This is a genomic window from Pseudomonas sp. GL_139_B (genome assembly GCF_057834475.1).
Genome location: NZ_CM174403.1, coordinates 2,367,761 through 2,480,337, shown reverse-complemented (window position 1 = coordinate 2,480,337; position 112,577 = coordinate 2,367,761). Strand labels below are relative to the sequence as shown.

Annotated in this window: 105 protein-coding genes and 7 pseudogenes (2 of these 112 running past the window's edge); 54 read left to right on the top strand and 58 right to left on the bottom strand. The window is 58.6% G+C overall.

The genetic code is table 11. The features are described 5' to 3' along the window. From AC3ISI_RS11475 to AC3ISI_RS11445, 7 genes are all read right to left on the bottom strand, one after another. Positions 1 to 167, bottom strand: partial view of a hypothetical protein gene (locus tag AC3ISI_RS11475; protein ID WP_489337044.1) — the beginning only. 1,342 nt of this gene lie to the left of the window's left edge; the window shows 167 of its 1,509 coding nt (coding positions 1-167); its start codon is at positions 165 to 167; its stop codon lies off the left edge, out of view. A 142-nt stretch (positions 168 to 309) separates the two neighbouring features. Continuing rightward, positions 310 to 717 carry a response regulator gene (locus AC3ISI_RS11470; protein WP_489337042.1) on the bottom strand — a complete coding sequence of 136 codons (408 nt, stop codon included), beginning with the start codon at positions 715 to 717 and terminating at the stop codon, positions 310 to 312. Positions 718 to 831: 114 nt separating this feature from the next. Next, a complete protein-coding gene (locus tag AC3ISI_RS11465; RefSeq protein WP_489337040.1) occupies positions 832 to 2,439 on the bottom strand; it encodes a GMC family oxidoreductase in 1,608 nt (535 codons plus the stop codon). Between the two features lie 162 nt (positions 2,440 to 2,601). Next, positions 2,602 to 3,819, bottom strand: coding sequence for a mandelate racemase/muconate lactonizing enzyme family protein (locus AC3ISI_RS11460; protein ID WP_489337038.1), 1,218 nt, complete (start codon positions 3,817 to 3,819; stop codon positions 2,602 to 2,604). A 13-nt stretch (positions 3,820 to 3,832) separates the two neighbouring features. Beyond that, positions 3,833 to 5,155, bottom strand: a complete 1,323-nt coding sequence (locus AC3ISI_RS11455; protein WP_489337037.1) for an MFS transporter — start codon at positions 5,153 to 5,155, stop codon at positions 3,833 to 3,835. Between the two features lie 84 nt (positions 5,156 to 5,239). Beyond that, a complete protein-coding gene (aldA, locus tag AC3ISI_RS11450; protein ID WP_489337696.1) occupies positions 5,240 to 6,664 on the bottom strand; it encodes an aldehyde dehydrogenase in 1,425 nt (474 codons plus the stop codon). Positions 6,665 to 6,887: 223 nt separating this feature from the next. Beyond that, positions 6,888 to 7,820, bottom strand: a complete 933-nt coding sequence (locus tag AC3ISI_RS11445) for a LysR substrate-binding domain-containing protein (RefSeq protein WP_489337036.1) — start codon at positions 7,818 to 7,820, stop codon at positions 6,888 to 6,890. A gap of 184 nt (positions 7,821 to 8,004) precedes the next feature. Here AC3ISI_RS11445 and AC3ISI_RS11440 point away from each other — a divergent pair, with 184 nt between their 5' ends. Together AC3ISI_RS11440 and AC3ISI_RS11435 are read left to right on the top strand one after the other, a co-directional pair. Continuing rightward, positions 8,005 to 9,183 (top strand): hypothetical protein, encoded by a 1,179-nt coding sequence (locus AC3ISI_RS11440; protein WP_489337034.1) that lies wholly within the window; start codon positions 8,005 to 8,007, stop codon positions 9,181 to 9,183. Positions 9,184 to 9,400: 217 nt separating this feature from the next. Continuing rightward, positions 9,401 to 10,276, top strand: a complete 876-nt coding sequence (locus AC3ISI_RS11435; protein ID WP_489337032.1) for a LysR substrate-binding domain-containing protein — start codon at positions 9,401 to 9,403, stop codon at positions 10,274 to 10,276. Between the two features lie 126 nt (positions 10,277 to 10,402). Here the strand turns inward: AC3ISI_RS11435 and AC3ISI_RS11430 are convergent, their stop codons facing one another. The 7 genes from AC3ISI_RS11430 to AC3ISI_RS11400 all read right to left on the bottom strand — a co-directional run bounded on the left by AC3ISI_RS11430 (position 10,403) and on the right by AC3ISI_RS11400 (position 16,953). Then, a complete protein-coding gene (locus tag AC3ISI_RS11430) occupies positions 10,403 to 11,767 on the bottom strand; it encodes an MFS transporter (RefSeq protein WP_489337031.1) in 1,365 nt (454 codons plus the stop codon). Positions 11,768 to 11,930: 163 nt separating this feature from the next. Next, entirely contained in the window at positions 11,931 to 13,364 is a 1,434-nt protein-coding gene (locus tag AC3ISI_RS11425; protein WP_489337030.1) for an NAD-dependent succinate-semialdehyde dehydrogenase, read from the bottom strand. Next, the gene (locus AC3ISI_RS11420) at positions 13,361 to 14,395 is read right to left on the bottom strand and encodes an aldo/keto reductase (protein WP_489337029.1); all 1,035 of its coding nucleotides are present in this window, start codon (positions 14,393 to 14,395) and stop codon (positions 13,361 to 13,363) included. The genes AC3ISI_RS11425 and AC3ISI_RS11420 overlap by 4 nt, the downstream gene beginning before the upstream one ends. A 10-nt stretch (positions 14,396 to 14,405) precedes the next feature. Continuing rightward, the gene (gene fae / locus AC3ISI_RS11415; RefSeq protein ID WP_489337027.1) at positions 14,406 to 14,918 is read right to left on the bottom strand and encodes a formaldehyde-activating enzyme; all 513 of its coding nucleotides are present in this window, start codon (positions 14,916 to 14,918) and stop codon (positions 14,406 to 14,408) included. A 297-nt stretch (positions 14,919 to 15,215) separates the two neighbouring features. Next, the gene (locus AC3ISI_RS11410; protein WP_489337026.1) at positions 15,216 to 15,485 is read right to left on the bottom strand and encodes a pentapeptide MXKDX repeat protein; all 270 of its coding nucleotides are present in this window, start codon (positions 15,483 to 15,485) and stop codon (positions 15,216 to 15,218) included. A 65-nt stretch (positions 15,486 to 15,550) separates the two neighbouring features. Continuing rightward, complete coding sequence (locus tag AC3ISI_RS11405) at positions 15,551 to 16,336, bottom strand: molybdopterin-dependent oxidoreductase (RefSeq protein ID WP_489337025.1); 786 nt, start codon at positions 16,334 to 16,336, stop codon at positions 15,551 to 15,553. Beyond that, positions 16,333 to 16,953, bottom strand: coding sequence for a cytochrome b/b6 domain-containing protein (locus AC3ISI_RS11400; protein WP_489337024.1), 621 nt, complete (start codon positions 16,951 to 16,953; stop codon positions 16,333 to 16,335). Before AC3ISI_RS11400 ends, AC3ISI_RS11405 begins: the two co-directional genes overlap by 4 nt. Before the next feature lie 166 nt (positions 16,954 to 17,119). On the opposite strand from AC3ISI_RS11400, the gene AC3ISI_RS11395 reads away from it, so the two are divergent. Next, positions 17,120 to 18,061 (top strand): class I SAM-dependent methyltransferase, encoded by a 942-nt coding sequence (locus tag AC3ISI_RS11395; RefSeq protein ID WP_489337023.1) that lies wholly within the window; start codon positions 17,120 to 17,122, stop codon positions 18,059 to 18,061. Between the two features lie 38 nt (positions 18,062 to 18,099). Here AC3ISI_RS11395 and AC3ISI_RS11390 read toward each other — a convergent pair whose 3' ends face one another. Continuing rightward, positions 18,100 to 18,555 carry a cupin domain-containing protein gene (locus AC3ISI_RS11390; protein WP_489337021.1) on the bottom strand — a complete coding sequence of 152 codons (456 nt, stop codon included), beginning with the start codon at positions 18,553 to 18,555 and terminating at the stop codon, positions 18,100 to 18,102. 238 nt (positions 18,556 to 18,793) lie between these two features. On the opposite strand from AC3ISI_RS11390, the gene AC3ISI_RS11385 reads away from it, so the two are divergent. After that, positions 18,794 to 19,240, top strand: a complete 447-nt coding sequence (locus AC3ISI_RS11385; protein WP_489337020.1) for a hypothetical protein — start codon at positions 18,794 to 18,796, stop codon at positions 19,238 to 19,240. Positions 19,241 to 19,307: 67 nt separating this feature from the next. Here the strand turns inward: AC3ISI_RS11385 and AC3ISI_RS11380 are convergent. Then, a pseudogene (locus tag AC3ISI_RS11380) lies at positions 19,308 to 19,688 on the bottom strand (winged helix-turn-helix transcriptional regulator); the annotation flags it as partial. On the opposite strand from AC3ISI_RS11380, the pseudogene AC3ISI_RS11375 reads away from it, so the two are divergent. After that, positions 19,687 to 20,388, top strand: a pseudogene (locus tag AC3ISI_RS11375) (aldehyde dehydrogenase family protein); the annotation flags it as partial. The pseudogenes AC3ISI_RS11380 and AC3ISI_RS11375 sit on opposite strands and share 2 nt — an antisense overlap. A gap of 15 nt (positions 20,389 to 20,403) precedes the next feature. On the opposite strand, the gene AC3ISI_RS11370 reads toward AC3ISI_RS11375, so the two are convergent. From AC3ISI_RS11370 to AC3ISI_RS11360, 3 genes are all read right to left on the bottom strand, one after another. Continuing rightward, a complete protein-coding gene (locus tag AC3ISI_RS11370) occupies positions 20,404 to 21,339 on the bottom strand; it encodes a Ppx/GppA phosphatase family protein (protein ID WP_489337019.1) in 936 nt (311 codons plus the stop codon). 194 nt (positions 21,340 to 21,533) lie between these two features. Then, positions 21,534 to 21,884: a BON domain-containing protein gene (locus AC3ISI_RS11365; protein ID WP_489337016.1), complete on the bottom strand. Its 351-nt coding sequence runs from the start codon at positions 21,882 to 21,884 to the stop codon at positions 21,534 to 21,536. A 73-nt stretch (positions 21,885 to 21,957) separates the two neighbouring features. Beyond that, complete coding sequence (locus AC3ISI_RS11360; protein WP_489337015.1) at positions 21,958 to 23,460, bottom strand: aldehyde dehydrogenase family protein; 1,503 nt, start codon at positions 23,458 to 23,460, stop codon at positions 21,958 to 21,960. A 174-nt stretch (positions 23,461 to 23,634) separates the two neighbouring features. On the opposite strand from AC3ISI_RS11360, the gene AC3ISI_RS11355 reads away from it, so the two are divergent. The 4 genes from AC3ISI_RS11355 (at position 23,635) to AC3ISI_RS11340 (ending at position 26,681) form a co-directional block, all read left to right on the top strand. After that, on the top strand, positions 23,635 to 24,948 hold the full coding sequence (locus AC3ISI_RS11355; RefSeq protein WP_489336474.1) for an IS4 family transposase: 1,314 nt from the start codon (positions 23,635 to 23,637) through the stop codon (positions 24,946 to 24,948). 202 nt (positions 24,949 to 25,150) lie between these two features. Next, a complete protein-coding gene (locus AC3ISI_RS11350) occupies positions 25,151 to 25,354 on the top strand; it encodes an HvfA family oxazolone/thioamide-modified RiPP metallophore (RefSeq protein WP_489337014.1) in 204 nt (67 codons plus the stop codon). 57 nt (positions 25,355 to 25,411) lie between these two features. After that, the gene (locus tag AC3ISI_RS11345; RefSeq protein WP_489337012.1) at positions 25,412 to 25,927 is read left to right on the top strand and encodes an HvfX family Cu-binding RiPP maturation protein; all 516 of its coding nucleotides are present in this window, start codon (positions 25,412 to 25,414) and stop codon (positions 25,925 to 25,927) included. Between the two features lie 55 nt (positions 25,928 to 25,982). Next, on the top strand, positions 25,983 to 26,681 hold the full coding sequence (locus AC3ISI_RS11340; protein ID WP_489337011.1) for a dienelactone hydrolase family protein: 699 nt from the start codon (positions 25,983 to 25,985) through the stop codon (positions 26,679 to 26,681). A gap of 73 nt (positions 26,682 to 26,754) precedes the next feature. On the opposite strand, the gene AC3ISI_RS11335 is transcribed toward AC3ISI_RS11340, so the two are convergent. Together AC3ISI_RS11335 and AC3ISI_RS11330 are read right to left on the bottom strand one after the other, a co-directional pair. Next, positions 26,755 to 27,723 (bottom strand): nitrilase-related carbon-nitrogen hydrolase, encoded by a 969-nt coding sequence (locus AC3ISI_RS11335; RefSeq protein ID WP_489337010.1) that lies wholly within the window; start codon positions 27,721 to 27,723, stop codon positions 26,755 to 26,757. 87 nt (positions 27,724 to 27,810) lie between these two features. Then, entirely contained in the window at positions 27,811 to 28,749 is a 939-nt protein-coding gene (locus AC3ISI_RS11330; protein WP_489337009.1) for a GlxA family transcriptional regulator, read from the bottom strand. A gap of 296 nt (positions 28,750 to 29,045) precedes the next feature. Between AC3ISI_RS11330 and AC3ISI_RS11325 the strand changes: the two genes are divergently transcribed. After that, complete coding sequence (locus tag AC3ISI_RS11325) at positions 29,046 to 29,540, top strand: PaaI family thioesterase (RefSeq protein ID WP_489337007.1); 495 nt, start codon at positions 29,046 to 29,048, stop codon at positions 29,538 to 29,540. 27 nt (positions 29,541 to 29,567) lie between these two features. Here the strand turns inward: AC3ISI_RS11325 and AC3ISI_RS11320 are convergent, their stop codons facing one another. Beyond that, complete coding sequence (locus AC3ISI_RS11320) at positions 29,568 to 30,188, bottom strand: cell wall hydrolase (protein WP_489337005.1); 621 nt, start codon at positions 30,186 to 30,188, stop codon at positions 29,568 to 29,570. A gap of 139 nt (positions 30,189 to 30,327) precedes the next feature. Between AC3ISI_RS11320 and AC3ISI_RS11315 the strand changes: the two genes are divergently transcribed. Beyond that, complete coding sequence (locus tag AC3ISI_RS11315; protein ID WP_489337004.1) at positions 30,328 to 31,179, top strand: CAP domain-containing protein; 852 nt, start codon at positions 30,328 to 30,330, stop codon at positions 31,177 to 31,179. A 31-nt stretch (positions 31,180 to 31,210) separates the two neighbouring features. Here the strand turns inward: AC3ISI_RS11315 and AC3ISI_RS11310 are convergent, their stop codons facing one another. After that, positions 31,211 to 31,447: a hypothetical protein gene (locus AC3ISI_RS11310; RefSeq protein ID WP_477791104.1), complete on the bottom strand. Its 237-nt coding sequence runs from the start codon at positions 31,445 to 31,447 to the stop codon at positions 31,211 to 31,213. 201 nt (positions 31,448 to 31,648) lie between these two features. Between AC3ISI_RS11310 and AC3ISI_RS11305 the strand changes: the two genes are divergently transcribed. Further along, entirely contained in the window at positions 31,649 to 33,412 is a 1,764-nt protein-coding gene (locus tag AC3ISI_RS11305; protein WP_489337003.1) for an L-lactate permease, read from the top strand. 75 nt (positions 33,413 to 33,487) lie between these two features. Here the strand turns inward: AC3ISI_RS11305 and AC3ISI_RS11300 are convergent, their stop codons facing one another. Further along, entirely contained in the window at positions 33,488 to 33,937 is a 450-nt protein-coding gene (locus AC3ISI_RS11300) for a winged helix-turn-helix transcriptional regulator (RefSeq protein ID WP_489337002.1), read from the bottom strand. 193 nt (positions 33,938 to 34,130) lie between these two features. On the opposite strand from AC3ISI_RS11300, the gene AC3ISI_RS11295 reads away from it, so the two are divergent. Together AC3ISI_RS11295 and yghX are read left to right on the top strand one after the other, a co-directional pair. Then, positions 34,131 to 34,916, top strand: coding sequence for an SDR family oxidoreductase (locus AC3ISI_RS11295; protein ID WP_489337001.1), 786 nt, complete (start codon positions 34,131 to 34,133; stop codon positions 34,914 to 34,916). A gap of 126 nt (positions 34,917 to 35,042) precedes the next feature. Then, a complete protein-coding gene (gene yghX / locus AC3ISI_RS11290) occupies positions 35,043 to 35,930 on the top strand; it encodes a YghX family hydrolase (protein ID WP_489337000.1) in 888 nt (295 codons plus the stop codon). Positions 35,931 to 35,977: 47 nt separating this feature from the next. On the opposite strand, the gene AC3ISI_RS11285 is transcribed toward yghX, so the two are convergent. After that, the gene (locus AC3ISI_RS11285; RefSeq protein WP_489336999.1) at positions 35,978 to 36,121 is read right to left on the bottom strand and encodes a hypothetical protein; all 144 of its coding nucleotides are present in this window, start codon (positions 36,119 to 36,121) and stop codon (positions 35,978 to 35,980) included. Between the two features lie 8 nt (positions 36,122 to 36,129). Further along, on the bottom strand, positions 36,130 to 36,918 hold the full coding sequence (locus AC3ISI_RS11280) for a DeoR/GlpR family DNA-binding transcription regulator (RefSeq protein WP_489336998.1): 789 nt from the start codon (positions 36,916 to 36,918) through the stop codon (positions 36,130 to 36,132). A 112-nt stretch (positions 36,919 to 37,030) separates the two neighbouring features. On the opposite strand from AC3ISI_RS11280, the gene AC3ISI_RS11275 reads away from it, so the two are divergent. The 3 genes from AC3ISI_RS11275 to AC3ISI_RS11265 all read left to right on the top strand — a co-directional run bounded on the left by AC3ISI_RS11275 (position 37,031) and on the right by AC3ISI_RS11265 (position 39,013). Then, a complete protein-coding gene (locus AC3ISI_RS11275; protein WP_489336997.1) occupies positions 37,031 to 37,909 on the top strand; it encodes a serine hydrolase domain-containing protein in 879 nt (292 codons plus the stop codon). 118 nt (positions 37,910 to 38,027) lie between these two features. Beyond that, positions 38,028 to 38,831: a DUF2092 domain-containing protein gene (locus tag AC3ISI_RS11270; RefSeq protein WP_489336996.1), complete on the top strand. Its 804-nt coding sequence runs from the start codon at positions 38,028 to 38,030 to the stop codon at positions 38,829 to 38,831. Further along, on the top strand, positions 38,828 to 39,013 hold the full coding sequence (locus AC3ISI_RS11265; protein ID WP_489336995.1) for a hypothetical protein: 186 nt from the start codon (positions 38,828 to 38,830) through the stop codon (positions 39,011 to 39,013). The genes AC3ISI_RS11270 and AC3ISI_RS11265 overlap by 4 nt, the downstream gene beginning before the upstream one ends. Positions 39,014 to 39,044: 31 nt before the next feature. Here the strand turns inward: AC3ISI_RS11265 and AC3ISI_RS11260 are convergent, their stop codons facing one another. Beyond that, positions 39,045 to 39,713: an ATPase gene (locus AC3ISI_RS11260; RefSeq protein WP_489336994.1), complete on the bottom strand. Its 669-nt coding sequence runs from the start codon at positions 39,711 to 39,713 to the stop codon at positions 39,045 to 39,047. 173 nt (positions 39,714 to 39,886) lie between these two features. Here AC3ISI_RS11260 and AC3ISI_RS11255 point away from each other — a divergent pair, with 173 nt between their 5' ends. From AC3ISI_RS11255 to argE, 8 genes are all read left to right on the top strand, one after another. Further along, positions 39,887 to 40,363: a DUF2059 domain-containing protein gene (locus AC3ISI_RS11255; RefSeq protein ID WP_489336993.1), complete on the top strand. Its 477-nt coding sequence runs from the start codon at positions 39,887 to 39,889 to the stop codon at positions 40,361 to 40,363. A 74-nt stretch (positions 40,364 to 40,437) separates the two neighbouring features. Then, positions 40,438 to 41,346 carry an alpha/beta fold hydrolase gene (locus AC3ISI_RS11250; RefSeq protein ID WP_489336992.1) on the top strand — a complete coding sequence of 303 codons (909 nt, stop codon included), beginning with the start codon at positions 40,438 to 40,440 and terminating at the stop codon, positions 41,344 to 41,346. Positions 41,347 to 41,551: 205 nt separating this feature from the next. After that, positions 41,552 to 42,157 (top strand): SCO family protein, encoded by a 606-nt coding sequence (locus AC3ISI_RS11245; RefSeq protein WP_489336991.1) that lies wholly within the window; start codon positions 41,552 to 41,554, stop codon positions 42,155 to 42,157. After that, the gene (locus tag AC3ISI_RS11240; protein WP_489336990.1) at positions 42,157 to 42,630 is read left to right on the top strand and encodes a copper chaperone PCu(A)C; all 474 of its coding nucleotides are present in this window, start codon (positions 42,157 to 42,159) and stop codon (positions 42,628 to 42,630) included. Before AC3ISI_RS11245 ends, AC3ISI_RS11240 begins: the two co-directional genes overlap by 1 nt. Before the next feature lie 168 nt (positions 42,631 to 42,798). Continuing rightward, positions 42,799 to 44,145 carry a flavin-containing monooxygenase gene (locus AC3ISI_RS11235; RefSeq protein ID WP_489337695.1) on the top strand — a complete coding sequence of 449 codons (1,347 nt, stop codon included), beginning with the start codon at positions 42,799 to 42,801 and terminating at the stop codon, positions 44,143 to 44,145. 21 nt (positions 44,146 to 44,166) lie between these two features. Then, positions 44,167 to 44,583: a RidA family protein gene (locus tag AC3ISI_RS11230; protein WP_046027689.1), complete on the top strand. Its 417-nt coding sequence runs from the start codon at positions 44,167 to 44,169 to the stop codon at positions 44,581 to 44,583. A 142-nt stretch (positions 44,584 to 44,725) separates the two neighbouring features. Then, complete coding sequence (locus tag AC3ISI_RS11225; RefSeq protein WP_489336989.1) at positions 44,726 to 45,403, top strand: DUF1028 domain-containing protein; 678 nt, start codon at positions 44,726 to 44,728, stop codon at positions 45,401 to 45,403. Continuing rightward, the gene (gene argE, locus AC3ISI_RS11220; RefSeq protein ID WP_489336988.1) at positions 45,400 to 46,548 is read left to right on the top strand and encodes an acetylornithine deacetylase; all 1,149 of its coding nucleotides are present in this window, start codon (positions 45,400 to 45,402) and stop codon (positions 46,546 to 46,548) included. The genes AC3ISI_RS11225 and argE overlap by 4 nt, the downstream gene beginning before the upstream one ends. Positions 46,549 to 46,605: 57 nt before the next feature. Here argE and AC3ISI_RS11215 read toward each other — a convergent pair whose 3' ends face one another. The 4 genes and pseudogenes from AC3ISI_RS11215 to AC3ISI_RS11200 form a co-directional block, all read right to left on the bottom strand. Next, on the bottom strand, positions 46,606 to 47,967 hold the full coding sequence (locus AC3ISI_RS11215; RefSeq protein WP_489336987.1) for a TolC family outer membrane protein: 1,362 nt from the start codon (positions 47,965 to 47,967) through the stop codon (positions 46,606 to 46,608). Positions 47,968 to 47,969: 2 nt separating this feature from the next. Beyond that, positions 47,970 to 49,304, bottom strand: coding sequence for an HlyD family type I secretion periplasmic adaptor subunit (locus AC3ISI_RS11210; RefSeq protein WP_489336986.1), 1,335 nt, complete (start codon positions 49,302 to 49,304; stop codon positions 47,970 to 47,972). Further along, entirely contained in the window at positions 49,301 to 51,076 is a 1,776-nt protein-coding gene (locus AC3ISI_RS11205) for a type I secretion system permease/ATPase (RefSeq protein ID WP_489336985.1), read from the bottom strand. The genes AC3ISI_RS11210 and AC3ISI_RS11205 overlap by 4 nt, the downstream gene beginning before the upstream one ends. Before the next feature lie 205 nt (positions 51,077 to 51,281). After that, positions 51,282 to 51,767: pseudogene (locus AC3ISI_RS11200) on the bottom strand (M10 family metallopeptidase C-terminal domain-containing protein); the annotation flags it as partial. An 87-nt stretch (positions 51,768 to 51,854) separates the two neighbouring features. On the opposite strand from AC3ISI_RS11200, the gene tnpB reads away from it, so the two are divergent. The 3 genes and pseudogenes from tnpB to AC3ISI_RS11185 form a co-directional block, all read left to right on the top strand. After that, positions 51,855 to 52,214, top strand: a complete 360-nt coding sequence (gene tnpB, locus AC3ISI_RS11195; protein WP_236466554.1) for an IS66 family insertion sequence element accessory protein TnpB — start codon at positions 51,855 to 51,857, stop codon at positions 52,212 to 52,214. Positions 52,215 to 52,231: 17 nt separating this feature from the next. Further along, a complete protein-coding gene (gene tnpC / locus AC3ISI_RS11190; protein ID WP_489336231.1) occupies positions 52,232 to 53,776 on the top strand; it encodes an IS66 family transposase in 1,545 nt (514 codons plus the stop codon). Positions 53,777 to 54,193: 417 nt separating this feature from the next. Next, positions 54,194 to 54,306, top strand: a pseudogene (locus AC3ISI_RS11185) (transposase domain-containing protein); the annotation flags it as partial. A 44-nt stretch (positions 54,307 to 54,350) separates the two neighbouring features. On the opposite strand, the pseudogene AC3ISI_RS11180 reads toward AC3ISI_RS11185, so the two are convergent. Both AC3ISI_RS11180 and AC3ISI_RS11175 read right to left on the bottom strand, forming a co-directional pair. Continuing rightward, positions 54,351 to 55,304, bottom strand: a pseudogene (locus tag AC3ISI_RS11180) (M10 family metallopeptidase C-terminal domain-containing protein); the annotation flags it as partial. A gap of 34 nt (positions 55,305 to 55,338) precedes the next feature. Continuing rightward, on the bottom strand, positions 55,339 to 56,430 hold the full coding sequence (locus AC3ISI_RS11175; protein ID WP_489336935.1) for an IS630 family transposase: 1,092 nt from the start codon (positions 56,428 to 56,430) through the stop codon (positions 55,339 to 55,341). A gap of 623 nt (positions 56,431 to 57,053) precedes the next feature. On the opposite strand from AC3ISI_RS11175, the gene AC3ISI_RS11170 reads away from it, so the two are divergent. Next, positions 57,054 to 58,469 (top strand): purine-cytosine permease family protein, encoded by a 1,416-nt coding sequence (locus AC3ISI_RS11170; protein WP_489336984.1) that lies wholly within the window; start codon positions 57,054 to 57,056, stop codon positions 58,467 to 58,469. A gap of 333 nt (positions 58,470 to 58,802) precedes the next feature. Next, a complete protein-coding gene (rplL, locus tag AC3ISI_RS11165; RefSeq protein WP_489336983.1) occupies positions 58,803 to 59,171 on the top strand; it encodes a 50S ribosomal protein L7/L12 in 369 nt (122 codons plus the stop codon). A gap of 170 nt (positions 59,172 to 59,341) precedes the next feature. On the opposite strand, the gene AC3ISI_RS11160 is transcribed toward rplL, so the two are convergent. From AC3ISI_RS11160 to AC3ISI_RS11135, 6 genes are all read right to left on the bottom strand, one after another. After that, positions 59,342 to 60,022, bottom strand: coding sequence for a cytochrome b (locus tag AC3ISI_RS11160; protein WP_489336982.1), 681 nt, complete (start codon positions 60,020 to 60,022; stop codon positions 59,342 to 59,344). 537 nt (positions 60,023 to 60,559) lie between these two features. After that, positions 60,560 to 61,006, bottom strand: coding sequence for an NUDIX hydrolase (locus AC3ISI_RS11155; RefSeq protein WP_489336981.1), 447 nt, complete (start codon positions 61,004 to 61,006; stop codon positions 60,560 to 60,562). Between the two features lie 114 nt (positions 61,007 to 61,120). Continuing rightward, the gene (locus AC3ISI_RS11150) at positions 61,121 to 61,669 is read right to left on the bottom strand and encodes a cupin domain-containing protein (RefSeq protein WP_007946335.1); all 549 of its coding nucleotides are present in this window, start codon (positions 61,667 to 61,669) and stop codon (positions 61,121 to 61,123) included. A 421-nt stretch (positions 61,670 to 62,090) separates the two neighbouring features. Beyond that, a complete protein-coding gene (locus AC3ISI_RS11145) occupies positions 62,091 to 63,374 on the bottom strand; it encodes an NAD(P)/FAD-dependent oxidoreductase (RefSeq protein WP_489337694.1) in 1,284 nt (427 codons plus the stop codon). A gap of 70 nt (positions 63,375 to 63,444) precedes the next feature. Continuing rightward, a complete protein-coding gene (locus AC3ISI_RS11140; protein WP_489336980.1) occupies positions 63,445 to 64,935 on the bottom strand; it encodes an aldehyde dehydrogenase in 1,491 nt (496 codons plus the stop codon). A 189-nt stretch (positions 64,936 to 65,124) separates the two neighbouring features. Further along, positions 65,125 to 66,501, bottom strand: coding sequence for a glutamine synthetase family protein (locus tag AC3ISI_RS11135; RefSeq protein WP_108216011.1), 1,377 nt, complete (start codon positions 66,499 to 66,501; stop codon positions 65,125 to 65,127). 284 nt (positions 66,502 to 66,785) lie between these two features. Between AC3ISI_RS11135 and AC3ISI_RS11130 the strand changes: the two genes are divergently transcribed. From AC3ISI_RS11130 to AC3ISI_RS11110, 5 genes are all read left to right on the top strand, one after another. Further along, positions 66,786 to 67,547, top strand: a complete 762-nt coding sequence (locus AC3ISI_RS11130; protein WP_489336978.1) for a gamma-glutamyl-gamma-aminobutyrate hydrolase family protein — start codon at positions 66,786 to 66,788, stop codon at positions 67,545 to 67,547. Positions 67,548 to 67,762: 215 nt separating this feature from the next. Next, positions 67,763 to 68,905, top strand: coding sequence for a polyamine ABC transporter ATP-binding protein (potA, locus tag AC3ISI_RS11125; RefSeq protein WP_489336977.1), 1,143 nt, complete (start codon positions 67,763 to 67,765; stop codon positions 68,903 to 68,905). Between the two features lie 29 nt (positions 68,906 to 68,934). After that, entirely contained in the window at positions 68,935 to 69,816 is an 882-nt protein-coding gene (locus AC3ISI_RS11120; protein WP_170219144.1) for an ABC transporter permease subunit, read from the top strand. Then, complete coding sequence (locus tag AC3ISI_RS11115) at positions 69,813 to 70,697, top strand: ABC transporter permease subunit (RefSeq protein ID WP_489336975.1); 885 nt, start codon at positions 69,813 to 69,815, stop codon at positions 70,695 to 70,697. Before AC3ISI_RS11120 ends, AC3ISI_RS11115 begins: the two co-directional genes overlap by 4 nt. Positions 70,698 to 70,766: 69 nt before the next feature. Beyond that, positions 70,767 to 71,864, top strand: coding sequence for a polyamine ABC transporter substrate-binding protein (locus tag AC3ISI_RS11110; RefSeq protein ID WP_489336974.1), 1,098 nt, complete (start codon positions 70,767 to 70,769; stop codon positions 71,862 to 71,864). Between the two features lie 254 nt (positions 71,865 to 72,118). Here AC3ISI_RS11110 and thpR read toward each other — a convergent pair whose 3' ends face one another. Next, complete coding sequence (gene thpR, locus AC3ISI_RS11105; protein WP_489336973.1) at positions 72,119 to 72,658, bottom strand: RNA 2',3'-cyclic phosphodiesterase; 540 nt, start codon at positions 72,656 to 72,658, stop codon at positions 72,119 to 72,121. 61 nt (positions 72,659 to 72,719) lie between these two features. On the opposite strand from thpR, the gene AC3ISI_RS11100 reads away from it, so the two are divergent. Beyond that, a complete protein-coding gene (locus AC3ISI_RS11100) occupies positions 72,720 to 72,914 on the top strand; it encodes a hypothetical protein (protein ID WP_489336971.1) in 195 nt (64 codons plus the stop codon). Positions 72,915 to 72,928: 14 nt separating this feature from the next. Here the strand turns inward: AC3ISI_RS11100 and AC3ISI_RS11095 are convergent, their stop codons facing one another. Next, positions 72,929 to 73,282 carry a DUF1428 domain-containing protein gene (locus tag AC3ISI_RS11095; RefSeq protein ID WP_489336970.1) on the bottom strand — a complete coding sequence of 118 codons (354 nt, stop codon included), beginning with the start codon at positions 73,280 to 73,282 and terminating at the stop codon, positions 72,929 to 72,931. Between the two features lie 2 nt (positions 73,283 to 73,284). After that, complete coding sequence (locus AC3ISI_RS11090; RefSeq protein ID WP_489336969.1) at positions 73,285 to 74,370, bottom strand: hypothetical protein; 1,086 nt, start codon at positions 74,368 to 74,370, stop codon at positions 73,285 to 73,287. A gap of 451 nt (positions 74,371 to 74,821) precedes the next feature. Here AC3ISI_RS11090 and AC3ISI_RS11085 point away from each other — a divergent pair, with 451 nt between their 5' ends. Next, positions 74,822 to 75,091, top strand: a complete 270-nt coding sequence (locus AC3ISI_RS11085) for a hypothetical protein (RefSeq protein WP_489336968.1) — start codon at positions 74,822 to 74,824, stop codon at positions 75,089 to 75,091. Here the strand turns inward: AC3ISI_RS11085 and AC3ISI_RS11080 are convergent. From AC3ISI_RS11080 to AC3ISI_RS11070, 3 genes are all read right to left on the bottom strand, one after another. Beyond that, entirely contained in the window at positions 75,088 to 75,726 is a 639-nt protein-coding gene (locus tag AC3ISI_RS11080; protein ID WP_489336966.1) for a Vgb family protein, read from the bottom strand. The two genes, AC3ISI_RS11085 and AC3ISI_RS11080, sit on opposite strands and share 4 nt — an antisense overlap. 36 nt (positions 75,727 to 75,762) lie before the next feature. Continuing rightward, on the bottom strand, positions 75,763 to 76,974 hold the full coding sequence (locus AC3ISI_RS11075; protein ID WP_489336965.1) for a helix-turn-helix domain-containing protein: 1,212 nt from the start codon (positions 76,972 to 76,974) through the stop codon (positions 75,763 to 75,765). A gap of 87 nt (positions 76,975 to 77,061) precedes the next feature. Beyond that, positions 77,062 to 77,892: a helix-turn-helix domain-containing protein gene (locus tag AC3ISI_RS11070; RefSeq protein ID WP_489336964.1), complete on the bottom strand. Its 831-nt coding sequence runs from the start codon at positions 77,890 to 77,892 to the stop codon at positions 77,062 to 77,064. Between the two features lie 136 nt (positions 77,893 to 78,028). Between AC3ISI_RS11070 and AC3ISI_RS11065 the strand changes: the two genes are divergently transcribed. From AC3ISI_RS11065 to AC3ISI_RS11045, 5 genes are all read left to right on the top strand, one after another. Next, positions 78,029 to 78,547 carry a carboxymuconolactone decarboxylase family protein gene (locus tag AC3ISI_RS11065; protein ID WP_489336963.1) on the top strand — a complete coding sequence of 173 codons (519 nt, stop codon included), beginning with the start codon at positions 78,029 to 78,031 and terminating at the stop codon, positions 78,545 to 78,547. Positions 78,548 to 78,577: 30 nt separating this feature from the next. Then, a complete protein-coding gene (grxC, locus tag AC3ISI_RS11060; RefSeq protein ID WP_489336962.1) occupies positions 78,578 to 78,829 on the top strand; it encodes a glutaredoxin 3 in 252 nt (83 codons plus the stop codon). Positions 78,830 to 78,945: 116 nt separating this feature from the next. Beyond that, entirely contained in the window at positions 78,946 to 79,377 is a 432-nt protein-coding gene (locus AC3ISI_RS11055) for a nuclear transport factor 2 family protein (protein WP_489336961.1), read from the top strand. A gap of 173 nt (positions 79,378 to 79,550) precedes the next feature. Then, positions 79,551 to 79,952 carry a hypothetical protein gene (locus AC3ISI_RS11050; RefSeq protein WP_489336960.1) on the top strand — a complete coding sequence of 134 codons (402 nt, stop codon included), beginning with the start codon at positions 79,551 to 79,553 and terminating at the stop codon, positions 79,950 to 79,952. A gap of 235 nt (positions 79,953 to 80,187) precedes the next feature. Beyond that, the gene (locus AC3ISI_RS11045; RefSeq protein ID WP_489336959.1) at positions 80,188 to 80,466 is read left to right on the top strand and encodes a DUF3303 domain-containing protein; all 279 of its coding nucleotides are present in this window, start codon (positions 80,188 to 80,190) and stop codon (positions 80,464 to 80,466) included. Between the two features lie 44 nt (positions 80,467 to 80,510). Here AC3ISI_RS11045 and AC3ISI_RS11040 read toward each other — a convergent pair whose 3' ends face one another. From AC3ISI_RS11040 to AC3ISI_RS11020, 5 genes are all read right to left on the bottom strand, one after another. Beyond that, positions 80,511 to 82,940, bottom strand: coding sequence for an efflux RND transporter permease subunit (locus AC3ISI_RS11040; protein WP_489337693.1), 2,430 nt, complete (start codon positions 82,938 to 82,940; stop codon positions 80,511 to 80,513). 27 nt (positions 82,941 to 82,967) lie between these two features. After that, entirely contained in the window at positions 82,968 to 84,041 is a 1,074-nt protein-coding gene (locus AC3ISI_RS11035) for a WD40/YVTN/BNR-like repeat-containing protein (RefSeq protein WP_489336958.1), read from the bottom strand. Positions 84,042 to 84,191: 150 nt separating this feature from the next. After that, positions 84,192 to 85,556: a DUF1329 domain-containing protein gene (locus tag AC3ISI_RS11030; RefSeq protein ID WP_489336957.1), complete on the bottom strand. Its 1,365-nt coding sequence runs from the start codon at positions 85,554 to 85,556 to the stop codon at positions 84,192 to 84,194. 32 nt (positions 85,557 to 85,588) lie between these two features. Continuing rightward, the gene (locus AC3ISI_RS11025; protein WP_489336955.1) at positions 85,589 to 87,418 is read right to left on the bottom strand and encodes a DUF1302 domain-containing protein; all 1,830 of its coding nucleotides are present in this window, start codon (positions 87,416 to 87,418) and stop codon (positions 85,589 to 85,591) included. Between the two features lie 301 nt (positions 87,419 to 87,719). Next, positions 87,720 to 88,769: an AraC family transcriptional regulator gene (locus AC3ISI_RS11020; RefSeq protein WP_489336954.1), complete on the bottom strand. Its 1,050-nt coding sequence runs from the start codon at positions 88,767 to 88,769 to the stop codon at positions 87,720 to 87,722. Between the two features lie 212 nt (positions 88,770 to 88,981). Between AC3ISI_RS11020 and AC3ISI_RS11015 the strand changes: the two genes are divergently transcribed. The 3 genes from AC3ISI_RS11015 to AC3ISI_RS11005 are packed head-to-tail and all read left to right on the top strand — an operon-like array spanning position 88,982 to position 92,128. Continuing rightward, on the top strand, positions 88,982 to 90,643 hold the full coding sequence (locus tag AC3ISI_RS11015) for a GMC family oxidoreductase (protein WP_489336953.1): 1,662 nt from the start codon (positions 88,982 to 88,984) through the stop codon (positions 90,641 to 90,643). Next, the gene (locus tag AC3ISI_RS11010; protein WP_489336952.1) at positions 90,612 to 90,968 is read left to right on the top strand and encodes a hypothetical protein; all 357 of its coding nucleotides are present in this window, start codon (positions 90,612 to 90,614) and stop codon (positions 90,966 to 90,968) included. The genes AC3ISI_RS11015 and AC3ISI_RS11010 overlap by 32 nt, the downstream gene beginning before the upstream one ends. A gap of 38 nt (positions 90,969 to 91,006) precedes the next feature. Next, positions 91,007 to 92,128, top strand: coding sequence for a CaiB/BaiF CoA transferase family protein (locus AC3ISI_RS11005; RefSeq protein WP_489336951.1), 1,122 nt, complete (start codon positions 91,007 to 91,009; stop codon positions 92,126 to 92,128). A 190-nt stretch (positions 92,129 to 92,318) separates the two neighbouring features. Here the strand turns inward: AC3ISI_RS11005 and AC3ISI_RS11000 are convergent, their stop codons facing one another. From AC3ISI_RS11000 to AC3ISI_RS10980, 5 genes are all read right to left on the bottom strand, one after another. Continuing rightward, on the bottom strand, positions 92,319 to 92,678 hold the full coding sequence (locus AC3ISI_RS11000) for a DUF6124 family protein (protein ID WP_489336949.1): 360 nt from the start codon (positions 92,676 to 92,678) through the stop codon (positions 92,319 to 92,321). Between the two features lie 550 nt (positions 92,679 to 93,228). Then, the gene (locus AC3ISI_RS10995; protein ID WP_489336947.1) at positions 93,229 to 93,783 is read right to left on the bottom strand and encodes a DUF2889 domain-containing protein; all 555 of its coding nucleotides are present in this window, start codon (positions 93,781 to 93,783) and stop codon (positions 93,229 to 93,231) included. Next, complete coding sequence (locus AC3ISI_RS10990; RefSeq protein ID WP_489336945.1) at positions 93,784 to 95,556, bottom strand: arylsulfatase; 1,773 nt, start codon at positions 95,554 to 95,556, stop codon at positions 93,784 to 93,786. 124 nt (positions 95,557 to 95,680) lie between these two features. Further along, positions 95,681 to 97,135 carry a coniferyl aldehyde dehydrogenase gene (locus tag AC3ISI_RS10985; RefSeq protein ID WP_489336943.1) on the bottom strand — a complete coding sequence of 485 codons (1,455 nt, stop codon included), beginning with the start codon at positions 97,133 to 97,135 and terminating at the stop codon, positions 95,681 to 95,683. A 10-nt stretch (positions 97,136 to 97,145) separates the two neighbouring features. Continuing rightward, the gene (locus AC3ISI_RS10980; RefSeq protein WP_489336942.1) at positions 97,146 to 99,197 is read right to left on the bottom strand and encodes an alkyl/aryl-sulfatase; all 2,052 of its coding nucleotides are present in this window, start codon (positions 99,195 to 99,197) and stop codon (positions 97,146 to 97,148) included. 365 nt (positions 99,198 to 99,562) lie between these two features. Between AC3ISI_RS10980 and AC3ISI_RS10975 the strand changes: the two genes are divergently transcribed. The 5 genes from AC3ISI_RS10975 to AC3ISI_RS10955 all read left to right on the top strand — a co-directional run bounded on the left by AC3ISI_RS10975 (position 99,563) and on the right by AC3ISI_RS10955 (position 105,274). Then, the gene (locus tag AC3ISI_RS10975) at positions 99,563 to 100,348 is read left to right on the top strand and encodes an enoyl-CoA hydratase/isomerase family protein (protein ID WP_489336941.1); all 786 of its coding nucleotides are present in this window, start codon (positions 99,563 to 99,565) and stop codon (positions 100,346 to 100,348) included. A 33-nt stretch (positions 100,349 to 100,381) separates the two neighbouring features. Continuing rightward, positions 100,382 to 101,629, top strand: a complete 1,248-nt coding sequence (locus AC3ISI_RS10970) for a thiolase family protein (protein ID WP_489336939.1) — start codon at positions 100,382 to 100,384, stop codon at positions 101,627 to 101,629. A gap of 10 nt (positions 101,630 to 101,639) precedes the next feature. Continuing rightward, complete coding sequence (locus tag AC3ISI_RS10965; RefSeq protein WP_489336938.1) at positions 101,640 to 102,797, top strand: acyl-CoA dehydrogenase family protein; 1,158 nt, start codon at positions 101,640 to 101,642, stop codon at positions 102,795 to 102,797. Between the two features lie 73 nt (positions 102,798 to 102,870). Further along, positions 102,871 to 103,647, top strand: a complete 777-nt coding sequence (locus tag AC3ISI_RS10960) for an SDR family NAD(P)-dependent oxidoreductase (protein WP_489336937.1) — start codon at positions 102,871 to 102,873, stop codon at positions 103,645 to 103,647. Positions 103,648 to 103,687: 40 nt separating this feature from the next. After that, entirely contained in the window at positions 103,688 to 105,274 is a 1,587-nt protein-coding gene (locus AC3ISI_RS10955; protein ID WP_489336936.1) for a class I adenylate-forming enzyme family protein, read from the top strand. Positions 105,275 to 105,337: 63 nt separating this feature from the next. On the opposite strand, the pseudogene AC3ISI_RS10950 reads toward AC3ISI_RS10955, so the two are convergent. After that, a pseudogene (locus AC3ISI_RS10950) lies at positions 105,338 to 105,696 on the bottom strand (DUF6124 family protein). 526 nt (positions 105,697 to 106,222) lie between these two features. Between AC3ISI_RS10950 and AC3ISI_RS10945 the strand changes: the two are divergent. Next, positions 106,223 to 106,569, top strand: a pseudogene (locus AC3ISI_RS10945) (IS66 family transposase); the annotation flags it as partial. Between the two features lie 41 nt (positions 106,570 to 106,610). Here the strand turns inward: AC3ISI_RS10945 and AC3ISI_RS10940 are convergent. Beyond that, a complete protein-coding gene (locus AC3ISI_RS10940) occupies positions 106,611 to 107,702 on the bottom strand; it encodes an IS630 family transposase (protein ID WP_489336935.1) in 1,092 nt (363 codons plus the stop codon). A 154-nt stretch (positions 107,703 to 107,856) separates the two neighbouring features. Here AC3ISI_RS10940 and AC3ISI_RS10935 point away from each other — a divergent pair, with 154 nt between their 5' ends. From AC3ISI_RS10935 to AC3ISI_RS10925, 3 genes are all read left to right on the top strand, one after another. Beyond that, entirely contained in the window at positions 107,857 to 109,569 is a 1,713-nt protein-coding gene (locus AC3ISI_RS10935) for a type III secretion effector GogB (RefSeq protein WP_489336934.1), read from the top strand. A 174-nt stretch (positions 109,570 to 109,743) separates the two neighbouring features. After that, positions 109,744 to 110,124, top strand: a complete 381-nt coding sequence (locus tag AC3ISI_RS10930) for a CesT family type III secretion system chaperone (RefSeq protein WP_489336933.1) — start codon at positions 109,744 to 109,746, stop codon at positions 110,122 to 110,124. A 46-nt stretch (positions 110,125 to 110,170) separates the two neighbouring features. Beyond that, positions 110,171 to 111,661, top strand: coding sequence for a hypothetical protein (locus AC3ISI_RS10925; protein ID WP_489336932.1), 1,491 nt, complete (start codon positions 110,171 to 110,173; stop codon positions 111,659 to 111,661). 168 nt (positions 111,662 to 111,829) lie between these two features. On the opposite strand, the gene AC3ISI_RS10920 is transcribed toward AC3ISI_RS10925, so the two are convergent. Next, on the bottom strand, positions 111,830 to 112,577 hold the 3' portion of the coding sequence (locus AC3ISI_RS10920; protein WP_489336931.1) for a hypothetical protein. It continues 38 nt past the right edge of the window; 748 of the gene's 786 nt are visible here — the last part of the coding sequence; the start codon falls outside the window, past its right edge — the gene reads right to left on this strand; its stop codon occupies positions 111,830 to 111,832.

Genomic DNA, 112,577 nt, shown 5'->3' with positions numbered 1-112,577 from the left:
GTCGCTACCCCTTCAGAAACGGGTTTTGTTACTTGATTTTTAAGTTGAAGGCTATCGCCGATATTTCTCGTACTTGCTAGCCCTGTCGCTATTCGAGTTAATTCTTTAGGCGGCTCATTTGCTACGCGACGAACTGGCGCGATACTAAGAGCATCTGTTATGGGCATAGAGAACACTTCTTATAGTTGGACAGTTCAAATTACTATATATACGAACACTGTCATTTTTTTGCATAAAACGCTCATTTATCCCAGGTCGAATTTTTACCCGTCACGGCATTTCAAGGGTTTTCGTGCAGAGCTTAACGTTTCAGCTAATAGGCTTGGACTTCAAGGCGCCTTCGACGCAGTCCAGCAATTGACCGAGCGCCCAGGGCTTTTTAATAAACGAGACTGAGTGCCTCACACCGGAGCTTTGTGGGATTTCAAAACCAGACATGATCATGATCGGCTTGTCTGGCCAGCGGTCGCCAAAGTGATTGGCCAGGTCAGCGCCATTGAGCGTGCCCGGCATGGTGATGTCGGTGAGCAACAGGCGAACATTATCAGAGTGCTGTTCCAGGTACGCTGAAGCGGCATCCGCGCTGGTCTGTGGCTGGACCACGAACCCTTCTTCCTGGAGGATTTCGCAGAGAAATTCCAGGATCAGCGGGTCGTCTTCGACCACAAGAATCAACCCGCCAGAAACGTTCGTGCCCACCGGCGATACTGGCCCCATTATTTTGCCTCTCCCTGAATACACCCATGATTTTCGCGCGTTAAATCCGCTGTCTATCAATTAAGAGCAGCAGTCTTGGCGGAAATTCACTTTTGATACACAGAGGCGACGAAATCAGGCGTCCTGCAAAATCAGATCGGCGCCCTTCTCTGCCACCATCAACACCGCCGCGTGGGTATTACCGGACGTCACGTTAGGAAAAATCGACGCATCGACAATGCGCAATCCCTTAAGGCCATGGACTTTCAAACGCTTGTCCACCACGGACTTCTGCTCGTCCGCCCCCATGGCGCAGGACCCGCACAGGTGGTAGATCGAACCGCTGTTTTCACGGAAATACTGCAACATCTGTTCGTCGGTTTCGACGACTGGTCCCGGCAACACCTCTTCAACGGTGATGCCCTTGAGCGCCGGTGCCTGCATGATTTTGCGCATCAAGCGGCTGCCCTGGATGACCTCTTCGACGTCTTTTTGCGTGCTCAGGTAGTTCGGGTCGATCTTTGCTGCGTCCCGTGGGTTTTTCGAAGCGATTTCGATGTGCCCGCGACTGGTGGGCCGGCACGGGTTGAAGCACAACAGGAAGCCTGAGTACGGCTCCGGCTTGAGGCTGGCCTTGTTGTTTTTCGGGATCTGGTACGACAGCGGGTTGAAGTACAGCTGCAAATTCGGATTGGTCTGCTGCTCATTGCCTCGGAAAAACCCGCCGGCCTGATTGACACTCATCGCCAGCGCGCCCTTGCGGGTGAACAGGTATTTCAGACCCAGTTTGAACTGACCGAACAGCGAGCTCAGCTCATCGTTGAGCGTCGGAATATTGGCCTTGTAGTAATAGCTGGCGCACAGATGATCCTGCAGGTTTTGCCCTACCGCCGGCAGATGCTTGACCATCGGGATCTTGTGTTTGGCCAGCAGCGCCTGATCCGCGACACCGGACAGTTGCAGAATTTTTGGCGTGTCCACGGCACCGGCGCAAAGAATAACTTCCTTGTTGGCGGTGAAGGTCCGCACCACGCCGTGCTGGGTGATGGAAATCCCGGTTGCGCGGTCTTTATCGAACAACACGCGATCCACCAAGGCGTAATGCTCAACGGTCAGGTTCGGCCGGCTCAACGCCGGGTGCAAATGCGCAAAGCTGCTGGAGCAACGCTGACCATTTTTAGTGTTGACGTCGTAAATACCCGAGCCTTCGAATTTAGGCCCGTTGAAATCGTCGCTGTGCGGGTAGCCGAGTTCGTCGCAGCCCTTGAGGAACACATCGCAGATCGGATGGGTCTGGCCCTTCATCGGCGTGATGCTGATCGGGCCGCTGCCACCGTGGTATTCACTGTCGCCCAGCGGATGGTTTTCCAGCTTGCGGAAGTACGGCAGGACGTCCTTGAAGCCCCAGCCTTCATTGCCATTGACCGCCCAATCGTCAAAGTCGTGGGCCTGGCCACGGACGTAAATCATCGCGTTGATCGAGCCTGAACCGCCCTGTACTTTGCCGCGAGGTGCGTAGATTTCGCGGTCACCCAATTGCTTTTGTGGCTGGCTGTAATACATCCAGTTGAAGGTCGGGTTGTAATACATTTTGGCGAATCCGACCGGGATCTTGAACCACAAGGAACTGTCCTTGCCGCCCGCTTCCAGTAACAACACCGAATGTTTGCCACTGGCCGACAGCCGGTTGGCAAGGATGCAGCCTGCGGCGCCAGCGCCAGCGATGATGTAGTCGTATGTCATGCAGGGTTACCGCGTAAGTCGTTGTACAAAATTCGGATGGACGATGCGATCCCCTGTGGGAGCCAGCCTGCTGGCGATGGTGGCCTGACATTCAACATTAATGTCGACTGATCCACCGCTATCGCCAGCAGGCTGGCTCCCACAGGAACCGCGTCAGGCCTGTCAACCTCGGGCTGGCGATGTGTCTTTGACGTCCGCCGGGGTCGTCGCCATTTGCAGGTGCAGGCGCTCGCCGGTGTAGGGCGAATGTTTGCGCACCACGTCCATGTTCAGCTCCACACCCAGGCCTGGCTCGGTGGACGGGATGATGTAACCGTCCTCCCATTGCAGTGGCTTGGTCAGGACTTCGGCGTGGAACCCGCCCCAGGTCATGATGCTTTCCTGGATCAGGAAGTTCGGCGTGCAGGTTGCCAGCTGAAAACTCGCCGCCGCGCCAATTGGTCCGTTGTAGAGGTGCGGGGCGATTTGCGCATAATAGGCTTCGGCCATGCTGGCGATCTTTTTCGCTTCCAGCAGACCACCGCAGCGTGCAACGTTCATCTGCAAAATCGACGCACCGCCAGCTTGCAGCAGCTTGAAGAATTCGTACTTGGTGGTCAGTCGCTCACCCGTGGCAATCGGAATCGAGGTCTTGGCCGCGACCTGCGCCATGGCGTCTTCCTGCCCCGGCGGCACCGGTTCTTCGAACCATAGCGGGTCGTACTTCTCCAGGCGCTTGGCCAAGCGAATTGCCGAGGACGGAACCATTTGCCCGTGGGTACCGAACAGCAGGTCGCACTTGTCGCCCACCGCTTCGCGGATCTTGCGGCAGAAGGTTTCGCAGCGTTCCAGCACTTCCAGGGAAATCTGGTGCCCGGAATACGCGGTGTACGGCCCAGCCGGGTCGAACTTCACGGCGGTGAAGCCTTTGTTCATGTTCTCGATGGCGCACTCGGCGGCCAGGTCCGGGTCGTCGTAGTCGTACTCGCCCCTACTGTTCACCGGATAGAGGTAGGTGTAGGAGCGCAGGCGTTCGTGGACCTTGCCGCCCAGCAACTCATAGACCGGCTTGTTCGCCGCTTTGCCAATGATGTCCCAGCAGGCCATTTCCAGACCGCTGACCACGCCCATCATGGTCAAGTCCGGACGCTGGGTGAAACCGCTCGAATAGGCCTGGCGGAAGAAGCGTTCGATGTGGTGCGGGTCCTGGTTGAGGAGGTAGCGTTCGAACACGTCTTCGATGATCGGCAGCATTGCTTTTGGGCCGAAGGTCGCGGCGTAGATTTCGCCCACGCCTTCGATGCCGCAATCGGTTTTGATTTTGACGAACAACCAATACATTCCACCGATGTGCGGTGGCGGAACGGCGACGATATGGGTTTCAAGGGCGACGATTTTCATCTCAAGCACCTGTTTAATTCAAAGAAGTCTTGTTCAAAGATTTACGATTGATACGAGCGCGCAAGGTCAGGGCCGCGAAGGTCCCGAGCAGGCCGACGAATGCGATGTAGCTGAAATACAGCTTGTAACCAAAGGCACCCGGGTAATGCTCAGTGAGGTAGCCGTTGATCAAGGGAATGAACGCGTCCGGCAGGTAACCGACCACCGAGACAATGCCAATGGCCAGACCGGTGATGCGCAGCGGAATGTTGCAGGTGTCGAGGATCGCCCAGTACAAACCGCGAATGGCGTAGGTCATCAGCCCGATGAAAATCACCGTAGCAATCAGCAGGCCCATGCTGTTGAGTGCCGGGAACACGACCAGGCCGACCATCGCCAACGTCGCGCAGAACAGCGCCACGATCAGCACCGAGATGTTCGAAAATTTGTCACCGAGCCAGCCACCGCCTATCCCGCCAATCGGGCGCATCCACAGCTTGAGGGTGGTGATGGTGCCGGCCATGACCGCGGTCATGCCGCCGCCTTGCAGGTAATCGGAGAAGCTGTAGGTGGCCCAAAAGATGTGATAACCGCAGAACACGATGGCCGTCACCAGCCACAACTCCGGGATTTTCACCAGGGTGGTCAGGTCGCTGAGCAGGTTGTACTTGCCCTTCTCTACCGGCGCGGTGTCGTCCATCGACTTGGGGTCTTTGATCAACACCAGCACGCAACCGATGGCGATGCAGGTGAAGGCATAGAGATAGACCACATGTTTGAAGCCTTCTGCCGCCGACTCGCCGCGAGTTTCGGTGGCGAAGGCAAACAGCGCCAGTGCGACAGTGGCCAGCAACGCTTCAACCAGGCCACGACCGCCATCGAGAATGCCGAAGAAGCGACCTTGTTCAGTGTGATGCGCAATCATTTTTACGCGCTTGAGCACTGAAGCCCAAAACGTCAGGCCCGTGGTCAGGCCCCAGCAACCGAAGATGATCATCAACCCGGTCATCGATGGCGCGGTGGAGTACCACAGGCCCAAGGCACCGGTGGCGACCAGCGAGAAGAAAATCAGGAAACGTGGGGCGATGCGGTCGGCCAGCCAGCCGCTTGGCAGATATGACAACAGAAAAATCGTACCGAGCATCGAGTACAGATAACCCAGCTCGCTGTGGCTGATCTGGAACACGTCGAGCATGGTGGTCTGGTAGACCTGACGCAGGTACAGGATCGGGTAAATCGCACCGGCGGCCAGTACCAATAGCATCAATTGGAAATAGCGACTTCCCTTGTCACTGTGGCTTTTTATACCCGCGTTCGAACCCTGAACAGCGGCAGCAGTGGATGCATGCTTGGACATCTAGGTGACCTCTGGCTGCCCGGTGGTCCGGGCAGCCCTGTTAATTGTTTTTATGGGTGCTGCGTGAGGCGTGTGCCTGCTGGATCAGTACTTCATCACCACGAGACGGGTCTGGGTGAATTCGAGCATGCCGTGCTTGCCGTCATCGCCGCCCAGGCCCGAACGTTTCCAGCCGGCGTGGAAGCCCTGGTACGGGTCGGCCGGGGTGCGATTGACGTACAGTTCGCCGGCTTCGATGGCGTTGGCGACTTTCATCGTGGTGCGGTAGTTCTCGGTGTACAGCACCGAGGACAGGCCGAACTGATGGTCGTTGGCCATCGCCAGGGCTTCGTCGATATCGCGGTACTTGAGCACCGGTAACACCGGGCCGAAGATCTCTTCCTGGATGATTTCCATGTCCTGACGGCAACCGCTGAGCAGCGTCGGCGGGTAGAAATGACCTTTGCCCTGCGGGATAAAACCACCGGTTTCCAGTACAGCACCGTCGGCGATCGCGCGTTCGACCATGGCGTGAATGTTCTGCTGCGAACTGGCGTTGACCAACGGCCCCATCTGGCTGGCGTCGGTAGCACGGTCGCCGAACTTCACGGCGCTGATTTTGCTTTTGAGCAGTGCGAGGAATTGGTCGTAGACACTTTCCTGCACGTAGACCCGCTCCACCGCCGTGCACAACTGGCCGCAGTGGGTGGTCTTCGAGGCGACGATGGCGGTCGCGGCCGCTTCAAGGTCGGCGTCGGCTTCGATGATCGCCGGGGTTTTTCCGCCCAGCTCCAGCGATGGCTTGGCAATGTTGGCCTTGCAGTAGTCGAGCACGATACGCCCGGCGTTGACGCTGCCGGTCAGGGTGATCAGGCCGACCGCCTTATGGGTGCAAACGGCAGCGGCAGTGGCGTGGTCCATGGTCAAAATGTTCACCACACCGGCAGGCAATCCGGATTGCTGCACAGCCTTGGCGATTTCAAACGCCGAGGTCGGCGTGTTATTGCTCGGGCGCACCACTACGGTGTTACCGGCAATCAGCGCTGGGGCGATTTTGCGCAGCAGCGTATAGACCGGGTAGTTGAATGGGATCAGGCAGGCGACCACGCCAATCGCTTCACGGTGCAGAAACAGGTTTTCGTTCGGGGTGTCGCTGGGAATGATCTCGCCTTCAATACGGCGGGCCCATTCGGCGTGATACCGGGTGATCTGCGCGGCGTAACGGGCTTCGTTGCTGGCATCGGCAACGCTTTTGCCGGATTCGGCGGCCAGGGCGGCGCCGATGTTTTCAGCGCAGGTGTCCAGGGCATCGGCGAAGGCACGCAGGTGTTCGGCGCGCTCGATGCTGGTGAGTTTGCCCCAGACCTTTTGCGCGGCGGCAGCCACTTCAACCGCGTTGACCGCTTCAGCGGTGGAGGCCGCCGAGACGTGGCCGACCAGTGCTTCGGTCGCCGGGTTATAGACTGCGATCAGCGCGTCGCTGGCAGGTTCGATGAAGTGGCCGTTAACAAAATTTCGCTCGAGTCGCATGTGCATCGCCCATCGTTGTTTTTATCCAGTTCGACCAGTCTTGGCATCCTGAGCGAGTTGAACAAACGATTTATTGAGCGGCTAAACATTCGAAAAATGCAGGTTACCTATTGCCCTTGTAGGAGCGAGGCTTGCCCGCGAAGGCGTCGTGTCAGTCAACATCGATGTTGGAATGGGCTGACGCCTTCGCGGGCAAGCCTCGCTCCTACAGAGTTTGGGGGGGTTAGTTGGCGGCGGTCGAGGGCTCGAGTTGTCGTTGTGCCAACCAGATTTCTTCCTGCAACCACTGACTGAACACCTGCAATTGCGGCATCAGGGTCTGCTCCGGTCGGGTCACCAGCCAGTAGGACTGGTGACCATCCACGTGCACGTTGAGCACCTGGGTCAACTGCCCGCTGGCCAGTTCTGGGGCGACCATGTGCCAGTCGGCGATGGTGATGCCCAAGCCGTCGATGGCCGCGCGTATCGCCAGGTCCAGCAAGTCGAATTCATAGCCGCCCAGGGTGTCGACCCCGGTGATGCGTGCGGCGTCGAGCCAATGTTTCCAGGTCAGGTAGCGCTGGTCTTCACGGGCCAGCACATGCAGCAACGTCAGGCGATTGAGGTCGATGCCCTGCTCGCTCCATTCGCGCGCATACAAGGTCGGCGCACACACGGCGATGTGCCGCTCCTGGATCAGCATCGAGCTGTTCAGGCCGTCCCATTCGCCATCGCCGAAACGGATCGCACAATCGAGGGTGCTGGTTTCCGCCAGACTGTCCTGCAAGCGCGTGGTGATGCTCAGCTCCAGCTCGGGGTGCTTTTCCCGCAAGCGCCCCAGGCGCGGCATCAGCCAGCGATTGGTAAAGGTCGGCGGCGCGTTGACGTGCAGGCGATTGGAATGGGTTTTCTGCTGGATGCTGCGCACCGTCAGCTCGATTTTGTCGAAGGATTGATGCAGCGCCCGCAATAGCACTTTTCCGGCGCTGGTCAGTTCCAGGTGATGGTGACGGCGCTCCAGCAGGCTTTCGCCGAGCTGTTCCTCCAACTGACGAACCTGGCGACTGACCGCGCTCTGGGTCACGTTCAACAATTCGGCGGCGCGGGTAAAACTACCGGTGCTGCCGGCCACTTCAAACGCCTTGAGGGCATTAAGACCGGGCATTTTGCGTTTCATGTAAAGCACTCGAAGACGTTATCTGATCGGCCAAGCATCCCACGGCCGCCAGAGATTGTCCTACAGGATTTTCTCAGTAACATGCATCTGAGGAAGGTTCCTGCGCATTTTTTATCGTTTGTTCAACACACCGTTCATCGCAAGACTGGCCGGCATCTCATATAAAAATAACCGAGAGCTGCCCATGCCCTTCTCTGCTTCTTTGCGCCTTTGTCCGTTGCACATCGCTCTACTTTGCACCTTTGCGGCCCCTGCCATGGCCGTGCAAGTGACCGACAACCTCGACCTCGGCGGCGCGGTTCGTGTGCGTTGGGACTATGACCCCGACCGTGACATTCAGAAACTCAATTTCGACACGGCCTTCCTCTCGGCCAAGTACAACTCCGACACCTGGATCGGTGCAGCCAAGTACCGTTTTTACGGTCGGGCCTACCCGTATCAGTACACCGACAAAGTCGGTGACGTCCAATTCGCCGAGGCGGCGTGGATTGGCTACAAGTTCAACCCGGACCAACAGGTCCAGGTCGGCCTGAACCAGGTGCCTTTCGGTTTGCAGCCGTATTTTGGTAGCACCTTCTTCGAAACCCTGGGCAACGTCATCGGCGTGGAAGACCTGGAAGAAGTCGGCGCCAAGTACATCCAGCAAATCGGCGACTGGAACATCCAGACCGGTTACTACCTGCGTCCGGCGTGGCAAGGCAAAGGCACCAGCAACGGTGCTACCTACTCCAGCGTTGTGTCCGAAGCCGACAGTTACGTCACCGACGGCAGCAACAACCAAGAGCGCAACACCGTGGTGCTGCGAGTGGCCAAAGCCCTGGATCTGGGACCGTGGAAATCGGAAATCGGTCTCTCCGGCCTAACGTCATCCCTTCAAAACCAGGACACCGGTGACAACGGCCGGCGCAACGCCGGGGCCGTGCATTACATGGGTAAAAACGGCCCATGGGGCGTGCAATTGCAGGCCGCGCGACAAGAGATGTCGCCGCGCAATCCCGGCACCGATGAACTGGTCACTTTCGGCGGTTATGACGGCACGTACAACGTCGCCAGTCGCGGCAACCTGTACGTCGCAGACATCAGTTACGACGTGGCCGGCAAATACCTGTTCGATCAGGTCAGCGGGGTCAAGGTGTATGCCAACTACAGCGCCTTCGACAAATCCGAAAGCGGGTTCAAGACCTCTGAACGGATGATCCTGGGCAGCTCGTTTTCAGTGAATAAATTGTGGGTCGCCACGGAGTGGTTGTTTGGCAAGAACGATCCGTATATTGGGGGCAGCAGCTATACCCAGAGCCTGGGGGCTGGTGGGAGTGATCAGTGGGAGAATCAGGTGTATATGAACGTCGGGTATTACTTCTGATCCGGCATTTTTTGCATTCTTGAAGACGCCTTCGCGGGCAAGCCCGCTCCCACAGGAGATCGCAATCCACTGTGGGAGCGGGCTTGCCCGCGAAGGCGTAAGTGCAGACAACACTTGCATCCGCCCGTTGCCAATAGTCAGATAGGTACTCATCACCACACCGAAAAAACAATAAACCGGCTCACCACAACCGAAGCCGGTACGGAGCCCACCTTCGATGCGTCAACTGCCCTCGCTCAATATGCTGCGCGTCTTCGAAGAGGTCGCGCGCCATCGCAGTTTCAGCCAGGCGGCGCTGGGCCTGAACGTCACCCAAGGGGCGGTCAGTCGCCAGATCAAGCAACTGGAGGACTACCTTGGCGTCGCGCTGTTCGTGCGCACGCCCCAGGGCTTGTCGCTAACCGAGTCCGGCATTGCTCTCTCCCCGCACCTGGCGGAAGCCTTCGACCACATTGAACGTGCCCTGCAAGCCGTGCGCGTGCCCAACCTGCGCCAACGCCTGAGAATCCTCGCACCGCCAACCTGGGCGACGCGCTGGTTGTCGGCGCATTTGCGCGTGTTCTGTCAGCGCTACCCTGACATCAGCCTGAGCGTGACCAACCAGGCCGGGCACGACAGCCTCTCGGAAATCGACTGCCACATCCGCTTCGGGCTCGAAGCCGACAGCCATTGCAGCAGCCAACTGCTGGTGATGGAGCGGCACATCGCCGTGGCCAGTCCGGAGTTGTTTAGCGAGGGGCAGCCGCCGGATCTGCGGCAGTTTCCTTTGCTGCACATCCTCCACGATGGCAAACGCTTGAAAGTCTGGGAAAACTGGCTGGCAGCCATGGGGCGGGACGATATCGATGCGGGGCAAGGACTTGAATTCAGCACGCTGGATCAGGTGATCCACACCGCGCTCGCCGGTGGTGGGCTGGCGGTGATTGATCGGCAGATGATCGAGAAGGAATTGGCCAATGGCAGCCTGCTGCCGATTACCCCGGTGGAAGTGATCGGGCCGTATGGCTATTGGCTGGATGTGGCGAACGACAAACAGGGGTTGTCGAAGGTGCAGCTGTTTACGGATTGGTTGGGGTTGGTCAGTAATCCCTGACACACCCTCATATTAATGTAGGAGCGAGCTTGCCCGCGAAGGCGGAGTGTCAGTCACCATTAATATTGACTGATCCGCCGCCTTCGCGAGCAAGCTCGCTCCTACATTTGGATCTTCGGTAGGTTCTTAAATCGGGGCTGGCACTTTAACCGCCGCCGCTGCACCACCTTCCACCGGGCTCTGCGCCTTGCACGCCTGGCTCAATGTCAGCGATTTGGTTTCCGGTGCCCAGGCCCAGGACAGCAACGCCCCCAGTGCCAGAATCGCCGCCAGAATCCCCATCGTCGGGCTCAAGCCAATTCCCGCCACACTGACCGGCAACAGGAATGTGCTGACCGCCGAACCCAACCGGCTTACGGCCGTGGCCAGGCCAATCCCGCTGGCCCGCACTTCAGTCGGGAAGCTCTCGGCCGGGAACACGCCCACCAGGTTACTCACCGCCGACAACACCAGGGTGAACAGCCCGAACACCAGCACCATCAAGAATGCTGCACTGCTGGGCAACACCGCCAACATGAACAACGCGACGGCCAGGATGATGAAGGAGTTGATCAAGAACCCGCGGCGCGAGAATTTGATCGTGCACCAGATCCCGATCAGCGCGCCGAGGATCAGTAGCATATTCAACATCAGCTCAGTGCCGAAGCCTTCCGCCAGGCCCATCTTCTGCAGAATCGACGGCAGGAAGGTGTAGATGGCGAAGTACGGCATGACGATGCACACGAAGAACAGGCAATTGAACGCGGTACGCTTGCGGTATTCACGACTGAACAGCACCGCGTAGCCGGAACGGGTTTCGGTGGATTGGGTTTCGTCGAGTTCGACGTTGTCGCCCAAGTGTTTCTTGACGATGGCTCGCGCTTCGGCAATGCGGCCCTGGTTCACCAGCCAACGTGGCGACTCTGGCGTACCGATCCGCGCAATCAGAATCAGTGCAGCCGGGATCGCGGACGAGGCCAGCATCCAGCGCCAGGCGTCATCACCGAGGCTGAGCATGGCCGTGCCGACGAACGTGGCGGCGACGTAGCCAAAGGTCCAGATCACGCTGAACGAACCGAGCAACACGCCGCGATGCTTCTTCGGCGCAAACTCGGCCAACATGGCGTGACCGACACTGAAATCACCGCCCAGCCCGATGCCGATCAGCACCCGGCACAAAAACAGGCCCATGGCGGTTTCGGCGTAGAACTGCATCACCGAAGCGATAGTAATCAGCACAAAGCTGACCAGGAAGATTTTCTGGCGGCCGACCTTGTCGGAGATCCAGCCGAAAAACAGGCTGCCGAGGAACAGGCCGATCAGGGCTGAAGCGCCGATCAACCCCTGCCAGAATGCATCCAGCTGCATCTGCGGGCTCAGCAGAGTGAATGCAATACCGATCAGGCCGAGGATGTAGCCGTCGGTGAAATGCGCGCCGAAGGTCAGGCCGGCGATTTTCAGGTGAAAGCGCCCGATGGGCAGGTCGTCGATTTTTACCGGTTGTACGGACATATTCGTCTCCAATTGTTGTTATTGACGGAGAAATGAGACCGATCGCTTTTGTGTAGGAGTGAGCCTGCTCGCGATCGCGGTGTATCAGGCAATATGGCTTCGACTGACACACCGCGATCGCGAGCAGCTCACTCCTACAAGGGGTTGTGCTGGGGGGGTGGGGTTAGAGGCCGCCCATCAGCAAGTATTTGATTTCCAGGTAGTCATCCAGACCGTACTTCGAACCCTCGCGACCGAGGCCCGATTCCTTGATGCCGCCGAACGGTGCCACTTCCGTGGAAATGATCCCTTCGTTGATACCGACCATGCCCGCTTCCAGGCCTTCGGCCATGCGCCACACGCGGCCGATGTCGCGGCTGTAGAAGTAGGCCGACAAGCCGAACGGCGTGTCGTTGGCCTGTTGCAGTACTTCGGCTTCATCCTTGAATCGGAAGCAGGCTGCCACCGGCCCGAAGGTTTCTTCCTGCGCGATCAGCATTTCGCTGCTGGCTTCGGCGAGGATGGTCGGCTCGTAAAACGTGCCGCCGAGCGCATGACGACGACCGCCGCACAACAGTGTGGCGCCCTTTTCCAGCGCATCGCTGACGTGCAGTTCGACCTTGGCCAGCGCCGCCGCGTTGATCAGCGGGCCTTGCTCGGTCTCACCATCCAGCGCACTGCCCACGCGCATCGCCGCCACGGCTTCCGCGAGTTTGCCGGTGAAGGCTTCGTAGACGCCGTCCTGAATGAAGAAGCGGTTAACGCAAACGCAGGTCTGTCCGGTGTTGCGGAACTTAGAGGCCATGGCGCCTTTCACCGCAGCGTCCAGATCAGCATCATCGAAGACAATGAACGGCGCGTTGCCACCCAGTTCCAGCGAGACCTTTTTCAGCGTGTCCGCCGCCTGGCGCATCAGCAATTTGCCGGTGCGCGTGGAGCCGGTGAACGACAGTTTGCGCACGATGCTGGACGCTTGCAGCGCGCCACCGATGGCCACCGCATCACCGGACACAATGTTGAATACGCCGGCCGGAATACCGGCCTGCTCTGCCAACACCGCCAGGGCGAAGGCCGACAGCGGTGTTTCTTCCGAAGGCTTGAGGATCATCGTGCAGCCGGCGGCCAATGCTGGACCGACCTTGCGCGTGACCATGGCCAGCGGGAAGTTCCACGGCGTGATCGCGGCAACTACGCCAACGGCTTCTTTGACCACGATGATCCGCGCATCGGCCTTGTGGCTTGGAATCACGTCGCCGTAAGCGCGCTTGGCCTCTTCGGCAAACCACTCCAGAAAACTTGCGGCGTACACCACTTCACCCATGGCTTCGGCCAATGGCTTGCCTTGTTCGCGGCTGAGCAAGGTCGCCAGATCCTTCTGGTTGCTCAGCATCAACTCGCTCCAGCGCTTGAGCTTCTGGCTGCGTTCCTTGGCGGTGAGCTTGCGCCACGCCGGTAACGCTCGGTTGGCGGCGTCAATGGCCAGGCGAGTCTCTTGGGCGCCGGCCTGTTGTACTTCGGTGATCAACTCGCCATTGGCCGGGTTGAATACCGGGTAGGTCGGACCACCGGACGACCATTGACCGTCGATGAAATTGCCCGTGCGGATCAGCGCGCTCATGCCACAGCCTCGGTCAGGGTGAAGCGTTCCAGACCTGGACGTGCCGAACGCAAAATTCGTTTGCCGGCGGTGTAATCGTTGATCACGTCGCACGGGGTGTAATTGCGTTCCAGCTCGTGCAGTTCTTCAGCGTCGAGCTGGGTGTCCAGCGCGGCCAGCGCACTGTCGAATTGCTCGGTGGTGTCTGCGCCCACCAGCATGCAATCCACACCCGGATGGTTGGCCACCCACGCCTGGGCGATTTGCGCATTCGAAACACCGCGGGCGCGGGCCACGCGTTGCACCGAATGAGCGATTTCAAACGAGGCTTCATCGCTGTACATCTGTTGAGTGAAGAAGTCGGTCTGGTTGCGGGTCGACTGTACGTCGCCGGTCAACAAGCCGCGGGCCAGCGGGCTGAACACCGAGACGCCCAGGCCTTGATCACGACAGAATGGGATCATCTCGCGCTCTTCTTCGCGGTAGGCGCAGTTCAGTTGCAGCTGCATGTTGATCGGTTTGACCCAACCGTTGCGCTCACAGGCCATGAGAATTTTCGCCAGTTGCCCGGTGAGCATGGTCGAGACGCCGATGTAGCGCGCCTTGCCGGAACGCACGATGTCATTCATCGCGCTCATGGTTTCTTCGACCGGGGTGTTCACATCGAAGTAATGCAGCATGAACACATCGACGTAATCCATGTTCAGGCGCTTCAGCGAGGCGTCGACGCTGTCCATGATGTGCTTGCGCGAATGGCCGCTGGCGTTGATGCCGTTGCGGGTGCCGTAACCGACTTTGGTGGTGATCACCAGGTCTTCACGACGGGCCAGGCGCTTGACGATGCGCCCCACCACTTCTTCGCCTGTGCCTGCGGAATAGAAGTCCGCGAGGTCGATGAAGTTGACGCCGTTGTCCAGCGCGTGCGCAACGATCGGCTCGCTTTTCTTCTCATCGAAGATCCACGGTTTCCAGTCCGGGGTGCCCATGTTCATGGTGCCCAGGCATAGGCGGGAGACTTGCAGGCCGGAGTTGCCCAATCGAATGTATTGCATGGCGCGGACCTCAGGCTTTTGGGGTGTAGAAAGGGTTGCTGATGTGATTGACCACATCCGCCAGTTGCGCGGTTTCCGGTTTACCGGTCAGCGCGGCCCGAATCGCCGTGCGGCAGGCGTTGTAGTTGTTCAGGTAGACCGCATCGAGGTCATCGCAGGCCGGGTTGACCCAGTTGGCCGTCACGACGGCCCATTCGTCTTCGGCTTCCGGCGGCAAGGTGCCGTCCAGCAGCGCTTCAAGCACGGCCTTGGCGATACCGGCCTGGGACGCGCCCCAGGTGGCGTTGCCGTGCAGGTCGCTGCTGATCGCCGCTTTGTTGACGTAAAGGGTCATCGGCTTGACCGGAATGTTCGGCTGGGCGATCACCATGAACGGGCAGTGACCCTGGCTTGGCGATGCCAGGCTGTTGGCAAACGCCTGGCCGGCCGGGCCGTTGCGCGGGCCAATCAGAATATTGATGTGCGCGGCGTTCACGCCAGGGCCTTCGAAACCTTCACCGATGTACAGGTCGAGTTCTTTCATGAGTCGTTACTCTTCAGGGAGTTTGGGTTGATCAGAAGCGCACGCAGGCAGCGGGCCTGGCGTGGCAAATGTCGAGGTTCGAAGAGCGCAGCAGGTCGCTGGCGAAAACGCGGCAGTGATGATGAATCATGGTTGCAAACGCTCTTTTTTGTTGTTGATGAGCTGGTTTGCGATTTTTTAACACTGGGGGTTGGCGGGGCTGTAACCATTAAAAGTCATGAGGGCATGAGTTCAAGTCATACCCTGTAAAACCTGTGGGAACGAGTTTGCTCCCCACAGGGATCGGGAAGGATTGGACTACTGCGACATGGCGTCTTTTTTCATGGCGTCTTTGCTCATGCTGTCCTTGGACATTGCATCTTTGGACATGCTGTCTTTCTTCATCGTGTCCTTGGCCATGGAATCCGTTTTCATTGTTGCGTCTTTTTTCATGGTGTCTTTGGACATGGCATCCTTGGACATCGAGTCCTTGCTCATGCTGTCGCTGCTCGTGGTATCGGCAGCAAAAACACTTGCGGCACCCAGTGCGATGCACATGGACAGTACGGCGGTGGCTAACTTTTTCATGATCAAACTCCTCGATGCACAGGTTGCGAATGAACGCAGCGTGGGCTGCGTGGTGAATGTGTCTGTCAGCTGCCACCGAACCAGTTGTAACCCTGGTCTTCCCAGTAGCCACCGCTGTAGGTATTGCTGACAAAAATTGCCTGAATGTGTTTGGGGTTTTTGTAGCCAAGCTTGGTGGGCATGCGCAGCTTCATGGGGAAGCCGTACTGGCGAGGCAGCACCGCGCCGTCATAGGTCAGCGTCAGCAAGGTTTGCGCATGCAGCGCAGTGGCCATGTCGATGCTGGTGTAGTAATCGTCTGCACATTTGAAACCGACGTATTTGGCATCGGTGTCGGCGCCAACGCGTTTGAGGAAATCACTGAACCGCACGCCCCCCCAACGGCCGATCGCGCTCCAGCCTTCAACGCAGATGTGCCGGGTGATCTGTTCGGACTGTGCCATGGCGCGCAACTCTTCGAGCCGCCAACTGCGCTTGTCCGCGACCAGGCCGGTGACTTCCAGTCGGTAACTCTCCTCTTCCACCGTCGGCGCTTCGTCGATGCCGTAGTAAGCGTTGAACGGGAATGGCCGGGTGATCATCGATTCGGGATAGGTCGGTGCCATGGCGTTGGGGTTGAACAGCCAGCCCTGCACCCGGTCGTTGAAGCGGGACATGGCGGACAGCGCGGTGTCGACGCTTTCGTTATCGGTGATATTGCAGCCGGACAACATCGCCACACCACCGAGGGACAGGCCACGCAGCAGGAACGAGCGACGCGAGCGGTCGGTGATCTGCGGGGCGAGTATTTTTCGGGCGTCTGTCAGGATCGATGACTCGTCCAGCCCGGAACTGTCGATGCGCTTTTTCATACCCGCTCCTTGCGACCGACGATCATCGCCCACAACGTTTTTGGAACCAGAGCGACCATCACCAGATGCACCGCAACGAAAGCAACCAGCAGCGACATTGCGAAGAAATGCACCCGTCGCGCGCCTTCGTAGCCCGCCAGCATTTCACGCAACAGCGGGAACTGGACGGACTTCCAAAGCACCAGTCCGGAGACCACCAACAGCGTGATGTCGACCATGACGAACAGGTATGCCACCCGTTGCACCTGGTTGTAATGACTCAGGTCGGCATGGCTCAACCGCCCGCTCAATGCGGCCCACAGGTCATGCAGGACACCTTGGGGCGAGACGGGTAGAAAACGGCGTTTCAGACGACCGCTGAACAGGTTGATAGCGAGATAAATCAGGCCGTTGATGGCCAGAAACCACATCGCTGCGAAGTGCCATTGCAGTGCACCGCCGAGCCAGCCGCCCAGCGTGATCGACTTGGGAAAGCTGAAGTCATAAATCGGCGAGGCGTTATAGATTCGCCAACCGCTGGTGACCATGACCAGCACGGCCAGGGCGTTCAGCCAATGGGTCAGCCGTAACCAGCGAGGATGGCTATTGGCAGTGGGTGAAGCAGATAGCTGCGACATGTCCGGCGCCCTGCAGTTGATCGTTGGGGCCGAGTATGGGAGCCGATAGATCGCCAAATCCTCACGTAAAGTTAAATTAAACGTGATAACTCCTGACGCGTTGCAACACGCCTTGCCCTGCAATTGTGGTTAAAATGCCGCCCCCTCAAATTGCCGACCCTGCCCGATGAATTCAGACGCGCTTTGCACCCTCCACGCCCACCTGCTGACGGCCCTGGCAGCGGCCCCTGCAGAAACCCGTCGGCTATTTCACGGTCGTGGCCGCTGCTGGCCGGGGCTGGAGCAGTTGACCGTCGACTGGCTACAAGGCGTGGTGCTGGTCGCGCTGTTCAAAGAGCCTGAAGCGTCGCAGCTGGAGGATTTGAAACGGCTGCTGATGCAGATCACGCAGTCAGCCGAGTGGACACAATCCGGCGCGCATACATTGTTGCTGCAACATCGTTATCTGTTGCAAAGCACCACCGAATGGCTGCTGGGCGAGGTGATCGAGGAAATGACCATCACCGAGGGTGGCTTGCGTTATCGCGTGGACCTGGGCCGCAAACAGAACACCGGCCTGTTTCTCGACATGCGTTACGGCCGCGACTGGGTGCGGGCCAATGCCCAGGGCAAGCGAGTGTTGAACCTGTTTGCCTACACCTGCGGCTTCTCGGTCGCCGCCATCGAGGGTGGCGCCGAGCACGTGGTCAATCTGGACATGTCCAGTCCGGCCCTGAGCCGTGGGCGCGACAATCACCGACTCAATGGGCACGACTTGAGCCAGGTCAGTTTTCTCGGCCACGATCTGTTCAAGTCCTGGGGCAAGGTGATCGGCAAGGGGCCTTATGACCTGGTGATCATCGACCCGCCGTCCTTTCAGAAAGGCAGTTTTTTGCTGACCAAGGACTACCAGCGCGTGTTGCGTCGTTTGCCGGAGTTGCTCAGCCCGCAAGGTACGGTGTTGGCCTGCATGAACGATCCGGCGTTTGGGCCTGACTTCCTCATCGAGGGTGTCATGCGTGAAGCACCGAGCCTGCGCTTTGAACAGCGGCTGGAGAATCCGCCGGAGTTTCCGGATGCGGACGTTGAGTGTGGCTTGAAGGCACTCGTGTTCAAACTGGGGGATTGAATCCGCTTTACCAAGGAATGAGCTTGCTCCCACACTGATTACTCCTCCAACACCAGCAGCGGCGTGCCTTTCTTCACAATGTACGTCGCCAGCTCTGACGCCTTGCCGCCACCCACATTCTTCGCCACATGCGCCGTGCCTGCGGGGATGTACAGCGAGTCGCCGGCCTTGAGCGTAACCGGTGGCCGGCCTTCCAGCTGATACTCAAACGTGCCGTCGATGACGTAGGCGACTTCCACCCCTGGATGCGAATGTTTGGGCGAGGCCACGCCGGCATCGAAATCGACACGAACCTGGATCACCTCACGTTCGGCGACTTCCAGGTCCTGGCGCACCAGGTCCGTGCGGTGGATACCTGACTGCCAGCTGTTGCCAGGCTGCGCTTCATGGCTGGCCTCGGCAGCCTGCGAAAAACTCGCGAAGGCAGCCAGTGACACGGCGGCTAGGGCGATGCCGAGCCGGCCAGCGGTGTTGCGGGAATTGATACGGGACATCGCAACTCTCCAATATGACCGCCGATGCGGTGTGCTCATTTAGAGGGGGCGGCGTATCCCGCTTGTGTCACATAACCCATGGTTTTGTATGCCTAGTTGGCTGTCGGCACAGCAGATACGTTGCGATACAACACCCGTGCGCCAGGACCGACCGTCCGAAGAAATGTCCGCCGTCCCCTGACAGCTAAAATTGACAGGGGGATCACTTCAACGCGTCCTTACAAGCGGGAGTTTCACGATGAAAATCGTATCTTCGCTGGCGTCGGTGGTGGTGGCGGCTGGGTGGCTCTGCGGGTGCTCGACGGTGCCTGACAGTCAGATCACCAACGTTCCTCTGCACGCTACGCCCGTCAATGCCGGGAATATCGCCCGGCCCATCATGATGCCCAAAGGCAATACGACCGAGTTCTGGTTTGCCGTCAGCGGTGAAACCATGGGCAGCGCATTGCCCGGTCGTTTGTCGGCTTACATCTATCCCGGAAGCTGCGCCAGTCTTGGTTCAAAACCGGCCTATGACCTGAACGACGGACCGAATGCACGGTTCTATTCCATGGCATCGATGCAGTACTTCTGGAAAAGCGCACCGGTGTCTGTCGAGACACTTCGAGCCGGCGGCTATGCCTTGGTGGTGCGGGAAAATCCGGCCGATGGTCACCAAAACATTTTCTGCGGCAATTTGAGCTAAAGCCGTTGGCTTTCCCTGCGTTCCCGACTGCGGTGCGGGAACGCCTTTTTTCTGCAATCGCCGGCTGTTACGAGTCCTGAGCCGCGACTGGGTCCGCCCCACGACCTCCCTTGAAAGCATCACGCCGGGCTTTTCGTTCAGCGGCGTAGGCGTCGCTGGGCGTGCTGATCAGCTCCCCGCGACGCAGCGGTTCGCCGCAATGTGCGCACAACGGGCCCAGCCCGGCAGGCTGACGACAGGTGGCGTGGGTGTAAACGACCGCCAGCCCCTCCTCCTCAGACTTGCACCAGGTTTCCCCCCACGCGCGCAGTGCCAGCACCACGGAATAGAAAGCGTCGCCTTTGGCCGTGAGGTGGTACTCGTAACGCGGTGGCCGCTCGCTGTAGGCGCGACGGAGGACCAACCCGTCAGCCTCCAGGCGCTTGAGCCGGGTGGCGATCATTTGCGGCTTTGTCGAGCGCATGCTGGTCAACGTCGGGCAAGCCTGCCTCAAGCCCGCGCTGCTGATCGCCATCGACGGGCCTGGCTGTGAGGCGATGCGCGCCGCAATGATCAATCGTGTCAACAAAGCCTCGGCGCGACCGATGCTGACACCGAGTATTCACGCCTCGTATGTGAACGATCTAGGCCTGATGGAGAACACCGGGGCCCGGCGCATTGCCGCAGGCTCGCCCGCCAGTGCAGCGTTGGATGGCGCATCCGCATTACTGGAGGTCGACGGCGCGAAGTTCCTGAGTACAACGCTGCTGGCCGAAGAGGTGTTCGGCCCGTCAGCGCTGCTAGTGAAGGTCAGGGATGAGACTGAAATGCTTGCCGTTGCACGCTCGCTGCGAGGCCAACTGTCGGCGGCCATGCACCTTGAGGACGAGGATTTGCCCTTGGCACAGCGCTTGTTACCCGTGCTGGAACGACGCACTGGACGCATCGTGGTCAACGCCTTCGCGCATCCGCAGGAAGTGACGTTTGCCACCGTTCACGGCGGGCCTTTTCCGGCAACATCGGACAGCCGCTTCACGTCGGTCGGCATGACTTCGATTGAACGTTTCTTGCGCCCGGTGGCTTACCAGGGTTTTCCGCAAGCGTTACTGCCTGCGGTGCTGCGAGACGAAAACCCACTAGAGTTGCCTCGCCTCGTTGACGGTGTCTAGAAAGGGGGGCGGGGTTCAATGCCTGGCCATCAGGCCATGCAGGACCCCGAACCTCAATCCCGCCTCTGATGGCGTCATATGCGAGATACCAAAGACCTTGAACGCCGCCAGCATTACCACCAAGCCACCCGGCAAGGTGCTCAAGCGATGGTTTTGCAAACCGGACAATTTGAGCTGTTTGACATGCCCCACTTCCAGCAGGCGCAATGACAGGCGCAGCAGACCGCTGTAGGTGATACCGCTTTCGCCGTCGTCATTCATCCCGTTGGCCTTGAGCACTTTGGCGAGCATTCGTGCCGTGCCCGAAGAGCCGATGGCTTGCTGCCAACCCAGGGCACGGTAACGCCGCGCCACTGTTTCAAATTGCTGCGTGGCCACGCGCTCCGCCTCCAGCAGCGCCGGGGCGGTGATGCAGCCACCGGAGAAATATCGCGCACCAAAAGTACCGCTGCCGATGGCAATGCTTTCGGTCAACAGCGGCTGAGCGCCCTGCCCCAAAATCAACTCGGTGGACCCGCCACCGATGTCCACGACCAGTCGCATGCATTGCGGGCTGGGGATCGAGTGGGTCACACCGGCGTACACCAATTGAGCCTCTTCGTGCCCGGAGATGACGTCAATCCGAAAACCGAGGTGGCGCTCGGCGCTGGCCAGGAACAGCTGTGCATTGTCGGCTTCGCGAACGGCACTGGTCGCCACCGCCCGCACCCGGCCGGCTTCAAAGCCGCGTAATTTCTTGCCGAATCGCGACAACGCCTGCCATCCACGATCCAGCGCCATTTCGTCCAGCGCACCACCCTGAAAACCTTCCGACAAACGGACAGGTTCACGCAGGGTTTTCACCTCGTGGATCATCCACTTCTGGTTCCGTTTGACCGACTGCCCAATCATCATGCGAAACGCATTGGAGCCCAGATCAATGGCTGCAAACAGGGAGGCGTCTCCTTTCATGGCGGGAATTCCTGGCAATTTCATCGGCCTGCGGAGGGAGTTCCGCGAAGCGTTCAAGATGGTTTGCGAGGATCCTGCCATGGGTTAGGTGACACCAAGATGACACCGCTCTCTTTTTCTACGCGCTGGAGACCAGCAGCGAACCTGTGCAGCGCTCCCGCTTCACGGAAGCGCTGCGGACAGGATCGCCCTGGTCATTTGTCGTCCGGCTTGCTTGACGATTGAGGCCGATGCTCAGCGCTTTCTTCGGCGTTGGGCGGTTCAGGATAAGTGCCTGGCATAAACACGTGAGTCAGTAATTCCCTGGCATCGACGTCGAGAACGCCCTGAACCGTACGGGTCACAGCAACAATCTTTTCACATTGCCGATGGGTGTTGACCCGGCCACTCAAGGCCACCGTGCCGGCATGGGTCTTGACGTGAATATGCATGGCAAGGGTGGGCTCGGCCATGGCCAGTGTCGACTTAACCCGTGTCGTCAGCCATGTATCGTGAGCGACCGCTTCCAGTTGATGAGAATACTGCTCGAAGGAACGAAGTTTCATGGTGGATCCCTCTTTCAGAACGAAGGAGCAAACACCTTAATTATAGTGTGCCCCTTGCCTGCGGTCGGGATACCTAGCGTTTGACTGACAAATCGGTCTGCGTCATGCGACTACGAACAGTGAACACGCCGTCTCCGGAGAGAATCGCGCTGCGAGCAAACAGTCGACCGCTCTCCCAGTTCGAAAGACCCAGTTCCGGTTTGTTCAGTGCGTACTGGCCGTCGACCCAGCGCGTGATGCCGTTGCCGACAAACGGGGCGTTGACCGCGTTGTAGAAGCGCTCATGCGCAGCGTCATCCTCACTGATCAACGACACCGTGAACTGCGGGCTGTAGCGATTGAACAAGGCAATGGCACAGTCCAGGTCGTTGACGATCATCAGGCTGACTTCCGGGGTTTCTTCCCATTCCCACTCGCGGCCCAATTGATCCTCAGGCAGCGGCTCGGCCATCGCCTCGGTCTGATAGCCCTGCGCTCGGTACACTTCAACGCTCGCACTCAACCATTGATCCGGCAAATACGGCTCGCTGCCTCCGACAATATGCAGCTTGCAGCCCTGGCCCCGTGCGCTGCCGGCCTGTTGCAACGCATCGAGAAACAGCGGCACCAGCTCAAAGGCGCGGTCGCGCTGGATCAGGCAGACGTTCAAGGTGTTGCAGACCTTGCGGTCCAGAGAATTGCGCACTACGACGGCGAAGCGAGTTGCGTCGGCGTCCTTGTCGGCGATCAGCCAGGCACCACCAGTGCCGTGCAGGCTGACGGCGGTACCCGCCTGTTGGGCGATGCTGCCCAATTGGCTGACCGCACGCCCCGAACCCCGGGCCACGGCCAGCGACAGTCGTCGGTCGGCGAACATCGCCCAGCCGGCCGCGTGGTTGACGCTTTCGACCAGCGACACCGCGCCGACCGGCAACCCCGCATCGCTCAGTGCCGGATTCAACGCATGGGTGACGATGGCCTGGGCGGTGCCCAACGCATCGCTGCCAATGCGCAGCACGGCGGTGTTGCCCGTGCGTAAGACACCGGCAGCGTCGGCAAACACATTCGGTCGGCCTTCGAAGACAAACGCGACGATGCCCAGCGGCGACACCACTTGTTCGACTTTCCAGCCGTCATGCTCAACGCAACTGAGCACCTTGCCGCGTGAGGCCGGCGCATCCCGCCAGGCCCGCAGGCCGGCGATCATGTCACGGCGCATGCGTTCATCCGCCAGCAAGCGCGTGGTGGAACGCCCACGGGCCTTGGCGCGTTCGATGTCGGCGAGGTTGGCGGCTGCGATCAAATCCCAGCACTGCGGGGTTTCCAAGCGCTGGGCAAACAGGTCGAAGAACGCGCTGATCGCTTGATCCGACACCGCCGACATCGCGCTGAACGCCACCGCAGCACGCTCGATCGCAACGCTGGCCGCTTGCTGGTCAGCCACCGGAATCAGCAACAATTCGCCGCTGACCTGCTCCACCAGCAGGTGGTCTCCGGGCTGAAAGCGCGCAGCCAGTTCGGGGCTGACGACCGTGACACGATTACCGGCAAAAGGAATCGGCGTACCAGCGACTAGACGTTCGAGCGCAAGAGACATTAAGCGGTTTCACCATGCAGGGAGCGGCCGGAAAATGTATAGGAAATTGTCCGGAGCGTCATTCACCACTATTCCCCTGTGAGAGCGGGCTTGCCCTAATGCCAGTCAGTTAAGGAATTGACTTGCCCGCCAAGCAGTAATAGAAACGGGCTTATGTTTTTATGAGCCCGCTTCATGTCCCTGCAAAACGCCCTTCAAGAAGTTACCAAACTCAATCCGATCTCTTTCGAGCGCCTTGCGCAACTGATTGATCCTTTATGGATCGAGCAAGCGCTGGCCTCGACCGGAACGGTTTCTCTGCGCCGCAGACGCCTGCCGGCCGAGCGCATCGTATGGTTGGTGGTGGGGTTGGCTTTGTTCAAGAACGAGCCGATTTGGCTCATTGTGCAGCAGCTGGGACTGGCTTTGGGCGAAGCCAAGGTGCCTGTGCCCAGCGCCGCAGTCCAGGCCCGGCAACGGCTTGGAGCAGAGCCGCTGGCCGCACTGTTCAAGCAATTGGCCGAGTCATGGGGCGGCGCTGAGCAGCCCGCTTCGGCTGGCTTTTTAGGGTTACGCAGCTTTGCGGTAGACGGCGTGGTGTGGTCCACCCCCGACACGCCAGAAAACCGCCAAGCCTTCGGTGGCGGGCGGACTCACTCGGGAGACGGAGCCTGGCCACAAGTGCGCGGTGTTTGCCTGATGGATACCTATAGTCACTTGATTCGGGCCGCCTGTTTTGGCGAGTTTGCTATCGGCGAACTTCGCCATGCCAAAGGTCTGGAGAAAGCGGTAAGCGATCACTCGGTGACGATTTTTGACCGTGCCTATTACTCGGCAGCCCTCTTGCTCGACTGGCAGCACAGTGGAACCGAACGGCATTGGCTCATGCGGGCACGCAAACCGCTTAAATACGAGGTAGTCGAAGAGTTGGGCGCCGGTGATTGGCTCGTGCGATTGGCTGTATCCCGAGATGCGCTCAAGCAACGTCCAGACCTTCCTACCCATTGGCATGCACGGCTGATTGAGTATTCGATAGACGACAAACCCCGCCGTTATCTCACCTCGTTGATCGATGCCGAGCGTTACCCTGCCAATCGGGTGGCGGGGCACTACAACGAACGTTGGGAAATTGAATTGGGTTACCGCGAGATCAAGCAAAACCTGCTTAAGGGGGAGCAATTACGCAGTAAACAACCTGATTTGGTGCGCCAAGAACTGTGGGGAACTCTGTTGGCCTACAACCTGATCCGTCAGGAAATGCGCTTGATGGCTGAAGAAATAAAGGTGGTGCCGCAGCGCTTGAGTTTTCTCTGGCTGGCTCAAGCGGTCACCAATGCGCTGCGCTTCTGCCCGCTGGAAACGCCAGGCACGATCCCTAAACGACTGGCAGAACTGAGAGTCCAGGCTAAGCACTTCATGCTGCCTGCCAGACGAGAGCGAAGTTATCCACGAGTGGTCAAGCCCAGACCAGTCAAATATCCCAAAAAGAAGGCAAGAGGGCTTAACTGACTGGCATTAGGGCTTGCCCGCTCCCACAGGGGATATTTGGTGGCTGTGTATCAGTGTGTATACAGCCCGCCTCCTGACACACCCCGCCCATAAAACACCGCCGCAACGACACATCGCAGATACACCCTCTTGATGAACTACGCCTGTCGATTGGCCAAGCCGATCAAAGCGCTCAACTCACTCAATGCTACGGAGTATCACCATGTTCAAACTCTCAACGTCTTCCCTGGCCCTCGGCCTGCTCATTGCCGGTGGCCTGGCCCTTTCGAACGTCGCTTCGGCCTCCGAATCCGAAGCGTTCAGCATGAAACAACTGGCCCACGGCTACAGCCAGGTCCAGGCCGACACGGCGGAAAAACCTGCCGAAGGCAAATGTGGCGAAGGCAAGTGCGGCGCCAGCGAGTAAACCACCACGCGGGGCACGCCGATGCCCCGCCTTCCCGCCCCAGTGGAGATCAAGCCCATGAACACCTCTCTCTCAACGGCCGTCAAAGGTCTGCACCTGAACCTCGACCGTGCCGGTAGCTGGCTCGCACCCTTGACCCTGCGGTTGTTCATCGCCTGGGAATTTTTCGAGTCGGGTCTGGAAAAATGGAACGGTGAAAACTGGTTTGCCGACATTCAGGACCGTTTTCCGTTTCCGTTCGACCAGCTGCCGGCCACGCTTAACTGGGAGCTGTCGATGTGGGCCGAACTGATTTGCGCGCTTGCGATTCTGGTGGGCCTCGGCACGCGCGTATCGGCGATCATTCTGATCGTGGTCACGGTCGTCGCCACCGCTGCCGTTCACTGGCCGGCCGATTGGTCTACATTAAGTGAGCTTGCCCAAGGTTACGCCATCAGCAACAAAGGCCACGGCAACTTCAAACTGCCGCTGATCTACCTCGCCGCCCTGATGCCGTTGTTGCTGTCGGGGGCCGGCAAGCTGAGCCTCGATACGCTGCTGGCGCAATTTTTCTGGCGCCGTCACAATCGTTGAAATGCTACCGTGGCAAGCTTCACTCTTCACCTCACTTGCGTAGACAGGAGCCACTATGAGCGTGACCACCCAATGGATCGAGATCGACGGCGACGAGGGTACATTCGGCGCTTACCTGGCCATTCCGCATACCCAACGAGGCCCGGGGATCGTACTGATCCAGGAGATCTTCGGTGTCAACGAGCACATCCGCTCGGTCGCCGAGCAATACGCCGCCGATGGTTATCTGGTGGTCGTGCCGGACCTGTTCTGGCGCAGCGGTCACCGCATCGAACTGACCTACGATGAAGCCGGCTGGAAACGCGCCGTCGAGTTGATGAACGCCACCGACATCACCAAGGCGCAGGCCGACATCAAACTGGCCATCGACAGGCTGGATGCAGAGCCGGGGCTGGATGGCGGCATCGCGTCCATCGGTTACTGCTTTGGCGGCTTGTTGTCCTACCTCACCGCCACCAACGGGCTGGTGGATGTGGCGGTCGCCTACTACGGTGGCGGCATTCAGAATCACCTCGACCGCGCCGATGACATCCAGGTGCCGCTGCTGATGCACTTCGGTGAGCAGGACAGCCACATTCCGCTGGAAGCCGTGGAGAAAATCGCCGAGCGTTTCGACACCAACGATAACGTGGAAATAGTCGTGTACCCAGAGGCCGAACATGGCTTCAACTGCTCGCACCGCGACAGCTACAACCAGCGCGCAGCGGCTGAGGCACATGGCAATACGTTGATCTTTTTGGGTCAGGAACTGTAAAACCGCCCTTCCTGAAAAAGGCCCCTTCATCGGTTGATGAAGGGGCCTTTTTTTGTTGGGCGCGTTTACCTGATCACAGCTCTTCCGGCTGGGCAGTGACGGCCAACGTCGGCTGAGCATTGCGTTCATGAACATGTCGATGCGGTGTGCGGTCGATGTTCAGGCTCAGAATCTCCGGGCGGCTGTAGTGGCCACGGCCGTCCATTTGGCGTTTGCGGATCTCGATCTCGAACAAGTCGATGTCAGCGATAACCTCGCCTTCGCCTTCGGTCAGTGCGCCGATCACTTCGCCTTGTGGGTCGATGATCGCGGTGTAGCAACCGCCGGAAATCGGACCAATCTCGCAACCAGTGTCGGCCATGATCTGAGCTTGTTGCTCCGGGTACAACCAGGCAGTCGAGTTGACCACGAAGCAAGCCGATTCCAGCGCATGCATGCGGATGCTGACCTCCATCTGACGGGTGAACCGCTCGCCGGCAAACGAGCCGGGGTACATCGAGGCGTGAATCTGTTCGCCGTCTTCGATCAGGGCGTACCTCGCCAGCGGGTTGTAATGTTCCCAGCACGCCAGTTGACCGATGCGTCCGACCGCGCTGTCGGTGGCGCGCAGGCCGGAGCCATCGCCCATGCCCCAGATCATGCGTTCGTGATAGGTCGGCGAAATCTTGCGACGCGCCTGGATCAACGTACCGTCGGCATCAAACAGCAGCTGCGTGTTGTACAGCGTGCTGCCATCGCGCTCGTTGACGCCGATGGACACCACCATGTTGGCTTCTTTGGCGGCTTTGCCGATTGCATCGGTGGTTGCCGAGGGCACTACCACGGCCTGATCGAGCAACTTGTAGTGCTCGGAACCCATTTTGAAAGGCGCTTGCACAAAGGAGAAATACGGGTAGTACGGCACGATGGTTTCCGGGAAAACGGCGAACTGCACGCCCTTCTCACCGAGTTCGCGAATCTTGCTGACGACTTTTTCTACCGTGCCTTCACGGCTGTAGAGCACAGGTGCGATTTGAACGGCAGCGGCTTTGACAATGGACATGGCGGTGATCTCGCTGAGGGATTGGGCTTCAACGAGATCAAGATTACGGAAATAATATTTTGTCTTAAATGTCGAATACACCACCTTTCAGGACATCGACCGATTAGCCCGCTGAATCACCTGCGGCGGCTGTCCGAACGCGCGGATAAAAGCACGGCGCATGCGCTCTCGGTCACCAAAGCCGGTTTCAGTCGCCACCACATCGATGGCATGTCGACCGGTCTCCATCATCAACCGCGCGGCTTCCACCCTCAGGTTTTCGATGGCTTTGGCCGGCGATTGACCGGTTTCGGCGTGGAACACCCGGCTGAATTGCCGGGGACTGAGATGGGCCGCACTGGCCAACTCCTCCACCGACAACGCGGATTTCAGGTGTTGTTTAGCGTAGGTTAACGCCGCCTGGATACGGTCGGTCTTCGGTTCGAGTTCCAACATAACCGAAAACTGCGACTGGCCACCCGCGCGGCGGTGATACACCACCAGTTGTCGGGCCACCGTGCGCGCCACGTCGGCACCGAGGTCTTTTTCCACCAGCGCCAGGGCCAGGTCGACACACGCGCTCATGCCGGCGGCGGTCCAGATATTACCGTCGTTGATGAAAATGCGGTCCTCTTCGACCAGCACCTTTGGATACGCTCGCTGCAAGGCCGGCGCATGACACCAGTGAGTGGTCGCCCGTCGACCATCCAGCAATCCCGCTTCGGCCAGTGCAATCGCTCCGGTACAGATCGAACCCAGACGCCGGGTGGACGCGCTGGCGCTGCGCAAAAACGTAACCATGCCCGGCGACGTTGGCCGGACCAGGTTGTCGCCCATTACCAGCAGCGTGTCGAATGCGCGCGGATCGAATGCACGGGTTTCCACACCGAAACCGGCGGAGGTCTGCACCGTGCCGCCGTGTTCGGACAGCAGCGAAAGACTGTACACCGGCTCGTCGGCGCTGTTGTTGGCCAACTCGAACGTGGCGCACATGGCGAGGCCGAGCACCTGGAAACCGGGGTAAACGATGAGTCCGATGTTGAGCACGGTGGTTGTCCGTAAACGTGGTATGACGGATTTCAAGCCATTTGAGCGGAACTCTACTCTGCTGTGAACGGCACCGGGCAAAAAAACTGTGGGAGCGAGCCGGCTCCGGGCGGCGTTCCGACGATGACGGTGGCACAGTCAACCCTTGCGTTGCCTGACAATCCGCGATCGCGAGCAGGCTCACTCCCACAGGTTTTGCGCCTTAACTGATCCGCATTACCCGGATGGCGCAATGGACTTCCCCTGGTTCCAGCGTTTTAATCGCAGCGGACTTCAAAGCACAACAAGGGACCACCATGCTCGACATTTCCATGCAGGACAGCGCCGCCCCGGAGGGCGTTTGTTACGGCTGCGGCAGCCGCAACCCTCACGGGCTACATGTCAAAAGCCACTGGCATGCTGATGGCATCCACGTAGTAGCCGAACATCTGCCCGACGCCAAATACTGTGGCTGGCCGGATCTGGTGTACGGCGGATTGATTGCGATGTTGGTGGATTGCCACTCGAACTGGACCGCCATGGCTTACCACTACCGGGCAGAAAACCGCGAGCCGGGATCACTGCCGCGCATTGACTGCGTCACCGGGAGTCTGGGGATCAAGTTCATCAAACCGACGCCGATGGGTGTCACGCTAACCTTGCGCGCCAAGGTCGAGGGCGATGTCGGACGCAAGAGCCGGGTCATCTGCGAGGTGTACGCCGACGGCGTGCTCACGGCAGTGGGGGACTCTGTGTTTGTTCGGGTCGATACCGGGCAACTGGCCGCTGCGGCACATGGTCGTGAGGTGTAAGGGCTTTACAGCTGATAGTTGGGCGACCTACTTCGCCGACCCATCGTGTGGCTTGTAGAACACAAATAAGCCGATACTCGCCGTTTTGATGTACTTCTTGGCCCAGACCGGCTTCACCGTCTTGTCATGGAAGTACATCGCGCCGCCGGTGCGATCCGGCAGCTGCTTGTTCAAAGCCTTGCGTGCGATTTCCTTGGCCTGCGCATATTGGGTTTCCTCCTGGACCGTGTCCGGGCGCCCGTCGCACCACCAGGAAAACTGGCAGCTTTTGGTTTCGGAGCCTTGCTTGACCACCGCGCACACGGTGTCGGGAAAGCCTTCGTGGCCGAGGCGATTCATCACCACGTTGGCCACCGCTTCCATATCGGCCGCGTTCTTGCCTTTGGCTTCCCAGTAAATGGAGCGGGCCATGCACGTAATCGCATCGTCCAGCGGAGACTTGCCGACCGGGTCGACAGCCTGGACTTCAGTCGCAGTGATGGTCTCGGATTTGGGCACCGGCACGTTGCTGCCCTTCTCGGCCGCCTTCTGTTCAAGCACCTGTGCCTTGTCCTCCGCTACTTCCTTTGTTTGTTGTTGATCGTCCGCAAGAGCCTGACCGGCGAGCAGCGAAACGGCGAGAAACGCGGCGATCCAATTGACGGGCATAGCGCAAACACTCTGGGAGGCGTCGGCTTAGTGTAGTAGCCAAATCATGTCAGCTACTGAGTCACAAACTGCAAAAAGCCATTGCTTTGTACGGGGGGAGTTCGCGCATCATGGGCGCAGTCCGTCCAAGGGGGTTTTCATGCACGTCTTTTTATCCGCTTTGCGCTTTTCAGGGTTGTCGCTAGGTCTGTTGCTTGCAACAACGGCCATGGCGTCCGAAGAAACGCAGCTGACCGACTCGATCAACGCCTTTCGCAGCCTGGCGCAGCGTTGCGCCGGTCAGGTCTCGCAGGAGTTGCCACCACTGAACAGCGATCCGCGTCTGGTATTACAGGCCAGCGGACCGGTCGACTTGCAGCAGGCCATGGCCCGCGCGGCGTATCCGATGTTCAATGTGCAAGCAATTACCCTGACCGGGCCGCGTGATGCGCAAGCGGCGATGATGGCGGTGCAGGAAAGCTTCTGCCAGGTCGTGCTGGACCCGAAATTCATCGACATCGGTGTCAGCCGCCAAGGCAGCGATTGGCGTATTGTGCTCGCCCGTCCCCTGTTGCCCGCGCGCCAGGGCGATGCTGCCGTCGAAGGCCAGAAACTGTTGGTTGAGCTCAACGCCGCGCGCACTCAACCGCGTCAATGTGGTGGCCAAGCCTTTGCCGCGACCACTCCGTTGGCCTGGAACGCCCTGTTGGCGTCAGCCGCCGAAACCAACTCTCGGGCCATGGCCAACGGCAACTACTTTGATCACAAGGACCGCGACGGCCGCACCCCGGGTGACCGCGCGGAACTGGCGGGTTACAACTTTCAGCAGATCGGCGAGAACATTGCCGCCGGGCAAGACACCGTGCGCAAGGTGGTTGACGGCTGGCTGGCCAGCCCCGGTCATTGCGCCAACCTGATGAATCCACAGTTCCGTGAGCTCGGTGCAGCGTACGCGGTGGACCCGAAGAGCGATGCGGGGATTTACTGGACGGCCATGTTCGGTACGCAGTAAGCGTGATGTTCAGAGCGGTGATGCACCGCTCTTACAACGTTTGCTGACTGTTGCCGACGGTTTTGGCTTTTTCGATGGCCCAGTCCATCGCCGCCTCCATGTCCAGCAGGTGCGGGGATGGATGGTGGTCCTCTTCAATCACCGAACCGTCCGGCCGGTACACACCAATCAGCATTTTCAAGGAGCCGTCTTTCAGTATCTCGGCGGTGACCTTGATCGAGCATCCGTTGGAAAGCGTTTCCTTGTGTTCCTCATGGCGTTCAGTCATTGCTGTCTCCCTCTCGTGGTGAATGAATGGGGCCGTCATCCCTTCTGAGCGTAGTAGAAGTTCGCCCGGGATCATTGCCCGGCACGGTACCTTTGAGCGGTGACGAACCTCACCGAGACAGCGGCGTAATGCCACCTATACTCCTTTCCACCAACCCCGCCCGGGGCCTGTACTACCGACAATAAAAAGCAGAGGTGGAACATGGTTTGGCAGCAAGTCTACGATCCCTTCGGTAATCCGGTCGTTTCAACCCTCATGGCAGCGGTGCCGGTGGTGGTGATGCTGGCCTCCCTGGCGTTTTTCCACATCAAGGCGCACATGGCGGCGTTGCTCGCACTAGCGTCTGCCTTGCTGATCGCGATCCTGGCTTTCGGCATGCCAGCGAACATGGCCGGCTCGGCGGCGTTATTCGGCGCTGCCAACGGCTTGCTGCCGATTGGCTGGATCGTACTCAACATCATCTTCCTGCACCGACTGACCACCGAAAACGGCTCGTTCAAAGTGTTGCAGGATTCCCTGGCGCGAATCACCGACGACCGTCGCCTGCAATTGCTGCTGATCGCCTTTTGCTTCGGTGCGTTTTTCGAGGGCGCGGCTGGCTTCGGTACGCCGGTGGCGGTGACCGGTGCGATTCTGATCGGGCTCGGCTTCTCGCCTTTGGCCGCCTCCGGCCTGGCCTTGATCGCGAACACCGCACCTGTTGCGTTCGGCGCGCTGGGCACACCAATCATCACCCTGGCCAAAGTGACCGGGCTGGATGAAATGGAACTGTCGATGATGGTCGGTCGCCAACTACCCTTTTTCTCGGTACTCGTACCGTTCTGGTTGATCTGGGCCTTCGCCGGTTGGCGCAAAATGCTGGAAATCTGGCCGGCGATCCTTGTGGCCGGGGTCAGCTTCGCGGTACCCCAATTTCTGGTCTCCAACTACCACGGCCCGATGCTCGTGGACGTGATCGCCGCACTGATTTCCATGGCCTGCCTGACCGGTTTCCTCAAGGTCTGGAAACCGGCCACGGTGCACACCTCGGCCGCTTTGTCCGGGCGCGTCGACAACTCGAAAATCGGTGCCGAACATGAGCAACCGCCGGCGGCCACAGGAACCTTTTCCGCCGAGGCCAAACCCGCAGTAATGCGCGCCTGGATGCCTTGGATCATCCTCACCATCTTCGTGTTCGCCTGGGGTACCCAAGGCTTCAAAAACATGTTCGATACCCGCCCGGCGATCGATCCGCAAACCCAGTCGGTCAAGCTCGACCCGCAGGGTAAACCGCTGCGCGAAGCCAACCCGATCTTCTCGCCGGCCCTGACCTTCACCACCCTGCACTTGCAAGTCGAGAAAGTGCCGCCGGTGGTCCCTGCACCGAAAGCCGAAGAGGCGATTTACAAGTTCACGTGGTTCACCGCCACCGGCAGCGGCATCTTGCTGTCAGCCATCCTCGGCGGACTGCTGATGGGCTACTCGATCCCGCAACTGGCACGTCAATACCTGCGAACGCTGTGGGTGGTGCGCTACTCGCTGATCACCATCGCGGCGATGCTCGCGCTGGGTTACCTCACGCGCTACTCGGGACTGGACGCGACCATGGGGCTGGCCTTCGCCGCGACCGGTATTTTCTACCCGATGTTCGGCACCCTCCTGGGCTGGCTCGGCGTGGCCTTGACCGGCTCGGACACGGCTTCCAACGTACTGTTCGGCGGGTTGCAACGGGTCACGTCAGAACAGCTGGGGATCAGCCCGGTGCTGATGGCGGCGGCGAACAGTTCTGGCGGGGTCATGGGCAAAATGGTCGACGCGCAGTCGATTGTGGTCGCGTCCACGGCGACGCGTTGGTACGGGCATGAAGGGGAAATTCTGCGGTATGTGTTCTTCCACTCCATCGTGCTGGCGATTCTGGTCGGTGGCTTGGTGACGTTGCAGGCGTATGTGGCGCCATTCAGTCACATGGTGGTGGGCGGGCATTAGTCCGTACGACCATCGTTGCCACGCCCGGGTGAATCGCCCGGGTGATGGCAACCACTGCGTCAGTTCAGCAGCATCTCAATGCAAAACGCCGAGCTTGGTGGCGATGTCTTGCGGTTCCAGACGCCGTCCATCTGCTGCAACCAACTGCAGTTTTTGAATCGGTTGGCGGTCGCGTGCATCGACCATGACGGATCCGGCTTCGCCAGGCTCGAACATGAATTCGTTACCCCACTGCGAGAGCGCAATGAGCACGGGTTGCAAGGCCCTGCCCTTTTCCGTCAACACGTACTCTTTGTAAATACTCCCGTCAGCAGCCGGCGCCAACTGCATCACACCTTCGGCCACCATGTTTTTGAGTCGGGTGCTCAGGATGTTTTTCGCCACATCCAGACTCTTCTGAAAATCACTGAAACGCCGCGTGCCCGCGAGCGCATCGCGAATAATCAGTAAAGACCACCAGTCGCCAATGAGATCCAGGGACCGAGCAACCGGGCAAGGATCCCCCTGCAAACTTTTGCGCTTCACGTAAACGAACCTCCATGAGATGGGTGCCATTGGTTACCCGGCAAGTGGTTGCATAATACAACCAATACTGCTAAAAACTACAGCCACTGGTTTCATAATGAAACCTTTAGCGACCTGATGCGATTCAACTTGTGCCCTCTGCACCTGTGCTTCGCCATCTATGGTTGCATTATAAAACCACTGGAGTGTTCCCATGAAACTGGCTGGAAAAACTGCATTCATCACCGGCGGCAATAGCGGCCTGGGTTTGGCGACGGCAAAGCTGTTCATCGCTGAAGGCGCAAAAGTCGCCATCACCGGTCGCAATCAAGAAACGCTGGATCACGCTCGGGAGGCGCTAGGCCCGAATCTGCTGGCGATCAAGGCAGACCTGAGCGACGTCAAAGAGATCGAACGTGCCGTGTCAGAGGCCGTCGCCGTCTTCGGCAAACTGGATATCGTGTTCGCGAACGCGGGCGTTGCGGGGTTGACGCCGGTAGGCAGTACGACAGTGGAGGCGTTCCAGAACATCATTCAGACCAATCTCACCGGCACGTTCTTTACCGTGCAAGCGGCTGAACCTCACCTGAACCCTGGCGCCTCGATCATTTTGAACGGGTCGGTGCACGCGGTGATGGGATGGCCAGGCTACAGCGCCTACGCGGCCACCAAAGGCGCGGTGCGCTCAATGACTCGAGTGATGGCCGCCGAATTTGCCCCGCGTGGCATTCGCGTCAATCAGATCACGCCCGGCGCCGCGCGCACGCCGGTGTGGAACCCCCTCGCCTCCACCTCCGCCGAAATGGATGCGCTGGAGCAAAAGCTCACGACCACCATTCCGACCGGCCGCATTGGCGAAGCAGAAGAAGTGGCGACCGTCGCGATGTTCCTGGCGTCCAGCGACTCGGCCAACGTCGTGGGCGCCGAGATCGTCGTCGACGGTGGTGCAACGGGCGCACCGTTGGGCGCGCCGGCACATAGAAGAAACTGGGAAGCGTAAAAAAGCTCTTTCGCGCAATGCCTGCACTACGGGCGTTGCGCGGGAGGCTGTTGCTTCGAAAACTGAAAAAGCGCGCCAAACACTGCTTTACTGATTCAAATTCTGATCGAACGGGAAGCGCCCCCGATGGAACGTCTCACCGCTAAAGATTTCGCCCCCGAACTGCTCGAACTCTACGATTACTACGTCCATGGCAAGATCAACCGGCGAGAGTTTCTCGATCGTGCGGCGTTGTTCGCCCTGGGCAGTTTGACCGCCAGCGCATTGCTCGCGTCCCTGAGCCCCAACTATGCGCTCGCCGAACAAGTCGAGTTTACTGACCCGGACATCATCGCCGAGTACATCACCTACCCCTCACCCAAGGGTCATGGCAATGTGCGCGGCTACCTGGTGCGCCCGGCAAAAGCCACCGGAAAAGTACCCGCGGTGGTGGTCGTGCATGAAAACCGCGGGCTCAATCCTTACATCGAAGACGTCGCCCGACGCGTCGCCAAAGCCGGGTTCATTGCGCTTGCCCCTGACGGTCTGAGCTCGGTCGGTGGCTATCCCGGCAACGATGACAAGGGCCGCGAGCTACAGGCGAAGGTCGATCCCGAAAAGCTCATGAATGATTTTTTCGCCGCCATCGAGTGGCTTTCGAAAAACGACGCGACCACGGGAAAGGTCGGCATCACCGGCTCCTGCTACGGCGGGGGTGTCTCCAACGCGGCGGCCGTGGCCTATCCGGAATTGGCGGCGGCCGTGCCTTTTTATGGTCGCCAGCCCAAAGCTGAAGATGTGCCCAGGATCCAGGCGCCCTTGCTGCTGCATTACGGCGAGCTGGACAAGGGCATCAATGATGGATGGCCAGCGTACGAATCAGCGTTGAAAGCCGCCGGAAAAACCTATGAGGCCTATATTTATCCGGGCTGCAATCATGGCTTTCATAACGACTCGACGCCTCGCTACGATGAGGCCGCCGCCAAACTGGCGTGGGACCGCACGATCGCGTGGTTTCGCAAGTATCTGGTTTAGGGACTGAGCTGTAAGCGCAGGCAGCAGGTATCAATTTCTTCGATCATTCACATCACCAAGCCGAATTTTTTATTTTCCTCCAGCGTATTCAAGATGGCGACTTCTCGAATACGCCGGACGACGCCTTCATGAACCTGAATTTTGCCTTTGCCTGCTTCATCGTCGTGTCGTTTGCGATTGCGCTGGGCCATGGCTGAGCTCAGGCGTCGACCTGAACCACCTCAATACCCAACCGCTGATAGTCCTCAACGTTGCCCGACGCCACCTGTTGCTCGGTGATCAGCGTATGAATGCGATTGCACGGCGCGACAACGAACGGCTCCACCGCACCCAGTTTGTCCGCCGTGGTGACGGCCACTACCTGCGACGCGCTGTCGATCATCGCCAGTTTTACTGGCACCTCATCGAAATGCAGCGAACTGATGCCGACTTCCGGGTGAATCGCACAGATACCGGTGAACAGCAGATCAGCCTTGATGCCTTCGATCAGCCGCAGGGTTTCATACCCGCTGGCCGACATTGTCGCGCGATTGAGTAGGCCACCGGCCAGGATCACTTGGATCCCTGTGTATTCGGCCAAGGCGATGGCGATCATGGGCGAGGCGGTAATGGCCGTGATCGCAATGCCCGAGGGCAGTGACCGCGCGATCTGCAGCGTTGTGCTGCCTGAGTCGAACATCACAATCTGGCCATCCTGCACCCGGCGCGCGGCCAATTGCGCCAGCTGTGTTTTCACCTCATCGGTTTCACCGACCCGGGTGAAGAAATCCTTGCCCGTGTCTTTAGGTCGCGGCAACGCGCCGCCATGCACTCGTTGCACCAACCCTGCGCTGGCGAGTTCGGACAGGTCGCGGCGTATGGTGTCTTCGGAAACGGCGAAATGCTGGCTCAGCTCAGAGGCCATGACCTTGCCGTCGCGCTCAAGGATCAGGAGGATTTTTTGCCGGCGCACCGAAGGTAGCTCGGCTGCAGCGTGCTGATCGTGCATGTTTATGCCTGCTATTGCGGGTTTATGCGAGATTAGCCAAACCGCCAATAAAACACAATCGGGCGTTTCTGGCACACTCCCGCGGCACCTTCGTCCAGAGCAGCCATCACCCATGCCATTTACCCTTGTCTCAAACGGTTCACTGCTCACGCCTGCACAGACTGATGTGACGGTTCCCTGGTGGAGTTTTACCAAGACCGTGCTCTGTGGCGCCGTTATGACGCTGGTGCGTGATGGCGAGGTCGAACTGGACGATACGCTGCCGGAAGGACCGTTCACCCTGCGCCAACTGCTGCGGCATGAAGCCGGATTGGCGGATTATGGAGAGCTGGCGGAGTACCACGCTGCGGTGGCGCGCAATGAAACGCCGTGGCCCGCCGATGACCTGTTGAAACGCCTGGAGGCGAGCCGTTTGCGCTATGCACCCGGTGACGGCTGGCGGTATTCGAACGTGGGTTACCTGTACTTGGCCAGGCTCATCGAGCGCCTGAGCGGTCTTGCGCTGGAAGAGGCGCTGACCCGACTGGTTTTTTCGCCCCTCGGCTTGGCACGTGTACGCTTGGCCACCAAGCCAGCCGATCTGGAGGGCGTGACCATGGGCGCCGCGCAAGCGTACGACCCGGGCTGGGTTTATCACGGCCTGCTGGTCGGCCCGCTGGATGAGGCCGCGCTTTGTCTGGATCGGCTAATGGCCGGCTGGACCCTGCCGCCGTCGTTACTGCGGGAAATGCAGACGGCCCGTAGGCTCGGCGGTCCCATGGCCGGGCGACCTTGGATTGCGCCTGGCTACGCTCTGGGCCTGATGCAAGGCGCGGTCGAAGGTGGACTGATATTGAGCGGGCACACCGGTGGCGGACCGGGCAGCGTGATCGCGGTCTACCGCAGCTCAAAAGATGGCATTACCGCGAGTTGTGCGGTTTTTGCCGAAGGTGGCACCGACGGGGCTGTCGAAGCAGAGGCTGTCGGTCACTTGATGAATTGCCTTAAATGATTTGGACCCGTCCGCTAAAGAATCAGCCCGGATGAGTGGTCATTCATTGCATGTGTGATGGGACTAACGTTGTAAGTTTACACCGGGCAATCCGGTACTCTCACAGCGGTGAACTTCCATGGACAAGATCGCCCGAACGTTAATTGAATCCTCGACTCTTCGCTTCGCTGGCGCCGGATTGGCATTAATAGCGGGATTGAGCATTCCGAACGCGCAAGCAGATGAGGCGTACGCAAAAAATTTGCTCAAGAGCATGTCCGACTACCTGACAGCGGAAAAAAACATATCATTCAACTACGACACAAACTTTGAAGTCATCACCAAAGAAAAACAGAATCTTTCACTGGCCGCTTCCGGCACGACAGTCATCAGCCGCCCCGACAAGATGCGCACCACGCGCATGGGTGGATTTGTCGACATGGAAATGCTGTTTGACGGCACCACCCTGACCTTACTCGGAAAAAACACCAACACTTTTACGCAAGTGGCTGTGCCCGGCACACTTGACCACGTGATTGATGAGTTAAGGGAAAAATACGACCGACCTATGTCCGGCGCCGACCTGTTCGTGTCCAACCCTAAAGACTCGTTGATGAAGGGCGTGACCAACATAAAAGATTTGGGCAGTGGCGTCATCGGTGGCGTCGAGTGCGATCACCTGGCCTTCAGAAGCAAAGCAGTGGATTGGCAGATCTGGATCGCCCAAGGTGAGCGTCCTTACCCTTGCCGCTATGTCATCACTTCAAAACAGGTCGCGGGCGGGCCGCAGTACAGCATTCAATTGAGTAACTGGAAGACCGGCAATGAGGTTGCCGCTGACGATTTCACCTTTAACAACTCAACGAATGCGCAGAAAATCGACTTGAAAGACCTCCCCGGCGACACCTTGCCGAAGAACTTTGTGCGAGGACCTGGCAAATGAAGCTTTTGATAAAAACAGGCGGCTTACTATTGGGCGGCTTCGTTCTGATCGCAGCGCTTGAACTCGGTGAAACCCTGTCGATCCCGGGCGTTCACAGCGTTATTTCCCCGGCCGAAGCGGTTGTCGGACGCCCTCTCACCCCGGTCAGCGTGGCCGGGGTAGCGCGGCGTAGCAACCGGTGATGACACCCCAGGCTTGAACGCCTGAGCGGCGTCAGTTACTGGCAACGTGCGCCACACTGCCCGACTTCACCAACGCCTTGAGCGAAGCATCGAATTGCTTCAGCGCTTTGACTTGCAACTCGGTTTGCTGGTCGATTTGCGCAGCGATCTCCGGCGCCGCTTTGCCATGCACCCAGACCGAAGGCATTTGCTGTGCGCGTGAGCCTTCGGCCTGACCGATGTACTGCAGATTTGCATCGTAGAACTTGGCCATGAAGCGCGCTTCGACCTGATTATTGCGCTTGGACACCAGACGGCTGTAGGTGTCCAGCATCACCACCACGTCGGGATGGGCTTGCACCAGCGCGTCGAGGCTGTCGTAGACCGTCACTGAGCCGAACTGTTTTTGCAGCGAGTCCATGAGCCAGTTGATCGCAAGCTTCGGATCGGAGCTGTTGACGAACGCGTTGCTGATGCGCGAATCCAGCTGAGGATTCTTCGCGCCGTTCATTGCAACAGCATGGTACTGCTCAAGGTATTGGAGGGTGTTAACCGTGTTTTCGCTGTAGAGCACGCCCACTGATCGGGCGTGCTGCAGGCCGATTGTGCTGTCGGCTACAGGGGGGAAATGGCAAGCCGGGTCAGCCGCGTAAGCCGGCACGGTGGCAGCGATGCCACCGCTGAATACGGCGATAAAAGCCAGCAAGATAGACATTCTCATCGCGCAGGTTCCTTCAAAGGCGATTTCGGTACGTACCTATCCTCCTCCCTTGGCGAAAAAACAGAACTAGCATTCGTTGATGGTAATTATTGATTAAACCAATGGTGGCGCGATGAGCCTGGGCTACGCTGTTTTGATGCCCTTGTTTCAGCCCTCACCCATGGAGCCCAAACGTGCACCGAATTTCCTCTGCCGCTATCGCCTTGACCCTGTTATTCGCCTTTTCAAATCCAGCCTCTGCGGATACCTCCGCCCTTAATGAAGCCCGTACCCTCGTCGCCAAGGCCCACATGGGCAGTAACCTCCCGGCCCTTGCACTGTCGACGGCGCAGGGAACGGTTTCCTACTCGGTGATTACCGAGAAGCTGGGGGCTGACGATGCCAGCCGTATCGTGTCCGAGGAAATCACCACGTTGCTGCCCAAATACCAGCCCGAATGGGATGAAAACCTGGCGCGGGCTTATGAAAAGTCATTTTCTGAAGAAGAGCTGTCATCGCTCGTAGCCGATGGGCCGGCTTCACCCTACGTGGAAAAAGTAAAAGCACAGCTACCCACCGTCGGTGCAGAGATGCGCTCGACTTCAGAACCGATTGTGACGGCACTGGTGACTGAAGCGCTGAAGGTAACCATGGAAAAGCGCGTGCCGTAAGGCTGAAGTCCTCGTAAAGCCGTCTACGCTGCTTCAGGTACGCCACCTCCCACGTGTACCTTGGAGACACCGTCATGCTGCGCACCCTACTGACCGCTTCATTGCTGCTTGCACTCAGCCTCCCGGCACTGGCCGGGGTGACACCGTTCCCTGCCGCCTTTCATACGCAAGACATCACCGTTGAAGGCGTGAAAATCCATGTTCGCGTCGGTGGCAAAGGGCCTGCGGTGGTGATGTTGCATGGTTTTGGTGACACTGGCGACATGTGGGCGCCACTGGCAGCCGACCTGGCCAAGGACCACACCGTTGTGGTGCCGGACCTGCGCGGCCTGGGGCTGTCGTCGATCCCCGATAGCGGCTACGACAAGAAGACCCAGGCGGGCGACATCCGTGGCGTATTGGCCGCATTGGGCATCGAGCATGCGGTGGTCATTGGCCATGACATCGGCACCATGGTCGCCTTTGCTTACGCCGCGCGTTATCCGCAGCTGACGGATCGCCTGGTGGTGATGGACGCACCGGTGCCCGGCATCCCGCCCTGGAACGATATCGTCCGCTCACCGATGCTTTGGCACTTCGACTTTGGCGGACCGGACGCCGAGCGTCTGGTGGCCGGTCGTGAACGCATCTACCTGGACCGGTTCTGGAACGAGTTTGCGGGCGACCGCAGCAAAGTCGACGAAGCCACCCGTCAGCATTACGCCAAGCTCTATGCCCGCCCCGGTGTGATGCACGCGGCCTTCGCCCAGTTCGGCAGCATTCGTCAGGACGCCGTGGACAACGAAGCCTCAGTGAAAACACGACTGACGATGCCGGTGCTGGCCATCGGCGGGGAAAAATCCTTTGGGGCCAATGAAGCGATTGTGATGCGCAACGCGGCGGACAACGTCACCGAAGTGGTGATTCCGGGCGCCGGCCACTGGCTGATGGAGGAAGCGCCAACACCGACCATTCAGGCGATTCGCGATTTCATTGCGCAGTAAGGTCACCCATTGAGCACGGCCATGTATTCGCGTGCGTCGTGCTCGTCTGATCCGTAGTTTTCTGCCCCTTCTGTCTCTGTACTGCAACCCGCGCCGGTCCGACAATGACCAGCTCACCGCAACAGTTTGCTAATATCCACGCGCTTTTTTCGTCTGATCTATCAGCCGCCACAGATTTCACGTCGCTGCACAGGATTTTTTCCCCATGAGTACGTTGTATACCCGTCGCACAGTCCTGCGCGGCATGAGCCTGTTGAGCCTCGGCCTGCTGGCCGGTTGCGATGACAGCAGCAAACTGTCGTTCAAACACGGCAAGGACCTCAGCGACAAGATCATGGGCCGTACCTTCAAGCTTAAGGACGCCGACGGCGAGACCCGGATGCTGACCAGCTATCGCGGGATGATGCCGATGGTTTTCTTCGGCTTCACCCAATGCCCGGCCGTATGCCCGACCACCCTGGCGCGCGCCGCCCAAGCGAAAAAACTGATGGGCCGCGATGGCGAAAAGCTGCAAGTGATCTTCATCACCCTGGACCCGGAACGCGACACGCCGCAGATGCTCGACAAATACGTCAAATCATTCGACCCGACGTTCGAAGCGCTGCACGGCACGCTGGAAGAGACCGCTGCAACCGCCAAGGAATTCGGCGTGTTCTTCGAAAAGGTCCCCAGCGGTTCCAGCTACACCCTCTCCCACACCGCGACCAGTTACGTCTTCGATTCCAGGGGCAATCTGCGCCTGGGGCTGTCCGCGTCCCTTACCGCCCAAGAGTGCGCAGAAGACCTGCTCACCGTCATGGAGGTTTGCTAATGACGTCTACATCCTTCAAACGCATCAAACAACTGGCCCTGGGCCTGTCGCTGATTGGCCTGGCCGTCCAGGTGTCGGCGCAAACTCAGGTCCACGACGCCTGGGTCCGGGCGACCGTTGCCGACCAACCGTCCACCGGCGCCTTCATGACCCTGCAAGCCGACAGCGACAGCACCCTGCTGAGCGTTCAATCCCCGGTGGCTAAAACGGTACAGATTCACCAAATGAGCATGAAGGACGATGTGATGAAAATGGGAATGGTCGAGTCCGTCGCGCTGCCGGCAGGCAAGCCTGTGACCTTCGATCCCCATGGCTACCACGTGATGTTGATTGACCTGACGGCTCAAGTTAAGGAAGGCGACAAAGTCCCGCTGACCCTGACCGTGAAAAACGCCAAGGGCGAGCAGGAAACTATCGAAGTGCAGGCCGAGGCTCGGGCGCTCGGCATGATGGATCACAGCAAGATGCACTAAGCAGCTGGGCTCATTGCCATAGCGGTTCGCTCAACAACATCCTGCCAGACCCGCCACCCAGGCGGGTCTAAACGCTCTGCCTCAGTTATTTATACTCAAATGCCAGCTTAATAATATTTTACCGATACCAGGGTGATCCCTAGTCTTGACCCCAAGAGATGGCAGGCCATTAGCGACCTGAATCCCACTTCGAAGGGTAAAGAGATGACCACAGAAAAAACAAAAACAGACACGCTGATCGTTGGCGCCGGTCAGGCTGGCGTGGCCATGAGTGAACACCTGAGCAAACTCGGCGTGCCGCACCTGGTGCTGGAGCGCAATCGGATTGCCGAGCGCTGGCGCACCGGGCGTTGGGATTCGCTGGTGGCCAATGGTCCGGCGTGGCACGACCGTTTTCCGGGCATGGAATTCGATGACCTGAGCCCCGACGGCTTTGCCCCGAAAGAACGTGTCGCCGACTACTTCGAAGCCTACGCAAAAAAATTCAACGCACCGGTGCGCACCGGTGTGGACGTGCTGAGCGTCAAACGCAATGTCGGCCGCCCAGGCTTCACCATTGAAACCTGCGAAGGTGTGATCGAGGCCAACCGTGTGGTGGCGGCCACCGGCCCGTTCCAGAAACCGGTTATCCCGCCCATCGCGCCAAAGGATCAGCCATTCATTCAGATTCACTCGGCTGATTACCGCAACCCCGAGCAACTGCCGCAAGGCGCTGTGCTGGTGGTCGGCGCCGGTTCGTCAGGCGTGCAGATCGCCGATGAATTGCAGCGTTCGGGCAAGCAGGTGTACCTCTCGGTCGGCGCCCACGACCGCCCTCCTCGCGCCTACCGCAATCGGGATTTCTGCTGGTGGCTGGGCGTGCTCGGCGAGTGGGATCAGGCGGCGATGAAACCCGGTCGGGAACACGTGACCATCGCGGTCAGCGGTGCCCATGGCGGCAAGACCGTCGACTTCCGTGGCCTTGCCCATCGCGGCATGACTCTGGTCGGTCTGACCCAATCGTTCAATGGCGCCGTGGCGACGTTCCAGCCGAACCTGGCCGAGAACCTGGCGCGTGGTGACGAGAACTACCTGACACTGCTCAATGCCGCCGATGCCTACATCGAACGCAACGGCCTGGACCTGCCGGAAGAACCTGAAGCACGCATTACGTTCCCTGATCCGGCGTGCGTGACGAATCCGGTTCTTGAGCTCGACCTGGTCAAGGCCGGCGTGACTTCGATCATCTGGGCCACCGGTTTTGCCACGGATTACAGCTGGCTCAAGGTGGATGCTTTCGACGCCAACGGCAAGCCGCAGCATCAGCGCGGTGTATCGAGTGAGCCTGGCGTTTATTTCCTCGGCTTGCCGTGGCAGTCGCGTCGTGGGTCTTCGTTTATCTGGGGCGTTTGGCACGACGCCAAATATGTGGCTGATCACATCGCCATCCAGCGTTCGTACCTCGACTACCACGATGCAGCGCAGCGTCAGGCTGAAGCCGTGCCGGTCGCCCACAAAACCACTGTCAGCGCTTAAGACTTTTTTCAGGAGCTTCGCATGTCCACGCCAACCCATACCCGTATCCGCATGTTCAACACCAAGGAAACCTACCCGAACCAGAGCCTGGACAACGATTTGTGCCAAGCCGTCCGGGCCGGGAATACCGTTTATGTTCGTGGCCAGGTCGGCACCGATTTCGAGGGCAATCTGGTCGGTCTGGGCGACCCGCGTGCGCAGGCCGAGCAGGCAATGCGCAACGTCAAGCAGTTGCTGGAAGAGGCTGGTAGTGACCTGAGTCACATCGTTAAAACCACGACCTACCTGATTGATCCACGGTATCGCGAGCCGGTTTATCAGGAAGTGGGCAAGTGGCTGAAGGGCGTGTTTCCGATTTCGACCGGGTTGGTGGTGTCGGCGCTGGGGCAGCCGCAATGGTTGATGGAGATAGATGTAATTGCGGTGATTCCTGAGTAAGACCGAGTTGCGGCCATCGCGAGCAGGCTCGCTCCCACAGGGGATCTTCAGTGAACACAGATTCAAATGTAGGAGTGAGCCTGCCCGCGATGGCGCCCGCCCAGACACCCCAACAGCCAAGGGTTAACCAAGGAGCAAAACCATGACCTTCTCCATCGCCGCCCGTTGCCCCGAAACCGGTCAGTTCGGCATCGCGATCAGTTCCTCCAGCATCGCCGTCGGCGCCCGTTGTCCGTGGCTTTTACCGGGTGTCGGCGCAGTCTCGACGCAAAACATCACCCTGCCCTCACTCGGCCCCGAAACCCTCGCCCTGATGGAACAAGGCCTGACCCCGGCCGAGGCGCTGGACAAAGTCCTGACCCGCAACGGCTACAGCCAATACCGGCAAATCACCGCGATTGACCACCTCGGCCGCACCGCGCATTTCAGCGGCGCGCAAACCCTGGGCAACCACAATGCCGTGTCCGGCGAACAATGTGTGGCGGCCGGCAACATGCTCGCGGACCGCTCGGTGATCGAGGCGATGGTTGAGGCGTTCGAGCATGGCGAAGGTCAACTGGCCGACCGCTTGCTCGCCGCCATGAAAGCCGCAATTGCCGCCGGCGGCGAAGCCGGGCCGGTGCACTCGGCGGCGATGATCGTCGTGGGTGAATTGACCTGGCCGATCATCAATCTGCGAGTCGACTGGGCCGACGAAAACCCCATCGCTCAGCTCGAAAAACTGTGGGACGCCTATCGCCCACAGGTTCAGGACTACATCGACCGCGCCCTCGCCCCGGATAAATCCCCTGGCTACGGCGTCGCCGGAGACGACCGATGAGCCGCAGCCGCGATTTGCTGCAGACGCTGGTGGCGTTCGACACCACCAGCCGCGAATCCAACCTGCACCTGATCGAGTTCGTTCGCGACTACCTCGCTGGCTTCGACGTGCCGTGCGACCTGGTCTACAACGAACAACGCAGCAAGGCCAATCTGTTCGCCACCATTGGCCAGCCGGATGTGCCGGGCATCGTGCTGTCGGGGCACACCGACGTGGTGCCCGTCGACGGCCAGCCGTGGAACGTGGCGCCGTTCGAACTGACCGAGCGCGACGGCAAACTCTACGGTCGCGGCACGGCAGACATGAAAGGCTACATCGCCTGCGTGCTGGCGCTGGTGCCGTCGCTGGTGAAGGCCACGTTGCGGCTGCCGGTGCACATCGCGCTTTCTTATGATGAAGAAGTCGGCTGTCTGGGCGTGCGCTCGTTGCTGGCGGAACTGGAACAGCGTCCGGTCAAACCGATGCTTTGCATCATTGGCGAGCCGACCGAGCTGAAACCGGTACTCGGGCATAAAGGCAAACTGGCGATGCGTTGCGATGTTCACGGGGAAGCGTGTCATTCGGCGTATGGGCCGCTTGGGGTGAATGCGATTGAATACGCTGCCGAACTGATCGGCGAACTCGGACGGATCGGCAATCGACTCAAAGCGCCGGAGCTTCATGACGCACGGTTCGATCCACCGTTCAGCACCGTGCAAACCGGTGTCATTTCTGGTGGCAAGGCATTGAACATCGTCCCGGCTGATTGCCGCTTCGACTTCGAAATCCGTGCCCTGCCCTCGTTTGATCCCAATGATGTGGCGCAGGAACTGAAGGTCTACGCCGAGCAACAGGTGTTGCCGCGCATGCGGGCCGTGAGTGAACAGAGTGAGATCCGCTTCAGCGAGCTGTCGGCGTACCCCGGCCTGGCGACCGATGCGCACAGTGAAGCCGCTGAGTTGATTGCTCTATTTTCCGGCTCCAGAGAGTTCGGCACCGTGGCCTTCGGCACCGAGGGCGGCCTGTTCGACGCAGCAGGAATCCCCACCGTCGTCTGCGGCCCCGGCAGCATGGACCAAGGTCATAAACCCGATGAATACGTCAGCCTCCAACAACTCACCGCGTGCGACGCCATGCTGCAACGGATGCTGCTATCGATCAGTTGAAAAAGACATTTCTCCCTGTGGGACTGAGCCTGCTCGCGATGATTCAGGCGAGCCAACTCACCTTGTCATGCGTGGCCCGAACGCTTCGTCGACCCTGGCCAGATCCTGTTCGCTCAAGGTCCCGGCGTAGTAGTGCAACCGGGTCCAGGCCATCAAGTAGTCGTAGCGGGCCTGTGCCAGATCGCGGCGGGTGGTAAACAGTTGTTGTACGGCGTTCAGCGCATCCAGGTTGACGCGCTCGCCGCCCAAGATGCTTTGCCTGGTCGACACCACCAGTGCTTCGGCAGCCGTCAGGGCCTTTTGGTAGGCGCGCAGCTTGCTTACGCCGGACAGGCAGGCGTTGAACTGTCGGCGCAGCTCGATCAGGGTTTCGCGAGTCTTGCCATCCAGTTCGTACTCGGCCTGTTCCATGGTGCGGCTGGCCTGGCGGGTGGACGCCGACACCCCGCCGCCGGCATACAGCGGCACGTTGACTTCGAGGCCAATGGTGTTGGTGTCGTAACGCTGGTTATAGGTATTGCCGCTTTCCGATTCATTCTGGCGCACCGAGGCATAGGCACTGACTTTCGGCAGATGCCCGGCGCGGTTGCGTTCGACTTCGTAACGCGCCACTTCCACTGCCTGACGCTGTGAGGCCAAGTCCGGGTTGTTGGCCACGGCCATTTCATGCCAGGTGTCGTAGTTGGCCGGTTGCAGGCTGAAGGTCTGGAAGTGCGGGGCCAGCGGCGCCAGGTCGGTGATGTCGATCACCGGCACGCCAATCAGCGCGCCGAGTTCGCGCAAGGACGCATCCTGCTCGTTGCGCGCCTCGATCTCTTCAGCGGTGGCCAGTTCGTAACGGGACTCGGCCTCAAGAATATCGGTGCGAGTGCCTTCGCCCTGGTGAAACATCTGCTCGTTCTGCTGGAACTGCTGTTCGTAGGCTTTCTTGCGGGCCAACGCAATGTCGATCTGGTCCTGAGCAAACAACGCCTTGGTGTAGTTCTCCAACACACGCACCAGCAATTGCTGGCTCTTGCCGCGAAAGGCTTCATCGGCAAACAACGACTGGGCCACGCCTTTGCGGTACGTCGCGTAGGCTTCGTAATCGATCAAAGGCTGTTGCAGGGTCAAGGCCGAACCGTAACTGCTGTAGTTGCGGTCATCTGTCTGATTCTGCCGGTGCTCATTGAAGTAAGTGGCCTTGGAGGAGTTGCGCCCCTGGTTGTAGTTGTACCCCACCTTTGGCAGCAAGCCGGCACGGCCAATAATGCGGTTTTCCAGACCGGCATCACGCTCCTTGAGCGCGCCCAGTAACACCGGGTCATTGCGCAAAGCTTGTTCGTAAATATCGAACGGCCCCATGGCCATCACGCTGTTGCACATCAGCAACGTCAGGGTCGCTACGAGCCTGGAAAGCTTATTCATACAACCGGACATCCTTATTCCTCGGTCAACGCGGAGCCGGCCCGGTCGAGCAGCGGTTTGAACAGATAGTTGAGGAGTGAACGTTCACCCGTACGCACGAACATTTGCGCCGGCATGCCGGGCTTGATCACCAAGCCATTGAGCTTTTCCATGGCCTGGTCACTGACGCTGCTGCGCAGCATGTAGTACGGCGCGCCGGTTTTTTCGTCGACCATCTGGTCGGCTGAGATCAGGCTGACTTCGCCGGGCACTCGCGGCGTGCGGCTCTGGTTAAACGCGGTGAACAGGATGTCTACGGGCAAATGGGTGCCGACCTTGTCGACCAGATTGATCGGCAAGTGCCCTTCCACTTCCAGGCGGGTGCCCAGCGGCACAATTTCCAGCAAGGTGTCGCCCTGGCGCACCACCGCGCCTTCGGTATGCACCCCAAGGTTGACCGCGATGCCGTCGGCGGTGGCAAAGATCTCGCTGTGGTGCAAATTGAACCGGGCGGAGGTCAGTTGCTCCTTGAGGGTCACGCTCTTGAGTTGCGCGTCGGCCAGTTGGGTGCGGACCTCTTTCTGATATTCCTCGATGTGTTGTTGCCGCTTGAGTTTCGCTTCGAGGATGCCCTGCTCCACCCGACCACTTTCGCCGGCGTTCTCGGCCAGTTGCTGCTGCACCTGCGACAGTTGACGCTGGTATTCCATCAACCGGTTGCGCGGGATATAGCCGTTATCCGCCAAGGGCTGAAGATTGCTCAGTTGCTGTTGCAGCGAGTTGGCCTGGGCCGTCAGGTCGGTACGCGCGCGACGCATGCCCGCCAATTGCGCGGCGGCGCCTTCCATGTTGGCACGCAACCCGCCCTGCTCGCGGAAGTAGGCTTCGCGGCGACTGCTGAACAATTGCCGCTGGCCTTCGAGTACCAGCGCCAGTCGCGGGTCAGCGTCCTTGCTCAGTTCGGCCGGGAAATTCACTTGCTTGAGGTTGTCCCGTTCGCTTGCCCAGCGCGCAACGCTGGCCCAGGCCATGCGGTACTGCGCCTGTAGCGAATCGACGTCAGCTGCGACCTTAGTCTGGTCGAGTTGAAACAGCGGCTGGCCCAGCTTCACCACTTGCCCCTCACGCACCAGAATCCGGCTGACCACGCCGGGGCTCATCGATTGCACGGCTTTGCGCTTGCCCGAGACCACGACCGTGCCCTGCACCGCAATACCTTGATCGAGCGGCGCGAGGCTGGCCCAGGTGAAGAAACTGCCGGCGCCGACAATCGCCAGAGTCCAGCCCATGCGGGCGAAGAAGTGCGCATCGCGCTCAGGGCGTTCGGCGATGTAATCGCGTTCCATCGTGGCTTCGTTGCGGTGATTCATACGCCCGAACTCCTTGTCGAGGGCTGATACTGTCGGCTCATGCTTAGTCCGCCGGGGGCCTGCGACGCTTTTTCCCGCTGCGGTTCCTGGGTGCCCGACAGCGCTTTCAAGACCTCCTGGTTAGGACCGAGCGCCTGCAAGCGCCCGTCGTTAAGCACCAGCAGTTTGTCGGCTTGAGCCAGCGCCGAAGAACGATGGGTGACCAGAATCACGCTGGTGCCGTGCACTTTCATCTGCGCAATGGCACTGGCCAACGCGGCTTCGCCCACGGTGTCGAGGTTGGAATTCGGTTCGTCCAGCACCACCAGACGCGGGTTGCCATACAGGGCGCGAGCCAGAGCCACCCGTTGCTTCTGGCCGCCGGACAAACCGCTACCGCCCTCACCCAGCACCGTGTCGTAGCCTTGCGGCATGCGCAGGATCAGTTCGTGGACGCCGGCCTGTTGCGCGGCTTCGACGACTTTTTGTGGATCGGTTTCGCGAAAGCGGGCGATGTTTTCGGCAATGCTGCCGCTGAACAATTCGATGTCTTGCGGCAGATAGCCAATGTAGGGGCCGAGGTCGTCGCGGTTCCAGCGATGAATGTCCGCGCCGTCGAGTCGAACCGTGCCGCCGAGGGTGGGCCACACGCCGACCAGCACCCGGGCCAGTGTCGATTTGCCCGAGCCGGAAGCACCCAGCACGCCCATCACTTCCCCTGCGCCAAGGTTGAAGTCGACCAGGTGCAGCGTTGTCGCACACTGCCCCGGTGGGCCGGCGCTGACCTGTTCGAAAGTGATCTGCCCCTTAGGCGCCGGCAAAGCCATGGCCTCGTCACTCGGTGGAAAGGCTTGCAGCAACGCGTCCAGACGACGGTAGGCCAGCTTGGCGCCGCTCCATTGTTTCCATACGGCAATCAACTGATCGATAGGGCTCAGGACGCGGCCCATCAAAATCGAACCGGCGATCATCATCCCGGCGGTCATGTCGCCCTTGATCACCAGCAGCGCGCCCAGCCCCAGCACCAGCGATTGCAGGCACAAACGCAAGGTTTTGCTCAGGGAACTGATCACCGCGCCGGTGTCGCTGGCCTGGTTCTGCAAGCCGAGAAAACGTGAATGCAGGTCAAACCAGCGCTGGCGCAGCGCACCCAGCATGCCCATCGCTTGAATGGTTTCGGCGTTATGCAAGTGACTGGTGGCCAATTGGCTGGACTTCTGCGAAAAGCCGGCGGCTTCGCCCAAGGGCTTTTTGGTCATGGCTTCGTTCAGGCACGCGAGGCCAATCAACACCAACGCACCCACGGTGGCAAACACCCCGAGCCAGACGTTGAACAGGTAGATCACGAACAGGTAGACCGGAAACCACGGTGCATCGAAGAAGGCAAACAGCGCCGGACCGGTGACGAACTGGCGAATGTGCGTCAGATCCCCCAGCGACTGGCCAGCGTTGCCCTCACCCTTGAACAGATTGCGCTCGAATGCGGCCTGATAAACCCGCAAATTGAAGCGTCGCTCCAGTTGGCTGCCGATGCGGATCACGATGAAACTGCGTACCACTTCCAGCAAACCGATGAAGGCGAAGAACCCGACCACCATCAACGACAGCATGGCGAGCGTGGTTTCATTTTGTGAAGACAGCACGCGATCATAGACTTGCAGCATATAAATCGACGGGACCAGCATCAGCACGTTAATTAACGCGGTAAAACAACCGACGCTGATCAGGATGCTTTTATAGTCGCCCAGTGCTTTGAATAGAGGTCCTGTGGGAGTGTTCTTCAACACGTTCATGATCTTCCTTGAGCTGATAGCACGCGCGATAGTTTGGTACAGTTCCAATAACTGCCAACTAATGATCGGGACATGTTTACTTGTTAATGAGATGGCCTGGAATACAAAACACCCTGCGAAAGCGTAGTTCTCGCAGGGTGTGGGCTGTCTCTCTTAATAGGTGGCCGCTTTGATCAGCGTAAAATACGGCGTCTGGATTTTCGACTTAGGCGATGATATCTGCTGCCAGTGCCTGGCCTACCGTGCCTACTGAAAAATCGACCGTTCTATTGCCGGTAAGGTCAACCAGTAAACTAGACTCATTTCTTTCAGAAAAATATGCCAGTACCGCATCACCAGCACGGCCGGTGAAATCGCTGACAAAGTTCAACGTAGCGGTTCCGGAAGAAAATGCAGTAATGCCAGACAGATCAATCTTGTCCTCACCGCTGACAAAATCCCCGATCCAGTCAGGATCAACATGAGTCGAGTCACTGGCAGCACCGAACACAAAAACGTCGCTCCCCGTTCCGCCCCACAGCGTATCCCTTGCACCACCACCGTAAAGAATATCGTTGCCTGCACCGCCCACTAATTCGTTAGCCACTGCGTTGCCGATCAGCAAATCGTTACCACTCCCTCCTTTAGCGCTTTCGATGGTGACGCCTTGCACAATGGAGACGTTGCCAATCAGACCTCCGACGTCGGAAAACGGTAAGGGATCCATGAACCCCACATTCAAAGCCGCCTATTGAAGCCTGATGCTGTGCTCTCGATTTCTTTCCGGAGCCAGCCCGTCATGATGCGACCCGACACCAAAGTCGAAAAAGTGTACCTCTACCCCAAGCCTGTCGACTTCCGTAAATCCATCGACGGTCTGGCCGCCCTGGTCGAGCTGGATATTAAAGTCGCCGTATTCGACCCGGTGCTTTTCGTATTTCTGAATCGCCACCGTAACCGAGTGAAGATCCTCTATTGGGAGCGCAACGGCTTCTGTCTTTGGCTCAAGCGCCTGGAGTCCGAGCGGTTCAAAACGTCGCCTGATGCCACCGACGAAGCCATCGTATTGAGCGTCCAGGAGCTGAACTGGCTGCTCGACGGTTTTGATCTCTGGCGCAACCGTCCGCATCAGGTTCTGACTCCACGTTTCGTGGCTTAACCCGGTATAATCCGGGCATGACTTTCATGCCCGACGACCTTCCAGACGATCCTGTTTTGCTCAAGCAAATGTTGCTTGAGGCGTTCAGTCGTCAAGAGGAAGTGGCTCAGTCCTACCAGACCTACATCGTCGATTTGAAAGAACAGATCAAATTGCTACGCGACCGTCTATTCGGACGTAAATCCGAACAGACAGTTGAGCCCAACACGCCGCAACTGGCTCTTTTCAACGAGCCAGAAAGCGAACCGATATCTCTCATCGTTGATATCGAAGAAGAAGTCGTTACACCGACCCCGCGCCGTGGTAAACGCAAACCATTGTCGGCTGACCTGCCGCGTATCGAAGTCATCCACGAACTGCCTGAACACGAACTGACCTGTGCCTGCGGCTGCCGCAAACACGCCATCGGTGAAGAAACCAGCGAGCAACTGGACATCGTGCCAATGCAGATCCGGGTGATCAAACACATCCGCAAGGTTTACGGCTGCCGCGGTTGTGAAACGGCGCCGGTTACCGCCGACAAACCCGCCCAGCTCATCGAAAAGAGCATGGCCAGCCCGAGTGTGCTGGCCATGCTGTTGACCACCAAGTATGTCGATGGCTTGCCGCTGCATCGTTTCGAGACGGTCTTGAGCCGACACGGTATCGATATCCCACGTCAGACCCTGGCACGTTGGGTTATCCAGTGCGGTGAGCACTTACAGCCGCTGCTGAATTTGATGCGCGACCGCTTACTGGAAAGTCCAGTCATCCACTGCGATGAGACTCGCGTCCAGGTACTCAAAGAACCGGATCGAGATCCGACCAGCCAGTCCTGGATGTGGGTGCAGGCCAGCGGCCCGCCGGATCGAAAAGTCGTGCTGTTCGACTACACCTCCAGCCGTGCGCAGGAAGTGCCGCTACGGCTGCTGGAAAGTTATCACGGCTACGTGATGACCGACGATTACGCAGGTTATAACGCGCTGGCGTTGCAACCGGGCGTGGAACGCCTGGCGTGCATGGCCCATGCGCGGCGCAAGTTTGTTGAGGCGCAAAAAGTGCAGCCCAAGGGCAAGACGGGCCGCGCCGATATCGCGCTGACCATGATTAATAAGTTGTATGGCGTCGAGCGCGAACTCAAGGACGCCTGCGATGAACAGCGTTTTATTGGCCGTCAGGAAAAGAGCTTGCCGATCCTGGGTCAGTTGAAAAGTTGGCTGGAGAAAACGCAGCCACAGGTGACGCCACAAAGTGTGCTGGGCAAGGCCGTGAATTATCTGGCCAGCAACTGGTGCCGGCTGGAACGCTACGTGGAGGCTGGGTTTTTACCGATCGACAACAACCCGGCAGAGCGTGCAATAAAACCGTTTGTGATCGGGCGCAAGGCATGGCTGTTCAGCGATACGCCTAAAGGCGCTACCGCCAGTGCCCAGATCTACAGCTTGGTCGAGACCGCCAAGGTCAACGGCCAGGAACCCTATACGTGGCTGCGCCACGTACTGGAGCGACTGCCACATGCGCAGTCGGTGGCAGACTATGAAGCACTGCTGCCGTGGAATTGCTCGCCAGAGATACCACGTTAAATCTGCCCCCTATTGAGGGAGGATCGAATCGTACGCTCGGGAGACCTCTGGATGTCCTTGGTGTACCGCCAAAACCAACCAACACGTAATAGATTCGTGACGTTTTTAGAGCGTCCGGCCGCCATGAAAACTAGAGCGTCCGCCCCCCGGTACAAAAAACGTCCTACCCCTGGTACAGGATCAAAGTGGCTCAAATGAGCACAGAGAGGGCGAAACTCCGCATTTATGTGGCTTTGTTGGGGCTTTGTTGTGCCACAGAAATAGCCGGACTTTGCATTTTTCTGCCATCTAAACCGGACGTGACTATTTATGTGGCACAACAAAGCCGCAACAAAGCCACAACAAAGCCACAACAAAGCCACAACAAAGCCACAACAAAGCCACAACAAAGCCACAACAATGTCACATGTGCCAAGCCAAGAATCCTATGCGTGGCTGCGCCACGCACTTGAACGCCTGCCACAGGTAATCTCGGTTGAAGATTGCGAAGCCTTGATCCTTGGAGCTGCTCGCTTGCATCGCCTCGCTAAGCGCGACGCCTATTTTGAATGGGTGGGGTTCATGGAGCGCTTACGGAAAACGCACCTTCGTTGAGGTTGATTTTCTGATCATGGGTGAAACCGGAGAAGTCCAATGTATCTTCTCCACCGCCATCCCAGACTGAAAACAAAAGTTTTGATGCCGATGAGGTGGCGCTGTAGAAGTCACGCTCGGTATTGGAATTAAAACCATACACGGTGTCCTCGGTACGGGTATTCGTGTTGGCGCCGTAGAGCCGCTGGATCGCGATGATGTCGTCCATCAAAGGTGCTGCAGAGTAGATTCCACCGCCATCCTTGGTGAAGTTCTGTTGAGTGTTGCTCTCGCTCCAGTAACTCATGAGGGAGTAGCCGCGAGTGTCCTGAGCATAGGACACGTCGTTATACGTCGGCCTGCCACTGCTCGCATTGTAGACACCGGGATGGGCCAAACCCAAAGTGTGGCCGATTTCATGAGTCAGGGTATGGCGACCATAATCACCATTTTCCGGGGTCAAGTTGCGCTGGTATGCGTCTGTGATCAAGTACCAGGACTGACCATCGGTGCTGTTGCCCTCAGGCACAAACGCGGTAGCAGGAACACCATAGTTGGTGCCGAAACTCCCGAAACTCAGATGTCCGTCTCCACCAGAGTCAGCCTCGGTAAATATGACATTGGCAACATCCGACCAAGACTGCAGCGCCAGGAAGGCCTGCGCTTTCTGCTGCGGGGCAAACGCGATAAACGAACCCATTTTTTCCTGAAAATTATCAGGTTGTGTCGTTAGAAAGCTATAACTCAGATGAATATTTCCATCGCCGTTCTTATCACTCCAGGACACGCGTTCACGGAGCAATTGATCGGCGGCCTGATCAGCGGTGAACGACGGCTTACCGTTGATTAGCACCTCCCCCCCGCGATCATACTGGTGACTAAATAGATTGACTTGAGAATACGCCGTACTTGGCTGAGCTGAAGAAACAACAGTATGACTGTTTGCTCTCGACATTTATTACATCCTTACTTTCTAGTGTCCTGAGCGGTTAATTCAAGAATCTATTTTTAATCGCCCCCAGCTTTGCTTTATGCACCGAGCTGATGATGGTTTCAGCCGTTTTGTTCCACTTGAATGGTTTTGCTGAGTGCTCATTGTGGGCTTCGATAAATTGACGAATGCCCGTTTTCAGCTCCGCGACGCTGGTAAAAACACCCCGGTACAGGGCTCGCCGCTCCAGTTGAGCGAACCAGCCTTCCACGGCATTCAGCCAAGAGGCGCTGGTCGGCGTGAAGTGCAGCTTGAAGCGTGGATGCTTCTCCAACCACTGCTTGATCGCGAGAGTCTTGTGAGTTGAACTGTTGTCCAGGATCACATGCAGATCCAGTTCGGCCGGTGTGCTGCGGTCGATCTGTTGCAGGAAAGCCAAAAACTCCTTGGCCCGATGACGCTGGGTAATCCGTCCGATCACCTTGCCCGTCAAAATGTCAAAAGCCGCGTACAGACTCGCCGTCCCGTGGCGTTTGTAATCGTGGGTTCGACGCTCGATCTGCCCGGGACGTAGCGGCAACATCGGCTGCGTGCGATCCAGTGCCTGGATCTGGGTTTTCTCGTCAACCGACAGCACCAGCGCGTTATCCGGCGGGTTCAGGTAGAGCCCGACCACATCGACCACCTTTTCGGCAAAGAGAGGATCGTTACTGATTTTGAAGGTCTTCAGCCGGTGCGGCTTGAGGTCGGAAGCGGCCCAGACTTGTCGAACCTGCCACGTACTGACCTGCGCATATTTGGCCATCAGGCGAACACTCCAATGTGTTGCCTCACGAGGGACACGCTGAGTTGTTAACGTCAGGATGTCGTTGAATTTTGCAGCACTGAGCTTGCGCGGCTGGCCGCTACGCGGCAAATCGTTTAATCCCTCAAGCCCTGCCTCCTGATAGCGCTTGCGCCATTTAAAGATCACGGATGCCGATATTTGCATCTGCTCAGCAACGGTATTGGGTGTGAGCCCATCCGCCAAGAGAAGCAATATTCTGGCGCGCTGTGCGAGGTTCTGCGCCAATGACCCCATCCGCAACCAGCTTTGCAAGGTGACGAGGTCGGAAGGTGTTAAAGCAAAGGGAGCAGCGGGACGGGCCATTTGTACAATCAGTCCATGACGGTGGGCCATCAGTTTACCGCCCCTCTGATTGATAGTCGAACTAACCGCTCATGACACTAGTGAAGTTACAATCGGCTTCCAGCCCCTCCACCTGAGGAGGTCCTTCAAGCGCCACTTTTCAGGCGCTGGTACATTCTGACGAGCAGCTATTTGTTATTTGAAAAGCATTGAATGCCATTCGATATCCGCTTAAAAGGATATCCGCACCCTATTCATCTACCTGAGTATTAGTTAGTGTGATGCCCAGCCCTAAAGCTAACAAATCGCGCTGCGTGGCTCGCACATATAATATTAGGCTCGTTTTTTTTGAGCTATAAGATTTCGCTCAAATTCATACTGAACGGGTTTATACATCGTTAGCAGCTCGCCTGTGATCTGCCCGGTTCGCGCCTGCGTTTTTCCCAGGCAAGCTTGCGATCCAGCTTGAACCTACCGAACGCGCCATTGCCAGGGACATACTTTTTTTAACGTCTATACCCACATTCTTACTAATTTATCTCTCCCCGCCCTCCGCCCATCATCGACCCCAACAAGAAAAGCGCAGCCCTCGTGCGGCGCTCACCGAAGTACGTCCACGTACTCACATTGCCTTGGAGTTCGTCATGGTTACCGCTGCAACAACCTCCACCCCGCTCATTGAAAAACACACCATCGGCTACGTGCCGCCCGAAGACCGTCACGGAAAAACCCGCGACCTGTTCACCCTCTGGTTCGGCGGCAACATCGCGCCGCTGCCCATCGTCACCGGCGCCCTCGGCGTGCAAATGTTCCACCTCAACCTGGTTTGGGGCATCGTCGCCATCCTCGTCGGCCACCTGGTCGGCGGCGTGCTGATGGCGCTGCACTCGGCGCAAGGTCCGCAGATGGGCATTCCGCAAATGATCCAGAGCCGCGCCCAGTTCGGCTCCCTCGGCGCCCTGCTGGTGGTGCTGATCGCCGGCGTCATGTACATCGGCTTCTTCGCCTCCAACATCGTCCTCGCCGGCAAGTCCCTGCACGGCGTGGTCGACAGCGTCCCGGTGCCCGTCGGCATCGTCATCGGCGCCCTCGGTTCCGGCATCATCGGCATCATCGGCTACCGCTTCATCCACGTGCTTAACCGCATCGGCACCTGGGTGCTCGGCGCCGGCATCATGCTGGGCTTCGGCTACATCTTCACTCACGTACAAACCGCCGACTTCCTCACCCGTGGCAGCTTCAACCTCTCCGGCTGGCTCGCCACCGTGTCCCTCGCCGCGCTCTGGCAAATCGCCTTTGCACCGTACGTCTCTGACTACTCTCGCTACCTGCCGGCCAACGTGCCCGTGGCCGCCACGTTCTGGACCACTTACCTCGGCACCGTGCTCGGCTCCAGCCTCTCGTTCATCTTCGGCGCCGTCGCCGTCCTTGCCACGCCCGTCGGCATGGACACCATGGACGCCGTCAAACTCGCCACCGGCTCCATCGGCCCACTGGTGCTCGTGCTGTTCCTGCTCAGCGTCATCAGCCACAACGCCCTCAACCTCTACGGCGCCGTGCTGTCGCTGATCACCCTGGTACAAACCTTCGCCTACCGCTGGATCCCCACCGCCAAAAGCCGCGCCGTGCTCTCGGTCATCGTCCTCGCCGCCTGCTGCTTCGCCGCCGTCGGCGCCTCCACCAACTTCATCGGCCACTTCGTCGACATGGTGCTGGTGCTGCTCGTGGTGCTGGTGCCGTGGACCGCGATCAACCTGATCGATTTCTATGCGATTCACAAAGGTCAGTACGACATCAACTCGATCTTCAAAGTCGATGGCGGGATCTATGGCCGGTACAACCCCCAGGCGCTGCTGGCGTATGCGATCGGGATTGTCGTGCAGATACCGTTCATGAACACGCCGCTGTACGTCGGGCCGATCTCCGAACACATCAATGGCGCGGACCTGTCGTGGTTGGTCGGCCTACTGATCACCTCGCCGCTCTACTACTGGCTGGCCAACCGCGACACCGCCTACAAACGCCGACTCTCCACCGGCAAACTGGCCAACTCGATCTAACTAACCCCCAGCCCCCTGTAGGAGCGGGCTTGCCCGCGAATGCGCCAGGTCAGGCAATCATGATTTGCCTGACCGCCAACTATCGCGAGCAACCCCGCTTAAGCCTCACCACGACCGGCTTGCGACAGAGTTATTTACTCAAATAGTTCTGTCGCCTTTTCTCAACCAACCAATTAAAAGCAATAGGCATTATCGCAACTTAGCATAAAAAACTGTCAACAGTAACAGGTTACACCCTCAGTCAAACTCCACATTCTTCTATCACACCACCCAGAATTATTAACTAGCCACAGTTACGAAGCCAACCAAACAAAATTATCGGAGAATTAACAAATGGCTACGAACAAAAACGATATTATAGAGGCCGTAAGTTCTTTGTCAGTCTTGGAGTCAAATGAACTTGTAAAAGCACTTGAAGAAAAATTTGGTGCCTCACCGGCCAGTGTTTCCGTACTTGGCAGCGGCAGCACCGACATCTCAGCCAAACTATTTGAGGTATTTTTCACCAGCGTTAGCGCGAATGATATTTCTACGATTAAAACTGTTCGAGAAATAACAGGACTGGGACTGAAGGAAGCAAAAGACTTGGTAGCCAAGGCAGCTTACGCCCCAGAGAAAATAAAAGAGGCAGTGTCAATACTTGATGCAACCATGATCAAGAGAAAACTTGAGGAAGTTAGAGCCACAGCCGAAATAAAATAACAATACAACCAGACAAAGACAGCTGCAAATAAATCGGCAGGGTGACAGATCTATTTAATGAAATAGACCTGTCACCTTTTTGGCAGTCACCTTTTTGGCATTCTCTTCAACCGACCACCAATAACAAATCTAGCGAAAAAAAACCGTCCCCTTTTCAGAGTCTGACACTTCTAGCACCTAGGAAAGCGCCGACGCTCTTGAAAACCCGCAGCCAACGTAGGCACTGGTTGTGACGCATTGACTGGAGAAGGCGCGGATGCTGTTGGATTCCATATTGAGTGATGATCATTAGCGGCCAGCTGACTGACACTCTCGCAGACATGCAACCTCGGCTCGTGGGCCAATGTCTGAAAGCTCATCCGCTTCAAAATTCGATTGCCACTGAGTTCATGCTTGACCACCGCCAGCAGATGCAACAACACCAGCCCTCCCAACATAGCAGTACTTTGCTGATGTGCGGCATGGAAACCGCGTAATAAATGCGGGCTTGTGATCAGTTGTGGCACATTCAGCAAGCCAAACACTGTAATCGGCCGATTCATCATCAGCACGCCCGTCAGCAACACCATTCCCGTTATCAGATAAATCAGGTTATGGACAAAAGTCGCCAATAATTCACCCGATCCAGCGGTGTACTTGCGTAAATGATTAACACGCAAAACCACTCTCATTAGAAAAAAAGGAATAAACAGCGTCGTCATGGAGATATTCAGGGCCGTCATGATTGACTTCATGCCTGGCGAAACGTTGAACAATGCGACATAGGAGCCCGTACACAACGACCATAGAATAATAAACGCTGATAGCCAATGCAGCGCCACTTGTGCCCTCGTATATTTATTGTGACTCATGACGGTTTCCTCAAGCTCGAATTGAGAGAGATTTTTAATCACGCCGCCCTATGAATGATGCCCACCCACAGGAACACTTACCCCCCCGACGCCAAAACCTTTTTTTGGGGCGGGATAACCTTACTTGGCAATTACTTTGCCAACTTGCAGTAAAAACAAATTCGAGACCTTGCAACCCACGTAGTTATGGGCAGCAGCCGACATTAAGTGCAGACCTGGACAGAGACCCCGCTGGGGGTTCCCCCATTAACGGGATGGACTTACACCAAAAGTGAGGGGGAGTTGGGCCCTGTCTCTGCGCATGGCTACTTGTCGCGCTAATGTTCTGGAGTTAGCACGAACGTTCGACAAAAAGGTGGCAGATCCATTTATATAAATAGATCTCCTTTCTATTCGTGTAGCTAGCAGTAGCGGCTGTTCGCTCGGCATTGGCGTTGCCTGAGGACGCAGCCTTCGGCAGCTGCTACAGGGCTGCGTCCATTTTTGGTATCGACAGAAAAAAGATGACAGATCTATTTTACTTAATGGGGGCTGGTGTCAGCCCAACAATGCAACTTTCTTCAGCAGCTCATAAAGCCCATCAGGAACCAACGGCGCCTCATCAGTAAAACCTTCCCACGCAAGCCACTTCGCAGTGAAGGTCGCGCCATCTGTTTCCTGACCGTCCAAATACGGCAACTCATAAACGCTGGCATCCACAAACTTAGCATCGTAGACCTGCACAATTTCATGCCCCGGCCTGCCGGCATACGTAAAGATGTTTTCAAGCGTACCGAGCAAGCGGACATCAGTAATGGCCAAACCAAGTTCTTCCTGAACTTCGCGGACAATGGCGTCGGCACTGCTTTCGCCGAATTCGATACCGCCGCCGATCGGCCGGAAGAATGGGCGTTTTTTGATGGGGTCGTGGGCTTCGCTGAGCAGGATCTTGCCGTTGTGATGGAAGATGCAGAGTGCGAGGGGGCGGATGCAGGGTGTGGTCATGAGGTGAAGTCCATTTACTTAAAAAATGCTGAAGCAGCTGCTTCCATTCAGCATGGATGTTGAATGCGGACGCAGCCTTCGGCAGCTGCTACAGGATTGCGTCCGTTTTTGAGATTAGAAGTTGGCTGGGGTGTTGGCGCTGATGATTTCTGCTTCATCCTGGCCAATATTGCGAAACTTGTGCGGCAGAGTTGTCGGGAAGTAGTAACCGTCGCCTGCGTTGAGCACACTTATCTGGCCATCAACCGTCAGCTCAACGGTGCCACGGGTGACAAGCCCACACTCCTCGCCTTCCGAGTGAACGATAGGTTCCTCGCCAGAGCTCGCCCCAGGCGCGTACTGCTCGCGCAACAAGCGCATCTGCCGACTCGGCACCGAAGCACCAATCAGCAGCAATCGCAGCCCATGGCGGCCGAGATCCGGCTGTTCATTGGCGCGGAACACGTATTGATGCTCACGCGGTGGCTGGTCGAAGGTGAAGAAGTCCGCCAAAGACATGGGGATGCCTTCAAGCAGTTTTTTCAGGGAGCTGACGGAGGGGCTGACACGATTCTGTTCGATCAGGGAGATGGTGGCATTGGTGACGCCGCTACGGCGGGCCAGCTCGCGCTGGGACAGTTTGTAGCTTTCGCGTACTAATTTGAGTCGTGAGCCCGTGTCCATGACAGCCTTATGCGAAGAATACTTAAGGGTTATGGGGGTGGATGGCGGGCGACTTTTGGCCGCGAGGATACCGCTTCCCTGTCCCGTAGATTTGAAAGGCGGGTATTAAATCACGTTTGGTGGTGTTGCTCAGCAGGTTCGATAACTGGTTAGTGAAAAAGCTGATGGTGCTCATGTCTGACCGTTTGGCGATGTGAGTTTTGGGGGTGTCAGGTGGTGTTGATGGTGGCTGATTTGGCGTCATCGCGAGCAGGCTCACTCCTACACTTTTGGCCGGGGCGTATGCACATCATGTGTATGCCGTAGATCTTCTGTGGGAGTGAGCCTGCTCGCGATGGCGGCGTGTCAGCTGCATCAATGGCGGCTGATATGGCCTCTTCGCGAGCAGGCTCGCTCCCACATTATGATCGGTGGTGTGAGCTTAGATCCCGAACCGATCGCGCAGCGCGTAATACGCGGCGCCCATGGCGGTGAGCGGGGCCTGGAAGGTACGGCCGCCGATCATCGGCATGTGCGGCAAGGACGCGAAGGCATCGAAGCGTTCGGCGTCGCCGCGGATCATTTCCGAGATCAGTTTGCCGGCCAGGTGCGAGCAGGTGACGCCGTGGCCGCTGTAGCCTTGCATGTAGTAGGCGTTTTTTTCGATGCGGCCGAATTGCGGCATGCGGGACATGGTCAGCAGGAAGTTACCGGTCCAGCGGTAGTCGATCTTCACGTCCTTGAGTTGCGGGAAGGTCTTGAGGATTTTCGGCTTGATCAGTTGCTCAATGTCGTCCGGTTCCCGCGCGCCGTAGACCACGCCACCGCCGTACAGCAGGCGGTTGTCGGCGGTGAGGCGGTAGTAGTCGAGCAGGTAGTTGCAGTCTTCGACGCAGTAGTTGTTTTTGATCAGGCTGCGCGCAACCTTTTCGGACAACGGTTCGGTGACGACGATTTGCGAGCCGCACGGCATGCTCTTGCTGGTCACGCGATTGTCGAGACCCTGCGGCAGGTAGGCGTTACCGGCGATCAGCAGGTACTTGGCGCGGACCACGCCTTTGGCGGTGCGCACGGTGATCGGTTCGCCGTAGGTAATTTCCACCGCCGCCGATTGTTCGTAGATTTTGCCGCCCAGGCCGATGATGGCCGAGGCTTCGCCGAGGGCCAGGTTCAGCGGGTGAATGTGGCCGCCCTGCATGTCTAACAGGCCGCCGACGTAGGCGTCGGAACCGACTTCGCGTTTGATGTCGGCGGTGTCGAGCATTTTCAGGTTCTTGTTGCCGTAGCGCTCCCAGCTCTGCTTCTGCTCGGCCAGACCTTTGAGTTGCTTCTTGTTCATCGCGGCGAAGATGCCGCCCGGACGGTAATCGCACTGGATGTCGTAGTGTTGTATGCGCTGACGGATGATGTCGGCACCTTCGAAGATCATGCTGCCGAGGACTTCAGCGGTTTTGTCGCCGTAGCGTTCTTCGATAACATCGACGTCGCGGCTATAAGAGTTGACCAATTGACCGCCATTGCGACCGCTGGCGCCGAAACCGACTTTGGCGGCTTCCAGCACGGTGACGCTGTAGCCCGCTTCGGCGAGGAACAACGCCGAGGACAAACCGGTGTAGCCGGCGCCGATGATGCAGACGTCGCACTCCACCAGTTCTTCAAGCACAGGGAAGTCGCCGGTAAAGTTGCGGGTGGCGGCGTAGTAGCTGTTTACGTGCGTTTGTTTCACAGAATCTTGTTTCATAGCTTTCTCCGATGGCCACCGGCAGTGCCGGCGACCGTCGCTTTTTTTATAGGTATTAGAGCTTGATCCAGGTCGCTTTGAGCTCGGTGTATTTGTCGAACGCGTGCAGCGATTTGTCCCGACCGTTACCCGACTGCTTGTACCCGCCGAACGGCGCGGTCATGTCACCGCCGTCGTACTGGTTGACCCAGACGCTGCCGGCACGCAAGCCGCGAGCGAAGGTGTGGGCCTTGCTCAGGTTGCTGGTCCAGACGCCTGCGGCCAGGCCGAAGATGCTGTCGTTGGCGATGGCCAAGGCTTCTTCAGTGGTATCGAAGGTGATCAGCGACAGCACCGGGCCGAAGATTTCTTCACGAGCGATGGTCATCGCGTTGGTCACGCCGTCGAAAATCGCCGGCTCCACGTACAGGCCGCCGGTGCTTTCGAGGGTGCGGCTGCCGCCGGCGATCAGTTGCGCGCCCTGGTCTTTGCCGACCTGGATGTAGCGCAACACGTTGTCCAGTTGACGCTGATCGACGACCGCGCCGACGGTGGTTTCCGGGTCCAGAGCGTGTCCTGGTTTCCACGCTTGCAACGCTTCCACCAGCAATGGAATGAACTGCTCGCGGATTGAACGCTCCACCAGCAGGCGCGAGCCCGCGGTGCAGACTTCGCCCTGGTTGAAGGCAATCGCACCGGCCGCCGCTTGTGCTGCAGCACGCAGGTCCGGCGCGTCGGCGAACACCACGTTCGGGCTCTTGCCGCCGGCTTCGAGCCAGACGCGTTTCATGTTGCTTTGCCCGGCGTAAATCATCAGTTGCTTGGCAATCGCGGTGGAGCCGGTGAAGGCCAGCACGTCGACGTCCATGTGCAACGCCAACGCCTTGCCGACGGTGTGACCGTAGCCTGGAAGCACATTGAACACGCCTTTCGGGATGCCGGCGTCCAGCGCCAGTTGGGCAATGCGAATGGCGGTGAGCGGCGACTTTTCCGAAGGCTTGAGGATGAACGAGTTACCAGCAGCCAGAGCCGGTGCGAATTTCCAGCTGGCCATAATCAACGGGAAGTTCCACGGCACGATGGCGGCGACCACGCCGACAGGTTCGCGGGTAATCAGGCCGAGTTGATCGTGCGGGGTGGCGGCGACTTCGTCGTAGATCTTGTCGATGGCCTCGGCGCTCCAGCGGATCGCGTTGGCGGTCGCTGGAATGTCGATGTTCATCGAGTCATTGATCGGCTTGCCCATGTCGAGGGTTTCGAGCAGGGCGAGCTCTTCCTGGTTGGCCAGGATCAGGTCGGCGAAGCGGATCAGGGTGCGCTTGCGCTCGGCCGGGGCAAGGTTGGCCCAGATGCCGGATTCGAAGGTACGGCGTGCGACGGCGACGGCCGCATTGGCGTCGGCTTCGTCGGTGCTGGCGATGTTAGCCAGAAAGCGACCGTCGACCGGGCTCATGCATTCAAAGGTGTCGCCGCTGAGTGCCGGGCAATATTGACCGTCGATGAATGCACGGCCTTCGAGTGTTAGGGACTGGAAGCGTTGTTCCCAGTCGCTGCGAGTGTTTGTCATGGTTGTGACTCGACGCAGAGGAATAAGTGATCGTCAGTTAAAACCTGGAATGCAATCCCCTGTGGGAGCGAGCCTGCTCGCGAAAGTGGTGTTGTCAGACAACATCAATGTTGACTGTGCCGCCGTCTTCGCGAGCAGGCTCGCTCCCACAGTTGATCGGGTTTTCAGCCTGGAACCGGGTTCAAACCATCAAACCGTGTGCAAGTACCAGTTGTACTCAAGGTCAGAGATGGAGTTCTCGAACTCGGCCAGCTCGCTTTCCTTGCACGCCACGAACACGTCGATGTACAACGGGTCGATGTAACGGGCCATGACTTCGCTGTCGTCCAGCTCACGCAGTGCATCGCGCAGGTTGTTCGGCAGGCTCTGCTCGTTTTGCTCGTAGCTGTTGCCTTCCACCGGTGCGCCCGGTTCGATCTGGTTGGTCAGGCCGTGGTGCACGCCGGCCAGGACCGAGGCCATCAACAAGTACGGGTTGGCATCGGCGCCGGCGACGCGGTGTTCGATGCGCACCGAGTCCGGCGAACCGGTCGGCACACGTACCGCTACGGTGCGGTTGTCGATGCCCCAGCTTGGGGAGTTCGGCACGTAGAACTGCGCGCCGAAGCGACGGTACGAGTTGACGTTCGGGCACAGGAACGCCATCTGCGCCGGCAGGGTCTCGAGCACACCGCCGATCGCGTGTCGCAGCGCGGCGTTCTGCTCGGGATCCTCGCTGGCAAAGATGTTGTTGCCTTCTTTGTCGAGAATCGAAATGTGTACGTGCAGACCGTTGCCCGCCTGACCCGGATATGGCTTGGCCATAAACGTGGTGTCCATCTCGTGGTCGTAGGCGATGTTTTTCACCAGACGCTTAAGCAGGACCGCGTAGTCGCACGCCTTGATCGGGTCGGCCACGTGATGCAGGTTGACTTCGAACTGCGCCGGGGCGCTTTCCTTGACGATGGCGTCGGCAGGAATGCCCTGCTCTTTCGCGCCTTCGAGGATGTCTTGCAGGCAATCGACGTATTCGTCCAGGTCATCGATCAGGTACACCTGAGTCGACATCGGACGCTTGCCGGACACCGGCGAGCGCGGCGATTGCGGACGGCCGTTCACGTTGTCCTGGTCGATCAGATAGAACTCGAGCTCGAACGCAGCGCAGATGGTCAGGCCCATGTCGTCGAACTTGCGCACGATATTGGCCAGCACTTCACGCGGGTCGGCGAAGAACGGCTGGCCTTCGAGTTCGTGCATGGTCATCAACAGTTGCGCGGTCGGGCGCTTCTGCCAAGGCTCGATGCTGAGGGTGCCAGGAATGGGGAAACAGATCCGGTCAGAGTCGCCGATGTCCAGACCCAGGCCGGTGCTTTCCACCGTAGAACCGTTGATGTCCAGAGCAAACAGGGACGCCGGCAGGTTAATGCCTTTTTCGTAGACCTTATGAAGACTGGTGCGCTCGATGCGCTTGCCGCGCACCACACCGTTCATATCCGCAATCAGAAGGTCGACGTACAAAACCTCAGGATATTTCTTAAGGAATGCGTTTGCTTCGTTGAGTTGAACGGCACGCAGAGGGACCGACATGATGCACCTATTTTTTAGCTGTTAATTATTATGTTCACTACCCTTTCACGAGCCCAGTCAACCCGAACGGCAAAGTGAAGTCAATAGCGAACACTTGGACCTTCAACCTTTATTTTCCGGCCTTTTTAGGGGGCGAGAGTGCCAGATCAATCTTGCGCACCGTGTAATTGCTGGAGATCGGACGTGCGGCGTTTAGAATTTTTTACATGAGAGTTGTTAATTAAAATCAACAAGGCTAAGCTCCGGAAAAGCTCGTTCAAGTGTGAAACTTCGAGGTGATAAAAATGGCATTCAAGCCATTGATCGGCGTTACTGCATGCGTCAAACAGATTGGCCTGCACCCCTACCACGTCAGTGGCGACAAGTACTTGCGTGCTGTCAGCGTCGCGGCGTTGGGGCTGCCCGTGGTCATTCCTTCCCTAGGTGAATTGACTGAAATCGAGGATGTGCTCGCGCATCTCGACGGTCTGTTGCTGACCGGCTCCCCTTCGAATGTGGAACCTTTCCACTATCAAGGCCCGGCCAGCGCTCCTGGCACGGATCACGATCCGGCGCGGGATGCCACGACCCTTCCTTTATTACGTGCGGCGATTGCGGCCGGCGTGCCAGTGCTTGGCATCTGCCGGGGCTTCCAGGAAATGAACGTGGCGTTTGGTGGCAGCCTGCACCAGAAAGTCCACGAACTGCCGGGCATGCTCGATCACCGCGAGGCGGACAGTCCTGAGCTGGCGGTGCAATACGCACCGGCGCATGCGGTGACTGTGCAACCGGGCGGCGTGTTCGAAGCCCTGGAGTTGCCGGCGCAATTCATGGTCAATTCGATTCACAGCCAGGGCATCGACAGACTCGCCCCCGGCCTGCGTGCCGAAGCGGTTGCGCCGGACGGATTGATCGAGGCGATCTCGGTGGAACACAGCCCGACGTTTGCCGTCGGCGTGCAATGGCACCCGGAATGGCAGGTGCTCACCAATCCTCCTTATTTGAGTATTTTCCAGGCGTTCGGCGATGCATGCCGGCGACGGGCCGCGCTACGTAAAAGCCGCTGACTTAATAAACGATCAACCGATTACTGCCCCCGCGAGTCAGACGGGCGTGCCTTTGCGCGCCCGCCCCTCGCGATAACAACACACTGCAATAACAACAAGTACTACCAGGCAGCCAGGACGGCGGCTCCTACAGGGACCGTAACGGCTTGGCATTGCACACAACTATTAAGTCAGGCCGCGTTGGCCCGACGACTGAAACCTGTTGGGAGTTTCACATGGCAAACGCCTCCAGCATTTACAGGAAGGCTCTTGAAGGTCACCAGGCATCGAAAAAGGTGTTGGTGAAAGTCGACCGCGTCACCAAGAAATTCGACGAAACCTGCGCAGTAGACGATGTCTCGCTCGAGATTCATCAAGGCGAAATCTTCGCCCTGCTCGGCGGTTCCGGTTCTGGCAAATCGACTCTGCTGCGCATGCTCGCAGGCTTCGAGCGCCCGACCGATGGGCGGATTTTCCTAGACGGCGTGGACATCACCGACATGCCGCCGTACGAGCGGCCGATCAACATGATGTTCCAGTCGTACGCCTTGTTCCCGCACATGACGGTTGCGCAGAACATTGCCTTCGGCCTCAAGCAGGACCGTTTGCCCGCCAGTGAAATCGACGCCCGCGTTGAAGAAATGCTGCGCCTGGTACACATGACCCAATACGCCAAGCGCAAGCCGCATCAACTGTCCGGCGGTCAGCGTCAGCGTGTGGCCCTCGCCCGCTCCCTGGCCAAACGTCCAAAGTTGTTGCTGCTCGACGAACCGATGGGCGCACTGGACAAAAAGCTGCGTTCGCAGATGCAACTGGAGTTGGTTGAAATCATCGAGCGCGTCGGTGTGACGTGCGTGATGGTGACCCACGACCAGGAAGAGGCCATGACCATGGCCCAGCGCATCGCGATCATGCACCTGGGCTGGATTGCGCAAATCGGCAGCCCGGTCGACATTTATGAAGCTCCGGTCAGCCGCATGGTCTGCGAGTTCATCGGCAACGTGAACGCTTTCGACGGCACGGTAGTGGAAGACCTTGAAGGTCACGCGATCATCCACAGCCCGGACCTGGAACAGAAGATCTACGTCGGTCACGGTGTCAGCACCTCGGTGCAGGACAAGTCGATCACCTACGCCATCCGCCCGGAAAAAATGCTGGTCAGCACGGTCAAGCCCGAGAACCGCTACAACTGGTCCCAAGGCAAAGTGCATGACATCGCCTACCTCGGCGGTCACTCGGTGTTCTACGTCCAATTGCCAAGCGGCAAAGTCGTGCAGTCGTTCATGGCCAACGCCGAACGCCGTGGCGCGCGCCCGACCTGGGATGACACCGTCTACGTGTGGTGGGAAGACGACAGCGGCGTGGTACTGCGCTCATGAAAACACTCAATCAGCAGTTCATGCGGCTGATGCCGAGTGGTCGAAAGCTCGTCATCGGGGTTCCTTTCCTGTGGCTGTGCCTGTTTTTCCTGTTGCCGTTCTTCCTGGTGATGAAGATCAGCTTTTCGGAAGCGGCGCTGGCCATTCCTCCTTATTCGGAGATCTACACCTACGCCGAACAGAAGTTTCAGCTGTTCCTCAACGTCGGCAACTACCTGTTGCTGACCGACGATGAGCTGTACCTCTCGGCCTACCTCGGCTCGTTGAAGGTCGCGTTTTTCAGCACGCTGATGTGCCTGGTGATCGGTTTCCCGATGGCCTACGCCATTACCAAGGCCAACAAGGAAACGCAAAACGTCCTGATGCTGTTGATCATGATGCCGACCTGGACCGCGATCCTGATCCGCGTTTACGCGTGGATGGGCATCCTCAGCAACAACGGCCTGCTCAATGCGTTTTTGATGTGGACCGGGCTGACCGATCACCCGATCGAGATCCTCAACACCAACACCGCCGTCTATATAGGGGTTGTTTACGCCTACTTGCCGTTCATGGTGTTGCCGCTGTACGCCAACCTGGTCAAGCACGATCAAAGCCTGCTGGAAGCGGGTTCGGACCTGGGGTCGAGCAACTTCAACAACTTCTGGAAAATCACCGTGCCGCTGGCCAAGAACGGCATCATCGCCGGTTGCATGCTGGTGTTCATTCCGGTGGTCGGTGAGTTCGTGATCCCGGAACTGCTCGGCGGCCCGGAGACCCTGATGATCGGTCGCGTGCTGTGGCAAGAGTTCTTCAACAACCGCGACTGGCCGGTGGCGTCTGCACTGGCGGTGGTGATGCTGTTGATCCTGATTGTGCCAATTCTGCTGTTTAACCGCAGCCAGGCCAAAGAGATGGAGGCACGGGGATGAAACGTTTCGGTTTTTCAAAAATGATGCTGGTGCTCGGCCTGTCGTTTATCTACTTGCCGATGCTGATCCTGGTGATCTACTCATTCAACGCCTCGAAACTGGTGACCGTGTGGGGCGGCTGGTCGTTCAAGTGGTACGCCGGGTTGCTCGACAACACGCAACTGATGGGCTCAGTGGTGCGTTCGCTGGAAATCGCCTGCTACACGGCGGTGGCAGCGGTTGCATTGGGGACGTTGGCGGCGTTTGTACTGACTCGCGTCACACGCTTCAAGGGACGCACGCTGTTTGGCGGTCTGGTGACGGCACCGTTGGTGATGCCGGAAGTGATCACTGGTCTGTCGTTGTTGCTGCTGTTCGTGGCCATGGCGCAGTTGATCGGCTGGCCGCAGGAACGCGGCATCATCACCATCTGGATCGCCCACACCACGTTCTGTGCCGCGTATGTGGCGGTGGTCGTTTCCGCCCGTTTGCGTGAGCTGGACCTGTCCATCGAAGAAGCGGCCATGGACCTCGGGGCCAAGCCATTCAAGGTGTTTTTCCTGATCACCATTCCGATGATTGCACCCTCGTTGGCGGCCGGCGGCATGATGTCGTTTGCCCTGTCACTGGATGACCTGGTGCTGGCGAGCTTCGTGTCGGGCCCGGGTTCAACGACCTTGCCGATGGAAGTGTTCTCGGCGGTACGTCTGGGGGTTAAGCCCGAGATCAACGCCGTGGCCAGCCTGATCCTCTTGGCCGTTTCGATTGTGACCTTCCTGGTCTGGTACTTCAGCCGCCGCGCCGAAGCCACCCGCAAACGTGCGATCCAGGAAGCGATGGACCAGACCGCCAGCGAGTCGTGGCAGCAACCTAACAAGCAAATGATAGAAGCGACGGCCTAGGCCGTCGCGTTTCACAGCTCTGCGTTTTGAATAAAAAAGCTCTTGAATAAAAAGAAGGGAGTTGTACCGATGAAAATGTTTGGCAGGACTCTGCTGACACTGTCCTTATTGGGCGCGATGGCTACTGGCGCCCAGGCCAATGACAAGGTACTGCGCGTCTATAACTGGTCGGATTACATCGCGCCGGACACCGTCAAGAAATTCGAAGACGAGACCGGCATTCGCGTGACCTACGATGTGTTCGACAGCAATGAAACCCTTGAGGCACGCCTGCTTGCGGGCAAATCCGGTTACGACATTGTCGTACCGTCGAACAGTTTTCTGGCCAAGCAGATCAAAGCTGGCGTCTATCAGACACTGGACAAATCAAAGCTGCCGAACTGGAAAAACCTCAATCCGGTGCTGCTGAAAAACGCCTCGGCCAGCGATCCGGATAATGCTCATGCTTTCCCATACATGTGGGGCTCGATCGGCATCGGTTTCAACCCGGCCAAGGTCAAGGAAGTGCTCGGCGCCAACGCACCGACCCATTCCTGGGACTTGCTGTTCAAACCCGAAAACGCCGAAAAACTCAAAGCCTGCGGCATCAGCTTCCTCGACTCGCCAACCGAAATGCTCCCGGCCGCCCTGCACTACCTGGGCTACCCGGTGAATTCGCAGGACAAAGGCCAGATCGCCGAAGCCGAAGCGCTGTTTATGAAGATCCGCCCTTCGGTGGCGTACTTCCATTCGTCCAAATACATCTCCGACCTGGCCAACGGCAACATCTGCGTGGCGGTCGGTTATTCCGGCGACGTACTGCAAGCCAAGGCCCGCGCCCAGGAATCGGGCAACACGGTGCAGATCGACTACAGCATCCCGAAAGAAGGCGCCGGCAGTTTCTACGACATGGTCGCCATCCCCCGGGACGCGGCAAACGTCGAGAACGCCTACCTGTTCATGAACTTCCTGATGCGTCCGGACATCATCGCCGAGATCACCAACAACATCGGCTACAGCAACGCCAACGCAGCGGCGACGCCGTTGGTGGATGAGGCGATTCGCGATGATCCCGGGTCGTATCCGCCGCAGGACGTGATGGCGACGCTGTATGCGATTCCGGATATGCCGATCGGTATTCAGCGGGTGATGACCCGGGGATGGACGCGGGTCAAGCTCGGGAAGTAATCGCTGAATGTAGACCGCCATCGCGAGCAGGCTCACTCCCACATTTGATCTGAGGTGGACACACATTTTGTGCCAGTCACATCACCCCTGTGGGAGTGAGCCTGCTCGCGATGAGGCCATCACCGGCAGCGCACCACTCAACCGTTTTCCGTTCCCGCAGCGCCTTACCACCGCTGCACGCTCCCTGCAGCAGAACGGCCTCACCTGGCTTCCTCGGTTAAGGTGATTTTGGCGCCCTCCTCGGGCGCCTTTTTTCATGCGGGAACCAGCGGCCATTCGGCCAATGCCCGATAACGTCCCTTGTGCGATTCAAACAACACAAAGTGATCAGCGCGCAAGTAAAACTCCGGCGGCGTCGCGGACTCAGGTACCGGCAGCCGATAGTCGCGCATCAAAGTCAAATGCGGCCGAAACTCCTTCGGCGCATCCTCAAGCCCAAACGGCAACATCGCCTGTTCCAGCGCATACACCAGCCGCAATAACGCCGGCGGCGCCTGCTCGGGTGCGAGCACCAACACCCCGGCCCTGCGCCAAACATCGAGCCGATCAAGCGCCAACTTCAACGGCACACCCGGCACGTGAACCTTCGCGGCGAGCGCGCAGACCTCGCCGATCTGCGCCACGCCGACAGAACCCAAAAACATCAGCGTCAAGTGAAAGTTATCCGCCGGCACTGGGCGCCCGCTGCGCAGTTCAAGCGCGCTGCGCCACTGGGCAATCGCCTTGCGTTGCTCGGGCGGGCAGTTCAGGGCAAAAAACAGCCGTTTGAGCGGTTCATGGGATTCGTCACTCATGCCTGGCACCTCCTGACATGCACGTTATAGTTGAACCAACCGAAAACGACGGGAGGGGGCCATGCGGCAGATCATCAGCAAAGAGCCATGGTGGGCAATGCCACCACAACCGGGACAGGATGAGTACGAGCTGGAATGGGGCTGGCTGGTTCACTATAGCGAAGGTGAGCCACGTTTCGAGTTCGTCAGGGAGCGGCCGACGGATAACGAGATCCGTAATCGCAAGAGTTGCCGGATCACCCCGAGCGCGGAGTGATCCGGGGGTTTGTGTCAGGACTGATGGATGATGCTGAAACCGCCGAAGATCATGCGCTGACCATCGAACGGCATTGAATTGACGTCCGGTTGCATGCGCGGGTCGGCCATCATTTTCTGCATGCCGGCATTGCGGGTCGGCTTGTCTGGCCAAATGATCCAGGAAAACACCACGGTTTCGCCTTCCTTGAGTTTCACCGCCATCGGAAACGAGGTCACTTTGCCGTCCGGCACATCGTCGCCCCAGCATTCAACAATGCTCAGGGCGCCGTTCTCCTTGAAAATCGAGCTGGTGATTTCGGCGTGCTTCTTGAATTGCTCGCGGTTGGCGGTCGGTACGGCAATCACACAGCCATCGACATAGGACATGGTCATTCTCCTGCTGGGGGTTGAGGGTCGAGCTGATGGTTAGTCGATTCCGTCGGGCTCCAATCGACAGACCCGCGGGCAGAATCGACCGACGGTGGTGCGGCGCTCGCCGCCAGGTTGCCCTCTATCTGACCCGCCATGTACAGCGTCCCCGCCATCACGCCGGTCGTCGGATTTTGCACCAGCTTCATCCAGGCCTTGTCGAACGTATTGCCCAGGCTGCTGCGAATCAGTGCCTCGCTGTCCGGTCGGTCGGCGGCTTGAATCAGTGCGCGAATCCCAGCCACGCCAACGGTGATCAAGCCCCCGGCCAATTTCCCGGCGGCCGCAGCCACGGCGCTGGCAGCCCCCCGCGGGGCCATTTCGGCTTCCATGCGCTGACTGGCGCGTTTGGCCACAGGCGCCATGGCGGTGTCGGTCGAGCCGACGCCTTTGTCACCGCCGGCCTTGTGGATCTTTTCGATCAACGCCGCGTAAGCCGGCAGCGAGTTCAAGGGGTCCGTGTGGACGACCTGATAGAGCGAGGCATTACGCGTAGGCGGCGGCCCGAGGGCGATGGCCGGGACTTTCTGGATCCGGCCGTTGAGCTGCGCCATCGGTATGCCGTGACGTTTGGAAATTTTCTGCAGCTCTTCCTGAAGAATGTCCACGTAGAACGCCGTGGCATTGCCGAGAATCGCATCGGGATCAATTTCGACTGCGACCGGCGCCAGCACCCGTTGCTGGTATTGCTCCAGCAAATAGGCCGCCAGTTGCTTGGCCGAGGCGTCCTGCTCGCCCTTGGCGCTGAGGGTGTACCAGCTGACCTTCATCGACAACCATTCCTGGGTCCAGTAGCTGCTGAACCAGGGGATGAAGTTCTCTTCGGTCAGTTGGTAGACCCGTGTCCGCCAGTAATCCATGGCGCCACGGGAATAGATTCGGGTCTGCTCCGTGGCCGATTGCGAGGCTTCGACGATTTCGCGATCCACTTGGTGCCACGTGCTGTCGGACACCACCACGACCGCCTCCACCACCGGGGCACGCGCAGGCGTGGCACAACCTGCCAACACCACCAACACGGCGACGATCAGCGAACGCAGGTTCAAGATCGCGGTTTCCTACAGTCGCCCTCGGGCAGAATGCCCGAAACTCAAAGGCCTATTGTTTGGAGTATAGGTAGCGATGTTTGTTCGGCGTGAGTTGGATGGCTAGCTTTAGGGCCTCATCGCGGGCAAGTCGAATCGTCGCACCGCCAGCTCCCACAGGGATTACCGTCGTACACAAATCTGTATTCCAGCGCTGAACCCTGTGGGAGCGGGCTTGCCCGCGCTGCGGCCCTCAAGAACACCATCATTAATGTTGATATTCACCATCGCGACGAATGCCTTCCGCAATAAAACCGTCAGGCGCACGATCACCCCATTCCAACGCAAACCCCGCCTCGGAGGGCCACATCATGTTGATCCATCTCCTGACCTGCCTGGCCCTGACGGCCATTACGCTAACGCTTTTTTCCCGTTTCTTCCTGGACATCGGTCAAACCGAGGAGCACCCGTCATGATCCACTCCGTCAGACTGGCCGTGAGCTTTCCGGTGTTCGGCACAAACTACTACGCGCAGGAATTCGTGTTGCGCAAAGAACTGTCACTGGTGTTCGATCCGAACTTCGAGGCATTGCTGATGCCCGCAGCGGCCAACCACTTCAGCAACGAAGTGGTCGGTCTCAACGATCAGTTCCGCTTTCTCAATGATGTGCTGGTTGAACACTTGCTAGAGATCGAACTGGCCCAAAGTGCGCCCCGTACGTCGCGTCAGTTTACGTTCTAGGAAGCCACGGGCCGGCGCACGGCCCGCACCTTGCCGCTGTTGCCACCACCACAGAAAAACCGCTCGGCGCCGTCCGACTCAAGACCTGACACGCCCACCCCTGGCGGCATCTCGACGACCTCCAGGACTTTACCGGTGATCGGGTCAATTCGCCGTAATTCGCTCTGATCTTCCTCCCACGTGCCATGCCACATGTCGCCGTCCACCCAAGTCACCCCGGTGACAAAACGGTTGGACTCGATGGTTCGTAATATGGCCCCGGTGTCGGGGCTGATCTGATGGATCTTGCGCGCCCGGTACTGACCGACCCACAACGTGCCTTCCGCCCAAGTCAGCCCCGAATCGGTGCCACCGCCGGGCGCCGGAATCGTGGCGAGAACGCGGCCGTTTTTTGGATCGATCTTGTTGATGTGTTCCCCGGCAATCTGGAACAAATGCTCGCCGTCAAAGGCGGTTCCCGCATCGGCGGTGACATCGATCGTGCGAGTTGGTTTGCCACTGTCCGGGTCGAGGGCATTGAGTTTTTCTCCGGAGGCGAACCAGACGTGCTGGCCATCAAATGAGACGCCGTGCACGCTGTCGACACCGGGAAAGGGGCCGTATTCACGGATGATTTCAGCAGATGAACGTTTCATGTTTGCATCCTCTTCACTGGGTGTGTGGAGTAGAGCCTAATCACCCACCAACAAAGCCGTGAGTAACAAAGTCGTCGCGAATCCCGGCAACGGTGGGATCATCCAACGACGGGAGCGGCCACGGCCAAACGCTTGCACCTTGCCAGCCACCGCCAGCGAATCAAGCGCCCGTTGCACGCTGCGCTGACCAATACCCAGAGCCATCGCCAGCGCCGAACTCGACCACGACTCACCATCCGCCAGGAACGCCAGCAGCGCCGCGTGCTGCTCCTCGACCGGCCGCGCCAGCACCACGACGTCCGCCGACACCAAGGCAAAGCCACGCTTCGTCGCGGTAACCCCGGCCAGCGGTCGAAGCACCGCACGCAGCCGTCCGACCTCGACGCGCAACCGCGCACGGTGGGACTCATCACTGAGCTTCAAGCGAAAAGCATAGGCAATGAGTGCTTCCCGGGGAACATCGGCCGGCCAGGCTTCGGCCAACATCCGTACAAGGGTGAACAACACCGGGCGCCTGGCCAGAGACACCGACATGCCGGCACCGCGCACCGCATAACGACAGGCATCGACTACCAGCGAGGTTGAAGTGAACAGCGCTTCAACCTCATCCAGCATCAGCGGTCGCACCTCGCCACGGCTGATTAACCGGGCGGCGGGGGCGTTCATGACATGAGCGGCATTCTCGACTTCGGCACTCAATGCCGGGATACCCGCCTCGCTTGCGAAGCGCTCGGCCCTTTCCAGTGCAGTCCGCGCTTTTTTGATCTCCAGCCGGCGCACTGCGATGCCGGCCACCACCAGTTCATGCGCGGCGCGCAGGGCCGGCGGCAAGGGCGCAGGGTCCAGGTTGTCAAGTCGATCCTCAACTTGATCGAGATGACCGATCAGCAATAAACGTCGGATTTCCAGATACCGTGCGTGCGCCGCATTCACCCAATCGCCATGGGCCTCCAGCGTTGCCCGCGCCGTATCGAGGGCTTTTTCCGGCCAGCTCAAATCGCGAGCCGCCAGGGCAATTTCGGCTTCGGCCACCACACAGCGCGCCCGGGCCATGGGCTCTTTCGGACCAAATGCACGCGCTGCCCGTTTGACCAATACCTTGGCGCGCTCCAGATCACCGAGCTGCGCCATGGCGATGCCGCGCAGTGCCAGCGCCGGCGCATCGTCGCGCAACGCAACCCGGTTCAACGCCCCAAGCGGGTCACCCGCTGCCAGCGCGCGGGCGGCAGCAGTGATCAGCGAGTCCAATTGAATCGCGCCACAGTGGTCACTCCCATCGTTGGATGTGCGCTGGTTAGTCTATCTCACGATCCTCGGACCACCTGGCGGACACGATTATCGCGGGTGTTTGCCAGCCTGCACCCACTCCCGCGGGCTGACCCCGGTTTTTCGGCGAAACGCCCGGGCCAGAGCCGAAGGGCTTTCGTAGCCGACTTCATCGGCGATCAGCGCAATCGACTTGCCTTCACGCAAACGCTTCTGTGCCAGGCTGATGCGCCAGCTCACCAGATAGTCGACCGGTGTCTGCCCCACCACTTGACGAAAATGGTCGGCAAAACTGGCGCGAGACATGTTCGCCGCCGCTGACAGTTCGGCCACGGTCCAGGATCTTTCAGGCGCGTCATGCATCAGGCTCATGGCCCGTGCCAGACGCGAATCGGCGAGGCCGGCCATCATGCCGGGCCCCTGATCGCGATCGGTAAGGATGTGCCGCAGCAACTGGATCACCAGCAATTCGAACAGTCGATCCATCATCGCTTCACGACCACAAGTGCCGCCGAAGGCTTCGTTGAACAGCCAGTCCAGGGTGCCGGCCATCGTCGGCACGCTGTCGAGCTTGAGCAGCAGGTAATCCGGCAGCGCGGCTGCCAGGGCGTTGCCGGCGCCGCCGTCGAAATCCAGCGATGCGCACACCAGTTGGGTGCCCGAGGCTTCGCTGGCGAGTAAACGGTGACGGTAAGGTCGCGGAAAAAAAATCAGCGTCGGCTCGGCGAGCACTTGGTCGGGCTCATCGGCCAATTTCAATATCACTTCGCCCGCCTGCAACAGGTGCAGGTGCCCGGTTGACTGGTCGCCATCAAAAACCACGGAGCCGCAAAAATGCCCACTGTAGAAGGTCCCGGCACTGACGCCGAAGTGGGTGAGTAAAGTGGACAAGCGATCCATGGAACGGCTCCAAGGTGAATATCTGGACGATCTGTCGCATATCCTCGACGCTTTGCACCCTAAAGACCAGCGCCGCCCAATAGCATAGCTCCCGTACCCAGCGCACACCGCGCTTGAATCTACGGAGCAACCCCCCATGAGCCGCATCACCGCCCTAAGCCTCGAACACGCCACTGACATCACCCGCCCGCTGCTGGAAGGCGTGCAGAAAAAAATCGGCTTTTTGCCAAATGTCTTCAAAACCCTGGCGCATGCCCCTGCGGTACTCGCGGCCTACCTGCAACAAAGCGCGGCGTTGGGCAAAACGTCCCTGAACGCGACGGAAAAAGAAGCGATCTTTTTGGCCACCTCGCAAGTCAACGGCTGCGATTACTGCCTGGCGGCGCACACGCTGTTTGCCGGCAAAGCCGGGCTGTCCGCGCAAGACATCCTCAGCGCCCGCCATGGCCAACTGAATGCCTTCGCCACCCTCGCCCAACAAATTACCGAAAGCCGTGGCCACCTCAGCCTCGAACAGCTCGACGCCGCACGCGCGGCCGGCATCAACGACGCCAAGATCATTGAAGTGGTGGGCCACATCGCGGCACAAACCTTGACCAACTACCTCAATAACCTCGCCCTCACCGAGATCGACTTTCCCGCCATCGATGCGTAGGCGCGTCCAATAAATTCAGGAGTACCGACGATGAACAGCGTGACGATCTACACCACCGACACCTGCCCCTATTGCCGCAACGCCAAGGCGCTGCTGGCCAGCAAGGGCATCGCAGCCAAGGAAATAAACGTCCAGTCCAGCCCCGGCAAATTCCAGGAGATGCTCAGCCGCAGCGGTCGTCGCAGCGTGCCGCAGATTTTCATCGGCGACACCCATGTCGGTGGCTTCGATGACCTGGCCAAACTGGATCGTCAGGGCGGATTGCTGTCGATGCTGGCCTGAAACGCACAGCCCGTGCACGACCTTGAAGTCGGGGCGTGCCGGGTATTTTCTAAAGCCTTTCAAGGTTGTACGATGACAGACGATTAATCAATTCCCATAACAACAAGGAAACACCTATGAAGAACGTCAAACTGCTGGTCGGTTTTCTATGCCTCTTCAGTGGCTACGTAGCCGCAACCCCAGCGCCGGGTGAGAAAGAGGTCGCCAGCGCCGTCGACCATCTGACGCAGGCCATGCTGCACAAGAACATTACCGAACTGAAAGCGCTGACCGCCGAGAACCTGACCTACGGGCATTCCAGCGGCAAGGTTCAGGACAAGACCGACTTCATCGCCGATATCGAAACCGGGAAAAGCGCATTCAAAACCCTGGAAATGCAAAACCAGACCATCAACGTCTCCGGTGACTTAGCGCTGGTCCGCAATCATTTCTCGGCACAAGCGCTCAAGGGCACCGAAGTGGTCCCGACCGAAATCGAGAACTTCCAGATCTGGCAGAAGAAGGGCGGCAAATGGCTGCTGGTTGGCCGCCAGGCTTTCCACATCTAAAAAAATCCCGCTCAAGGTCACTTGAGCGGGATTTTTCAAGGCAGTGGGCAATTCCGGCGATAGCCGTGAGGTTGCGCCGGTTGAGGATGAACAGATCATCCCGACAACCGAAATCCAAGACTGACGATTCAGCTATGGGCAAAGCGGATTAGAGCGCTCTATGATTGAACCCCATGACGATCTCCGCTCCGATCCGCTCACCTTGCCCGCCCGGCGCCTGCACCTGCGGGCGTGACCCGCTGCTGGAAACACCGGGGGCGGACGTGCGCATCCTGTTTCTGACCCGTCAGGAAGAAAAGCGTCTGCTCGACCGCCTGGAAAACCTCCAGAGCCTGGCCGACCTCGAACGCTTGCAGAACCGGATGTATGAGCAATTGGGCATCCGCGTCGAGATCGTCCCGAGCTTCAATGAAGTACGCACCATGCGCGGCATCGGCATCACCCTCGCCGAGCAACCCGGGCTGTGCCGTAAAACCCGCCAGTCGATCCCGGCCGCCATTCGCCGCAGCCTGGAAAGTCGTCCGGAAATCGCCTACGACATTCTCAACGCCAATGACCTGTTACGTGACGCGTGAGGTCAGTACCGATGAAAACTACAAGCCGCCGCCCTGTTTAGCGGGTGAAACAGCACCGGGCGCGACGTAGTTCAACCCTTGAAAAGGCCATTAAAGAGGATCAGCGGTCGTACACGCACGGCCGGTCGCTGCTATGCCTTCACTGGGGACAAAGGGGATTGCGCGTAACCGAGGTCCCGGCGCCAGCCAGGTGCGCGAAGACAAACAGGTGCCAATCCGTATCAGGAGGTGGCCTATGTTATTCATCGTCAGTTGGTCCATTAACCCGGAAAACCGTAACAAGGCGATCGAGCGTTTTCTCAAGTCCGGGGCTGTTCCACCCACAGGCGTCAAGATGCTCGGACGCTGGCATGCCGTAGGCGGTTCGAGCGGTATGGGGGTTGTAGAGGCGAGTGATCTGGTGCCCATCCAGCAATGGGTGCTGGAGTGGAACGACATCATGAAGATGGACGTCCAGGCGGCATTGACCGATGAGCAGATGGCGCCACTGTTGGTAGCCACTACCGGTCAGTAGCAGGCATCGGGGCGGTGGTTCACCGCCCCGTTCCTGGTGTTGGCCTATTTCACTTTGCGTAACAGAAAGTGTGACAGCGCCGGAATCAGCACCAACGCCCCGACCATGTTCCAGATAAACATGAACGTCAGCAGAATGCCCATGTCTGCCTGAAACTTGATCGGCGACCAAGCCCAGGTGATCACACCCGCGGCCAGGGTAATTCCCACCAACGCCACCACTTTTCCGGTGAACGCCACGGCATTGCGATACGCCTCAGTCAGCGACAACCCGGCACGTTGCTGCGCCAGTTGCACGCTCAGCAGGTACAGCGCGTAATCCACGCCGATCCCCACACCCAGCGCAATCACCGGCAGCGTGGCGACTTTAACGCCCATGCCGAGCCAGACCATCAAGGCTTCGCAGAGGATCGAAGTCAGCATCAACGGCACCACCGCCACCACCACAGCCCGCCAGCTGCGGAAGGTGATGAAACACAACACAATCACCGCGCCATACACGTACAGCAGCATGGTGCGGTTGGCCTCACGCACGACGATGTTGGTCGCTGCTTCAATCCCGGCACTGCCAGCAGCGAGCATGAATTGGCGTTCGCCATTACTGTGTTCGCGGGCGAAGGTTTCGGCCACTTGCACCACACGGTCGAGGGTTTCGGCCTTGTGGTCCGACAGGTAAGCCACGATGGGCATCATCGAGCAATCGTTATTGAACAGATCCGGGCTGCTGACCGAAGCCTGCTGCGCGCCGTAGTTCAGTACGTCCTGATTACGCGCGATGGTCAGCATCTTCGGGTTGCCTTCATAGGAACCCGCCGTGATCTGCCGCACCGCGTTGGTCAGCGACACCGTGGTTTGCACGCCCGGCAGTTGCTGCAACAGCCAGCCCAGGCGATCGGCTTCCACCAGCGATTGGTATTTCAGGCAGCCTTCGGCCGGCGTTTTGAGCATGATTGCGAACTGGTCGCTGGACAACGAATAGTTGGCGGTGATGTAGGCGTTGTCGCGGTTGTAACGCGAGTCCGAGCGCAGTTCCGGTGCACCGGGGTCCAAGTCGCCGATCTTCAGGTGATGGCTGACGACAATCCCGCCCACCGCCAACACACCCGCCACGCTCACTGCGATGGTGGCCCAGCGGCGCTCGGTGAACTTGTCGAGGAAACTCCACAGCGCGCCGATGCCTTTGCCGCGCAACTCTTTGTTCTCGGCGCGCAAACTGCGCTCAGCCGCCCTGCGGCTCACCCCCCAGTACGAGAGCAACACCGGCAGCAGCACCAGGTTGGTGAAGATCAGCACCGCGACACCGATACTCGCGGTAATCGCCAGGTCCTGAATCACTGGAATATCGATCAGCATCAACACCGCGAAGCCCACAGCATCGGCGAGCAACGCGGTCAGGCCGGCGAGAAACAGACGGCGGAAGGTGTAGCGCGCAGCAACCAGTTGATGAGTGCCGCGTCCGACATCCTGCATGATCCCGTTCATCTTCTGCGCGCCATGGGACACGCCGATGGCGAACACCAGGAACGGCACCAGAATCGAGAACGGGTCCAGCGCAAAGCCAAACAACGCGACCAGGCCCAGCTGCCAGACCACCGCGATCACCGAACAGAGAATCACCAGCGCCGTACTGCGCACGCAACGGGTGAAGTAGAAGATGATGGCCGTGGCAATCACCGCGGCGACACCAAAATACAGCATCACCTGCATCAAGCCGTCGATCAGGTCGCCAACCAATTTGGCAAAACCGATCACCCGGATCTTGATCGGGCCTTTGCCCTCTTCGTCCGTGACGCGGACGCTGCCTTCGAATTCGTATTTGTCGCGCAGTTTCTCTTCGAGGGTTTTCGAGAACTGGTGGTAGTCGATGGCCTGCCCCGTGACCGGGTCTTTCTCCAGCAACGGCACGAAGATCATGCTCGACTTGAAGTTGTTGCCGATCAGACTGCCGACAATGCCCGAGCGGGCGATGTTCTGCCGTAGCTGCTGCACGCTTGGCGCCGAGCCGTCATAGGAATCGGGCATCACCGGGCCACCCTGGAAGCCTTGCTCGGTGACTTCGGTCCAGCGCACCGCCGGGGTCCACAACGACTTCATCCATGCCCGGTCGACGCCCGGTGTAACGAACAGTTCGTCGTTGATCTCTTTCAAGGCGTCGAGGTAGTGCGGATCGAAAATGTCGCCGTTGCTGCTCTCCACCACCACCCGCACCGCGTTGCCCAGGCCGCGCAGGGCCTGACGGTTTTCCAGGTAGTTTTTGATGAAAGGCTGGCTCTGCGGGATCATCTTTTCGAAGCTGGCATTGAGTGTCAGCCGGGTCGTGGCGAAGAAGCTCAGTGCAATCGTCACCAGCAGACAGGCCAGCACCACCCACAAGCGGTTGTTGAAGATCAGCCGTTCCAGGGCATTACCGGAGCGTGCGTCGAAGCCCTTGAGCTCGCGGATAACCGGCATTGTTTCGAGTTCGTAGTGACCCATCATGGTGTTCTCTGTGTGATGCCGGGCTTATTCGAGGGGCAACTGGCGCAGGCCACGAGTGCCCGCAAGCACCAGCGAGCCGCCAGAAACCTGCGCGGCGGCCACGGGGGCCGGTGTGTTGTTCGGCTGAATATGAAAACTCAATCCGTCGTCGGCGCTGACCAGCACATGACCGGCCTGACTGACCAGCACAATCCGGCCATCGACCGTGATGGCGCTGGCGGTGATGCTCAGGGGCAAGCCGAGTTCGATTTTGTTCCAGCTCACGCCGCTGTCAGTGCTGCGGAACACGTTGCCGCGCAGACCGAACACCAGCGTCGCACCCGGCTTGCCGGTGATGCCGAAAAAGCTGCCGTTATAGGGCGTTGGAGTGGCGTTGAACCGCCCGCTCGCACGGTCCAGTTTCAGCACCAGGCCTTGCTCGCCGACGATGAACAAATCGTCGCCCACCGGGCGCAGTGCGTAGAGGTTCAGGGCGCTCGGGTTGTCGGTGCGATCCAGCAACGGCGTCCAGCGGCGACCGCCGTCGTCGGTGCGCAAAATCAGGTTGAAGGCGCCGATGATGTAGCCGACCTGATCGCTTTCGAACCAGACATCGAGAAAGGGTTTATCGGCGCCCTCCTCGACCATGCGCTGGGCATCGCTGACCTGGGCTTGCAGGGCTGCGTCATCCGGTTGGCTGGCGAGTTGATGCTGATAGTAATTGAGCAGGATCGGCCCGACTTGACGCCCGTCCAGCTGCCGGGTCCAGGTCTGGCCGGCATCGCTGCTGTGCAGGACCACGCCATCGTGCCCGACCGCCCAGCCCTGTTGTGGTGTTGGAAAATGCACGGCGACGAGGTCGGAACTGACCGGGACTTGCGCCTGTTGCCAGTGCTGACCGGCATCATCGGAATACAGAATATGCCCGCGCTGGCCCACGGCAACCAGACGCTCACCGGCGTGAGTCAGCCCGGTCAGTGTCGAGCGTGCGGCCAGTGCGCTGGGCAACGCCTGGGTGTCGAGCACATCGGCAAACTCACCGGCGAACACCGGGCGGGTGAACGGCACGGCCATGGCGGCCGACAATGCGGCCAGCAGAAACCACTTGATCATTGTCATTATTGTTATCTCGAGTGCAACGTACAGACTGAACATCACCCATTAACTGTAGGAGCGTGGCTTACCCGCGAAGGCGGTTTGTCATTCAACATCGATGTCGACTGATACACCGCCTTCGCAGGCAAGCCAGCTCCTACAGGGGTCGGTGGTTTAGCGGATACCGGCTCCGGCCAGCGACTCGGCAGACCACTGCGCCTTCGACAGCGGATCGATGTACTTCAAGCCACCGTAAGGACCGTAGAAACCGTTGACGTTGTAGGCCCCGGAAATCAAGTCGTAGATCATGTGGTTGATCGTGTCCGGGGCCTTCACGTCATAGCTGTAAGTCAGGTGGGCGAAACCGCCACGGTAGAGCTGGCCACGAGCGTCATACTCGTCGGAGGCCAAAGCGATCCAGCTGTCCTCGTCGAGGTAGAACGTGCGTTTGTTGTAGATGTGGCGTTTGCCCGGTTTGAGCGTGGCTTCCACCACCCACACCCGGTGCAGCTCCCAGCGCAGCAAATCCGGATTGACGTGGTTGGCCTTCATCACGTCGGCCGCGTCTTTGTGGTAGCTCAGTTTGTAGGTGTTGTACGGCACATAGAGTTCTTTCTTGCCGACCAGTTTGAAGTCGTAACGGTCCATCGCGCCGTTGAACACGAATGCATCGTCATAGGTGGCGGCGCCGACCGTGCCTGGGTTTGGCGTGTCGTAAGCCAGGTCCGGTGCCAGTTTCACGCGGCGTTGCCCCGGCAAGTATTGCCAGGCGCGGCGCGGTTGCTTCATCGGGTTGACCGAGTCCATCAACAGTAGCGCTTCACCGGCACGGCGGGCGGGACCGGTGTAGGTCAGCTTGATCTTGTAGAAGGGTTCGTCGGGCACCACAGGCCCCGCGGCGCGCGTTGGGGAAAAGAGCGGGTATTCAATGTTGAACACGCCGGTGGAACTCAACGACGCGGTGCCGGACGAGTCGACGTTCCACGAGTCGTACTTGTTGGTCATGGCCACGCCTTGATAGCGCAACAAGTGGTTCCACATCGCTTCGTAGCCGTCAGCCGGGATCGGGAACGGCACGCCTGGCAGCACGTTTTCCAGCGACAAACCGCCGTCAGTGGTCTTGGCCGTCACTGCGTTTTTCGCGGTGTTGTCCAACACGGATTGGGGCATGGCGACGCTGCGATGAGTCGGATAGACATCGAGGCGATAGGTCGGGTAACGCGTCAGCAACGCCTGGGTGGTCGCGGTGAGTTTGTCTTTCTGTGCCGCGAGGTCTTTGGCAGTGATGACCAAGCGCGGTTTTTCCGCGCCGAAGGGGTCCGGACGGAACGAGTCGCCCGTCTTGAACTCGGCCGGTATCGTGGTCAGACCGCCGGTGTACGCCGGAATGCTGCCATCGGCGTTGGCCGCTTTGTCAGCACCGATCGCCGTCAGGCTGGTGCCGAGCTTAGCCGCTTGATCGGCACTGACTGCCGCCTGGGCGGAGCCGACTACAGCCAGCGCCAGGGCGGTGGCCAATATTGATTGAGTAAAATTCATGGGGTGTCTCCTGTTAACACACAGCACTCGGATCAGAGGGTGGTTTTGAAAGTGAAAGTGACCATGCCGCGATCCTTGAGCTGGGCCACGGTACCGGCAAACGCAGTGGTCTGGCCGGGCACGCAGTTGTATTGACCGTTGGCACCGGGCGCAGCGCCATCGCCGTGGGCGGAAGCGTTGCCGGCAGAACCGCAGGTGTCGAAGTCGCCAAAGTTGTCGACATATTTGAGGTCGAAGCGGTATTGGCTGTGAACGTCCATGCCGACGCCGACGGAGTAGCTGCCGGTGCCTTTGTTGCCGCCCAGTTGCACGGACGACTGGCCCGCGAGGCCGACGTTGTAGCTGACCGGCATGAACATATCGACGCCAGGGAAAACCTGATACCAGGTCGGGTTGAAGTTCATGCCGACGATGTAGTTGTCCTTGGAGACCTTGTCGACGCCGTTGTACCAATCCTCTCCCTTGAACAGCTGCTTGTTGTCAGTAACGTCCAACCAGCGGCTATAGGCGAGTTCAACCAACAACGAGGAGGAATCCCAGATCGGTGTTTCGCCGAAGGTGGTCAGGCCGTTCAGCACCGCGTGCACGGTGTTGCCGCGCGCCACGCCGTTCTGGCCGTCGAAACTGCTGATGAAACCCGGGGCCCCGGCCGCACCCAAGGTCGGGTTGACGGTGGCGGGAACGCTGGACAGCGGCATGTTGTGACGATAGTTGAGGTCGAAACCAACACTCACGCCGGCAATGTTTTTGGCCAGGCTTAAACCGTAGACATCGATGTCATCCACGTAGAACTGGTTGTAGCTGCCAACGGTGCCCGAGGCGATCGCGGCCGGCGTGATAGCACTCGGCTGGAGCGCCAGATTGGGCAGGATGTCCGAGGTTTTGCGGTAGTAAATACCCAGGGTGCCGTCCAGCCACGCTGGGCTCCACTTGGCCATCAGGCCGAAGTCGCCACTGTTGCTTGGTGTGTAGGTATGACCGTTTTGCAGGCGCAGAAACTCATTGGCGCCCAACGGGCCCTGAAGGCCGAAGAACGGGTTCTTTGCGGCGATCAAGGACAGGTTGTGGCCGCCGCTCTGGATACCGTCGTTGAAGCCCAGATACGTACCGGACTCCGGCAAACGTGCGGCGTCCCAATCGAGGAAGTACTGCGCCGCGAGGGTCAGTTCCGGATTGACGGTGAAGCTGGTGGACAGCTGATTGCGCGGGATGAACAGCTCTTTGGCTTCAGTGCCCGGCACCGCGAGGGCCTTGGACAAATCCAGGCCCGACTGGCCATAGCTGTTGCCGTGGGCAAAGGCCAGGACGCTTTCACCCCAATAGACCGTGTGTTTACCGGCCTTGGCACTGAGCATCGATTCATCACCGATTTCGGTACTGCCGAAGACGAAGGCGTCGAGGATCTCCGAGGACGGGCCGTTGTAGTAACGGTCGGCATAGCCGCTCTGGTGCTTCGAATCAGCCTTGCCGTCATTGAGCTGGTTGGTCGCCGGGTTGAAGCTGCCGACGTCGTCATAGGCATGGTCGTACCAGCTGTTGGCGCTGACCCGAAAGCCCATCTGTTTTTTGTACACCACGTCCAGTTCCGACAGGACGTCGAGGCGCTGGGCCACGGGGCTGCCGGAGGAAAAATTGCGGTCACCGTCGTTGTTGTTCCACGAGTTGGCCAGCTTGCTGTTCGCTGCCTCGACGCGTTGGGCGTAGTTGAACTTCAAGGTGTTGTCGAAGCGCACCGACACGTCTTCGTTCCCCGTGTCGAATTCAAACGCCTGCACAGGTGACATGCCCAGCCCGGCGAGAACCGCCGAAGCCAGCAACCCGCGCCGCAGATTTGGATGGCCGATCTTATTGTTGTTATTCATCTAGCGTGCTCGCCTTCTCTGTGGTTTCACGAAAAGTCATTCAAGAAAATGCCGACTTCGGTGTGGTGCCCTGCTCTAAGGAGCACTGACCAGTTCGGTCGAGACTGTTGTATCGCGAGGGGTGGGGGTGGCGCCGGTCAATTGGGCCAAATCATCGGTCAGCGCAACGTTCCCTGTAGGAGCCGAGCTTGCTCGCGATGAGGCCCTGGCATTCAACATCAATGTTGAATGACACACCGCCATCGCGAGCAATCGAGCGTCGACCGGCTGCTCCTACAGGATTTTTTGCAGGAGGGATATTTCAGAGTTGCTGGCGATAATCCGTGGGCGAAAGCCCGGTCCAGCGCTTGAACGCGCGGGTGAAATTGCTGGTATCGCTGAACCCCAGGAGAAAGGTGATTTCAGTCACCGGCCGCGATGCTTGGCTCAAGTAGCTGTACGCCAGCTCCTTGCGGGTGTCATCGAGCAGTTGCTGGAAATGCGTGCCACGCTGGGACAGCTTGAGTTGCAGTTTGGTCGGGCTCATGTGCAACGCACTGGCGACCTTGTCGCGGCTGCAATCGCCGTCCGGGAGGAACTCGATGATTTTCTGGGTCACGCCGGTGATCACATCGTTTTTGTCCAGCCGCGCCAGGTAACTGATGATGATGTTGTCGTTGACCTGAGCCAACTCCGGGCAGGAGCCGCTGAGCGGCTGCACCAGATCCGTCTTGTGAAACACCATCAGGCTGCTGGTCTGCCCAAACAACACCGGCGACCTGAACAACGCTTCATAAGGGCCCGCGCCTTCGTGGGGCATCGAGCGACAGAACTCTATCCGTACAGGCTTGAACTCCTGTTTATAGAGCAGGCGCATGGTTCGAATCAGAAACCCGAAAAACGCATCTTCAGTCTCGGGACAAAGTTCCTGCACGTGATCAAAGCGGAACAGAACCTGCTCGTCAGCCTGGGTGACATGGGACTTGGCGACCTGAGACACCAAGCGAAAATAACGCTCCAGTCGCCGGCAAAAATCCTGCAACGTGCCACTGGCTGCCAGGGAATAACCCAAGGCATGCAGGTGCGTCAGATGAATATGCTTGGCCACGGTCAAGCCGAAATACGGATTGTTGGTCACATCGACGCAAGCTCTATACAGCTTGGTCATGGTCGCGACCGGCAGGCGGGTCATCGGATCGGTCGCCACGCTCAGCGGAATGCCCATCGCGAGGAAAATCCGCTTGCTGTCGACCCCACTGGCGTCCAGCGCGCTGGCGATGGCCACGGTGTAGCTGCTGATGGTGGTGGGCTGCAACGCTTCTTCGCGCAACGATGTTTCGGTGCCGGGCGTATCCATTTTCGAACCTGACATGGGCCTGCCTGTTGGGGATGCGAAACCCGATACTCGCCCCCGTCCGTCTATCGGTCAATGACCCGTTGCGGGCATTTTCACGATGTTCCGGTGCTTGGCGCGATAGTCACCTTCCCCACTGACCAGCGAATTGACTCTATTGACCAGTGTTGTGCCGGCCTTGTCCCCACAATGCGTTCATGTGGTGCATCAAATAAAAAGAGAAGAACAGCATGAGCCAGAACGCAGAGTTCGATTACATCGTAGTTGGCGCGGGCGCTGCCGGTTGTGTGGTTGCCAGTCGCCTGTCGGAAGATCCGACGATTTCCGTCTGTCTGCTGGAAGCTGGCGGCCCCGACAGCCATCCGCTGGTGCACATGCCGGCCGGCGTCGCGGCGATGGTGCCGACCTCGATCAATAACTGGCAATACCAGACCGTGCCACAGCCGGGCTTGAACGGCCGCATCGGCTATCAGCCACGGGGCAAGACCCTGGGCGGCAGTTCGTCGATCAACGCCATGGCCTATCACCGGGGTCACCCCCGCGACTTCGACCGTTGGGCTGCCCTGGGCAACCCCGGCTGGAGCTATCAGGAGGTGCTGCCGTTCTTCAAGCGCGCCGAGCACAACGAACACTTCAAAGATGAACTGCATGGCCAGAACGGGCCGCTCAATGTGCGCTTCCATTCCTCGCCCAATCCGTTTGGCGAAACTTTTGTCGAGGCCGGCGTACAGGCGGGTTATCCGCCCTGCCCCGACCAGAACGGCGCGATCATGGAAGGCTTCGGTCGCGTTCAGGTGATGCAAAAGGACGGACAGCGTTGCAGCGCGGCCAAGGCCTACCTGACACCGAACCGGCATCGCAGCAACCTGCACATCGAAACCCACGCCCATGCCACGCGAATCCTGTTCAACGGCAAGCGCGCGGTGGGCATCGAGTTTGTGCAGAACGGCGTAAAACGCACCCTGCGCGCCCGGCATGAGCTGATCCTGAGTTCCGGCGCCTTCAACTCGCCTCAGCTGTTGCTGTTGTCCGGTGTCGGGCCAACCAGCCAACTGTTCAAATTCGATATCCCGGTGGTTCATGACTTGCCAGGGGTCGGGCAGAACCTGGTGGATCACATCGATTACGTGCACTCCTATCGCGTCAAGTCGCGCAACTTGATCGGCTTGTCGCTGGCCGGCGCCTGGGACATCGCCAAAGCGGCGATCCGTTACTGGCGCCGGCGCAGCGGGCCGCTGACCACCAATTTTGCCGAGGCCTGCGCCTTCGTCAAAACCTCTCCGGAACTGGCCCAGGCCGACATCGAACTGGCGCTGACCATCGCCATGTTCGCCGACCATGGCCGTACGTTGTATCGAGGTCACGGACTGAGCTTGCATGCCTGCCTGCTGCACCCGAAAAGCGTCGGGCAACTGACCCTGTCGAGCGCCGACCCGATGATCGCACCGCTGATCGATCCCGCGTTCCTGACCCACCCCGATGACATCAAGACGCTGATCGAGGGTTACCGGATCATCCAGAAGGTCATGGCGACCCCGGCGTTCAAGGCGTTCTGCCCCAAGGATGTGATTGACGCCCCGATGAACACCGACGCCGAGATCGAGCAGGTGCTGCGCAATCGCTCCGACACCCTCTATCACCCGATCGGCACCTGCAAAATGGGCAACGATGCGTTGGCGGTGGTAGACGCGCGATTGAAGGTCCATGGCCTGGAAGGTTTGCGTGTGGTCGACGCCTCGATCATGCCGACTATCATTGGTTGTAGCACCACCGCCGCGACCGTAATGATCGGCGAAAAAGCCGCCGAGTTTATTCGTCAGGACCGCGCTGCAAGCGTCTCTCTTTCTTCGAAGGACGATCATGAATCCAGTACGCAGCCTTACCCCGCATAAGCTGCTGGTGGTTTCAGCGGTCATCGAACTGGCGACCGGCGTAGCGTTGCTGCTCACGCCGGAGCTGGTCAGCCATCTGTTACTGGGGATCGCGACGGACGCGAGCAACCTGATCGCCCGGTGTTTTGGCATCGCGTTGATTGCCCTCGGCATCGCCTGTTGGCCGCGGCCGGCAAACCCTGCCGCACTGCGTTCGATGTTGTTCTACAACGGCGCGATTGCGTTGTACCTGGCGTACATCGGCGTGTTGTTCGGCGGCGGTGTATTTCTGTGGCCGGCGGTGGTGTTGCATACCGTGATGACCGCATTGTTTCTACGTCGTTAACCTCCCCCACATAGACATTCATTCAAAGGAGTACGCACATGGGCGTATTGGACGGCGTTCGTATCGTCGAAATTGCCGGTATCGGACCGGGGCCATTTTGCGGCATGTTGCTGGCGGACATGGGCGCCGAGGTGATCCTGGTGGAACGCGCCAGCACCAAGGGCGGCGACATGCTCGACTTGGGCAAGCACGCCATCGTCAATCGCGGCAAACAATCTATTACCCTGGACCTTAAGGACCCTGAAGCCATCGAAGCGGTGTTGCGCCTGATCGAAGGCGCCGACGCGCTGATCGAAGGCATGCGCCCCGGCGTCATGGAGCGTCTGGGTCTGGGTCCCGACGTGTGCCTGGCACGTAATCCGCGACTGGTCTACGGGCGCATGACCGGTTGGGGCCAGCAAGGCCCCTTGGCCCAGGCCGCCGGCCATGACCTCAACTACATCGCCCTGTCCGGCGCGTTGTGGTTCAGCGGTGAAGCCGGCCAGCCGCCGATGGCACCGCCGACGCTGGTGGGTGATTTGGGCGGCGGTGCGTTGTACCTGGCAATGGGCATTCTGGCCGGGATCATCAACGCCAGCACCAACGGCGTCGGTCAGGTGGTGGACGCAGCGATTGTCGATGGCAGCGCCAACCTGATGAACCTGTTGCTGTCCGCGCACTCCGCCGGCCAGCAGCCATTGGAACGCGGTTGCGGCCTGCTGGACGGCGCCCATTGGGCCCGCACCTATGCCTGTGCCGACGGCTTGTTCGTCAGCGTGCAAGCCCTTGAACCGCAGTTCAACGCCTTGCTGTTCAGAACGTTGGGACTGGGTGACGACCCGGACTTCAAGCGCCCGTACGATCCCCGTTTGTGGGGCCCGCTGCGCAAGCGCCTGGAAGCGATATTTGCCAGTCAGCCACGCCAGCACTGGATCGATCTGCTGGAAGGCACCGATGCCTGCTTCGCCCCGGTCCTGACACCGGCCGAAGCCCTGGACCATCCGCACATGGCCGAACGCGGCGTGTATTCGCGCACGGATGGCGTGTTGCAAGCGGCGCCGGCGCCCCGGTTTTCCGCGACGCCTTCGGCCAGTGGCAAGGTTCCGACCCGTGGCGAACACAGCACAAGCATTCTGCGCAAAGCAGGCTTGAGTGAAGAGCAGATCCAGCGGTTGATCTGAAAAATCGGGGCCAGATGCCGATCAGATAAGTCTCGGAATTACAAAATCCCTGTGGGAGCGAGCTTGCTCGCGATGACGGAGTGTCAGTCGAAATAAATGTTCCTGACCCGACGCCATCGCGAGCAAGCTCGCTCCCACAGGTTCCGCGCATTAACTGACAGGCATCTGGCTCTTTGGGACTGCCGTTTTTCTACGCCGGTGACTCGATTTGATCCAACACCCGGTTCGCCGTGATCTCCGCCACCATGATGCTGTTTGAAATCCCCAGCAACGCATAGCGCGCCTCACCTTCCAGGTGGTCCACCAACTGATGGACCATCACATCAACCGAGGCCAGTGTCTCGACCAAAAACACCACCAGGGTTTCGTTGGTCGCCTCTTGGTCCACGGAAAACAATGTGCTGGGTGTACGCGCGGTGGCTTTGATGTCGGCTTTCGACGGGAAGTGAAAGTCGAGGGCACGCTCGGCGGCCTCGTTGAGTTTGTTTGAATCGGGTTCGTACGGGGAGACCGGATCGGTGTCCGGAGGGTTTGGCGTTACTTTGAACATATGCTTGCTTCTCTGATTGGGCGCCAACCCTCCTGCTGCTAAACGAGAGGGAGGCAGCTGTACGCAGGTTAGCAGACCGGGGAAGCTAGCAAAGCCGGCGCGCCCGAAGGCGCCCTGCGCACAACCACCATCAAGTGCAGGCATGGGAATGCCTGACTGACAACAGCTTGTGCACCTTGCTTATAACCCCAGGCTGCTAAACCCGACCACTGATGGGCAGTGGCAGGGAAACGATAGAGGCCAGGCCCAAGACGCACAAGCCGGCGGATTCTGGCGTACCGGTAGGCAACGGCGCAAGGTCTTGTAGCTTTCAGGACGTAACACTAAACAGAACTAAACACGCGCCCCAAAACACCGCACAAACCTGTAGGAGCCTGGCTTGCCAGCGAAGGCGGCATGTCAGTCACCATACATGTCGACTGAAAGACCGCTTTCGCGGGCAAGCCCGGCTCCTACAAGAGATGGCGGCGTGTCCGTCACCACACATGTCGACTGGAAGACCGCTATCGCGAGCAGGCTCGCTCCCACATTGGCGCTTGAGGCCCGTCGATTATTTTTTCAGGAATACCGCAACAGGACTGTCCTCGCGTAACGCATGACAGGTATTGAGCAAAGCCCCCCTGGCATTGCGGTAAGCCTCGACATCCGCCGCAGTGCGCGGTGCCACCAGTGACCGCGCCATGGGGATGGTCTGAAACGCCGTCGTCGCGATCGGCAGCAGCAATTCTGTCAGGTGCACGCAACCGCCAATGCCGCCGAACAGTTCCTTGATCCGCCGCGAAAACCCCGCGCCGATCCGCTCACCCAGTAACTTCTGATAGGCCGGCATGGCCCCGCGACACTGGCTGGTGGGCACATCCGGCATTGTTACCTGCACGTCACGCACGATGAAGTCATCGTCCAGGGTCAGGCGTATCCACATGCCGTGATACGTCTGGCCCGTCGCAACGGTGCGGCCTTCAGCAAGCGTCACGGGATGGGTTTTGCAGTCGTTCAGCCGCCCTTCAATATCCCACAAGCCATCGGCACGTAAAAATCCCTGGCATTCAACCGTGCGCCGGTGAATCAATCGGCGGCCCGATTCATCAAGTTCGTCAGTCATCATTCAAACCCGCTGCTTGCTGCGACGACGCCACACCAGCACGCCCACCAGCAACACCAGCACTGCCACCACCGGCGGCGCGGCAGCCTTGAGTTTGGGAATGACCACGTGTTTCAAGGCATACATCTGCCCTTGGTGCATGTAGTCATATCCGGCCGGCATCGGCAGCACGCCATTGACCCGGGCGTATTCGGCGTAGTCAGCTTGCATGGCCAAGAAGCGCTCGGGCATCTGCTGTTGCAGGTCGTTGACCTCGCCGGGGTCGGTGACGATGTTGTAGAGGTGCCATTGCTCGTTGCCCACGGGTTTGAGGCTTTTCACCAGTTTGTAATCGCCCTTGAACAACGCGGCGCTGCCGGACAATTCATAGCCGATGGCTTGGTCTTCGGGGTGTACACGTTCGGCATGGCCTTGCAGAACAGGGACCAGGCTGCTGCCGATCATCGGTTCCACGGCGCGCCCCTGAAACTCACCGTTATGCGCCGGTACTCCGGCCACTTCCAGCAAGGTCGGCACGATGTCGGTGACGTGGGTGAAGGCTTTGGCGATGTGATTGGCCTGCATGCCGGGCACACCGGAGACGATCAACGGCGTGCGCAACCCGCCCTCGCCGGCAAAGAACTTGTAGCCGCTCAACGGCGATGCGGCGGCGCTGGCCCAACTCGGGCCGATGCTGGTGAAGGCGCCCTTGCTGCCCAGGCGATCGAGCTGGCGGGTGTAGTTCATTTCCAGCCACAGCCGTATGGCGGGGATGGCGTAAGGGTCGGTGGGTTCGCTGCCGTTATCGGACAGAAACACGAACACCGTGTTGTTGTATTCGCCGGTGTCTTTCAGGTGCTGGATGAAGCGACCGATTTCCTGGTCCATGGTTTCCGCCATGCCGGCATAGACTTCCATGCGCCGTGCTTCGTAGCGTTTTTCGTGTTCATCCAACGCGTTCCAGTCAGCGGTACTGGCCATGGTCTGCATGCCGACACCCGCCGGCATCAGCCCCAGTTCCACCGCCCGGTCACGGCGTTCGTTGCGCAACGCAGTCCATCCAGCGTCGTAGCGCCCCTGATACTTGTCGATGATCGCCTTGGGCGCCTGGACCGGCACGTGATTGGCCTGAAAGCCCAGGTAGGCAAAAAACGGTTTGCCGTCCTGCCGGTCTCTCTCGATGTACTCCAGTGCCTTGTCGACGATGAAGGTCGAGGAGTAATAATCCTTCGGCAGATGCGCCGGTTGACCGTTCTCGAACCAGGCGGCTTTGTCGTACAGCGGCGCGTAGGGCCGTTCTTCCCAGTTGTCCGAACCGCTGTCGGCCTGGATGAACGAGCGGTCGAAACCACGGAGGTTCGGCAAGGTGTCCGGGGTTTTGCCCAGATGCCATTTGCCGGTGATGTAGGTGCGGTAACCACCCTCCTTGAGCCGGCTGGCGACGGTGATTGCATTGTCGTTGAGCACACCGCTGTAACCGGGTTTGCCCAGGTGTTCCTCGGGCATGGTTTCCGGCATGTTGCCGACGCCGTTGCGGTGGTTGTCGACGCCGGTCAGCAGCATCGAACGCGTGGGCGAGCAGGAGGCCGTGACATGGAAGTCGGAAAAGCGCACGCCTTCACGGGCCAGGGTGTCGATATTCGGCGTGGCGATTTCGCTGCCGAAGGAACCGACATCGCTATAGCCCCAGTCGTCGGCGACCAATACCACGATGTTTGGCGGTTTGGGGGCGGCGAAACTTTGAGTGGCGCAGGCCAGGCAACACATCGCCAGGGCAAGCGGCTTCAACGCAATCATTCACGGTTACCTTTGCTTTTTGTGGGAGCGGGCTTGCCCGCGATGGCGGCGTGTCAGTCACCATCAATGTTGAATGTACCGGCCCTATCGCGGGCTCCCACAGTTGAACTGTGTTGGGCTCAGGTCAGGGTTTCAATAATGCGCCGACGACCCGGCGAAACAGCCGGCCGTAGGGGGGGCGTAATAGCCCCATCACGTCCCAGCGCGGTGGTGTAAACACCGAGCGCTCCAGGCTGAAGGCCTTGAACCCGTATCCGCCCCGGTAGCGACCAAAACCCGAGTGACCACAGCCACCAAAAGGCAAATCAGTCTGGAACAGGTGCTGCATCACTTCGTTGATGCACGCCCCTCCCGAATGGGTGCGTTCCAGCACATGCTTGGCTTCAGCGCGGTTATCACCAAAGTAGTACAGCGCCAGGGGCCGGGGGTGCGCGTTGATGTAGTCGAGCACTTCGTTGATATGGCGATAGCCGCGAATCGGTAGCAGCGGGCCGAATACTTCCTCTTGCATCGCCAGTGTCGAGTCGGGCGGATCCACCAGCAGGGTCGGTGCGATCTTGCGTGAACCGCTCAAGTCCTCGTTAGCCGGATTGACCTCGATCATCCTGGTGCAGTGTTCACGGGCGTCTTGCAGACAGGCTTGCATCCGCTGGTATTGCCCGGGCGTCGCCATGGCGGTGTAGTCCGGATTGTTCAGCAACGTCGGGAACAGGCGTTGCATTTCGACCTGCATGAAGCTCAACAAGTGTTCGAGATCGTTCTCGTGCACAAACACATAATCCGGGGCGATACAGGCCTGGCCAGCGCTGATGCCCTTCCCGCCCCAAATACGTTTGGCGGCGTTTTGCAGATCGGCGCCGCGACCGATAATGGTCGGCGACTTGCCGCCCAGTTCCAGGGTCAGCGGCGTCAGGTTTTCCGCCGCGGCACGCATCACCAGTCGCCCGACCCGTGGGCTGCCGGTAAACACCAGGTGATCGAGCGGCATGGCGGAAAACGCTGCGCCCAATTCGGCACCGCCGATAAAGCCAGCCACCTCCTTGTCATCGAATTGCCCGGCCAGCAACTCGATCAGCAGGCTGGCCGTGGCCGGCGACTGATCAGAAAACAGCAGAATGGCGCGGTTACCTGCCGCCAGCGCTTCAGCCAGGGGCCCCAGTGCGATGGCAATCGGGAAATTCCACGGCGAGATGATGCCGATGGTTCCCAGCGGCTGAAAACGGATTTCAGCCCTGGCGCCCAGCCAGCCGCTGCCCAGTTCAGCTTTGCGACGCTGCGGACGCATCCATTGGCGCACATGATCACGCGCATATTTCAGGCCTTGTACCGGCAACAGCACATCCGCCAACAGCGACTGATCATGACTGCGCCAGGTAAAGTCTTTGGCCAAGGCTTCGCAAAGCGCCTGCTGGTTGTCCAGCAACAGGTTGATGACCCGGTTGATCCGCTCAATACGCAATTCGGCGGACGGCGGCCCTTCGGACGAGGACGCCGCCTGCTGGCGGGCGAGCACTGCCGCGACTCGCGTGGAGATCGGGGTGAACAGCGCTTGCGCTTCACCATTGAGGGGTAAGTTCATGCTCGTGATCCTATCGTGCAGGCGCATTGGGGCCGATCAGCTCAAAGTCCGGAGAGAATTTGTCCAGCGATCCCAGCACGTCATAGACCGCCATCTTGCTGCCATCGATCTTCAGATCGCCTTTGACAACCGCCTCAATCGGCGACAGTTTTTCCGCCAGAATGGCGTTCAGCGTTTCACGGGTCAGGGTCAGCGTGGCGTCGGCTTTGTCGGCGTTGTAATCAGGGATATAGGTCAACGCCGAGTTCTCCAGATTGAGCATGTAACGTTTGCCGTCAGGACCGACATCGGTGAAATTCCAGTTGAGGACAACGTGTTTTCCCTCGACATCCGGCGCCTTCAGACGTACCCCCAGGTAGTCGAAAATATTGTCGATGGTCAGCGCGCGCAGCATGTCGGGGCTGGCGGTGCGCAACGGCGAGGCGAGTTTCTTGCCACCGCTGCGTTGTTCCATCGCGGCGGCCAGATAACTGTTGCGCTCGACCGCTGATTCAGCCTGATAACCCAACTGTTCCAGGGCATCGGCGGACAACTCCCGAGCGGCCTTGTTGTCCGGTTCGGCGAAGATCAAATGGCTCATGGCTTGCGCCACCCAGCGGTACTGACCGTTGGCAAAGTCGGTGCGCGCATGGGCCAGCACGGCGTCGGCACCGCCGCCATACTCGACAAATTTCTTTCCGTAATCACCGTCGGACAACGCATCCATGTTGGCCGGATTAGCGTCATACCAACCCATGTATTGCTGATACACCGCCTTGGAGTTGCGCTGCACCGAACCATAAAAACCATGGGTGAAGGTTTCACTGGCCAGGCTCGCCGGCACGTGGCTGCGCATGTATTCGGCAATTTCGACCGGTTTGTAGCCCTTGTTGATCAGGCGCAGCGACTGGTCGTGCAGCCACTTGTACATGTCCCGTTGCTTGGACAGATAGTTGACCACGCGATCTTGCCCAAACACCGGCCAGCCGTGCTGCCCTACCAAAATGTCGGCGCCTGGCGCGAACTGATGCAGGGCCTGATTGAGGTACTTCGACCAAGCAAGCCCATCGCGAATGGACGCCCCGCGCAACGTCAGCAGTTGATGTTGGGTCGGCAGCGCCAGTTCACCAGTATCGAGCACCTTGAACTGCGGGAAGTAGTGGATGAACTCGGCGGGGGCTTCGGTGCCGGGTGCGAGCATGTTGACGATTTCGACGCCGTCAATGGTCAGGGTTTGCACCGGCTGGTCGAGTTCGAGGGTCGGCGCAATCAGGGTAATGGTGCCGTTGGACAAGGCCTTGGCGCCCCCAAGGTCAATCTGGCCCTGGGCGCTGCGTGGCAAGGTGGTGCCGAACTGGTACTCGGCGCGACGGCTCATGGCGTTGCCGGCCATCACGTTCTCGGCGACCGCGTGTTCCATGAAGCCCGCCGGGGCAATGATCTGCACCTTGCCCGACTTCACGTCCGCTTCATCGACGATGCCGCGAATACCCGCGAAGTGATCGACATGGCTGTGGTTGTAGAACACCGCGACCACCGGTTTGCGCGGCCGGTGCTGGTAATACAACTCTAACGAGGCGTGCGCCACCTCAGTGGCCAGGTTGCAATCAATGATGATCAGGCCGGTCTTGCCTTCGATGATGGTCATGTTGGTCAGGTCGAGACCGCGCACCTGATAAAAACCGTCCGTGACCTTGAACAGCCCGTTGGCCATGCTTTTGCGCGCCTGCTGCCACAGACTCGGATTGACCGTGGCTGGCGCATCGGCAGCGCCCAGGAATTCGTAGCCCTTGAGGCTGTACACCACGTGACCGTCGGCGGCGGTGGTTTCAGCGTCGGGCAGGCTGGCGATAAAACCGCGCTGGATATCGGCTTCTACCAGCGGATCAACGGCCGGCATGCTGTGTGCGGTGTTCGCGTTGGCGGCGATGGTCGCCTCGGTCGCGGCTTTCTGGCCACCCTGCCCTGCACTGTTGTCGACCGCTTGCAGATGAATCCCGCTTTGACCTCGCGACCATTGCAGCCCACCGACAATGCTGGCGGCCAACACTGACACCGTCAGCACTACACGGATTTTCTTCATCGCACGGTCTCTCTCTAATTGTTGTTCGAATACCGTTTCGATGGTGCAAGCAAGGCGCTCGGGTTGCTGGTCTTCTCAATCAATTCATCTGTCTTCACAGACCGGCCATCCCCCAAATACCACTGACTCATCAGGACAATCTGTGGGAGCGAGCCTGCTCGCGAAGGCGGCCTGCCAGTCAACATCAATGTTGAATGTGATGACCTCTTCGCGAGCAGGCTCGCTCCCACAAGTACAGCTGTGCTGCATCCCTCTCCCCCTGCGGACAAGCGCTTTCGTTGCAATGACCTGCGACGCCCCCCCTTGCGTTCCACTATCGGCCCATCAACCACGCCAATAGAGCGCTAACAACAAGGGGAGTTGTCATGAGTGATGATGTGCTGCTGTATGAAATCATCGGCCCGGTGGCGCGCTTGACGCTCAATCGGCCACGGGCGATGAACGCGTTGAACCTGGCGACCCTCGCCGAACTGGAACGCTGCCTGAACGACATCGCGCTCAACGATGAGCTGCGCGCGGTGATCCTCACGGGCACAGGACCAGCCTTCTGCGCCGGTGCCGATCTGAAAGAAGTGTTGGCCGGCAGCAGTTTGCCCGCTGGCGAAGCCGACTTTCTGGACCGCGCCAATCAGGTCTTTGGCCAATTACGCAATTTCCCCAAACCGGTGATTGCGGCTCTCAATGGCGTGACCATGGCCGGCGGCCTGGAATTGGCAATGTGCGCTGACATCGTGGTCGCCGCACAAAGCGCGACCCTGGCCGACGCGCATGCCAACTTCGGTGTCTTTCCCGGCGCCGGTGGCGCTGCGGTGCTGCCGCGACTGATCCCGTTGAACATCGCGATGTACTTGCTGATGACCGGCAAATCTCTCTCCGCCAGCGAAATGAAAGGCTACGGCCTGGTGTGCGAAGTCCACGCCGACGAAGAACTCGCCGACGCCGCCCTGGCATTGGCCAAACAAATCGCCAAAAAGAGCCCGATTGCCCTGCGCCGCATGAAAGAAGTGGCCCGCGCCTCGGCCGACAAGTCGCGCGAAGACGCCTTGCAGCACGAGCAAGTGATGCTGCGCCAGCACCTGCGCACCGCGGACTTCCAGGAGGGCCTGCAAGCCTTCGGCGAGAAACGCGCACCGAACTTCAAGGGCCGCTAGGCCGACACGCCCCCACACCTGCAGGAACAGACAATGAACGATATTTATGTAGTGGGCGTTGGCATGACGCCGTTTGGCCGATTGCTTGACCGCAGCGTCTACGACATGGTCGACGAAGCCGTGGGCCTTGCCTTGAAAGATGCCGGCGCCACCACCGCCGACGTCGGCTCGGTGTATTACAGCACCATGACCAACGGCATGCTGCAGGGTCAGACCGGGATTCCCGGCCCGATCGCGATGCGCCGGATCGGCATCGAAGGCGTCCCCGTGTTCTCCGTCGAGAATGCCTGCGCCTCCGGCTCTTCGGCTTTCAACCTGGCCACCCTGGCCTTGCGTGCCGGGCAGTGCGACATCGCTCTCGCCGTCGGTGCCGAGAAGATGAATGTCCCGGACAAATCCAAGATGTTCGCCGTGTTCGATGGCGGCTGGGACGTGTCCACCGTCGAGCAGAACAAGCAGACCTTGCTGGCCATGGGCGAAGGCATCGTGCCGCCGCCGGGCACCGTTTCCGAGCGTCCTTACAGCGTGTTCATGGACGTGTACGCCGCGATTTGCCGCAACCACATGTTGCGTTACGGCACCACTCAGCGCCAGATCGCAGCCGTTGCGGCGAAGAACCACCAGCACTCGGTGCACAACCCGCTTTCGCAATTCCAACAGGCCTTCAGCATCGACGAAGTGCTGGCCTCGCCACCGATTTGCTACCCGCTGACCACCCTGATGTGTTCACCGATCAGTGACGGCGCTGCCGCCGTGCTGTTGTGCAACGCCGACGGCCTCAAGCGCTTGAAAAGTGCCGGTGACCGCGCAGTCCGCGTGCTTGCAAGTGTGGTGCAAACCGGTACCCACCGTGGTCTGGATGAGCCAGAAAAAATCATCGCCCACCTCGCGGCGAAGAAAGCCTACGCCCTGGCCGGTGTGAACCCGTCCGACGTCGACGTCGCGGAAGTCCACGACGCTTCGGCCATCGGCGAAATCCTCAACGCCGAATCGCTGATGCTGGTGCCGTTCGGCGAAGGTGGCCCGGCCGCCGAGCGCGGTGATTTCACCATCGGCGGGTGCATGCCGATCAACCCGTCCGGTGGTCTGGAATCCAAGGGCCATCCGATCGGTGCCACTGGCCTTGGGCAAATCCATGAGCTGGTCACGCAACTGCGCGGCGAAGCCGGCAAGCGCCAGGTCGAAGGCGCACGCATTGCCATTCAGGAAAACGGTGGAGGCCTGTTCGGCATCGAAGAAGCCGTGGTCGCCGTGAACATCCTCGCCAACAAGAATAGTTAAGGAGCCCCCCATGGGACACGTCATGCGCACCCCGGAACAACTCGAAGCCGTCGAGAGTTTCCGTCGTTTCCTGGCCGACAAGGTCGACCCCGTGTTCAACAAGGAATACCGCGACAAGTTCATGCCCAAAGAGAAAATGGCCGAGATGATGCGCCAGCTCTCCGAGTTCGGCATGGTCAGCGGCGCGGTCAGCGAAGCCCATGGCGGGCTGGGTCTGGACTGGCCGACCATGACCATGTTGTTCGAAGAAGTCGCCGCCTGCTCGGTGGACCTGTCGACGCCGGTGGTCATCAACTCCTTCGGCGCGCAAATGCTCGAAAAACTCGCCCCGGATCACCTGCGCGAACGCTACCTGCCGGGCCTGATCAGCGGCGATTCGTTTGTCAGCGTCGGCATTTCGGAACCGGATGTCGGCTCCAACGTGTTGGAAATCAAGACCCGCGCCCGTCGCGACGGTGATGACTACATCATCACCGGCGAGAAAACCTGGATCAGCAACGGCGCGTACTCAGATTTCCTGATTTGCACCTGCCGCACCGGCGATGACCCGCGCAAGGGTCTGACCCACTTCCTGCTGGACCGCAAAGAACACCCGTATGAAGTACAGAACATCCACAAGATGGCCTGGAACAGCCAGTCCACCGCGCAGATCTTCCTCAACGACGTGCGCGTTCCGGCCAGCAACATCATCGGCGGCGAAGGCCAGGCACTGAAAAACACCCTGTCATTCTTTGAACGTTCCCGGGTATTCGTGGCGGCTCAAGGCTTGGGCATTGGCCGTCGCGCACTGGAAGAAGCCGTGCGTTACGCCAAAGAGCGCAAGCAGCACGGCAAAGTGATCGCCGGTCACCAGTTGATCAGCGCCATGCTCGCGGAAATGGCCACCAACGTTGATGCGGCCCGCCTGCTGACCTACCGCGCCGCCGAGATGATCGGTGCCGGCATCCCGGCAGAAATGGAAGCGGCGATGGCCAAGTACTTCGCTTGCGAGGCCGCTGTAACCATCGCCCGTCAAGCCGTGCAGATCCACGGCGGTGCCGGTGTGACCACCGACTTCCTGGTCGAGAAACTGGCCCGCGAAGCCATCATCGTGCCAATCCCGGAAGGCACCACACAGATCCAGCAACTAATCATTGGCCGCGCCCTGACCGGGGTCAACGCGTTCTGATCAACCGCCCGTTCTATCCCAAACAATAAAAACCCGGCCCCTTTGGGCCGGGCAGCGAACAAGGAAACTCTCCATGCGTATTCAAGACAAAGTTATCGTCATCACCGGCGGCGCTTCGGGCCTGGGCCTGGCCACTGCGCATTACATGGCCAGCGAAAAAGGCGCCCGTGTGGCGATTTTCGACCTGAACGTTGAAGCCGGCGAACAAGCCGTGGCAGCCATTGGTGCCGATCGCGCGATGTTCGTGCAGACCGACGTCAGTGACGAAGCCTCGGTGCAGCAGGCCGTCGATGCAGTAATCGGCCAATTCGGCGCCATCCATGTGTGCATCAACGGCGCGGCCGTGCCGACCGGTTTCAAAGTGCTGGGTCGTGAAGGCAAGGCGGCCCCGCTGGCCCGTTTCGCCCAGGCCACCGCGATCAACCTCAATGGCGTGTTCAACGTCATGTCCAAGTGCGCCGAGCACATGGCCCATAACGAAGCCGAAGCCGGCGAAGAACGCGGCGTGGTGATCAACGTGTCGTCCGGTGCCGCCTACGAAGGCCAGGTCGGCCAGTGCGCCTACGCGGCCACCAAGGCTGGCGTGATCGGCATGAACATGCCGGCCGCTCGCGAACTGGGTGAGATTGGCGTGCGCGTCAATGCCATCGCACCCGGCCTGTTCCTGACCACCATGGTCGCCGGTCTCGACGAGAAGATTCTCAACTCGCTCAAAGAGCAGATGGAGTCGCCGAAACGCCTGGGTGACATGCGTGAGTTCGCGCATTGCTGCGCGTTCCTGATCGAAAACGCCTACGTCAACGGCGAGACCATCCGCCTGGATGCCGCCTCGCGCATGCGTGCCCGATAACGCGCGTTGCGGTCTTCTGGAGCTATTGGAGCGGTCCACCATGAAAATGAATTTTAGCCGGGTCATGCGCTTGCTCGCGCTGCGTCATCGCGACCAGGAAGCCATCGTCAACATCGAGCGTAATCGGCGCTACACCTACGAGCAGTACCATCTGCTGACCAACCGGATCGCCGATGTCCTGCGCTCGATGCTGCACGTGCGCGCAGGCGAGCGCTTCATGCTGATCCTGGAAAACGACAACCTCAGCCTGATGATGTTTCCCAGCACCTTCAAGCAGGAAGGCACGGTGGTCATGACCAACCTTCGCGATCCGCTCGAAGAGCATTCGCGGCAAATCGATCTGGTCAATCCTCGAGTGGTGTTTCTCGAAACCCGCTTGCTCGACAGTTACTACAGCATGCTGAGCGAGCATGGCTGCGAGATCGTGGTGATGGACCCGCCTACGGCCGAGCAAGCCAGCCTGCCCGGGGTTCACAGCTTCTGGTCGTTGGTGGATACCGCGTCCGACCTCGACAACGATGTGAGCCTCGATACCGACCAGCACATCTGCATGCTGCGCTTCACCGGTGGCACCACCGGCAAAGGCAAGTGCGCGATGTATTCCATCGACAACTGGATGGCCTGCCGTGACGCGGCGTTCATCAATACTGACCTGGGCTTGTCCAGTGCGACGCGGTTGTTACATGTCTCGCCACTGTCGCACGGTACGCTGATGCTGTTTTTCCCGACGTTCTACGGCGGTGGCACCAACCTGACCATGAACCAGTTGGACATGGAAGCCTGGCGCCAGCAGGTCGAACAGGAGCGTGTCACCCACTCGTTCCTGGTGCCGACCGTGCTGTATCGCTTGCTGGAAATGCAACGCGCCGCGCCCAAGGATTTTTCATCGCTGAACACCCTGATCTACGGCGCCGCGCCGATGAGTCCGGACAAGCTCGGTGAACTGGTGGAATGCTTCGGGCAGATTTTTGTCCAGGGCTACGCCGCCACCGAAGCGCCGATGGTCATCGCCGCACTCGACAAGGCTTCGCACCAGCCCGGCAATGCCGCCGCGTTGCAACGCTTGTCGTCCGCCGGTCGTCCGACGCCTGGTGTCGAAGTGTTTATCGCCGATACGGACGGCACGCCGCTGCCGGTCGGCGAAACCGGCGAGATCCGTATTCGCTGCAAAGCCGTGATTAAAGGTTACTTTGAAAACCCGGAAGCGACCGCCGCCGAGTTCGAAGACGGGGCATGGAAATCCGGTGACTTGGGTTACATCGACCACAACGGTTTCCTGTACATCGTCGATCGTCTCAAGGACATGATCATCAGCGGCGGTTTCAACGTCTACGCGGTGGAAGTCGAAGCCGCGCTGGCAGCGCATCCGTCGGTACTGATGGCGGCCGTGGTCGGCATTCCGCACGCGGAATGGGGCGAGGCCGTGCATGCCGAAGTCATCCTGCGTCAGGGTGAATCCGTTACTTGCGAGGAGTTGATTGCACAGACCCGAACGCGACTGGGTGGCTACAAGGCGCCGAAATCGCTGGTATTCGTTGATGAACTCCCTCTTTCGGTGGTCGGCAAGGTGCTACGTCGGCAAGTGCGGGAAAAGTACTGGAAGGGATCGTTGCGTAACATCAGCTGATGACTCAGTCAGTGCCTGTTCCGGGTCATGCAGACTCGGAGCAGGCGCTGCTGAAATCACGCTCTAAACAGGCATATCAATTTGATCCAGCACCCGGTTATCTGTGATCTCCGCCACCATGATGCTGTTTGAAATCCCCAGCAACGCGTAACGCGCCTCCCCCTCCAGGTGATCCACCAACTGATGGACCATCACATCGACCGAAGCCGCGTCGAGACCAAAAACACCACCAGGGTTTCGTTCCTCGCCGCTTCATCCACGGAAAACAACTTGCTGGGTGTACGCGCGGTGGCTTTGATATCGAAGTTCGATGGGAAGTGAAAGTCGAGGGCACGCTCGGCGGCCTCGTTGAGTTTGTTTGAATCGGGTTCGTACGGAGAAACCAGATCGGCGTCCGGTGGGTTGGGCGTTACTTTGAACATAAGCCAGATCCTAATATGGAGTGCCACCCCTCTTGCGATCAAACGTAAGGGGAGGCAGCTCTACGCAGGTTAGTCGACCGGGGGTCTAGCAAACCGGCGCGCCCGAGGGCGCCCAACTCACAGCTACTATCGAGTGCAGGCGTGGGAATGCCTGACTGTACTCCAACCTTGGTGGTCGTTTTGCTGTTATGTACCGCGACGGTGTCCGCTGAGCTACGGGATCTACACCACCGCCCCCCGATCTAGCAGTTCAGCTGCCCCAAGAACCAGCAGCAGTTCCAGAAACAAGGCACAGAAATCGTCGACAAGGTGTGCAGGTACTAGAAGATAGGCCCTCTACTGCTGCAGAAGCTGGCGCCCTCCGTGAAAGCTCCAACATTGATCGTAGGCGACGGCAGAGTGCTACTAGGGCTTGGCACCTGCCCTTTTGGGAATCGCTGATTGCTGTGGATTAGAAGCACATTTTTACACAACACTTAATTCATGTACTCGTTCAATACATCGACTGAGTTAGTGCACCTACCATTTAAAAAGCTGGCTGGAGAAAACTTAACCGCAGGTCACTGCACAAAATGCCATGGTAAAGCGGTCAATTGTCTGGCCAGTAACTGAAATCAGATTGAGCGTTTTATAGAAGCTGGATTGTTACCGGCCGGCAACAATACCGTTTAAAAAGCAATCAAACCGTTTGTTATCGGTCGGCAGGCATGGTTGTTGAGCGATACGCCCAAGGACGCTGCAACCAGTGCGCAGATCAACAGCCCACTCGAGACCGCCAAAGCCAACGGTCAGGACCTATACATGGCTGCGCCCGTACTGGAGCGATTACCGCAGGCGGAGTCGGATGAGAGCTTTAAGGCCCGACCATCCTGAAATTGACGGGGATCATGAGCGCACACTAGTGTCCTGAGCGGTTAATTCAAGAATCTATTTTTAATCGCCCCCAGCTTTGCTTTATGCACCGAGCTGATGATGGTTTCAGCCGTTTTGTTCCACTTGAATGGTTTTGCTGAGTGCTCATTGTGGGCTTCGATAAATTGACGAATGCCCGTTTTCAGCTCCGCGACGCTGGTAAAAACACCCCGGTACAGGGCTCGCCGCTCCAGTTGAGCGAACCAGCCTTCCACGGCATTCAGCCAAGAGGCGCTGGTCGGCGTGAAGTGCAGCTTGAAGCGTGGATGCTTCTCCAACCACTGCTTGATCGCGAGAGTCTTGTGAGTTGAACTGTTGTCCAGGATCACATGCAGATCCAGTTCGGCCGGTGTGCTGCGGTCGATCTGTTGCAGGAAAGCCAAAAACTCCTTGGCCCGATGACGCTGGGTAATCCGTCCGATCACCTTGCCCGTCAAAATGTCAAAAGCCGCGTACAGACTCGCCGTCCCGTGGCGTTTGTAATCGTGGGTTCGACGCTCGATCTGCCCGGGACGTAGCGGCAACATCGGCTGCGTGCGATCCAGTGCCTGGATCTGGGTTTTCTCGTCAACCGACAGCACCAGCGCGTTATCCGGCGGGTTCAGGTAGAGCCCGACCACATCGACCACCTTTTCGGCAAAGAGAGGATCGTTACTGATTTTGAAGGTCTTCAGCCGGTGCGGCTTGAGGTCGGAAGCGGCCCAGACTTGTCGAACCTGCCACGTACTGACCTGCGCATATTTGGCCATCAGGCGAACACTCCAATGTGTTGCCTCACGAGGGACACGCTGAGTTGTTAACGTCAGGATGTCGTTGAATTTTGCAGCACTGAGCTTGCGCGGCTGGCCGCTACGCGGCAAATCGTTTAATCCCTCAAGCCCTGCCTCCTGATAGCGCTTGCGCCATTTAAAGATCACGGATGCCGATATTTGCATCTGCTCAGCAACGGTATTGGGTGTGAGCCCATCCGCCAAGAGAAGCAATATTCTGGCGCGCTGTGCGAGGTTCTGCGCCAATGACCCCATCCGCAACCAGCTTTGCAAGGTGACGAGGTCGGAAGGTGTTAAAGCAAAGGGAGCAGCGGGACGGGCCATTTGTACAATCAGTCCATGACGGTGGGCCATCAGTTTACCGCCCCTCTGATTGATAGTCGAACTAACCGCTCATGACACTAGTACCGTTGAGATAACTTAAATTCAGAATAAGTCGATTCAACTAAAGCCTATATTTTAAAGAAGGACAACTAAGATGCCAGTAGGAATAACAGGGAATTCAGCGTCAATCAGCTATCCCACAGGAAATGATATCGCTCAGTTGGACCCGGTGAGCCAATGGGTAAAGGATGCTCCTAAAGGCGAGGACCGGCGGAGTGTTGCATGCCAAATAACAAATGCGCTTTCAACTGGGATATTGGAAATAAAGTTTAAAAATATCACTTCTTTACCTTCTTTACCGGAAGGCTTATCAACGTTGACCATTACCTGCTGCGCTGAACTCATGTCGCTCCCAGTGCTACCAGATAGTTTGAAAGAACTGAAGATACATGCATTTAGAAATTTTGAGATATCGAGCTTTCCGAATACTTTAGAAAAAATTTGCATCGGAGGGTTCAATCGTATTGAACGCTTTCCCAAATTGCCTGATGGGCTCTTGCATTTCTCAGTCGACGGCCATTATGTGCCTCCTCTTCCAGAAGGGCTGTTAACGCTATCACTTACTGAGTGCAAGGGGTTTTCAGCCAAGCCAGAACTACCTGGCAGCTTGAAACAGTTGAACATACGTGATTGTGAGCACCTTGAAATATCAAGCTTTCCAAATAACTTAGAAACCATTAGCATCAGAGGAGACAAAAATAAGATTCGACACATACCTAAATTGCCTGACGGGCTATTGCACTTCTCAGTCTACAACAATTTCGTACCTCCGCTCCCTGAAGGGTTATTGACGCTATCACTCAATTCTTGCGATGGCCTTTCGGATTTGACATGCCTGCCAGCCAGTTTAGATGAGCTGGAAATTAGCGATTGCAACAACCTGCCAACCTTGCTGAACTTACCCAGCGGATTAAAAAAATTAGATTTATCTTATAATAGCTCAATCATTGACTTGGCAGCACCTCTTCCAAACAGTTTGCATGCATTGAAAATCAACCACTGCAACAATATTAACTTTCCAACCAATCTTCCAAACAAACTTTCACACATAGAACTACTTTCAGACACAGCAAAAACCTGGAACATACTCCCCCAAGATCTTCCCACCCATATAAATATGGTTATTGGCGAATCGATCAAATTCAATCCCGAGTGCCTTAAACTGCCATCGGTAACTTATTTCAATACTTCCACTGAAGCACCCAATCACTTTCAAGCTGGAGGTGTAGTCTATGGAAAAGCTCACGATAGATGGCAGGTGTTTCGCATGATCAGCAAGTTAAACGGTTTTTCTGAAAAAGATATAGTAATGCAGAACACGCTAACCAATTCTATCTGGAGTAAAGATGCGCACTGGAAATTCAAGTCTGATGATGAAACCAAAGAGCGCGTAAACGACTACGGTAGAGCCTTGGATTTCAAAAAATTCATTGCGCAGCACGATAGATACAACGTTACAGATCCAGTTATATCTGCCTCTCTCGACACCAAGGGATTTTTCGCAAAAACGAGCAAAGCGGGACTTGAGTTTCAAACTAAAATCCGAGAACAGTCAGTCATTTTTTGTGTAGACCAGCTTCTTGATGTGATTCCGGAAATTGTCAGTAAGCAAGGACGTCACGGCATCGCAATCACCTCGCACGAACTGCGATGGATATATCGACACCGTGATGATATTAAAGTAAAAGAAAACGTTAAATTTTCTTTGCATGGAAAACTCGTTTCGCACGAGACAGTTTTTTCGTTGCCGGGCTGGGATAAATATCAACCTAAAAGCGCAATTCAAACGCAGAATCACCTGAGCTAACTTTAAGAAAATTGCGCTGAAGCTGGGTGGTTGCAGGATCTGAGTGCAACTGCCTATCTTATCCAAGCCTATGGCATACCCAAGATGTTCAATGAAGCAAACTCTGGGCAGAAATACTACTTATTATGAAAAACCACCAAAACCTTAAAACCCCTTCACCTTGACGAGTTTAAATTGAACGCATTGATAATACTGTGTCAGGAATTCAGCCAGCTGACCGGGGTAGAGCTTGATCTAAGTATCGGGCCTGTGCGCCTGGACATTGGACAATTCGGCCCGTGGTGGTTGGAGGCCGACAGCAGCCAGCGAGTATTAACCTTTCACCATACGGTCGGCCAAGCCAAACCGAATGAGTTTGCCCACTGGCTAGATATTAATTACCAATTTTCTCTCTTGGGAGGTGCTTGGCTTGCCTACCATCAGCCAACCGAAACCATCAGATTATGCTTGCTGCAAGAGGTGGTTCGGCTGGATGGAGATGTGTTGGCTAACTTACTCGATAACTTGCAACAGGTTCGGGCCGATTTACCTATGCCCCTCTATGCGCATCAATAGCTCAACCTCTAACTGCCCTATTTATAGATAAGAGATTACGTTTCCTATGATTACGGCCACTTCAGCATCATTCAATCCACTTGTTACCACACTGCAAGAATCCAAGAACACATCTAAGATTGAACCTTCCCACTCTACCTCCATCACACCATTAACTAATCCCGCCCCCCAAAAAATTGAGTGGCAGAATAATAGCATTGCAAGCAATAAGCAGATAGAAGCCAACCTCGCTCGCTTGGCCAGTGAAAGCCCGGCAGCACACAAAACTGCAGATGCTCTGCTGACCACATTGGCCAAGCTATTTATCCGGGTTGAGAAAAATGAGCTAAATGCCATTACCAATATGCTGGGAAGTTATGCACCTGACAACCCCAACTTTAGCTCCGTCGGACAGCTGGGTGCCGGTGGTTTCAGTCGAATCATGAATGAAGCTCGTCAGGGAGGGGCGCCCGCCCTTCGTGACGGACAAGACCCCCTCACATTAAGAGAGAAAGCGACAGCCTTTTACAATTTGACCCACTCGGCCTATTTTCGCGAAACTATGGAGCAGCTCCACAGCGATCCCGAGCTGAAAAAACTGGCTGCCGATATTGTTGACATCAGCTATCTGGAGTCCAAGCAATTTGCGCCTGCCCAAGGGAGTAGCAAGGAACGACCATTGGCTGATCAGCTAGCGCTCTACACATACAATAACGAAAATAAAAGTGATGCCTCGGAAAACGTGCACCTTTATGAGCAACTAAAAGAAGTGGGGGATGAAAAGCTCAGCAGCAACCCCGCTAAGGCAGGCAGCAGCCTAACCAAGGCATTAGTTGATTTTCGGGAAAAATCCGAAGTTTCCGATATGGTCTGGGCCTCGGCGGCAGACCTTGTTTCAGATCGACGAATGACCGGGCGCGAACTTGTCTTTGCTCGTTACAATCCGCGCAACCGCATAGATCGCGACGAAAGGCAGTTTGGCAATCAAGCCCCAGTAAAAGCGTTCGCGACGCTCCCACTTGAACAGACTGTGGTCGAGCGAGACGTTGGTTTCGCCGTCTGGCAGGTCAAAGAGGGGACCGGGTTTTACCAAGATGCTCAGTTACAACATAAGCCAACTGTTGCGGGCCCTTCCGGCACGACCGATCGCTTTATGACCGCTGCCCGATTACTGGGAAATGGCCTGATGAGCGAACTTGGTCTTAACCAATCAAAGGCCGGTGAAACTCAGGAGCAAACGAATACGAGGGCTGAAAGAGAAATGAAAGAACTGGTTCGTTGGATGGCAACTGGCAACATGGTCGATGACTACCATCACTCCATGATTGAGGTCAATCTGGCGGCTGCGAACCATGGCCTCCCTGCCCAATGGGGAACCGCCCTATACAGCGAGCCCTTCAGTGCCCCGATAAAAACTGACCACTTCACTGTTTCCAGTGAGGAAGTGATGAGAGCGGCAGAGCAGCAGTCTACGGTGAAGACACACTACGAAAACTTTCGGTACTATCTTCAAGGAGGACGTCGAGCCAAGTTCACGCCTGATGGACGTATAGCCTGACGCTCGGCCGCCGACGCCCCGCGGGGCCGCGAAGCGACCCCGTAGAAGGTACAGCGCCACAACCTAAACGTCACTTAGTCCTCACCACAGCAAACAGCCCCCAAGCAGGCCTATCATTTTTCTCCAGCACCCGGTTCTCCGAGGAATCAAATGACTGAGCGACGCTGATCATGGCGGCGTCACCACGGTGTAATAAACCCCGTTGGCGCCATAGGCAGGTTGCAACCAGGAATTGCCGCACTGGTAGTACGTGCTCTGGGAAAAAGTCTGCAAATTACATCCAATGGGCAGGCTGGCATAAGTCTGACCCAAGGGCATCGTCGGCGGTCCCGAAGCGACCATCCCGGCGTTATAGCCAGCGCTGAAATCGTCGGCGTCGACATCCTCGTCGGCCACCGCTCCTGCTGCCTCCCCGACCGCCACGCCCGTCGCAGCAGCGGCTACCGGATTGACACCACCGCAGTAATAACAGCCGCTGCTGGCAATCACACCGGTGGGTGGATGGTAGTAGGCGGTCCCGTAAGGAACTGACTGGTAAGCCGACCCGCCATAAGCGGGTGCCCGGTAAGCCGTCGTGCCATAACCGTCCGCGTGGTAGCCAGCAGCGGTGGCGCCATTTTCACCTTGTGCATGCCAGGCACCCTCCCCGCCGGCAGCTGTCCCGCCTTCTGCACCCGTGCCTGACCAGGACCCACCGCCGCCGGAGGCCGAACCGCCGCGATAGCCTGAACCACTCCAACTGCCGTCACCGCCGGAGGCCGAGCCGCCGCGATTGGTTTCGCCACTCCAGCTACCATCGCCGCCCGAAGCCGAGCCGAATTCGCCGGAACGCCCCCATGACCCTCCACCGCCGTATCCCCCCCCAAAACCACCAGCGTGTGACCAGGCTGCCGCCTCGTTACACATCAGCGCGGCG

What these genes read in the sequence shown, in the direction of transcription:
- AC3ISI_RS11470 (WP_489337042.1), bottom strand. Translation starts at nt 717, where the DNA reads ATGGGGCCAGTATCGCCGGTGGGCACGAACGTTTCTGGCGGGTTGATT.
- AC3ISI_RS11465 (WP_489337040.1), bottom strand. Translation starts at nt 2,439, where the DNA reads ATGACATACGACTACATCATCGCTGGCGCTGGCGCCGCAGGCTGCATC.
- AC3ISI_RS11460 (WP_489337038.1), bottom strand. Translation starts at nt 3,819, where the DNA reads ATGAAAATCGTCGCCCTTGAAACCCATATCGTCGCCGTTCCGCCACCG.
- AC3ISI_RS11455 (WP_489337037.1), bottom strand. Translation starts at nt 5,155, where the DNA reads ATGTCCAAGCATGCATCCACTGCTGCCGCTGTTCAGGGTTCGAACGCG.
- aldA (WP_489337696.1), bottom strand. Translation starts at nt 6,664, where the DNA reads ATGCGACTCGAGCGAAATTTTGTTAACGGCCACTTCATCGAACCTGCC.
- AC3ISI_RS11445 (WP_489337036.1), bottom strand. Translation starts at nt 7,820, where the DNA reads ATGAAACGCAAAATGCCCGGTCTTAATGCCCTCAAGGCGTTTGAAGTG.
- AC3ISI_RS11440 (WP_489337034.1), top strand. Translation starts at nt 8,005, where the DNA reads ATGCCCTTCTCTGCTTCTTTGCGCCTTTGTCCGTTGCACATCGCTCTA.
- AC3ISI_RS11435 (WP_489337032.1), top strand. Translation starts at nt 9,401, where the DNA reads ATGCGTCAACTGCCCTCGCTCAATATGCTGCGCGTCTTCGAAGAGGTC.
- AC3ISI_RS11430 (WP_489337031.1), bottom strand. Translation starts at nt 11,767, where the DNA reads ATGTCCGTACAACCGGTAAAAATCGACGACCTGCCCATCGGGCGCTTT.
- AC3ISI_RS11425 (WP_489337030.1), bottom strand. Translation starts at nt 13,364, where the DNA reads ATGAGCGCGCTGATCCGCACGGGCAATTTCATCGACGGTCAATGGTCG.
- AC3ISI_RS11420 (WP_489337029.1), bottom strand. Translation starts at nt 14,395, where the DNA reads ATGCAATACATTCGATTGGGCAACTCCGGCCTGCAAGTCTCCCGCCTA.
- fae (WP_489337027.1), bottom strand. Translation starts at nt 14,918, where the DNA reads ATGAAAGAACTCGACCTGTACATCGGTGAAGGTTTCGAAGGCCCTGGC.
- AC3ISI_RS11410 (WP_489337026.1), bottom strand. Translation starts at nt 15,485, where the DNA reads ATGAAAAAGTTAGCCACCGCCGTACTGTCCATGTGCATCGCACTGGGT.
- AC3ISI_RS11405 (WP_489337025.1), bottom strand. Translation starts at nt 16,336, where the DNA reads ATGAAAAAGCGCATCGACAGTTCCGGGCTGGACGAGTCATCGATCCTG.
- AC3ISI_RS11400 (WP_489337024.1), bottom strand. Translation starts at nt 16,953, where the DNA reads ATGTCGCAGCTATCTGCTTCACCCACTGCCAATAGCCATCCTCGCTGG.
- AC3ISI_RS11395 (WP_489337023.1), top strand. Translation starts at nt 17,120, where the DNA reads ATGAATTCAGACGCGCTTTGCACCCTCCACGCCCACCTGCTGACGGCC.
- AC3ISI_RS11390 (WP_489337021.1), bottom strand. Translation starts at nt 18,555, where the DNA reads ATGTCCCGTATCAATTCCCGCAACACCGCTGGCCGGCTCGGCATCGCC.
- AC3ISI_RS11385 (WP_489337020.1), top strand. Translation starts at nt 18,794, where the DNA reads ATGAAAATCGTATCTTCGCTGGCGTCGGTGGTGGTGGCGGCTGGGTGG.
- AC3ISI_RS11370 (WP_489337019.1), bottom strand. Translation starts at nt 21,339, where the DNA reads ATGAAAGGAGACGCCTCCCTGTTTGCAGCCATTGATCTGGGCTCCAAT.
- AC3ISI_RS11365 (WP_489337016.1), bottom strand. Translation starts at nt 21,884, where the DNA reads ATGAAACTTCGTTCCTTCGAGCAGTATTCTCATCAACTGGAAGCGGTC.
- AC3ISI_RS11360 (WP_489337015.1), bottom strand. Translation starts at nt 23,460, where the DNA reads ATGTCTCTTGCGCTCGAACGTCTAGTCGCTGGTACGCCGATTCCTTTT.
- AC3ISI_RS11355 (WP_489336474.1), top strand. Translation starts at nt 23,635, where the DNA reads ATGTCCCTGCAAAACGCCCTTCAAGAAGTTACCAAACTCAATCCGATC.
- AC3ISI_RS11350 (WP_489337014.1), top strand. Translation starts at nt 25,151, where the DNA reads ATGTTCAAACTCTCAACGTCTTCCCTGGCCCTCGGCCTGCTCATTGCC.
- AC3ISI_RS11345 (WP_489337012.1), top strand. Translation starts at nt 25,412, where the DNA reads ATGAACACCTCTCTCTCAACGGCCGTCAAAGGTCTGCACCTGAACCTC.
- AC3ISI_RS11340 (WP_489337011.1), top strand. Translation starts at nt 25,983, where the DNA reads ATGAGCGTGACCACCCAATGGATCGAGATCGACGGCGACGAGGGTACA.
- AC3ISI_RS11335 (WP_489337010.1), bottom strand. Translation starts at nt 27,723, where the DNA reads ATGTCCATTGTCAAAGCCGCTGCCGTTCAAATCGCACCTGTGCTCTAC.
- AC3ISI_RS11325 (WP_489337007.1), top strand. Translation starts at nt 29,046, where the DNA reads ATGCTCGACATTTCCATGCAGGACAGCGCCGCCCCGGAGGGCGTTTGT.
- AC3ISI_RS11320 (WP_489337005.1), bottom strand. Translation starts at nt 30,188, where the DNA reads ATGCCCGTCAATTGGATCGCCGCGTTTCTCGCCGTTTCGCTGCTCGCC.
- AC3ISI_RS11315 (WP_489337004.1), top strand. Translation starts at nt 30,328, where the DNA reads ATGCACGTCTTTTTATCCGCTTTGCGCTTTTCAGGGTTGTCGCTAGGT.
- AC3ISI_RS11310 (WP_477791104.1), bottom strand. Translation starts at nt 31,447, where the DNA reads ATGACTGAACGCCATGAGGAACACAAGGAAACGCTTTCCAACGGATGC.
- AC3ISI_RS11305 (WP_489337003.1), top strand. Translation starts at nt 31,649, where the DNA reads ATGGTTTGGCAGCAAGTCTACGATCCCTTCGGTAATCCGGTCGTTTCA.
- AC3ISI_RS11295 (WP_489337001.1), top strand. Translation starts at nt 34,131, where the DNA reads ATGAAACTGGCTGGAAAAACTGCATTCATCACCGGCGGCAATAGCGGC.
- yghX (WP_489337000.1), top strand. Translation starts at nt 35,043, where the DNA reads ATGGAACGTCTCACCGCTAAAGATTTCGCCCCCGAACTGCTCGAACTC.
- AC3ISI_RS11285 (WP_489336999.1), bottom strand. Translation starts at nt 36,121, where the DNA reads ATGGCCCAGCGCAATCGCAAACGACACGACGATGAAGCAGGCAAAGGC.
- AC3ISI_RS11280 (WP_489336998.1), bottom strand. Translation starts at nt 36,918, where the DNA reads ATGCACGATCAGCACGCTGCAGCCGAGCTACCTTCGGTGCGCCGGCAA.
- AC3ISI_RS11275 (WP_489336997.1), top strand. Translation starts at nt 37,031, where the DNA reads ATGCCATTTACCCTTGTCTCAAACGGTTCACTGCTCACGCCTGCACAG.
- AC3ISI_RS11270 (WP_489336996.1), top strand. Translation starts at nt 38,028, where the DNA reads ATGGACAAGATCGCCCGAACGTTAATTGAATCCTCGACTCTTCGCTTC.
- AC3ISI_RS11265 (WP_489336995.1), top strand. Translation starts at nt 38,828, where the DNA reads ATGAAGCTTTTGATAAAAACAGGCGGCTTACTATTGGGCGGCTTCGTT.
- AC3ISI_RS11260 (WP_489336994.1), bottom strand. Translation starts at nt 39,713, where the DNA reads ATGAGAATGTCTATCTTGCTGGCTTTTATCGCCGTATTCAGCGGTGGC.
- AC3ISI_RS11250 (WP_489336992.1), top strand. Translation starts at nt 40,438, where the DNA reads ATGCTGCGCACCCTACTGACCGCTTCATTGCTGCTTGCACTCAGCCTC.
- AC3ISI_RS11245 (WP_489336991.1), top strand. Translation starts at nt 41,552, where the DNA reads ATGAGTACGTTGTATACCCGTCGCACAGTCCTGCGCGGCATGAGCCTG.
- AC3ISI_RS11240 (WP_489336990.1), top strand. Translation starts at nt 42,157, where the DNA reads ATGACGTCTACATCCTTCAAACGCATCAAACAACTGGCCCTGGGCCTG.
- AC3ISI_RS11230 (WP_046027689.1), top strand. Translation starts at nt 44,167, where the DNA reads ATGTCCACGCCAACCCATACCCGTATCCGCATGTTCAACACCAAGGAA.
- AC3ISI_RS11225 (WP_489336989.1), top strand. Translation starts at nt 44,726, where the DNA reads ATGACCTTCTCCATCGCCGCCCGTTGCCCCGAAACCGGTCAGTTCGGC.
- argE (WP_489336988.1), top strand. Translation starts at nt 45,400, where the DNA reads ATGAGCCGCAGCCGCGATTTGCTGCAGACGCTGGTGGCGTTCGACACC.
- AC3ISI_RS11215 (WP_489336987.1), bottom strand. Translation starts at nt 47,967, where the DNA reads ATGTCCGGTTGTATGAATAAGCTTTCCAGGCTCGTAGCGACCCTGACG.
- AC3ISI_RS11210 (WP_489336986.1), bottom strand. Translation starts at nt 49,304, where the DNA reads ATGAATCACCGCAACGAAGCCACGATGGAACGCGATTACATCGCCGAA.
- AC3ISI_RS11205 (WP_489336985.1), bottom strand. Translation starts at nt 51,076, where the DNA reads ATGAACGTGTTGAAGAACACTCCCACAGGACCTCTATTCAAAGCACTG.
- tnpB (WP_236466554.1), top strand. Translation starts at nt 51,855, where the DNA reads ATGATGCGACCCGACACCAAAGTCGAAAAAGTGTACCTCTACCCCAAG.
- tnpC (WP_489336231.1), top strand. Translation starts at nt 52,232, where the DNA reads ATGACTTTCATGCCCGACGACCTTCCAGACGATCCTGTTTTGCTCAAG.
- AC3ISI_RS11175 (WP_489336935.1), bottom strand. Translation starts at nt 56,430, where the DNA reads ATGGCCCGTCCCGCTGCTCCCTTTGCTTTAACACCTTCCGACCTCGTC.
- AC3ISI_RS11170 (WP_489336984.1), top strand. Translation starts at nt 57,054, where the DNA reads ATGGTTACCGCTGCAACAACCTCCACCCCGCTCATTGAAAAACACACC.
- rplL (WP_489336983.1), top strand. Translation starts at nt 58,803, where the DNA reads ATGGCTACGAACAAAAACGATATTATAGAGGCCGTAAGTTCTTTGTCA.
- AC3ISI_RS11160 (WP_489336982.1), bottom strand. Translation starts at nt 60,022, where the DNA reads ATGAGTCACAATAAATATACGAGGGCACAAGTGGCGCTGCATTGGCTA.
- AC3ISI_RS11155 (WP_489336981.1), bottom strand. Translation starts at nt 61,006, where the DNA reads ATGACCACACCCTGCATCCGCCCCCTCGCACTCTGCATCTTCCATCAC.
- AC3ISI_RS11150 (WP_007946335.1), bottom strand. Translation starts at nt 61,669, where the DNA reads ATGGACACGGGCTCACGACTCAAATTAGTACGCGAAAGCTACAAACTG.
- AC3ISI_RS11140 (WP_489336980.1), bottom strand. Translation starts at nt 64,935, where the DNA reads ATGACAAACACTCGCAGCGACTGGGAACAACGCTTCCAGTCCCTAACA.
- AC3ISI_RS11135 (WP_108216011.1), bottom strand. Translation starts at nt 66,501, where the DNA reads ATGTCGGTCCCTCTGCGTGCCGTTCAACTCAACGAAGCAAACGCATTC.
- AC3ISI_RS11130 (WP_489336978.1), top strand. Translation starts at nt 66,786, where the DNA reads ATGGCATTCAAGCCATTGATCGGCGTTACTGCATGCGTCAAACAGATT.
- potA (WP_489336977.1), top strand. Translation starts at nt 67,763, where the DNA reads ATGGCAAACGCCTCCAGCATTTACAGGAAGGCTCTTGAAGGTCACCAG.
- AC3ISI_RS11120 (WP_170219144.1), top strand. Translation starts at nt 68,935, where the DNA reads ATGCCGAGTGGTCGAAAGCTCGTCATCGGGGTTCCTTTCCTGTGGCTG.
- AC3ISI_RS11115 (WP_489336975.1), top strand. Translation starts at nt 69,813, where the DNA reads ATGAAACGTTTCGGTTTTTCAAAAATGATGCTGGTGCTCGGCCTGTCG.
- AC3ISI_RS11110 (WP_489336974.1), top strand. Translation starts at nt 70,767, where the DNA reads ATGAAAATGTTTGGCAGGACTCTGCTGACACTGTCCTTATTGGGCGCG.
- thpR (WP_489336973.1), bottom strand. Translation starts at nt 72,658, where the DNA reads ATGAGTGACGAATCCCATGAACCGCTCAAACGGCTGTTTTTTGCCCTG.
- AC3ISI_RS11100 (WP_489336971.1), top strand. Translation starts at nt 72,720, where the DNA reads ATGCGGCAGATCATCAGCAAAGAGCCATGGTGGGCAATGCCACCACAA.
- AC3ISI_RS11095 (WP_489336970.1), bottom strand. Translation starts at nt 73,282, where the DNA reads ATGTCCTATGTCGATGGCTGTGTGATTGCCGTACCGACCGCCAACCGC.
- AC3ISI_RS11085 (WP_489336968.1), top strand. Translation starts at nt 74,822, where the DNA reads ATGATCCACTCCGTCAGACTGGCCGTGAGCTTTCCGGTGTTCGGCACA.
- AC3ISI_RS11080 (WP_489336966.1), bottom strand. Translation starts at nt 75,726, where the DNA reads ATGAAACGTTCATCTGCTGAAATCATCCGTGAATACGGCCCCTTTCCC.
- AC3ISI_RS11070 (WP_489336964.1), bottom strand. Translation starts at nt 77,892, where the DNA reads ATGGATCGCTTGTCCACTTTACTCACCCACTTCGGCGTCAGTGCCGGG.
- AC3ISI_RS11065 (WP_489336963.1), top strand. Translation starts at nt 78,029, where the DNA reads ATGAGCCGCATCACCGCCCTAAGCCTCGAACACGCCACTGACATCACC.
- grxC (WP_489336962.1), top strand. Translation starts at nt 78,578, where the DNA reads ATGAACAGCGTGACGATCTACACCACCGACACCTGCCCCTATTGCCGC.
- AC3ISI_RS11055 (WP_489336961.1), top strand. Translation starts at nt 78,946, where the DNA reads ATGAAGAACGTCAAACTGCTGGTCGGTTTTCTATGCCTCTTCAGTGGC.
- AC3ISI_RS11050 (WP_489336960.1), top strand. Translation starts at nt 79,551, where the DNA reads ATGACGATCTCCGCTCCGATCCGCTCACCTTGCCCGCCCGGCGCCTGC.
- AC3ISI_RS11045 (WP_489336959.1), top strand. Translation starts at nt 80,188, where the DNA reads ATGTTATTCATCGTCAGTTGGTCCATTAACCCGGAAAACCGTAACAAG.
- AC3ISI_RS11040 (WP_489337693.1), bottom strand. Translation starts at nt 82,940, where the DNA reads ATGGGTCACTACGAACTCGAAACAATGCCGGTTATCCGCGAGCTCAAG.
- AC3ISI_RS11035 (WP_489336958.1), bottom strand. Translation starts at nt 84,041, where the DNA reads ATGACAATGATCAAGTGGTTTCTGCTGGCCGCATTGTCGGCCGCCATG.
- AC3ISI_RS11030 (WP_489336957.1), bottom strand. Translation starts at nt 85,556, where the DNA reads ATGAATTTTACTCAATCAATATTGGCCACCGCCCTGGCGCTGGCTGTA.
- AC3ISI_RS11025 (WP_489336955.1), bottom strand. Translation starts at nt 87,418, where the DNA reads ATGAATAACAACAATAAGATCGGCCATCCAAATCTGCGGCGCGGGTTG.
- AC3ISI_RS11020 (WP_489336954.1), bottom strand. Translation starts at nt 88,769, where the DNA reads ATGTCAGGTTCGAAAATGGATACGCCCGGCACCGAAACATCGTTGCGC.
- AC3ISI_RS11015 (WP_489336953.1), top strand. Translation starts at nt 88,982, where the DNA reads ATGAGCCAGAACGCAGAGTTCGATTACATCGTAGTTGGCGCGGGCGCT.
- AC3ISI_RS11010 (WP_489336952.1), top strand. Translation starts at nt 90,612, where the DNA reads ATGAATCCAGTACGCAGCCTTACCCCGCATAAGCTGCTGGTGGTTTCA.
- AC3ISI_RS11005 (WP_489336951.1), top strand. Translation starts at nt 91,007, where the DNA reads ATGGGCGTATTGGACGGCGTTCGTATCGTCGAAATTGCCGGTATCGGA.
- AC3ISI_RS11000 (WP_489336949.1), bottom strand. Translation starts at nt 92,678, where the DNA reads ATGTTCAAAGTAACGCCAAACCCTCCGGACACCGATCCGGTCTCCCCG.
- AC3ISI_RS10995 (WP_489336947.1), bottom strand. Translation starts at nt 93,783, where the DNA reads ATGATGACTGACGAACTTGATGAATCGGGCCGCCGATTGATTCACCGG.
- AC3ISI_RS10990 (WP_489336945.1), bottom strand. Translation starts at nt 95,556, where the DNA reads ATGATTGCGTTGAAGCCGCTTGCCCTGGCGATGTGTTGCCTGGCCTGC.
- AC3ISI_RS10985 (WP_489336943.1), bottom strand. Translation starts at nt 97,135, where the DNA reads ATGAACTTACCCCTCAATGGTGAAGCGCAAGCGCTGTTCACCCCGATC.
- AC3ISI_RS10980 (WP_489336942.1), bottom strand. Translation starts at nt 99,197, where the DNA reads ATGAAGAAAATCCGTGTAGTGCTGACGGTGTCAGTGTTGGCCGCCAGC.
- AC3ISI_RS10975 (WP_489336941.1), top strand. Translation starts at nt 99,563, where the DNA reads ATGAGTGATGATGTGCTGCTGTATGAAATCATCGGCCCGGTGGCGCGC.
- AC3ISI_RS10970 (WP_489336939.1), top strand. Translation starts at nt 100,382, where the DNA reads ATGAACGATATTTATGTAGTGGGCGTTGGCATGACGCCGTTTGGCCGA.
- AC3ISI_RS10965 (WP_489336938.1), top strand. Translation starts at nt 101,640, where the DNA reads ATGGGACACGTCATGCGCACCCCGGAACAACTCGAAGCCGTCGAGAGT.
- AC3ISI_RS10960 (WP_489336937.1), top strand. Translation starts at nt 102,871, where the DNA reads ATGCGTATTCAAGACAAAGTTATCGTCATCACCGGCGGCGCTTCGGGC.
- AC3ISI_RS10955 (WP_489336936.1), top strand. Translation starts at nt 103,688, where the DNA reads ATGAAAATGAATTTTAGCCGGGTCATGCGCTTGCTCGCGCTGCGTCAT.
- AC3ISI_RS10940 (WP_489336935.1), bottom strand. Translation starts at nt 107,702, where the DNA reads ATGGCCCGTCCCGCTGCTCCCTTTGCTTTAACACCTTCCGACCTCGTC.
- AC3ISI_RS10935 (WP_489336934.1), top strand. Translation starts at nt 107,857, where the DNA reads ATGCCAGTAGGAATAACAGGGAATTCAGCGTCAATCAGCTATCCCACA.
- AC3ISI_RS10925 (WP_489336932.1), top strand. Translation starts at nt 110,171, where the DNA reads ATGATTACGGCCACTTCAGCATCATTCAATCCACTTGTTACCACACTG.